Origin of the sequence: Streptomyces sp. NPDC047028, assembly GCF_040644095.1 — a bacterium.
Classification (GTDB): domain Bacteria; phylum Actinomycetota; class Actinomycetes; order Streptomycetales; family Streptomycetaceae; genus Streptomyces.
On the sequence record NZ_JBEYVS010000006.1, the window covers coordinates 114759 to 230101 of the forward strand.

The window sequence follows — 115343 nt, forward strand, 5'->3', positions numbered from 1 at the left end:
AGCCATCGGGCACAGCTTCACGCTCAACCCCGAGATCGGCGCGGCGACGGGCGTCCAGCGGCTCCCGGACGGGAAGTGGCTGGCCGCCGCGGAGCGGGTACGGCGCGGCGGCGGCTCGGCGATGGTGGTCCACCCGGCGCCGTAGGGCACGTCGGGCCGTCACAACTCCGGTTGTGGTGGCGGGTCCTCCTCCGTGCGGAACTCCAGCCGCCCGTCCGACGTGTCCACGGTGACCCGGCTGCCCTCGGTGATCGTGCCGTTCAGGAGCAGCCGGGACAGCTGGTTGTCCACCTCCCGCTGGATGGTGCGGCGCAGCGGGCGGGCGCCGTACTCCGGCTGGTAGCCGCGCTCGGCGAGCCAGTCGACGGCCGCACCGGTGAACCGCACCGTCGCCCCCTGCCCGTCCACGAGCCGGCGGGTGCGCTCCAGCAACAGGTCGGTGATCCGGCGGAGCTGCTCACTCGTCAGCTGCCGGAAGACGACGACCTCGTCGATGCGGTTGAGGAACTCCGGCCGGAAGTGCTCCCGCAGCGGCCGCAGGATCTGCTCGCGCCGCGCGTCCTCGTCCGCCTGGGCGCCGCCCGGTCCGAAGCCGATCCCGGCGCCCCGCCGGGTGATCGCCTCGGAGCCGAGGTTGCTGGTCATCACGATGACCGTGTTGGTGAAGTCGACCGTGCGGCCCTGCGAGTCGGTGAGGCGGCCGTCGTCCAGCACCTGGAGCAGGATGTTGAAGACGTCCGGGTGGGCCTTCTCCACCTCGTCGAGCAGCAGCAGCGAGTACGGGTGCCGGCGCACCACCTCGGTGAGCTGGCCGGCCTCCTCGTGGCCGACGTAGCCGGGCGGGGCGCCGACCAGCCGGGAGACGGTGTGCCGCTCCTGGTACTCGCTCATGTCGAGCCGGACCATCCGGTCCTCGCTGCCGAACAGCGCCTCGGCGAGCGCCCGCGCCAGCTCGGTCTTGCCGACGCCGGTCGGGCCGAGGAACAGGAAGCTGCCGATCGGCCGCTCCGGGCTGGCGAGCCCGGCGCGCGAGCGCAGCACCGCCTCGGAGACCACGGCGACCGCCTCCTCCTGGCCGACCACCCGCTGGTGCAGGTGCTCCTCCAGGCCGAGCAGGCGCTCCTTCTCCTCCTGGGTGAGGCGGCTGACCGGGATGCCGGTCCGCCGGGACACGACCTCGGCGACGGCCTCGGCCGTCACCTCCAGGTCCAGTCCCTCGTCGGCCTTGTCGCCGCCGCTCGCCTCGGCGATCCGCCGCTTCAGCTCGCCGATCCGGTCGCGCAGTTGCGTGGCCTGCTCGTAGCTCTCGTCGGCGACGGCCTGGTCCTTGTCCCGGACCAGCTGCTCGACCTCGCGCTCCATGGCGCGCACGTCGGTGCCCTTCGTCCGGGAACCCAGCCGGACCCGGGCGCCCGCCTGGTCGATCAGGTCGATCGCCTTGTCGGGCAGCCTGCGGTCGGTGAGGTAGCGGTCGGACAGCTCGACGGCGGCGAGGAGCGCCTCGTCGGTGTAGCGGACCTGGTGGTGGGCCTCGTAGCGGTCGCGCAGCCCGCGCAGGATCTCGACGGTGTCCGCGACGGTCGGCTCGGGCACCAGGATCGGCTGGAAGCGGCGGGCCAGCGCCGCGTCCTTCTCGATCCGGCGGAACTCCTCCAGCGTGGTCGCGCCGACGACGTGCAGCTCGCCCCGGGCCAACGCGGGCTTGAGGATGTTGCCGGCGTCCAGCGCGCCGCCCTCGCCGCCGGAACCGGCGCCCACGACCGTGTGCAGTTCGTCGATGAAGACGATCAGCCGGTCGGAGTTCGCGCGGATCTCCTCGACGATGTTGTTCATGCGTTCCTCGAAGTCGCCCCGGTACCGGGTGCCGGCAACGACCCCGGTGAGGTCCAGCGCGATCAGCCGGCGCCCGATGAGGACGTCCGGCACGTCGCCGTCGGTGATGCGCTGCGCGAGCCCCTCGACGACGGCCGTCTTGCCGACCCCGGCGTCGCCGATCAGCACGGGGTTGTTCTTCCCGCGCCGGGACAGCACCTCGATGGTCTGCTCGATCTCGTCGTCGCGGCCGATGACGGGGTCGATCCGGCCGTGCCGGGCCAGCTCGGTCAGATCGCGGCCGTACTTGTCCAGCGTCGGCGTCGACGAGGAGCGCTGCCGCTCGGGCCTCGGGGGCGCGCTTTCCTGGGTCTCCGGCGGCAGCCGGCCGGCCGAGAAGCGGGCCGCGTTCAGGATGTGCCCGGCCGCCGAGTCCGGGTTCGCGGCCAGCGCGCTGAGCACGTGCTCCGGGCCGATGTACCCGGCGCCGCTCGCCCGTGCCATGTCGTGCGCGTCGAGCAGGGCCCGCTTGACGGCGGGGGTGAGCGACAGGGAGGTCGGCGGCGGCGCCTCCTCCGGGGCGTGCTGCACCGGCCCGGACCGGTCGTCGATCTCCGTGGCCAGCGAGTCCGGGTCCGCGCCCGCCCGGGTCAGCAGACTCCGGGTGGGCTCGGCGGCCACGGCGGCGCGCAGCAGGTGCTGGGTGTCCAGGTCGCGGCTGCCGTGCTCGGCGGCGTACTGCGCGGCTCCTCTGACCAGCTCCCGGGCCGGCTGGCTGAGCAGCCGGCCGATGTCGATGTGCCGGGGTGCTCCGCCGGTCCTGCCGTAGGGTCCGCCGGTGTTCCCGGCGAAGAAGCGGGCCAGGAAATCACCGAAGGGGTCAGGAGGGTAGCCGTTGGTCATGGCGCGGGTTCCTTCGCTGACGACGTGCGGAGCGGACGGGTAACCCCGGTGGCGGTCGCTCATGCCACGATCCCACGCCCTTTTGCGAAGAGCACGTGCACAAGGCGAGGGAACGCCCCCCAAAGCAGCGCAAGGACCTGCGCGCCCAGCCTCCACGGACCCGCGCCCGCCGTACGACGGCACCCCCCGCCCGGGAGGGCGTGAGGGGCGCGGGGAACGGCGCGCCCAGCCCTCACGGACCCGCACCACTGCACGACGGCACCCCCCGCCCGGGAGGGCGTGAGGGGCGCGGGGAACGGCGCGCCCAGCCCTCACGGACCCGCACCACTGCACGACGGCACCCCCCGCCCGGGAGGGCGTGAGGGGCGCGGGGAACTGCGCGACCAGCCCCTACGGCCCCGCAGCCGCCGTACGACAGCACCCCCCGCCCGGGAGGGCGGCGCCACCGGCACGGGTCCCGACCCGCGCCACAGGCCCCTCTACCGCCCCGTCAGGACCCGCGGCCCCCGCTCCGTGATCGCCACCGTGTGCTCCGCGTGGGCCGCGCGGGAGCCGTCGGTGGTGCGCAGGGTCCAGCCGTCCGGCGCCGAGAAGTAGCCGTCCGTGCCGCCCGCGATCAGCATCGGCTCGATCGCCAGGACCATGCCGGGCCGCAGGGGCAGGCCACGTCCGGGCCGGCCCTCGTTGGGGACCTCGGGGTCCTCGTGCATGCGCCGGCCGACGCCGTGGCCGCCGAAGCCGGACATGATGCCGTACCCGGCGTCGCGGCAGACCCGCCCCACGGCGTGCGCGATGTCGCCGATCCGGTTGCCGACGACGGCCGCCCCGATGCCCGCCGCCAGCGCCCGCTCGGCGGTCTCGACCAGCAGCAGGTCCGCGGGGTCGGGCCGGCCCACCACGAAGCTGATCGCGGAGTCGCCGACCCAGCCGTCCAGCTCGGCGCCGCAGTCGACCGAGACCAGGTCCCCGTCCCGGAGGCGGTACGCGGTCGGGACGCCGTGCACGATCGCGTCGTTGACCGAGGTGCAGACGACGGCCGGGAAGGGAACCGGCGCGAAGGCGGGACGGTAGCCGAGGAAGGGCGAGGAGGCACCGGCCTCGCGCAGCACCTCCCGGGCCACCTCGTCCAGCTCCAGCAGGCTGACACCGACGTCCGCGGCCTGCCGTACGGCCGTGAGGGCTCGGCCGACGACCTGGCCCGCCGCGTACATCGCGTCGATCGACGCGTCCGTCTTCAGTTCCATCATGCCAATTACTATACCGGTATTTGAATTGGCGCCTTGGGGTGGGGTCCCCGCAAATCCAGCCAGCCTCGTCGAAGGCGGCCGGTATTAGAATGGGCGCATGGTGCGCACCCCCCTCACCCCCGAAGAGCGCGAACGCGGCGAACAGCTCGGCCGGCTGCTCCGCGAGGCGCGCGGTGCCCGGAGCATGGCCGAGGTCGCCGCCGAGGCGGGCGTCTCCGCCGAGACGCTGAGGAAGATCGAGACCGGCCGCGCGCCGACCCCCGCGTTCTTCACCGTCGCGGCCCTGGCCCGCGTGCTCGGCCTCTCCATGGACGACCTCACGGCCCGGTGCGCGCCGGTGGGCGCCTGACGGAACCGCCGCCCGGGCGGGGCGCCCGCTCACCCACAGGGGTGTCAATCGTGATCGACTCCGCGGGGTTGGCGACGATGGTCTTGGCAAGGCCGCCCGAGAGGCTTACGTTCGTCCCTCTACGGCCGTTTCTACGGGCGTAGAGGCTCGGACGTCGCGTCGAAGGAGCAGCTCATGGCCAACGTCGTACGTGCCGCCCTGGTCCAGGCGACCTGGACCGGCGACACCGGGTCCATGGTGGCGAAACACGAGGAGCACGCGCGCGAGGCGGCACGCCGGGGCGCGCAGGTCATCGGCTTCCAGGAAGTCTTCAACGCGCCGTACTTCTGCCAGGTCCAGGAGCCCGAGCACTACCGCTGGGCCGAGCCGGTGCCCGACGGGCCGACCGTGACCCGGATGCGGGAGCTGGCCCGCGAGACCGGCATGGTGATCGTCGTCCCCGTCTTCGAGGTCGAGCAGTCCGGGTTCTACTACAACACCGCCGCCGTCATCGACGCCGACGGCAGCTACCTCGGCAAGTACCGCAAGCACCACATTCCGCAGGTCAAGGGCTTCTGGGAGAAGTACTACTTCAAACCCGGAAACCTCGGCTGGCCCGTCTTCGACACCGCCGTCGGCAAGGTCGGCGTCTACATCTGCTACGACCGTCACTTCCCCGAGGGCTGGCGCCAACTCGGCCTCAACGGCGCCCAGCTGGTCTACAACCCCTCCGCCACCCACCGCGGCCTCTCCTCCTACCTGTGGCAGCTGGAGCAGCCCGCGGCGGCCGTGGCCAACGAGTACTTCGTCGCCGCCATCAACCGCGTCGGCCAGGAGGAGTACGGCGACAACGACTTCTACGGCACCAGCTACTTCGTCGACCCGCGCGGCCGGTTCGTCGGCGACCCGGCGAGTGACAAGACCGAGGAACTCGTCGTCCGCGACCTCGACTTCGACCTCATCGAGCAGGTCCGGCAGCAGTGGGCCTTCTACCGCGACCGCCGCCCCGACGCCTACGAAGGACTGGTGCAGCCGTGACCGACCTCTACGCCCGCCACCGCGCCGTCCTCCCGGACTGGCTCGCCCTCTACTACGACGAGCCGATGGAGATCACCCACGGCGAGGGCCGCCACGTCTGGGACGCCGAGGGCAACAAGTACCTGGACTTCTTCGGCGGCATCCTCACCACGATGACCGCGCACGCCCTGCCCGAGGTGACGAAGGCGGTCAGTGAGCAGGCCGGCCGGATCATCCACTCCTCGACCCTCTACCTCAACCGGCCGATGGTCGAACTCGCCGAACGCATCGCCCAGTTGAGCGGCATCCCGGACGCCCGCGTCTTCCTCACCACCTCCGGCACCGAGGCCAACGACACCGCCCTGCTGCTCGCCACGGCGTTCCGGCGCAGCAACACCGTGCTCGCCATGCGCAACAGCTACCACGGCCGCTCGTTCAGCACGGTCGGCATCACTGGCAACAACAGCTGGTCCCCGACCTCCCTTTCCCCGCTGCAGACCCTCTACGTCCACGGCGGCGTCCGCAGCCGCGGCCCGTTCGCGGAACTCGACGACCGTGCGTTCATCGACGCCTGCGTCGCGGACCTGAAGGACATCCTCGGCCACACCCGCCCGCCCGCCGCGCTGATCGCCGAACCCATCCAGGGCGTCGGCGGCTTCACCTCACCCCCCGACGGCCTCTACGCCGCCTTCCGCGAGGTGCTCCACGAGCACGGGATCCTGTGGATCGCCGACGAGGTGCAGACCGGCTGGGGCCGCACCGGCGAGCACTTCTGGGGCTGGCAGGCCCACGCCCGCAGCGGGCCGCCCGACATCGTCACCTTCGCCAAGGGCATCGGCAACGGCATGTCCGTCGGCGGCGTCGTCGCCCGCGCCGAGATCATGAACTGCCTGGACTCCAACAGCATCTCCACCTTCGGCGGCACCCAGGTCACCATGGCCGGCGCCCTCGCCAACCTCACCTACCTGCTCGAACACGACCTCCAGGGCAACGCCCGCCGGGTCGGTGGCCTGCTCATGGAACGGCTGCGGTCCGTCGGCGCCCAGCTGCCCGGCGTCCGCGAGGTGCGCGGGCGCGGCCTGATGATCGGCGTCGAACTCGTCAGACCGGGCACGGACGAGGCCGATCCGCGGGCGGCCGCCGCCGTCCTGGAGGCGGCCCGCGAGGGCGGGCTCCTCATCGGCAAGGGCGGCGGCCACAGCACCAGCGCCCTGCGCGTCGCCCCACCGCTGTCGCTGACCGTGTCGGAGGCCGAGGAGGGCGCGGCGATCCTCGAACGCGCCCTCAGGAGCACGTACTGAATCACCTGAAGGACAGCGCCATGGCCCTCACCGTCCCCGACCCGCGGCAGACCTTCGAACCCGCCCTCTCCGTCCGGCAGGTGCTCACCCTGGAACGGGTGCTCGCCGGGGAACCCGAGGTGGTGGCCGGGGCCGGGCAACTGGACCGGCCGGTGCGCTGGGTGCACGTCGCCGAGGCCGCCGACGTCGGCGTGATGCTCACCGGCGGCGAGATGGTCCTCACCACCGGCGTGCTCCTCGCCGGTGACGAGGCCAAGCAGGCCGAGTACATCCAGTCCCTGCACCGCGCGGAGGCCGCCGCCGTCGTGCTCGGCCTCGGGCGGGCGTTCCCGACGCCGCCCGAGGTGATGCGGCGCGCCGCCGAACGGTGCGGGCTGCCCCTGGTGGTCCTGCACCGGCCGTTCCCCTTCGCCGAACTGACGGAGGAGGTGCAGTGCCGGCTGGTCCGGCGCAAGTTCGCGGCCGTCAGCCTGTCGGAAACGGTACGCACCGCCCTCACCGGGCTGATCACCGCAGGCGCCCCGCTCGGCCGGCTGCTCGACGAGGTGGCCCAGCACGCCGCCTGCCCCGTCGTCGTCACCAACCTCGCCCACCGCGTCCTCGCCACGGCGGGGGAGCGGCCCGCGGTGGACGACGTGCTGCGCGACTGGGAACGCATCGCCCGGCAGGCATGGGGACACCACCCGGGCCGTTCGGGCACGGGGGGAGGCACCGACGGCGACGGCTGGATCCGCGCCGAACTCGACCTCGACGACTTCGAGCAGGCCGCCTCCGTGCACATCGCGCTCCTCGCGCACGATGCGCAGCAGCAGTGAGACCCGTGACGACCAAACCCGTGACGACCAGGGAAAACGGCGGTGAAACATGGTTCGGCGAACACGTGACACGGTGGCACGCCGCGCCCCCGCGGACGTGACACACTGCACCTCAATCCGGCCGGTACGGCTTCCTAGGCTCGCCCTACACCGAGCGACCGGAGGTCCCGATGAGCCGAGTGATCCGTGCCGCCCTCTTCCAGACCGCCTGGACCGGCGACAAGGAGTCCATGATCCAGGTGCACGAGCAGGCGGCCCGCGACGCCGCCGCACAGGGCGCCCAAGTCCTCTGCTTCCAGGAGCTGTTCTACGGGCCCTACTTCTGCCAGGTCCAGGACAAGGCCTTCTACGAGTACGCCGAGCGAGTCCCGGACGGCCCGACCGTCCGCCGCTTCCAGGCCCTCGCCCGCGAGCTGGGCATCGTCCTGATCCTGCCGATGTACGAGGAGGAGCAGCCGGGCGTCCTCTACAACACCGCCGCCGTGATCGACGCGGACGGCTCCTACCTCGGCAAGTACCGCAAGACCCACATTCCCCAAGTCCAGGGATTCTGGGAGAAGTTCTACTTCCGCCCCGGCAACGGCGGCTGGCCCGTCTTCGACACCGCCGTGGGCCGGATCGGCGTCTACATCTGCTACGACCGCCACTTCCCGGAGGGCTGGCGGGCGCTGGGCCTCGCCGGTGCCGAGATCGTCTTCAACCCCTCGGCGACCTCGCGCGGCCTCTCCCGCTATCTGTGGCAGCTGGAGCAGCCGGCGGCGGCCGTCGCCAACGAGTACTTCGTCGGCGCGATCAACCGGGTCGGCGTCGAGGACCTCGGCGACAACGACTTCTACGGCACGACCTACTTCGTGGACCCCGAGGCCCAGTTCGTCGGCGAGGTGGCGAGCGACAAGGAGACCGAACTCGTCGTCCGCGACCTCGACCTGGCCAAACTCCGCGAGGTACGGGACCGCTGGCAGTTCTACCGGGACCGCGCCCCGAGCGCGTACGGCCCGCTGACGGCGCCGTAAACGCGGGGCCCAGGGAGGCGCCCCGAAAGGGGCGCGGGACTGTATTCGATTTGCGGCTGCCGCTGCGTGGGCGCGACCAGCCACACACAACCCGCACATGCCCACAAGGGAGTCGGCCATGAGCACCCGCAACCGCACCCTCATCCGCAACGGCCTGGTCATCACCGCCGCAGACGAGATCCACGCCGACATCCTCATCGAAGACACCCGCATCGCCGCCATCGCGGCCACCGGCACCTCCGCCGCCGAAGCCCTGACGGCGGACAACCTCATCGACGCGACCGGAAAGTACGTCATCCCCGGCGGCGTGGACGGCCACACCCACATGGAGATGCCCTTCGGCGGCACCTACGCCTCCGACACCTTCGAGACCGGCACGAGGGCCGCCGCCTGGGGCGGCACGACCACCATCGTCGATTTCGCCATCCAGAGCGTCGGCGGCACCCTGCGCGACGGCCTGGACGCCTGGCACGCCAAGGCCGAGGGCAACTGCGCGATCGACTACGGCTTCCACATGATCGTCTCGGACGTGAACCCGAGGACGCTCAAGGAGATGGACCTCCTGGTCGAAGAGGGGGTCACGTCGTTCAAGCAGTTCATGGCGTACCCCGGTGTCTTCTACTCCGACGACGGCCAGATCCTGCGGGCCATGCAGCGAGCCGCCGGGAACGGCGGGCTGATCATGATGCACGCCGAGAACGGCATCGCCATCGACGTCCTGGTCGAGCAGGCCCTCGCCCGGGGCGAGACCGACCCGCGCTACCACGGCGAGGTCCGCAAGGCCCTGCTGGAGGCTGAGGCCACCCACCGCGCCATCCGCCTCGCCCAGGTCGCGGGCGCCCCCCTGTACGTCGTCCACGTCTCGGCGACCGAGGCCGTCGCCGAACTCGCCCGTGCCCGCGACCAGGGCCTGAACGTCTTCGGCGAGACCTGCCCGCAGTACCTGTTCCTGTCCACCGACAACCTCGCCGAGCCCGACTTCGAGGGCGCCAAGTACGTGTGCAGCACGCCGCTGCGGCCCAAGGAGCACCAGGCCGCACTGTGGCAGGGCCTCAGGACCAACGACCTCCAGGTGGTCTCCACCGACCACTGCCCGTTCTGCTTCGTGGGCCAGAAGGAACTGGGCCGCGGCGACTTCTCCAAGATCCCCAACGGGCTGCCGGGCGTCGAGAACCGCATGGACCTGCTCCACCAGGCCGTCGTCGACGGGCACATCTCCCGCCGCCGCTGGATCGAGATCGCCTGCGCCACCCCGGCCCGGATGTTCGGCCTCTATCCGAAGAAGGGCACCATCGCCCCGGGCGCCGACGCCGACGTCGTCATCTACGACCCGCACGCCGAGCAGGTGCTCTCCGCCGAGACCCACCACATGAACGTCGACTACTCGGCCTACGAGGGCCGGCGCATCACCGGCCGCGTCGAGACCGTGCTCTCCCGCGGCGAGATGGTCATCACCGAGCGGGAGTTCACCGGACGCGCCGGACACGGCGCGTTCACCCCGCGCTCCACCTGCCAGTACCTCAGCTAGGAGTGCCACCCATGGACTTCGGACTCGTCCTGCAGACCGACCCGCCGGCCTCCCGCGTCGTCAGCCTGATGCAGCGGGCCGAACACAACGGGTTCAGCCACGGCTGGACCTTCGACTCCGCCGTGCTGTGGCAGGAGCCGTTCGTCATCTACAGCCAGATCCTCGCGAACACCACGCGGCTCACCGTCGGCCCGATGGTCACCAACCCCGGCACCCGTACCTGGGAGGTGACCGCCTCCACCTTCGCCACCCTCAACGACATGTTCGGCAACCGCACCGTCTGCGGCATCGGACGCGGCGACTCCGCTATGCGCGTCGCCGGCCGCAAACCCAACACGCTGGTCCGGATCAGCGAGGCCATGAAGGTCATCCGAGCCCTCGGTCGGGGCGAGGAGGCCGACCTCGGCGGCACGGTGATCAAGTTCCCATGGGTCGGGGAGGGCGCCGAACTCCCCGTGTGGATGGCCGCGTACGGTCCGAAGGCGCTCAAGATGGCCGGCGAGGAGGCCGACGGCTTCATCCTCCAGCTGTCCGACCTCTATCTGACCGAGTACATGGTGAAGGCGGTCAAGGACGCCGCCGTCGCCGCCGGACGCGACCCCGCCTCCGTCACCATCTGTGTGGCCGCCCCCGCCTACGTCACCGAGAACGACTCGCCCGAGGCGCTCGCCCACGCCCGCGAACAGTGCCGCTGGTTCGGCGGCATGGTCGGCAACCACGTCGCCGACCTGGTCACCAGGTACGGCGAGCACTCCGCCCAGGTCCCCGACGAACTCACCGACTACATCAAGGCCCGCCAGGGCTACGACTACTCCCACCACGGGCGCAGCGGCAACCCGGACACCGCCTTCGTGCCCGACCAGATCGTCGACCGGTTCTGCGTGATCGGACCGGTCGAGAAGCACATCGAGAAGCTGAACGCGCTGCGCGAACTGGGCGTCGACCAGTTCGCCGTGTACGACATGCACGACGCGCGGGAAGCCGTGATCGACGCGTACGGGACCGAGGTCATCCCGGCCGTCAACTCCAGATAACCGGTCATCCTCCGATTGGGCTGCCCATGACCGACACCGCTCCCCCCGGCATACCGTCCTCCGCCCAGGTCACGCTCGCCGACGGGCGCGTGGAGATCGCCCCCGGCACTCCACCGCCCAGCGGCCCCTACGCCAACGCCGACCTGCTGCCCGTCCCGGTCGCCCGGCGCACCTGGACGACGTACAACTTCTCCGCGCTGTGGGTCGGCATGGCCCACAACACGGCGTCCTGGACGCTGGCCTCCGGTCTGATCGCCGTCGGCATGGACTGGAAACAGGCGGTGTTCACCATCGCCCTGGCCAACCTGATCGTGCTCGTCCCGATGCTGCTCACCGGGCACGCCGGACCCAAGTACGGCATCCCCTTCCCGGTGTTCGCCCGCGCCTCCTTCGGGGTGCGCGGCGCCAACCTGCCCGCCGTCGTACGGGCGTTGGTGGCGTGCGGCTGGTTCGGCATCCAGACCTGGATCGGCGGCGAGGCGATCTACTTCCTCGCCGGGAAGCTCATCGGCGACAGCTGGGCGAACGCGTCCCACATCGGCGGCTACGCCTGGACGATGTGGCTGTCGTTCGCGATCTTCTGGGTGCTCCAGGTCGCCATCATCCACCGCGGCATGGAGACCATCCGCCGCTTCGAGAACTGGGCCGCCCCCTTCGTGATCGTCGGCGCGCTCGTGATGCTGTGGTGGATGAGCAGCGAGGCCGGCGGCGTCGGCCCGCTGTTCGACCAGCCGTCGAAGCTGGGCTGGGGCGGCGACTTCTGGAAGCTGTTCTGGCCCTCCCTCATGGGCATGATCGGCTTCTGGTCCACGCTGTCCCTGAACATCCCGGACTTCACCCGCTACGGCAGGAGCCAGAAGGCGCAGACCCGCGGCCAGGCCCTCGGCCTGCCCACCACGATGACCTTCTTCGCCTTCCTGTCCGTGCTGGTGACCTCCGGTTCGCAGGCGGTGTACGGCAAGCCGGTCTGGGACCCGGTCCAGCTCGCCGCCAAGACCGACAACGTGGTCGGACTGCTCTACGCCCTGGTCACCGTGCTGGTCGCGACCCTGTCCGTGAACATCGCGGCCAACCTGGTCTCCCCGGCCTTCGACTTCTCCAACATCGCGCCCCGCCGGGTGAGTTTCCGCACCGGCGCGCTCATCACCGCCGTACTCGCCGTGGTCATCTGCCCCTGGAAGCTGTACTCCGACCCCCAGGGCTACATCTTCACCTGGCTCGGCCTGGTCGGCGGCCTGCTCGGCACCGTCGCCGGCATCCTCATCGCCGACTACTGGTTCCTGCGCCGCACCCGCCTGGACCTCACCGACCTGTACCGCCCGGACGGCCGCTACTGGTACACAGCCGGCTGGAACTGGCGCGCGGTCACCGCGTTCCTGGCCGGCGGCATCCTCGCGATCGGCGGCGCCGACTTCAACCCCCTCCTGGACGGCCGCCCCATCCCAGCCCTCTCCCCGCTGGCCGACTACGGCTGGGCAGTGGGCCTGGGCACGTCGCTGGTGGTGTATCTGACGCTGATGCTGACGAGCGCCCCAAAGGGGCGCGGGGAACTGCGCGACCAGCCCACACCGGCCCGCAGTTGAGGACGCGAGGCCGAGCGCAGCTCACCCCTTGGGCAGAACCCCCACCGCAGCCCGCGCAGCTCGAATCGCCCCCTTGTTGATCACGTCAGTGTCCGGCGCCTTCTTCGTCTCGAAGTCGCTCCCGTTGTACGTGACGATCACCAGCGCGTTGGAGACGCGCACCAGCACCACCCCCTCACGGGTCTGCTGCTTGTCCTCCGTGGTGAGGTTCACGACGGAGTAGGCGGAGTCGCCGAGCCCCGGCACGGCGCCTCCGCCGCTCTTCTCCTTGACGCGCTCCTCGTACTCCTTCTGCGCCGCCTGGTCCGACTCCGTGATCTCGAAGGAGACGTCGAGCCACCGGTAGTCGTAGCCCTCGAGGGCGTTCCAGGAGCAGGTGCGCCGCAGCTTGGTGTCGGTCGACGGGATCTCCTTGCCCGCCGTCTTCGCACCCGGAACCAGGGACTTCACGGTCGACGCGGGCACGGCGCCGCAGGGCGCGGGCGAGGTGGTGTACGACTTCGACACCGCCGTGGACGACGGCGCCGAGGAGGAGTGCGTGGGAGACGCCGGGCCGGGCTGGTGATCCGCGGCGGGCGGCGCGGCCGGACCCGACGTCAGCGCCCAGCCGGCGCAGGCGAGCACGGCGACCGGCGTCAGGCGCGCGGTGAGGGCGAGCGGCAGAGGCAGGGGCACGGCACACTTCTCGTGGGGGAGGGGGTACGGAAGGGTCCGCATGGTGGACGGGGACGACAGTCTCACACGACTACCTGTGCGGCGGAAGGGTCAACTCGCTGAGTGTCCGCCCGGTAACTCAGGCCATCCGATGCCGTGTTGTTTGTCCCTTTCTGTCCTTGCGGCAGTCCTGGGCGTCGGGCCTCGGCGTCATTCCCCGGCGAGGGTGATCGCGTAGACCTGCACCCGGGGATCGTCCGGCAGGCCGACGGAACGCACCGTCTTCGACGCGTCGAGATCCCCGGCGGAACCGAAGAGACGCACCGCCGGGCCGTCCACGCCCTGCCCGCTCCTGATCCGGTGCGGCATGTCCACGATGACGGTGCTGCCCTGCGGTGCCGCTCCCGCCCAGTCGCCCACGGTGACCGGCACGTCGGCGGTGGTGCCGTCGGTGTAGCGGACGGCGAGCGTGGTCGTCACCGGGCCGTGGTGGGACGCGGCGACCAGGTGCAGTGTTCCGTAGGACCCCGCCGGGAGCAGCAGGGCCTGACCGCGGGCCTCGACGAAGTTCGCGGCCGTACCGGACGGGTCGGGCGCGTCGTAGGTCACGCCGTCCCGGACGAACGGGCCCGCCGTGGGCAGCAGGTCACCGTCGTAGCTCCAGCCCGCTCCGTCGAAGTCGCCCTCGGTGGAAGCGGCGACGGTCGCGGTGCCGTCGTGGTTCAGCTCCCCGCCGAGGCCGACGGCGCACTGCCCTCCGGCGTCGGCCGCGCAGCGGCCCGCGGTGCGCACCTCGACGGTCGCGACCCGTACGACGTTCGCCACGCCCCTCGCGGCCGCGGTGATCCGCACGGGGTAGGAGCCGGGCGCGGTTCCGGCCGGCACGCTCACGTCCACCGTCGTGGTCCGCTGGACGGGCAGTCGGTGGGACCTGAGCGAGAAGGGCCCGGGGGTGTGCACGGTCCAGCCGCTGGGGGCCTGGCCGCCGACGTGCACGCGCAGTGTGCCGGGGGACTGGCCCAGCACGTCGAGCGTCAGGCGGACGTGCTGCGGGCTGTTCGCGGTCGGCACGACGTCGGAGCCGGTGCGGAGCGAGGCGGCGAGGTGCCTGCGGGAGTCGGCGGGCGCGTGGTTCACGGACGGCGGCTCGGCGTCCCGGCCGGTCCCCCACGCCGAGGGCGTGTCGGCCATCGTGAAGGCGAGGTCTCCGCCGTGGGCGACGGCGTCCCGGTCCAGCCAGGTGGCGCGCAGGTCCTTGCCGTCGAACTCCGCCCGCTTCACATAGCGCCGGGTGTCGCTCGTCCCGGGCGCGGTGATGGTGAGCGTGCCGCCCTGCTCCCCGCCGTCGGCGCCGAGGCGGATGACGGCCGAGGGGAACTGCGGGCTGGAGACGGCGAGGAAGCCGCCGCCGTTGGTCGTCGGGTACAGCCCCAGGGAGGAGAAGACGTACCAGGCGGACATGGTGCCCAGGTCGTCGTTGCCGGTCATGCCGTCCGGCCCGTCCGTGAAGAGGGTCAGCGCGGCGCGGACCACGGTGGCGGTCTTGGCGGGTGCTCCGGCCCACAGGTACATGTACGGGGCGTGCAGGTCGGGCTCGTTGTTCGGGTTGTAGGTCGGCTTGCCGTAGTAGTCGTACGGTGCCGATATCCAGTCCCCGCGAGCCGTTCCTGCGGGGTCCGTGAGGAGCTTGTCGTACGCGAAGAACGCGTCGAGCCGCTTCTCGGCCGCCCGCCTGCCGCCCATCAGGGAGACGAGCCCGGCCGGGTCCTGGGGGGCCAGCCACTGGTACTGGTAGGCGCCGCCCTCGTGGAACTGGTGGCCGGCCTCCACCGGGTCGTACGGCGTCAGCCAGGTGCCGTCGGTCGTGCGGGGCCGGAACTGCCCGGTGGAGGAGTCCCACAGGTTCCGGTACCACTGGCCGCGTGCCGCGAACATCCGGGCGTCGGCGGTGTGCCCCAGCCCCTTCGCCATCAGGGCCAGCGAGGCGTCCGCCGCCGCGTACTCCAGGGTCGCCGAGGCGGGGTGGCTGCAGTCGTTGTCGCCGCCCTTGTCGGGGCAGTCCTTGCCGAGGACCAGCCCGCTGGGTATGTATCCGCGCTCCTGGTAGGCGACCACTCCCGCACGGCCGTTGTAGGGGGAGTCGGCCGGCGGCGTGCTGAGGGCGTTCTTCCTCAGGAGCGCGTACGCCTCCTTCTCGTGACCCGCGAGGAGGCCCTTGGACCACGCCTCGACCAGGAACGGGGTCACCGGGTCGCCGGTCATGATGTTGGTCTCGCTGTTGGCGAGCGCCCAGCGCGGCAGCCAGCCGCCGTCCCGCCCGATCGCGACGACCGACAGCGCGACGTCACGGGCGACCCGCGGGCGGAGCATCTCCAGCAGCTGGTTCTGCGGCCGGTGCGTGTCCCACAGCGACAGGTTCTGGTACGGCGTGTACCCCGAGGCCGTGTGGGTCTTCCCGTCGAAGCCCGCGTACCGGCCGTCGACGTCGCCGGCGAGATTCGGGTGCAGCTGGGCGTGGTAGAGCGCGGTGTAGAAGGCGCGTCGGCGCTCGGCCGTCCCGCCGCCGACCCGGACCGAGGTGAGCTGCCGCTCCCAGGTCGCGCGCAGTGCCGCACGCGTGGCGTCGAAGTCGTAGGAGTCGCCCGTCTCCGCCCGGAGGTTCTCCCGGGCGCCCGCCGTGCCGGTGTAGGACAGCCCCACCTTGACGACGACGTCGTGGTCGGCGCTCGCGTCGAAGGTCACCCAGGCGCCGTTCCCGCCGGCGCCGGCCGCGTCCCGGCCGCCGGGTTCGGGGGTGCTGCCCCGCCAGGTTCCGTGGGCGACGAAGGGCCGGTCGAAGGTGGCGGTGAAGTAGACGGTGTGCCGATCCTTGCCGGCGCAGAAGTTGCCCGCCTCGACACGCCCCTCGACCGTCCGGTCGCCGACGACATGGACCTGAGAGTCGAACACGTTCTGGTTGGCCTTGCCGGTGTTGAACAGGACGTTGGCCCGGCCGGTGGAGGGGAACGTGTAGCGCTGCCAGCCGGTGCGGGGCGTGGCGGTCAGTTCGGCGTCGACGCCGTACTTCTTCAATCCGACGCGGTAGTAGCCGGGTTCGGCGTCCTCGTCGTCGTGTGTGTAGGCCGAGCGGTAGGCGCCCGGGTCGACGGTGGTGACCGCTCCGGTCGTCGGCATCAGGGGCAACTCGCCCATGACGGGGCAGCCGACGCCGGAGAGGTGGGTCTGGCTGAACCCGTAGATCGTGTCCTGCCGGTAGTCGTAGCCTCCCTGGCCGCCGGTGTCCGGGCTGACCTGGACCATGCCGAAGGGGGCGCTCGCGCCGGGGAACGTGTTGCCGGAGTTCTCGGTGCCGATGAACGGGTTGACCAGCCGGGTGAGTTCGGGACCGGAGTCGGTCGACCGGGCGGCGGCCGACGCCGTGCCCAGGGCGCCGGCGGTGACGAGCAGTGCGGCGAGGACGGTCGACGCCCGGTCGCATATGCGGCGGCGGAGCTGCCGGCGGGGTCTGGGCATGGAAGCGGTCTCCTGTTCCTCGCCTCTGCTGCGCTGCGTGACGGGAGAGGCGATCTCCATCTGGTGGACGGAAGGGGGCACACGCGGCTGTCAGCGGCCCCCGGCGGGACGGGAGTTGACTCGACCACGCTTCTGACATCGTTGTCAATACGTCCGGCCCGGCGGAGCGTCGGCAGGCAACCGACCCTGGGTAGAGAGGACATGGGGTTCACGGAGGCAGCGTGCCCCGCCCGCGCGGAGACCGAGGTGAGCGATACATGCGGTTCACGACCCGACCCACCCTGCACGGCACCTTCGGCATGGTGTCCTCCACCCACTGGCTGGCGTCCCAATCGGCGATGGCCGTCCTGGAGGGCGGCGGCAACGCCTTCGACGCGGCCGTCGCCGGCGCCTTCGTGCTGCACGTCGTGGAACCGCACCTCAACGGGCCCGCCGGTGAGGTGCCGATCCTGCTCGCCCCGGCCGGCGGCGCGGTGCGCGTGCTGTGCGGGCAGGGCGTGGCCCCGGCGGGCGCCGGCGTCGCCCACTACCGGGGGCTCGGCCTGGACCTCGTTCCCGGCACGGGCCCGCTCGCCGCGGCCGTGCCGGGCGCCTTCGACGCCTGGCTGCTGCTCCTGCGCGACCACGGCACCAGGTCCCTCGACGACGTCCTGTCCTACGCCATCGGCTACGCCGGGCACGGCCACCCGCCCGTGGAGAAGGTCGGCGAGACGGTCGAGAGCGTGCGGGAGCTGTTCGAGACCGAGTGGACCTCCTCGGCGGCCCTCTACCTGCCCGGCGGCCGCGCACCCCGGCCCGGCCGGCTCCTGCGCAACCCGGCGCTCGCCGCCACCTGGGAACGGCTGCTCGCCGAAACCGCCGGTGCCGGCGGCCGGGAGGCACGCATCGACGCCGCGCGCGAAATGTGGCGCTCCGGCTTCATCGCCGACGCCCTGCTACGGCAGTCCCGGCGGCCCACCCTGGACACCAGCGGAGCACGGCACACCGGCACGCTCACCGAGTCCGACCTCGCCGGCTGGTCGGCGACCTACGAGACGCCGGTGACCTACGACTGGAACGGCTGGACCGTGTGCAAGCCCGGCCCCTGGAGCCAGGGCCCCGCCTTCCTCCAGCAGCTCGCCCTGCTCCCGCCCGACCTGCCCGCCCACGGCAGCGCCGACTACGTCCACCTGCTGATCGAGGGCTGCAAACTCGCCATGGCCGACCGCGAGGCCTGGTACGGCGACGCCTCGGAGGTGCCCGTCGCCGAACTGCTGTCGGACGACTACAACGCCGCCCGGCGGTCCCTCGTCGGCGCCGAGGCGTCCTGGGAGCTGCGCCCCGGCAGTCCCGGCGGCCGCGTCCCGCGCATCCCGGCGCACGCGCGCGTGGACGCGGGGGAGCTGTCCGTGTTCAACCCGATGGGCACCGGGGAGCCGACCGTCGCGGACCTGACGGGGGAGGCCCAGGTCGCCGCCGACGGCACCACGCGCGGCGACACCTGCCACCTCGACGTCGTAGACCGCTGGGGCAACATGATCTCCGCCACCCCCAGTGGCGGCTGGCTCCAGTCCAACCCGGTCGTGCCCGAACTCGGCTTCCCGCTCGGCACCCGGCTGCAGATGACCTGGCTGGAGGAGGGCCTGCCGAACTCCCTGACCCCCGGCCGCCGCCCCCGCACCACGCTCAGCCCCTCCCTCGCCCTGCGCGGCGGCACCCCGGTGCTGGCGTTCGGCACACCCGGCGGCGACCAGCAGGACCAGTGGCAGCCGCACTTCCTCCTCGCCGCCGCCCTGCGCGAACCGGTCCGCGGCACCCTCGACCTGCAAGGCGCCGTCGACGCGCCCAACTGGCACAACGACAGCTTCCCCAGCTCCTTCTACCCGCGCGGCCGGCGCCCCGGCAGCGTGACCGTCGAGTCCCGCACCGACCCCCGGGTCGTGGCGGAGCTGCGGCGCCGCGGCCACGACGTCACCGTCGGGCCGGCCTGGTCCGAGGGCCGGCTGTGCGCGGTCGCCCGCGACCCGGAGACCGGCGTCCTGTCGGCCGCCGCCAACCCGCGAGGGATGCAGGGCTACGCCGTCGGGCGCTGAGCGGCGCACAGTGTTCGGCGCGAGTCCGCCCGCCGTTCACCCGGCCGGGGGGCGTTGTCAGTGGTGCGTGGTCTCATGGAGGCATGATCGACGAAACGGAAACCATCGACGAGTTTCTCGCCCGCCACTCGGCCGACGTGGAGCGGGCGGTCCGCGAGGCCGCCGCGGCCGAGATCCTGCCCCGCTTCCGCCGCCTCGCCGCGCACGAGATCGACCAGAAGAGCGGCCCGCACGATCTGGTGACGGACGCCGACCGCCTCGCCGAGCAGCGGCTCACCGAGGTCCTCGGCGCCCTGCTGCCCGGCTCCGTCGTGGTCGGCGAGGAGGCCGTCCACGCGGACCCCGCCGTCTACGAGGCGATCCAGGGCGACGCACCCGTCTGGATCATCGACCCGGTCGACGGCACCCGCCAGTTCGTCCAGGGCGACGACGGCTTCTGCAGCATGGTCGCGCTCGCTCTCCGGGGCGTCGTCCACGGCGCGTGGATCTACGCCCCCGCCCTGGAGCGGTTCGCCACGGCCGTCCGCGGGCAGGGCGCGTTCCTCGACGGCGAGCGCCTGTTCGCCGGCCCGCCAGCCCCCGGCCGGGACCTCGTCGTCGCCACCTCGCACCCCGACTACACCACGGACGCGCAGCGGCACGCCCTGCGCACCCTGTGGAGCGACGGCCTCGCCCCACGGCACTGCGGCTCCGCCGGCCTTGAGTATCTCGCCGTCGCCCGGGGCGAGTTGGATGCCACGGGTTTCTCCTGGGAGGCTGCCTGGGACCACGCGGCCGGCCTGCTGCTGGTGGAGGAGGCGGGCGGCGCCCACCTCACCCGCGACGGCGAACCGTTCCGGATCACCGGGGGCAACGCACTGCCGTTCACGGCGGCCCGCGACGCCGCGACCACCCGGCGGGTGGCGGAACTGCTGCGGACGGCGGCCTGACCCACCCGCGACGGGGCCGTGTCAGTCCCGCGGCATATCCTGATCCGATACAGGCCATCGGCTGACGAAGGGGTCCGAAGGTGCCGTCGATGCTCGATGCGTGCGTGGTGGGTGCGGGACCGAACGGACTGACCGCCGCCGTGGAGCTGGCCCGCCGCGGCTTCTCCGTGGCCGTGTTCGAGGCGCGGTCCGCGGTCGGCGGCGGGGCGAGCACCGAGGAGCTGACCCTCCCCGGCTTCCGGCACGACCCGTGCTCGGCCGCCCACCCCCTCGGCATCAACTCGCCCGCGTTCCGCGCCCTGCCGCTGGAGCGGTACGGCCTCGAATGGCTGCACGCCGACCTGCCCATGGCGCACCCGTTCCCCGACGGCAGCGCGGCCGTGCTGTCCCGGTCCGTCGCCGAGACCGCCGCCTCCTTCGGCCCGCGCGACGCGGGCGCCTACCGCAGGCTGGTCGAGCCGTTCCTGCCCCGCTGGGACACCCTGGCCCGGGACTTCATGTCCCTGCCGCTGACCGCGCTGCCCCGCGACCCGGTCACCCTCGCCCGGTTCGGCCTGACCGGGCTGCCGCCCTCCACCTGGCTGCTGAGCCGTTTCCGCGACGAACCCGTGAAGGCTCTGTTCGCCGGGCTGGTCGCGCACGTCATGGCCCCGCTGGGCGGCCTCGCCACCGGCGCCGTCGGCCTGGTCTTCGCGCTCGCCGCGCACGCCCGCGGCTGGCCCGTGGCCCGCGGCGGTTCCCAGTCGATCTCCGACGCCCTCGCCGCCTACCTGAAGGACCTCGGCGGGGCCGTCCACACCGACTACGAGGTCAAGCGCCTGGACGACCTGCCGCCGGCCCGCGCCTACGTCTTCGACACCTCACCGGCCGCCCTCGCCCGCATCGCCGGCTTCGGCTCCTACTACGACGGCTACCGCTACGGCCCCGGCATCTTCAAGATCGACTACGCGCTGGACGGGCCGGTGCCGTGGACCGCGCCCGAGGCCCGCGTCGCCGGCACCGTGCAGATCGGCGCCAGCAAGGACGAGATCGGCACCGCCCTGCGCGCCGCCTCCCGCGAGGGCCGCGCCCCCGAGCGCCCCTTCATGATCACCGTGCAGCCCAGCGTGGCCGACCCCACCCGAGCCCCCGAGGGCAAGCACGTCTTCTGGGCGTACGGCCATGTCCCAAGCGGCTGGGACGGCGACCTCACCGACGCCATGGAGCGCCAACTGGAGCGCTACGCCCCCGGGTTCCGCGACCGGGTCCTCGCCCGCGCCACCGCGGGCCCCGCCGAGATGGCCGCCCGCAACGCCAACTACGTGGGCGGCGACATCGCCTGCGGCGCCGCCTCCGGACTCCAGCTCCTGCTGCGGCCCAAACTCTCCCTGTTCCCGTACACCACCCCGCACCCGGCCGTGTTCATCTGCTCCTCCGCCACCCCGCCGGGCCCCGGGGTGCACGGCATGTCGGGGCACAACGCGGCCAAGGCCGTCTGGCGCAGACTGAGGCAGACATGACCACCATCACCCTGGTCCAGGGCGACATCACCCGGCAGAGCGCCGACGCGATCGTCAACGCCGCCAACTCCTCCCTGCTGGGAGGTGGCGGCGTTGACGGCGCGATCCACCGGCGCGGCGGTCCCGCGATCCTGGAGGACTGCCGCAAGCTGCGGGCGTCCCAGTACGGCAGGGGCCTGCCCACCGGCCGGGCGGTCGCCACCACGGCCGGCGAGCTGAACGCGCGCTGGGTGATCCACACGGTCGGCCCGGTCTGGTCGGACACCGAGGACCGGTCGGAGCTGCTCACCTCCTGCTACCGCGAGTCTCTGCTGACGGCCGACGAACTCGGCGCCCGCACGGTCGCGTTCCCCGCCATCTCCACCGGCGTCTACCGCTGGCCGATCGACGACGGTGCCCGCATCGCGGTCGAGACGATCCGCGCCGCGGACACCGCCGTCGAGGAGGTCACGTTCGTCCTGTTCGACCAGCAGGCGTACGAGGCGTTCGACCGGGCGCTGCGCTGAGCGCCGGGTGCGCCGGCGCCGCGGCCCGCCCGCGCGAGCGGTAGACGACGTACGGGCGTGCCGCGTAGCCGAGCGGCGCGGTGAACGCGTGCACCAGCCGGCCGAACGGCCACAGGGCGAACAGGGTGAGGGCCAGCAGGGCGTGCACCTGGTAGACGAGCGGGGCGTGCGCCATGGCGCCGACGTCCGGGTCGAGGGTGAACAGGCTGCGGAACCAGACGGCGACCCCGAGCCGGTAGTCGTAGGGGTTGGTCATCGAGGACACCGTGGCGGTCAGGCCGGCCAGCAGCACCAGGGCGAGGAGCGGCAGCGTCACCCGGTCGCTGCGGCTGGTCGCGCCGCGCACGGCCGGCACCCGTACCCTGCGGTACAGCAGCACGCCGAGGCCGACGACGGCCGCGACGCCCGCCGTGCCGCCCATGGTCAGGGCGACCGCGTGGTACTGCTCCTCGCTGATCCGCAGCCACCGGGTCAGCGACTCGGGCACCAGCAGCCCCATGACGTGGCCGCCGATCACGAGGAACAGGGCGTAGTGGAACAGCGGACCGCCGACGCGCAGCAGCCGGGACTCGTGCAGCTGGCTGGAGCGGGTGGTGAAGCCGAACCGGTCGTAGCGGTAGCGCCAGGCCGTGCCGGCCGCCAGGACGACGAGCGCGAGATAGGGCAGGACGCCCCACAGCGCGATGTGCAGATGCTTCATCAGCGGCGGACTCCTTCGTCGCCCGCGGCGTGCGGTACCGGGTACGGCACGGGGGCGGAACGGTCGTACAGGGCAAGGGGATCGGGCAGGTCCCGTGCGGCCGGGGGCGGGTCCGCGGCGGGCAGCGTGGCCCGGACGGCGCGGAGCACGTCCGCGTACGGGCTGCCGTGGGCGACGAGCCCGCGGGCCAGCAGCCCCAGGGCGGCGCGGTGTTCGTGCAGGATGGCCCGGCCCGGTTCGGGGTGGCGGGCGGCGAACTCCAGGACGGCGGGCAGGAAGTCGGGCAGCTCGCCCCCGGCCGGTACCCAGCCGTGCTGCCGGTAACGGGACTTGAGCGCCGCGAGGGAGGCGCCCCGGCGGCGGGTGTCGCCGTCGGTGTAGTGGGTCAGGTGGAGGGTGCGGCGGCGGGTGCGGTCGAAGGTGGTGACGTAGCGGGCCGCGAGATCGAGCGGGGCGACCGCCTCGGTGGCCCGGCAGAACGCCAGCAGGGGCCCCGTCTCCGGGCCCGGCAGCGTCCCGAGGGCCGCCGCCACCCGGTCGCGCCGCTCCGGCCAGCCCTCGCCGGGGTAGTCCAGGAGCAGGGAGGCGGCCTGGTGCACCGCCCGATGCCGGTGGTTCACCGTGCCTCGCCCGTCCCCTCCGGGAAGAGGCCGCTGGGGCGGCCGCGGCCGTTCCAGTTGAGCAGGTTGACCCGGCCGCGCAGCGACCGGCCGTCCGGTGCGGCCGCGGCGGCGGCAACGGGCGGGGCGTGGAAGCCCTCGAAGCCGTCCACACCGCCGGCGCCGTACATGCCCGGCCCGCCGTCGTGGTCCAGGCTGCAGCCCGAGCCGGTCCCCGCAGCCGTGCCCGCACCCGCGACGTACGTGGTCGGGACGACGTACCGCTCCTCGTACTTGGCGAGCGCCAGCAGCCGGTACATCGCCTCCAGGTCGCTCTCGTCCAGGCCGACACCCCGGGCGATCGCGGGGTCGCGTTCCTCACCGAGGTTGACGCGCCGCATGTGGGCGCGCATCGCGGCGAGGCGGCACAGGGCGGCCTCCACCGGGGCGGTGTCCCCGGCCGTGAACAGCCCCGCCAGGTACTCCAGCGGGATGCGCAGGGCGTCGATCGCGCCGAACAGCGGGGCGGGGTGCTCCCCGTCGTGACCGCTGCCGGTGAGCGCGTCGACGACCGGGGAGAGCGGCGGGACGTACCAGACCATGGGCATCGTCCGGTACTCCGGGTGCAGCGGCAGCGCGACCCGGTACCTCGTGATCAGGTCCCGTACGGGGGAGCGGCGGGCCGCCGTGATCCAGTCGTGCGGGATGCCCGACTCCTCGGCCGCCCGCACCACGTCCGGGTCGTGGGGATCGAGGAAGCACTCCAACTGCGCTTGATAGAGCCGCTGTTCGTCCGGCACGGAGGCGGCCTCGCCCACCCTGTCGGCGTCGTACAGCATCACCCCCAGGTAGCGCAGCCGACCCACGCAGGTCTCCGAGCACACGGTGGGCTCCCCCGCCTCGATGCGCGGGTAGCAGAAGGTGCACTTCTCGGCCTTGCCGGTGGCGTGGTTGAAGTACACCTTCTTGTAAGGGCAGCCGCTCACGCACATCCGCCAGCCCCGGCAGCGGTCCTGGTCGACCAGGACGATGCCGTCCTCGACGCGCTTGTAGAGGGCGCCGGAGGGGCACACCGCCACGCAGGACGGGTTGAGACAGTGCTCGCAGATCCGGGGCAGGTGGAACATGAACGCCTGCTCGTAGTCCAGTTGGACCCGTTCGCTCATCTTCTTCAGCACGGGGTCGGCGGAGAGGTGTTCGGGGCCGCCGCCGAGGTCGTCGTCCCAGTTGGGTCCCCAGGTGATGTCGGTGGGGCGGCCGTCGATGAGGGAACGGGGCCGGGCGGTGGGCAGGTCGTCGCCGAGCGGGGCGGAGATCAGGGTGTCGTAGTCGTACGTCCAGGGCTCGTAGTAGTCCGCCAGGGACGGCAGTTCGGGGTTGGCGAAGAGGCGGGCGAGGCGCCGGGCCCGGCCGCCCGAGCGCGGCACCAGGCCGCCCCGGCTGCCCAGGCGCCAGCCGCCCCGCCACTTCTCCTGGTCCTCGTGACCGCGCGGATAGCCCTGCCCGGGACGGGTCTCGACGTTGTTGAACCAGGCGTACTCGGTGCCCTTGCGGTTGGTCCAGGTCTGCTTGCAGGTGACCGAACAAGTGTGGCAGCCGATGCACTTGTCGAGGTTCATCACCATGGCGATCTGACTCATGACGCGCATCAGTACTGCACCTCCTGGGCGCGCCGGCGGATCACGGTGCGGGCGTCGCGCTGGTTGCCGGTGGGACCGTAGTAGTTGGGGGCGAACGACAACTGGCCGTAGCCGCCGATGAGATGGGTGGGCTTGATCAGGACGCGGGTGAGGGCGTTGTGCACGCCGCCGCGCCGGCCGGTGGCTTCGCTGCGCGGGACGTTCACCAGGCGTTCCTGCACGTGGTACATGAACACCGTGCCGGCCGGCATGCGGTGGGAGACGATCGCGCGGGCGACGACGACTCCGTTGGGGTTGACCGCCTCCACCCAGTCGTTGTCGGCGGCCCCGATGGCGGCCGCGTCGTCCACGCTCATCCAGATGACCGGGCCGCCGCGGGCCAGGGTCTGCATGAGCAGGTTCTCCTGGTACTCGGAGTGGATCGACCACTTCGAGTGCGGGGTGAGGTAGCGGACGCTCACCTCCCGCTCGCCCGCCACCGAGTCGGCGGCGAGGTCCAGCGGCGGCCGGTAGACGGGCAGTTGCTCGCCGGCCTCGGCCATCCAGTCGTGGTCCAGATAGAAGTGCTGACGGCCGGTCAGGGTATGCCACGGCTTGCGGTGTTCGGTGTTGACCGTGAACGGCGAGTAGCGCCGGTCGGGGGCCTCCTTCCCGGACCACTCGTAGCTGGTGCCGACCTGGACGGGCCGGTCCTGGGTGTCGGAGAAGACGATCCGCCGCTCGTGCACCGCCTCGGCGAGGGAGGCGAAGCCGCTGCCGGGACCGCAGCGGTCCGCGAGCTGTCCGAACCCCTCCGCCGCCAGGCGCCCGTTGGTCGTTCCGGACAAGGCGAGGATCGCCTCGCACAGCTTGACGTCGGTGTCCAGGAGCGGGCGGCCGTGCGCGGCGCCGGAGCGGGCGGTGCCGCACCGGGACGCGAGCCAGCGCGCCTCGGGCAGCGGACGTACGGTGACGCCCTTCACGGTCAGGCCCTGCTCCTCGCACAGCGGGCCGAAGGAGGCGAGCTTGTCGGCGACGGCCGTGTAGTCCCGTTCGACGAGGGTGAAGTGCGGCAGGTTGCGGCCGGGCCGGGGCGTCCAGCCGTCGCGCCAGTCCCGCACCCGGCCGCCGGGCTCCGCCGTCTCGCCGGGGGTGTCGTGCTGCTGGGGCGTGGCGACCAGGTCGTACGCCGTGTCCAGCCGTCCGGCGGCGAGTTCGCTGAACTTCGCGGCCAGGGCGTGGAAGATCTCGAAGTCGGTCCGGGTCTGCCAGGGCGGGCTGATCGCGGGGGAGAAGGCGTGCACGAAGGGGTGCATGTCGGTGCTGGACAGGTCGTGCTTCTCGTACCAGGTCGCGGCCGGCAGCACCAGGTCGGCCATCAGCGTGGTCGACGTCATCCTGAAGTCCAGGGCGAGCAGCAGGTCGAGCTTGCCGCGCGGCGCCTCCTCGTGCCAGGCCAGGTCGCGCGGCCGGGCGCCGGGCGGGGCCTCCTCGGCGTGCGCGTTGTCGCTCGCGCCGAGCAGATGGCGCAGGAAGAACTCGTTGCCCTTCGCGGAGGAGCCGATCAGGTTGGCCCGCCACACGGTGAGCACGCGCGGCCAGTTGGCGGGATCGTCCGGGTCCTCGCAGGCGAACGACAGTCGTCCGCCGTCGAGTTCGGAGGCGACCCACTCGTCCGGCTCGTGCCCGCTGCGGTGCACCTCCCCGCCCAGGTCGAGCGGGTTCGCGGAGAACGTGGGCGCGGACGGCATCCAGCCCAGCCGCATCGACTGGGCGACCAGGTCGGCGGTGTGCCGCCCCTCGAACAGGCCCTGCCCGGTGGGCGCGGCCAGCGCGTCGGCGCCGTGGGCGTCGTAGCGCCACTGGTCGGTGTGCAGGTACCAGTACGGAGTCCCGGCCATCTGCCGGGAGGGGCGCACCCAGTCCGCGGCCGACTGCAACTGCTGCCAGCCGGCGTAGGGGCGGACCTTCTCCTGGCCGACGTAATGCGCCCAGCCGCCGCCGTTGACGCCCTGGCAGCCGGTGAGCAGCAGCAGGGTGAGGAACGAGCGGTAGATGGTGTCGGAGTGGAACCAGTGGTTGGTGCCGGCCCCCATCACGATCATGCACCGGCCGCGGGTCTTCTCCGCCGTGTCCGCCAGCTCCCGCGCGAGCCGCACCACCGCGCCGGCCGGCACCGAGGTGATCGCCTCCTGCCAGGCGGGCGTGTTCGGCTGCGTGGCGTCGTCGTAGCCGGCGGCCCAGTCGCCGGGCAGCCCCTCCCGGCCGACGCCGTACTGCGCGAGTAGCAGGTCGAACACGGTGGTCACCCGGCGGCCGCCGACCTCGCGCACCGGCACCCCGCGCACGCTCGGCGGCTCGCCGTCGAAGCGCGGCAGCAGCACCCGTACGGCGTCCCCGCCGGGCCGGTGCAGCGTCAGCTCGGGCTCGATGTCGCCGAGGTCGAGGTTCCAGCGGCCTTCGCCGCCCTTGGACCAGCGGTCGCCGAGCGTGCCGTTCGGGACGACCGGCCGCCCGGACGCGGTGTCGAGGAGCACCGGCTTCCACGCGGCCGCCTCCTCGTCCTCCTCGGCGAGGCCGAGCGCGGCGGCGGTGACGAACTTGCCGGGCACGAACGCCCCGTCCCGCTCGTCGAGTTCGACCAGGAACGGCAGGTCGGTGAAGCGCCGGACGTAGTCGGTGAAGTAGGGCACCTTCCGCGTCACGAAGAACTCGGTGAGGATCACGTGCCCCATGGCCATCGCCAGGGCGCCGTCGGTCCCGGGGTGCGGGTGGAGCCACTCGTCGGCGAACTTCGTGGCGTCGGAGTAGTCGGGGGAGACCACGACGACCTTCTGGCCCCGGTAGCGGGCCTCGGTCATCCAGTGGGCGTCCGGGGTCCGGGTCACCGGCACGTTGGAGCCCCACAGCATCAGGTAGGCGGCGTCCCACCAGTCCCCGGACTCCGGTACGTCCGTCTGGTCGCCGAAGACCTGCGGGGAGGCGATCGGCAGGTCGGCGTACCAGTCGTAGAACGACACCATCGGCGCGCCGATCAGCGACATGAAGCGGGCGCCGACCGCGTGCGAGGCCATCGACATCGCCGGGATCGGCGAGAAGCCCGCCACCCGGTCCGGGCCGTGCTCCGCGATGGTGTGCACATGGGCGGCAGCCGCGATCTCCAGGGCCTCCTCCCAGCCGACCCGCACCAGGCCGCCCTTGCCCCGCGCCGACTGGTAGCGCCGCCGCTTGACCGGGTCGCCGGTGATCTCCGCCCAGGCCGCCACCGGATCGCCCAGCCGGGCGCGCGCCTGGCGGTACAACTCCAGCAGCACCCCCCGCACATGGGGGTGGCGGACCCGGGTCGGCGAGTACGTGTACCAGGAGAAGGACGCCCCGCGGGGGCAGCCGCGCGGCTCGTACTCGGGGCGGTCGGGGCCGGTCGACGGATAGTCCGTCTCCTGGGTCTCCCAGGTGATCAGGCCGTCCTTGACGTACACCTTCCACGAGCAGGAGCCGGTGCAGTTCACCCCGTGCGTGGAGCGCACCACCTTGTCGTGCGCCCAACGCTCCCGGTACGGCGCGTCGTTGACGGCCTGGTCGGTGCGGAAGACCGCTCTGAGATCGGGGGTCGTCTCGGTCCGCCGCAGTATGCTCCCGGCCCGCAGCAGCTGATCGGCGGCCAGTGCCGCCACTCGTTCCGCTTCCCGCCGGGCACCGCGCCGTCCCACCGTGTCACTTCCCTCCGCAGTCGGATGTTCGTCCCACCAGCTTGGCGGGTGACTGCGGAGAGGAGTCGCGTGACTACGCAATGTTGATGTTGCTTAGGGGAGACCTTTTATTGGCCTTTACAATAGTTGTGCACAGCACACAGTGTGTGGTGTGCACCGGGTCCGTCAGCCGCCGGCCGGTCCTCCCGCGACGACGACCGTGGCCGTGCGCTTCCGGCGCAGTGAGAGCACGCGCTCGGCGTGGTGCTCCTCGTGCACGTCGATGCGCCGGGCGGTCAGCAGGTGACGCAGGCTGATGATGCCCTCGACCCGCGGCTGCTCCTCGCGCGTGACGACGAGCAGCCGGGTCACCTCGTGCTCGGCCATGCGGTTGGCGAGCAGCCGCAGCGTCTCGTCGGGGTAGGCGGTGACCGCCGGTGTGGCCAGCTCGCCGAGCGGGGTGGTGTCCGCCGGGTCGCCGTGGACGAGCGTGCCGCGGGTGACCACGCCGACCAGGGAGCCGTCCGTGCCGAGCACCGGGTACAAACGCTGGGCGAGGAGTTCCTCGGGATCCCCGGCGTCGTGCGCGGCCCGCAGCAGCGCGGTGATCTCGCCGCCGGTGCGGTCGCTGCGGAAGGTGACGCCGGCCGGGGTCTCCAGCTGGCGCACGAGGTGCAGTTCGAGCGGGTCGACGGAGTACTCACGGGTCAGGTGCAGCCCGCGCCGGGCGATCTTCTCGGTGAGGACCGACCGCTTGAGCAGCACCACGGAGAGCAGGTACGCGGCCGACGCGGTGATCACCATCGGGATCAGCGCGTTCATCTCGTGGGTGAGTTCCAGGCAGAAGACGATGCCGGTCAGCGGGGAGCGCATCACACCGCCGAGCACGCCGGCCAGCGAGACCAGCGCCCAGAAACCGGGGCTGACGTGCGGGAACACCAGGGACTCGGCTGCACCGAGGGCGCCGCCGACCATGAACATCGGTGCCAGGACGCCGCCGGAGGTGCCCGAGCCCAGCGACAGGCCCCAGATGAGGGTCTTGACGACCAGGATGCCGACGATCAGGCCGACCGTGGCGTGCCCGGTCAGCAGCTGGTCGATGACGTCGTAGCCGACACCGAGCGCGCGCGGTTCGAACAGACCGCCGACGCCGATGATCAGGCCGCCGATCGCGGGCCACCACATCCAGTGGATCCGCAGCTTGGCGAACGTGTCCTCGGAGAAGTAGACGAGGGCGGTGGCGGCGAGCGCGAGCAGCCCGGCCGCGGCACCGGAGACCAGGCACAGGCCGTAGGCCGGGAGGTCGATGTGGGAGGGCACGTGGGCGCCGCCGAACAGCGGCTTGGTGCCCAGCAGCGGCCCGCGGACCAGGGTCGCGGTCACCGCGGCGACCGCGACCGGCAGGTACGAGCGGGGCCGCCACTCGAACAGCAGCAGCTCCACGGCGAGCAGGATGGAGGCCAGCGGCGCGTTGAACGTCGCCGCCATGCCGGCCGCGGAACCGGCCACCAGCAGGGCCTTGCGCTCGTCGGTGGTGACCCGCAGGAACTGCGCCAGCAGGGAGCCGATGGCCCCGCCCGTCATGATGATCGGGCCCTCGGCGCCGAACGGGCCGCCGGTGCCGATGGATATGGCGGCCGACGCCGGCTTGAGCGCGGCGACCCGCGGCTGCACCCGGCTGCCGCCCACGAGGATCGACTCGATCGCCTCGGGCATGCCGTGACCGCGGATCTTCTCCGAGCCGTACCGGGCCATGATGCCGATGATCAGACCACCCGCCACCGGCATGATCAGCAGCAGCCAGCGGTGCGTGGTGTCGGCCGGGGTGGCGGTGCCGAAGGCCAGGCGGCCCAGGAAGGAGAGGTTCGTGATCAGCGCGATCAGCTTCAGCAGACCCGCGGCCACGAGGGCTGCGATGGCGCCGATGGGTACGGCCAGCGCCGAGATCAGCAGGACGCGCGGCTGGACGTGGAAGTCGCCGAGATGCGGGATCTTCAGCTCGGACAGATGGGCGCCGGCCCGGCGGGCCGGAGCAACCGGTGCGGCTGGTGCGGGCGGTGTCTCCGGCTGGGACGGCGCGTCCGGCTGGGACGGCGGCGCGGCGGTGGACGAGGACATGAGGGCTCCGTCAGGGAAGATGGCGGCAGGAATCGGCACAGCCGTGTGCACTCCCGGCAGCGAGCGGTGCGGCCGGGCACGGCGGTGGTCACGGGCGGCGCTGCCCGTGGAGGAGGACTTCGGACGAGGATGACGCCGGGGCGCGGCGCCCCGGGGCATGGCTGACGGACGCGCTTCGTCGCGCGTCCGTCACAGGTGGGCGACGGCGCGAGCCGTCGTCCGACGCGGGTCGATGGTGACCGGAGCCGTCACCAGGGTGCGGGGCGGACGGAGTTGACCCGCCCCGGGCGCAGGATGCGGATCCTGCGCCCCTGGCACACCCGGCAGGTGTTGTCCGTCAACGGGGACGGCACTCTCAGGCCGTCCCGCGTGAAGTACTCGGCACGCAGACGCCCGTGGGCGTCCCGGATGTGCCGGATGTCATATGCCCCCTCCCACGCATGCCCGCAGCGCAGGCAGACGAAGGAATAGGCTTCTTGTATCGGCTCGGTTTTCATCGTCATCACCCTCGGTACCGGAGCCGTCGCGCCCGCACGGCCCGGTATGGAGAACAGCATATCATTGCAGACTGCAATGGTCACCTCGGGTGACAGACGGGTTCCAACTGGTAGACGGACAACGGCGGATCGAGGAGTTCATGGCCCAGCAGGACGGCCGCAGGCAGCACACCGAGACCCGGCCCGACGCCGCCGAGGCCGGGGCCGACGCCGCAGCCGGGGCCCATGCCGATACCGATACCGCAGCCCGGGCCGCTGCCGGGGCCGACGCCGACGAGATGCTGGACCGTGAGGCGGAGGAGGTCACCCTCGCGGTGATGGCCGCCTCCCGGCTGATCGTCGCGCTCTCCGCGCGGGCCCTCGGCTCCGTCGACGTCCCGCTGACCCTGCCCCAGCTGCGCTCCCTCGTGGCCCTGCGCACCTGCGGCCCGATCAAGCTGGCCGCCATGGCCGCCACGCTCGGCGTCAGCCCGTCCACCGCGCTGCGCATGGTCGAGCGCCTGGAGTCCTTCGGTCTGACCGACCGGCGGGTCAACCCGGACAACCGCCGTGAGGTCGTGCTCCGGCTGACCCCCGCGGGGGAGGACCTCGTCGACCGGGTCCTGCGCCACCGCCGCGCCGGCATCCGCACCCTGGTCACCCACCTGCCCGCCCGGGAACGCGCCGTCCTCGTCCCCGCCCTGAAGGCCCTCACCTCCGTCGCCGGCGTCCTCGACCCCCACCTGGCGCCGTCGGCCGACGTGGACCGCCTGGCCGGTGTCCTGGACGACCCGCTGAACCCGGCGCCGTAGGTTCCCCCCGGCCGCTCCCGGGGCGCAGGTAGATGTCGGATTCCCGCCAGCCTCCGGTGACCCCGGTGGCCGATCCTGGACGCATGCAGACAGGGATGCACCTCGACCGGGAACGCTGCGTGCGCGCCGTGCGCTCCAAGGACGCGCGGTTCGACGGCTGGTTCTTCACGGCCGTCCTCACCACCCGTATCTACTGCCGGCCCAGCTGCCCGGTCGTGCCGCCCAAGCCCGAGAACATGACCTTCCACCCGAGCGCCGCCGCCTGCCAGCAGGCCGGCTTCCGGGCCTGCAAGCGCTGCCGCCCCGACACCAGCCCCGGCTCCCCGGAGTGGAACCAGCGGGCCGACCTCGTCGCCCGCGCCATGCGGCTCGTCGCCGACGGCGTCGTCGACCGCGAGGGCGTCCCCGGCCTCGCCGCCCGCCTCGGCTACAGCACCCGGCAGATCGAACGGCAGCTCCTCGCCGAACTCGGCGCCGGCCCCCTCGCCCTCGCCCGTGCCCAGCGCGCCCAGACCGCGCGGCTGCTCATCGAGACGACCCCGCTGCCCATGGCGCAGATCGCCTTCGCGGCCGGCTTCTCCTCCATCCGCACCTTCAACGACACCGTCCGCGAGGTCTTCGCCCTCTCCCCGAGCGACCTGCGCGCCCGCCTGCCGAAGAACCGGGCGGCGGCCACGACCGGCACCCCGGGAACCCTCGCCCTGCGGCTGCCGTTCCGCGCGCCGCTCAATCCCGACAACCTCTTCGGCCACCTCGCCGCCACCGCCGTACCCGGCGTCGAGGAGTGGCGCGACGGTGCCTACCGGCGCACCCTGCGACTGCCCTACGGGCACGGGATCGCCGCGCTCAGCCCCCGCCCCGACCACATCGCCTGCCGCCTCACCCTCAGCGACCCGCGCGACCTGACCGTCGCCATCAGCCGCTGCCGGCGCCTGCTCGACCTGGACGCCGACCCGGTCGCCGTCGACGACCTGCTGCGCACCGATCCACTCCTCGCCCCGCTCGTCGACAAGGCCCCCGGCCGGCGGGTGCCGCGCACCGTGGACGAGGCCGAGTTCGCCGTCCGCGCCGTCCTCGGGCAGCAGGTCTCCACGGCCGCCGCCCGCACCCACGCGGCCCGCCTGGTCACCGCGTACGGCACACCGCTCGACGACCCCGAGGGCGACCTCACCCACCTCTTCCCGTCCCCCGGGCAACTGGCCGACGTGGACCCGGCGAGCCTCGCCATGCCCCGCACCCGGCGCACCACCTTCACCACCCTCGTGGGCCGACTCGCCGACGGCACCCTGCACCTGGGCGTCGAGTCCGACTGGGCCGAAGCCCGCGCCCGGCTGCTCGACCTGCCCGGGTTCGGGCCCTGGACCACCGACGTCATCGCCATGCGCGCCCTCGGCGACCCCGACGCCTTCCTCCCCACCGACCTCGGCATCCGCCGCGCGGCAGGCGAACTGGGCCTGCCCTCCACCCCGGCCGCGCTCACCGCCCGCGCGGAGAGCTGGCGCCCCTGGCGGGCGTACGCCGTCCAGTACCTGTGGGCGACCGACAGCCACCCGATCAACTTCCTCCCCGTATAAGGACTAAGGACGTTCCCGGCATGACAGCGAAACGCCACACCATGATCGACAGCCCCTACGGCCCGCTCACCCTCGTCGCCGACGACGAAGGCGCCCTGTGCGGCCTCTACATGGTCGAGCAACGCCACCGGCCCGACGAGGAGACCTTCGGCCGCCGCGACGACACCGTCCGCGCCTTCGCCGAGGCGGAGGAGCAACTCACCGCCTACTTCGCGGGCGAGATCAAGGAGTTCACCGTACGGCTCCGGCTGCACGGCACACCCTTCCAGCGCACCGTCTGGGAGCAGCTGACGAAGATCCCCTACGGTGAGACCCGCACCTACGGCGAACTCGCCGACGCCCTCGGCAACCCCAAGGCCTGCCGCGCCGTCGGCCTCGCCAACGGCCGCAACCCCGTAGGCATCATCGTCCCCTGCCACCGCGTGATCGGCGCCGACGGCAGCCTCACCGGCTACGGCGGCGGCCTGGACCGCAAGCAGCGCCTGCTGGCGTTCGAACGGGGTGCGGCCCTGTTCTGAACCCTCAGCCGCTGTGCTCCGCGGCCAGATCGCGCAGCAGCCGGGGCAGGGCGGTGCCGATGGGTTCCCGTACGACGTCCTGCGCGAGGTCGTCGTACGGGGTCGGCTCGGCGTTCACGACGACCAGCCGGGCGCCGTGGTCGGCGGCGACCTGGGCCAGCCCGGCCGCCGGCTGCACCTGGAGGCTGCTGCCGACGGCGAGGAACACCGTGCACGCCTTGCTGATCGCCACCGCCTCGCCGATGACCAGCGGATCCAGCCGCTCGCCGAACATCACGGTCGCCGACTTCAGGATCCCGCCGCACTCCAGGCACGGCGGATCGTCCTCACCGGCCTCGACCCGGGCGAGCGCGTCCGCCATCGGCCCGCGCGCATGACACGCGGTGCACACCACGCTCCGTACGCTGCCGTGCAGTTCCAGCACCTTGCGGGCGGGCATCCCGGCCAGCTGGTGCAGCCCGTCCACGTTCTGCGTGAGCACCCGCACGGGTACGCCGGACCGCTCCAGCTCGGCGACGGCGCGGTGGGCGGCGTTCGGCTCGGCCGTGAGGGCGCGGTTCTTCCGCCGCAGCTGCCAGGACCGCCGGCGGATCTCCGGATCGCCCATGTAGTACTCGTACGTCACGAGCTTCTCGGCCTCAGGATCGCGCCGCCACAGCCCGTTCGGCCCGCGGTAGTCGGGGATGCCGGAGTCGGTGGAGATACCCGCACCGCTGAGCAGCGCGACGAGAGGCTTGGCCATGCCCCGAGCGTAGGCCGGGCCGTCCGGGCGGGGCGAACGGATATCGGCGGGCGTGCGGGGCGGCCGGATGTGGAGACCCTGTGGCACCGGGTCCGGTCAGGCCACGCGGTGGCCGTTCTCCAGCTCCGCCGTGGCCGCCGCGCCGTCGGCCAGGACGTCCAGCGCGGCCAGGATCCGGCGGCCTAGCGCGTCCGGGCACAGGTCCCCGATCGCGGCGCGCGGGACGAGCCGCCAGGACAGCAGTTCCTCCTCCTGCAGCCGGATCGCCTTGAGGTCCGACTCGGCCAGCACCCCGCCGTCGTACAGGTACGCCACCAGCGGCGGCCGGTCCGCGCCGTGCACCCAGTCCACCGCCAGCAGCCGGCCCGGCTCCCGGTCCAGGCCCATCTCCTCCAGCGTCTCCCGGCGCGCCCCCGCGCGGGGCGTCTCGCCGTCGTCCGACTCGATCGTGCCGCCCGGCAGCGCCCATCCCTCGCGGTAGTTGGGCTCGACGAGCAGCACGTGCCCCTCGGCGTCCCGGAACAGCACGCCGGCGCCGGCCAGGACCCGGGGGAGGCTCGCGATGTACGTGGCGAAGTCGTTGGTGGTGGTCATGGGGGCAGCGTAACGAGGCGGGGCGGGGCTACGGGGCGGCCGTGGCCAGGCGCAGGGTGCGTTCGGCCAGCGCACTGATCCGTACGCCGTCGAAGCCGAACACCGCGCTCCGTACCGTGTCCCGCAGCGGCTCCGTCCACTGGGCCGGGATCCTCGCCGCGCCGGTGAACACGCCGGCCACCGAACCGGCCGTCGCCCCGTTGGAGTCCGTGTCCAGGCCGCCGCGTACCGTCAGGGCGAGCGTCCGGGTGAAGTCGCCGTCGCCGTACAGCAGCCCGGCGGTCAGGACGGCCGCGTTGGGCACCGTGTGGATCCAGCCCAGGCCGGCCGTCTCCGCCGACAGCGTCGCCAGGCACTCCTCCCAGGACAGCCCGGCCTCGTGCAGCGACACCACCCGGCGTACGGTCCGGGCGAGCCGGCTGCTCGCCGGGATCACCACAAGCGCCGTCTCCAGCGCGTCCCGCAGCGTCGGCGCGGTGAAGGCAGCCGCGATCAGCGCGGCCGCGAACATCGCGCCGTACACCCCGTTGCCCGTGTGGGACAGCACCGCGTCCCGGCGCGCCAGGGACGCGGCGCGGCGGGGTGCGCCCGGACTGGTCCAGCCGTGGACGTCGGCGCGGATCAGGGCGCCGATCCACTCCTGGTACGGGTTGTCGTACGTCGCCGTCAGCGGCGGTTTCAGCCCGTTCGCGAGGTTGCGGTACGCCGCCCGTTCCGCGGTGAACGTCTGCAGGTACGGCAGCCTCATGAGCCACAGGTCGCCGACCTGCTCGGTGCTGAAGCCGAAGCCGTGTGTCTCAAGCAGGTGCAGTCCGAGGACCGCGTAGTCGACGTCGTCGTCCCGGCAGCTGCCGTCGATCCGGCCGCGGACGCAGCTGCGCCACTCCGGGCGCAGCGAGGCGAGGTCGGCCGGGTCGGTGGGCTCGGGAAGGTAGTCGGTGAGGGGGAGCGCGCCGGCCCGCCGCAGATAGCGGTCGATGCGCTCACGGGTCCACACCTCGCCCTGCTCGACCGGCTTGCCGAGCATGTTCCCGGCGATCCGGCCGAGCCAGCCGCCCAGGATGCGGTCGGCGAGGCCGGGCCCGGTGGCCAGGGGCGGCGCGGTTGCCTGGGTCGTCATGGCAGGGGTGTACCCGTTTTGCCCCGGTGGCTCGCGTGCGGTGCCCAGGGATCGGGCGGGGCATGACGGCGGGGGTGTCCTCCGGTTATGGTCGCAGCGGCGCGACTGGCCCTGACGTGCGTCGGGGCCCGGAGAGCAAGGGGTAAGCAAGGTGGCGGACGCTGCAGTGAACGAGACCCGTCGGGTGCTCATCGCCGCGGACAAGTTCAAGGGCTCGCTGACGGCCGTGCAGGTCGCCGAGCGGGTGACGGCCGGGCTGCGCCGGGTCGTGCCCGGTCTCGACGTCGAGGCGCTGCCCGTGGCCGACGGCGGCGACGGCACCGTGGACGCGGCGGTCGCGGCCGGGTTCGAGCGCCGGGAGGTACGGGTCACCGGGCCCCTCGGCGACGAGGTGACGGCGGCGTTCGCGCTGCGCGGCGACACGGCGGTCGTGGAGATGGCCGAGGCGAGCGGGTTGCAGCGGCTGCCCGCCGGTGTCTTCGCGCCGCTGACCGCGTCGACGTACGGCTCGGGCGAGGTGCTGCGGGCCGCGCTGGACGCGGGCGCGCGGACCATCGTGTTCGGTGTCGGCGGCAGCGCGACGACCGACGGCGGTGCCGGGATGCTGTCCGCGCTGGGCGCGCGCTTCCTGGACGCCGACGGTGAGCCGGTGCCGCCGGGCGGCGGCGGTCTCGCGGCCCTGGCGCGCACCGACCTGTCCGGTCTGGACCCGCGGCTGTCGTCCGTGGAGCTGGTGCTCGCGAGCGACGTCGACAATCCGCTGACCGGGCCGAAGGGAGCGCCCGCGGTGTACGGCCCGCAGAAGGGGGCTTCGCTGGACGACGTGGACACGCTGGACGCGGCGCTGGCCCACTTCGCGACGGTCCTGGAGACCGAGGTGGGGCCGCGTGCCGCCGAATACGCGGCGGCGCCGGGTGCGGGTGCCGCGGGCGGCATCGGGTACGGGGCGCTGCTGCTGGGTGCGCGGTTCCGGGCCGGGATCGAGGTCATGCTGGACGTGCTGGGGTTCGCGCCGGCGCTGGCGCGGGCCTCGCTGGTGATCACCGGCGAGGGGTCGCTGGATGAGCAGACCCTGCACGGGAAGGCTCCCGCCGGGGTCGCCGCGGCGGCCCGCTCCGCGGGGAAGCCGGTGGTGGCGGTGTGCGGGCGGCTGGCGCTGGAGCCTGCGGCGCTGGAGCGGGCGGGGATCTCGCGGGCGTATCCGCTGACGTCGGTGGAGCCGGATGTCGCGCGGTGCATCGCGGAGGCCGGGCCGATCCTGGAGCGGGTTGCTGCGAGCATCGCCGAAACCCACCTGACCTGAGCCCGGGGCTCCGCCCTGCCCCGGTCCTCGCCCACCCCCCACCCGACTCCGTAGGTCGAACGGGCACCCCCTGGGGGCTCCGCCCCTGCCCCCCGGGGCCTCGCCCACCCACCGCCCGGCTCGGTGCGTCGAGTGGGCAGCCGCCCGGCTCGGTGGGTCGCGGGGCATCGCCTGGCTCGGTCGGTCGACGGGGGGGCTGGTCGGCTCGGTGGGGCTAGTAGGCGGCCGAGCCGGGTGGGTGTGTGGGCAAGTGGGGGGCCGGAGTCCCCGGGGGCACTGCGGCGAAGGGCCCTGGACCGGTTGGTCCAGGGCCCTTCGCTTCGTACTCGTACCGCTACGGCAGCTGGGCCGTTCGTGCCTCGCGGCGGTTGTCGCGGAAGTTGTTCACTCGACGTGCCGTCGCGAACAGCGGGATCACCGCGCCCATGACCAGTTGCAGCGCGCACCCCGTCTGGAGGAGCAGCTGCCCGCTCGGCGCGTCGAAGGCCCAGCCGGCCAGGAGGCCCATGGAGAGGACGATCCAGCCGAGCATCGCGCCCGCGAGGCGGCCACGGGGCTTCGGGTACTCCACCCGGCTCACCATCAGCCACGCCGTGCCCAGGATCGCCAGCAGCGTCGCCACGAACGGCAGCTCCAGCAGCACGATCGAGACGACCGTCAGCGCGCCGAACGGCGACGGCATGCCCTGGAACACCCCGTCCTTCATCGTCACGCAGCTGAAGCGCGCCAGCCGGAGGACGACGGCCAGGAGGACGACGATCGCTCCCAGCGCCGCGACCCGCTGGTGCGCGTCGTCGGCGACCATGCCGTAGACGAGGACGAAGTACGCGGGCGCCAGGCCGAAGCTGATCAGGTCGGACAGGTTGTCCAGCTCGGCCCCCATCGGCGAGCTGCGCAGCTTGCGGGCGACCAGCCCGTCGAACAGGTCGAAGACCGCCGCGCACAGCATCAGGATGACGGCCGTGGCCGCGCTGTGCCGGGCCATGCCCGACTCCTGGCTGCCGGTGAGGTGCGGGATCAGGATGCCGGTGGTGGTGAAGTACACCGCCATGAACCCGCAGGTCGCGTTGCCGAGGGTGAGGGTGTCCGCTATCGACAGGCGGAGCGAGAGCGGCATCTCCTCCCCGTCGTCCACCTCGTCTGCCTCGGGCACCCAGCCCGCCTGGGTCTCCGGATCAATCACGGTCAATGCGAGTCACCCCAGCCACGGTCTTCTGTCCGACCTCGACCGCGACCTCCACGCCCTCGGGCAGGTAGAGGTCGACACGCGAGCCGAAGCGGATCAGACCGATACGGTCGCCCTGCTCGACCTTCGTACCCTCGGGGAGGTAGGGCACGATGCGGCGGGCCACCGCGCCGGCGATCTGGATCATCTCGATGTCGCCGAGTTCGGTGTCGAAATGCCAGACTACGCGCTCGTTGTTCTCGCTCTCCTTGTTGAACGCGGGAACGAAGCCGCCGGGGATGTGCTCGACCGACGTCACCGTGCCCGCGAGGGGTGCGCGGTTGACGTGGACGTTGAGCGGGCTCATGAAGATCGCGACGCGGGTGCGGCCGTCCTTCCACGGCATGATGCTCTGCACCACTCCGTCGGCGGGCGAGATGACCCTGCCCCGGGCGATCTCGCGCTCGGGGTCGCGGAAGAACCACAGCATGCCCGCGGCGAGCGCGGTGGCGGGCACGGCGACGGCCTTGGCGACGCCCGAGCGGCGGGCGCGGGCCAGGCTGAGGGCTGCGGTGGCGACGGTCGGGAGAAGCCACGGCGATGCTCCGCGCGCGAGGCGTGCGCCTACCAGGCTGTCGCGGTGTGCAGAGGTTTGGCTGTGGGGCATGGATGACCTTCGTAGCGGATGATGCCGCACAATAACGGGGGACGGCGGCTTTCCGAGGGATCGTACCGGTCGCGGGCCACAACTGGGCAAGCCAGGAAGCGGAGTCGGCGGCCGAAGAGTGTCTACGGGGTGTGATCTTCTTCTCGAAGAAAACACCCCGCATCAGGACAATCAGCCCTGGAATCGATACTCTTCGAGCAACCTGCGCCCGATGATCATTTTCTGGATCTCGGCGGTACCTTCACCGATGAGCAGCATCGGGGCCTCGCGGTAGAGGCGCTCGATCTCGTACTCCTTGGAGAAGCCGTAGCCGCCGTGGATCCGGAAGGCGTCCTCCACGACCTCCTTGCAGTATTCGGAGGCGAGGTACTTCGCCATCCCTGCTTCGAGGTCGTTTCGTTCCCCTGAGTCCTTTTTGCGTGCAGCGTTCACCATCATCGCATGCGCGGCCTCCACCTTGGTGGCCATCTCGGCCAGCTTGAACTGGATGGCCTGGTGCTGGGCGATCGGCTTGCCGAAGGTGCTGCGCTGCTGGGCGTAGCCCACGCCCAGCTCGAAGGCGCGCTGGGCGACACCGCAGCCGCGCGCGGCCACGTTGACCCGGCCGACCTCGACTCCGTCCATCATTTGGTAAAAACCTCGGCCGGTGACGCCGCCGAGCACCCGATCGGCCGGTACCCGCAGCCCGTCCATGATCAGCTCGGTGGTGTCGACCCCCTTGTAGCCCATCTTCTCGATCTTGCCCGGGATCGTCAGACCGGGCCGGACCTCGCCGAAGCCGGGCTCCTTCTCCACCAGGAAGGTGGTCATGGACTTGTGCGGGGCCGTGCCCTCGGGGTGTCCTTCGTCACTGCGGACCAGAACGGCCACCAGCGAGGACGTGCCGCCGTTCGTCAGCCACATCTTCTGGCCGTTCAGGACGTACTCGTCGCCGTCCCTGACCGCCTTGGACGTGATCGCCGACACGTCGGACCCCAGCGCCGGCTCCGACATCGAGAACGCGCCCCGGATGTCGCCCGCCGCCATGCGCGGCAGGAAGTGGTCCCTCTGCTCCTGCGTGCCGTGCTGCTTGAGCATGTACGCGACGATGAAGTGCGTGTTGATGATGCCGGACACCGACATCCAGCCGCGGGCGATCTCCTCCACGCACAGCGCGTAGGTCAGGAGCGACTCGCCCAGACCCCCGTACTCCTCGGGGATCATCAGCCCGAAGACGCCGAGCTCCTTCAGGCCGTCCACGATCGCTTGCGGGTACTCGTCGCGGTGCTCCAGCTCGGTCGCGACCGGGATGATCTCCTTGTCCACGAAGTCGCGGACGGTGGAGAGGATCTCCTGCTGGACGTCGGTCAGACCGGCGGTCTGGGCGAGACGGGCCATGGCTTACTTCTCCGACTTCTTCTCCGCGGGCGCGGACAGCTCCGGGCGGCCGGGCTGCTCGCCGCCGCGCTCCTTGATGTACGTCTCGGTCGGCACCATGACCTTGCGGCGGAAGACGCACACCAGGGTGCCGTCCTGCTTGTAGCCCTTGGTCTCGACGTAGACGATCCCGCGGTCGTCCTTCGACTTGGACGGCCACTTGTCCAGCACCGTCGTCTGGCCGTAGATCGTGTCGCCGTGGAAGGTCGGCGCCACGTGCTTGAGCGACTCGATCTCCAGGTTGGCGATCGCCTTGCCGGAGATGTCCGGCACGCTCATGCCGAGCAGCAGGGAGTAGATGTAGTTCCCGACGACGACGTTCCTGCCGAAGTCCGTCGTCTTCTCCGCATAGTTGGTGTCCATGTGGAGCGGGTGGTGGTTCATGGTGAGGAGACAGAACAGGTGGTCGTCGTACTCGGTGACCGTCTTGCCCGGCCAGTGCTTGTACGTCGCCCCGACCTCGAACTCCTCGTAGGTGCGTCCGAACTGCATCGCGCTCAGCCTTCCGGGATCTCGAACTTGCTGGTGCGCCGCATGCCGGCCGCGCGCCCCTTGCCCGCGATGACCAGGGCCATCTTGCGGCTGGCCTCGTCGATCATCTCGTCGCCGAGCATCGCGGAGCCCTTCTTGCCGCCGGCCTCGGACGTGCAGTAGTCGTACGCGTCCAGGATCAGCTCGGCGTGGTCGTAGTCCTCCTGGGTGGGGGAGAAGACCTCGTTGGCGGCGTCGACCTGGCCGGGGTGCAGCACCCACTTGCCGTCGAAGCCCAGCGCGGCGGCGCGGCCGGCGACCTCGCGGAAGCCGTCCACGTTGCGGATCTGCAGGTAGGGGCCGTCGATCGCCTGGAGGTCGTTGGCGCGGGCGGCCATCAGGATCTTCATCAGGATGTAGTGGTAGGCGTCCGCCGGGTAGCCGGGCGGCTGCTCGCCCACGACGAGGGACTTCATGTTGATCGACGCCATGAAGTCGGCCGGGCCGAAGATGATCGTCTCGATGCGCTGCGAGGCCTGCGCGATCTCGTTGACGTTGTTCAGGCCCTGCGCGTTCTCGATCTGCGCCTCGATGCCGATCCGGCCGACCTCGAAGCCCATCGTCTTCTCGATCTGGGTCAGCAGCAGGTCGAGGGCGACGATCTGCTGGGCGTTCTGCACCTTCGGCAGCATGATGCAGTCGAGATTCGGGCCGGCACCCTCCACGACCGTCACGACGTCGCGGTACGTCCACTCGGTCGTCCAGTCGTTGACGCGCACGACACGGGTCTTGCCGGTCCAGTCGCCCTCGTTGAGGAACTTGACGATGGTGTGCCGCGCCTCGGGCTTGGCGAGCGGCGCGCACGCGTCCTCCAGGTCCAGGAAGACCTGGTCGGCGGGGAGGCCCTGCGCCTTCTCCAGGAACCGGGGGTTCGAGCCCGGCACCGCCAGGCAGGAGCGCCGGGGACGGAGACGGTTGACGGTCATGCGGGGACCTCCAGGGGGTCGAGCTTGTTCGCTTTCCGGATCTCGTCGGCTATGGCGCCGATGATCCCGGTGATGTCGAAGTCCTTCGGGGTGAAGACGGCGGCGACTCCGGCTTCCCTGAGCTGGTCGGCGTCACCATTCGGGATGATGCCACCGGCGATCACGGGGATGTCTGTGGCACCGGCCACACGCAGGCGCTCCAGCACGTCCGGCACCAGCTGCGCGTGCGAGCCGGACAGGATGGACAGGCCGACCGCGTGCACGTCCTCGGCGAGGGCCGCGTCCACGATCTGCTCCGGGGTGAGCCGGATGCCCTGGTAGACCACCTCGAACCCGGCGTCACGCGCGCGCACCGCGATCTGCTCGGCGCCGTTGGAGTGCCCGTCCAGGCCGGGCTTGCCGACCAGGAAGCGGAGCTTGCCCACCCCCAGCTCGCGGGCGGTCGCGTCCACCTTGGCGCGGACGTCGGCGAGCGCCGAGCCGGCCTCGGCGGTGACGGCCACCGGCGCGGAGGACACCCCGGTGGGCGCCCGGTACTCGCCGAACACCTCCCGCAGCGCGCCGGCCCACTCACCGGTCGTGACACCCGCGCGGGCGCACTCCAGGGTGGCCTCCATCAGGTTGCCCGTGCCCTTCGCGGCCTCCTTCAGCTTCTCCAGCGCCTTGCACGGACGCGGGTGGTTGAAGGGCGGCTGGTAGCGGGTGTCCCGCCAGCCCGTGAGCGCGTCGATGACACGGTTCTCGACCGCCGGGTCGACCGTCTGGATCGCCGTGTCCAGATCGGCGGTGAGCGGGTTCGGTTCGGTCGTCTCGAAGATGTTGACGCCGACGATCTTCTCCTGGCCCGACTCGATCCGGCCCCGCCGCTCGGCGTGCGAGGAGACCAGCTGCGCCTTGAGGTAGCCGGACTCGACGGCCGCCATGGCGCCGCCCATCTCCTGGATGCGGTCGATCTCCGCGAGGGAGTCCTCGACCAGCTGCGCCACCTTCGCCTCGATGACGTGCGAGCCCTCGAAGATGTCCTCGTACTCCAGCAGGTCGCTCTCGTGGGCGAGCACCTGCTGGATGCGCAGGCTCCACTGCTGGTCCCACGGCCGGGGCAGACCGAGGGCCTCGTTCCAGGCCGGCAGCTGCACGGCACGCGCACGCGCGTCCTTGGAGAGGGTCACCGCCAGCATCTCCAGCACGATCCGCTGGACGTTGTTCTCCGGCTGCGCCTCGGTCAGGCCGAGCGAGTTGACCTGGACGCCGTAGCGGAAGCGGCGCTGCTTGGGGTCCTGGATGCCGTACCGCTCCCGGGTGATCCTGTCCCAGATGCGGCCGAAGGCGCGCATCTTGCACATCTCCTCGACGAAGCGGACGCCCGCGTTGACGAAGAAGGAGATGCGGGCCACCACGTCGCCCATGCGCTCCTGGGGCACCTGCCCGGAGTCGCGCACGGCGTCGAGGACCGCGATCGCGGTGGACATCGCGTACGCGATCTCCTGCACCGGCGTGGCCCCGGCCTCCTGCAGGTGGTAGCTGCAGATGTTGATCGGGTTCCACTTCGGCATGTGGGAGACCGTGTACGCGATCATGTCCGTCGTCAGGCGGAGCGAGGGGCCCGGCGGGAAGACGTGCGTCCCCCGGGACAGGTACTCCTTGACGATGTCGTTCTGGGTCGTGCCCTGGAGCTTGGTGATGTCCGCGCCCTGCTCCTCGGCGACGACCTGGTAGAGCGCCAGCAGCCACATGGCGGTGGCGTTGATCGTCATCGAGGTGTTCATCTGCTCCAGGGGGATGTCCTGGAACAGCCGGCGCATGTCACCGAGGTGCGAGACGGGCACCCCGACCCGGCCGACCTCGCCGCGGGCGAGGATGTGGTCCGGGTCGTAGCCGGTCTGCGTCGGCAGGTCGAACGCCACCGACAGACCGGTCTGGCCCTTGGCGAGGTTGCGCCGGTACAGCTCGTTGGACGCCTCGGCGGTCGAGTGACCGGCATAGGTCCGCATGAGCCACGGCCGGTCCTTCTGCCGCCCGCCCGCAGTGGGCTGACGCTCTGTCATCGATGCCCCCCGTGTCTCAGATGTTGCGGAAGCGGTTGATGGCGTCGATGTGCTTGGCCCGCATCTCGGGGTCGCGCACGCCGAGGCCTTCCTCGGGGGCCATGCACAGCACGCCGACCTTGCCCTGGTGCAGGTTGCGGTGGACGTCGTACGCGGCCTGGCCGGTGTCCGCCAGGGAGTACACCTTCGACAGCGTGGGGTGGATCTTGCCCTTGGCGATGAGGCGGTTGGCCTCCCACGCCTCGCGGTAGTTGGCGAAGTGCGAGCCGATGATCCGCTTCAGCGACATCCACAGGTAGCGGTTGTCGTACTCGTGCATGTAGCCCGAGGTGGAGGCGCAGGTGGTGATGGTGCCGCCCTTGCGGGTGACGAACACCGAGGCGCCGAACGTCTCGCGGCCGGGGTGCTCGAAGACGATGTCGATGTCCTCGCCGCCGGTCAGCTCGCGGATGCGCTTGCCGAAGCGCTTCCACTCCTTCGGGTCCTGGGTCTGCTCGTCCTTCCAGAACCTGTAGCCCTCGGCGTTGCGGTCGATGATCGACTCGGCGCCCATCGCGCGACAGATCTCCGCCTTCTGCGGCGAGGAGACGACGCAGATCGGGTTGGCGCCGCCGGCCAGGGCGAACTGCGTGGCGTAGGAGCCGAGGCCGCCGCTCGCGCCCCAGATCAGGACGTTGTCGCCCTGCTTCATGCCGGCGCCGTTGCGGGAGACCAGCTGGCGGTAGGCGGTGGAGTTGACCAGGCCGGGGGCGGCGGCCTCCTCCCAGCTGAGGTGGTCCGGCTTCGGCATCAGCTGGTTGGACTTCACCAGCGCGACCTCGGCCAGGCCGCCGAAGTTGGTCTCGAAGCCCCAGATGCGCTGCTCGGGGTCGAGCATCGTGTCGTTGTGGCCGTCGGAGGACTCCAGTTCCACGGACAGGCAGTGGGCGACGACCTCGTCACCGGGCTTCCAGGCGTTGACGCCCGGGCCGGTGCGCAGGACCACGCCCGCGAGGTCGGAACCGATGATGTGGTACGGCAGGTCGTGCCGCTTGGTCAGCTCGCTGACCTTGCCGTAGCGCTCCAGGAACCCGAACGTCGAGAGCGGCTCGAAGATCGAGGTCCACACGGAGTTGTAGTTCACGGAGGAGGCCATCACGGCCACCAGCGCCTCGCCCGGACCCAGTTCGGGCAGCGGCACCTCGTCGAGGTGGATGGACTTGCGCGGGTCCTTGTCGCGGGTCTGCAGGCCCGCGAACATCTCCGTCTCGTCCTTGTGCACGGTGATCGCGCGGTAGGACTCGGGGAGCGGCATGGCGGCGAAGTCGGCGGACGTGGCGTCCTGCGACTGGATCGCGTCGAGGATGTCCTTCACGGTCACGGTGTTGCCTCCGGCGAAGAGCGCCCTGAGCAAGAGGGGCGCTGAGGGTTGCGTCGGTGCTGCTGCGAGAGCTGCTGAGGGTTTTGGTGAGGGTGCCGTCGGTTCGGCGGGGGTGGTGCTTCGGCAGCGCTTTGTGGCGCGGGAGGGTGCCTGTGACGCAGGCGTCCGGGCACGGAGGCGATTGGCCTGCGGGGACAGCCCGAACACCTTCAACGTATGACACCGCGTGTCACCCCGCAAGGCACTGAGTGCCAGAGATTGCTCTCAGGTGAAATCTTTACTTGACAGATGAGCGATGATCGATCGAACGGCCCCTCGGGGGCGGGTGAAAAGGGGCGCTGACATGCAAAAACGGCCACCCGTGGGGTGGCCGTCGTCACAGCGGGAAAAGCGCCTCGGTGCGGCTCAGCGCTCCTTGAGGGCCTGCTCGATGGTGCGCATGACCTCCTCCAGGGGCGCGTCGGTGCGGGCGACCGTCACCAGCACCTCGCCTTCCACGGAGGCCGTCGTGGCGGCGGGCCGCCCGGTCGTGTCGCGCCCGGCGCCGATGCCCGAGCCGAAGGTCTTGCGGACGATCGCGAAGGCGTGGTCGAGCTGGTTCTCCACGTCGCCCTGGCCGCCGGCCCGCAGCCAGCGCCGCAGCACGTGGTTGTGGGCGGTGACCACCGCCGAGGCGGCGACCTCGGCCAGCAGCGGGTCGTCGTTGGCGTCGTCGTCGTGCGCGTGCTCGTCGAAGTGGCCGAGCAGATAACGGGTGAACAGACGCTCGTAGCGGGCCACCGACGCGATCTCCGCCTCGCGCAGGGTGGGCACCTCGCGCGTCAGCTTGTAGCGGGCGACCGAGATCTCCGGCCGCGCCGCGTACATCCGCATGACCTCCTTGATGCCACGGCACACGGTGTCGAGCGGATGCTCGTGCGCCGGGGCGGCGTTGAGCACGGCCTCGGCACGGACCAGAGTGTCGTCGTGGTCCGGGAAGATCGCCTCTTCCTTGGAGCGGAAGTGCCGGAAGAAGGTGCGGCGCGCGACCCCGGCCGCGGCCGCGATCTCGTCGACGGTGGTCGCCTCGTACCCCTTGGTCGCGAACAGCTCCATCGCCGCGGCCGCCAGTTCCCGGCGCATTTTCAGCCGCTGGGCCGCGGCGCGACTGCCGGCGGCACTTTCCGGCGCGTCGGGCTTGGCAGGGGTACGTGAGGACTTGGCGGGCTGGGACATGACCCGAACGTACTGCATGTGCCCAGCTCGACGCACAGGTCCGGGGTTTCCCCCGCCCGCGGTGGGCGGGGGAGAACCGGCGGGATCGAGCAGCCCGCCCCAGTCCGGGTCCGGCCGGAACCAGTCGCCGACGCCCTCAGCGGCGGGCATACTCGCGGAAGCCGCGACCGGTCTTGCGGCCGAGGCAGCCCGCGGCGACCAGGTGCTCCAGCAGCGGCGCCGGGGCCAGCCCCGGGTCGCGGAACTCGCGGTGCAGCACCTTCTCGATGGCCAGCGAGACGTCGAGGCCGACCACGTCCAGCAGTTCGAACGGGCCCATCGGGTAGCCGCCGCCCAGCTTCATCGCCGCGTCGATGTCGTCGAGCGACGCGTAGTGCTCCTGCACCATCTTGATCGCGTTGTTCAGGTACGGGAACAGCAGGGCGTTGACGATGAAGCCGGCCCGGTCGCCGCAGTCCACCGCGTGCTTCCTGACCCTCCCGCAGACCTCGCGGACCGTCGCGTGGACGTCGTCCGCCGTCAGCACCGTCCGCACGACCTCGACCAGCTTCATCGCCGGGGCCGGGTTGAAGAAGTGCATGCCGATCACGTCCTGCGGGCGCGAGGTGGCGCGGGCGCAGGCGACGACGGGCAGCGAGGAGGTCGTGGTGGCCAGGATCGCGCCCGGCTTGCACACCTTGTCCAGCGTCCGGAACAGCTGCTGCTTGATCTCCAGGTCCTCGGCGACCGCCTCGACGGCCAGGTCGACGCCGGCGAAGGCCTCGTAGGAACCCGCAGGGGTGATCCGGTCCAGGGTCTGCGCGGCGGCCTCCGCGGTCAGCCGGCCCTTGTCGACGGAGCGCGAGAGCGACTTGCCGATACGGGCCCTCGCGGCCTGGGCCTTCTCGTCGCTGCGGGCGGCCAGAACGACGTCGTAGCCGGCCTTGGCGAAGACCTCGGCGATGCCGGACGCCATGGTGCCCGACCCCGCGACACCCACCGAGTGCACCGCGCGGCCCGGCGTGAGTGAGCCGCCCTCCAGCGGGGTCTGCGCGTCCCGCACGACCGTGGCGCTGCCCGGCGCGTCGTAGGTGTAGAAGCCGCGCCCGGACTTGCGGCCGGTAAGGCCCGCCTCGCTGAGCTGCTTCAGGATCGGCGCCGGGGCGTGCAGCCGGTCGTGCGACTCGGCGTACATGGCCTCCAGGACCGTACGGGCGGTGTCGACACCGATCAGGTCCAGCAGGGCGAGGGGGCCCATCGGCAGGCCGCAGCCGAGCCGCATCGCGGCGTCGATGTCCTCCCTGGAGGCGTACTTGGCCTCGTACATCGCGGCGGCCTGGTTGAGGTAGCCGAACAGCAGCCCGTCTGCGACGAACCCGGGGCGGTCGCCGACCGCGACCGGCTCCTTGCCCAGTTCGACCGCCAGGTCGGTGACCACGGCGACGGCCTGCGGCGCGGTCAGCACCGAGGAGACGACCTCGACGAGCTTCATCACCGGGGCCGGGTTGAAGAAGTGCAGGCCGAGCACCCGCTCCGGACGCGCCGAGTCGGCGGCGAGACGGGTCACGGACAGGGCGTTGGTGCCGGTCGCCAGGATCGTCTCCGGCCGGACGATCGCATCCAGCTCCCGGAAGACCTGGTGCTTGATCTCGTACGACTCCGGGACCACCTCGATGACGAGGTCGGCGTCGGCCACCGCGCCGAGGTCGGTGGAGGTGCGGACCCGGGCCAGGGCGTCGGCGCGCTCCTCGCCGGTCAGCCGGCCCCGCTCCACGGAGTGGGCGGTGGCGGCCTCCAGGGCGGCGACCGCGGCGGCCGTCCGGGCCTCGCTGAGGTCGACACCGATCACCTCGCGGCCGGCCGTCGCCAGCACCTCGGTGATGCCGGTGCCCATGGTGCCGAGGCCGACGACCGCGATCGTCTTCAAGGGGGACAGGGAAGGGTCGGACAGGGGAGTGGCCATCGCGGGACTCCAGGAATGAGGGGTGACGACTAGGAACGCGCCGGGTGCGCCGGAAGGCGCACGCCGGAGCGGAGAAGGAATGCGGGATGCGGGTGTTGCCGGGCCGCAGGTGCCCTCGGCAGGCGGAGTTCGCCCGCTGGGGGCACGGGCGCACACGCCCGGTGCCGTCCGTGCGGGGCGCGCACAACGCCCCGGAGCGGCTGACGTCCGACCGGCCCTGTCCCGGAGCCGGGTCGTACAGCGGTACCGAGGTACCGAACCGACCAGTGCCCGCGACGGCCGCGTCACCAGACCGCCGCAAGCGAAAGCGCGAGTGGGTAACTCGCTCGATTGAGCTTAACCGGCCGGTAACGAGCGCGCCAGCCCCCGGACTTTGTGATGTAGGTCCCCTCGGGGCCGTGGCCCGCCTACGCTGGGGGTCGTGGACGAAGAGTTGCGATCGCTCACGGAGCGTTTACGGCAGGAGTCGCAGGGGGCCGTGGCGTACGACCGGCTGCTGGAGACCGGGGACGCGGAGGTGCTGGCGGACGTGCTCACCGCGCCCGGGCAGCCGCTGTGGGCCCGGGAGCTGGCCGCGTTCCGGCTCGGCCGCGCCGGTGACCGGCGTGCCTTCGAGTCCCTGGTGCTGTTCCTCAACCACCGCGACCCCCCGCGCTGTGCCGCCGCCGCCCACGCCCTCGCCCGGCTCCGCGACCCCCGCACGGCCCGCGCGGCGGCCGCCCTCGCCACCAACGAACTCCGTGTCGCCTACGCCCTGCACCCGGTACGGCTGCTGGCCGAACTGGACGGCCCCGAGTCCGTGCCCGCCCTGATCACCACCCTGGAGCGGCGGCTCCGTCCGCACGACCCCTACCACCGGGTGGCCCTCGCCTGCGTGGAGGGCCTGGGCGCGCTCGGCGACCCCAGGGCCCGGCGCGTGCTGAACGAGGCGCTGGCCCACCCGGCCCTCGCCGAGGCGGCGGTCCACGCGCTGGCCCGGATCCCGCAGCCGCGGTGACCCGGGCCGGGCGCTCCCGCGGACACGGCCGCCGGGGCCCGCGTGTGGCGGACCCCGGCGACTGTGCGTGCGACGGTGCGCGGGCTCAGCGGCGGTACCCCAGCAGGGCGTGCAGGGTCGAACCGCGCGACGACGTCGCGGCCGCCTTCGCCTCCAGCGGCTCCGGGTCCGGGGACTTCTGGCAGACGGCGTCCGCCTCCCCGGTCCCGTGCGGCACCGTGCCGTCGGTCAGATAGGCCGCCAGGTACCGGTCGAGGCAGGCGTTGTCGCTCAAGGTGATGCCGTGGTTGCCGCCGCCCTCCTCGACGACCAGGCCGGAGCGGGCCAGCAGGTGATGCGTCGTCACGCCGCCCTCGTACGGGGTGGCCGCGTCGTCGGTGGCCTGGAACAGCAGCGCCGGGGGCAGCTTCGTGTTGGTGACGTCCACCGGCTGCCGCGACTTCGTCGGCCAGAACGCGCACGGCGCGTTGTACCAGGCGTTGTTCCAGGCCATCAGCGGAGCCTTCTCGTACACCTCCCAGGTGTCCGTCCGCCACCGCTCCCACGACCGTGGCCAGGACGCGTCCCGGCACTGCACCGCCGTGTAGACGCTGTAGCCGTTGTCACCGGCGGCGTCCACCGCGCCGAAGTTCTCGTACGCCTCCTCCAGCGGCCCGGCGTCCCCGTGGTGGACGTAGGCAGCGAACGCCTCGGCGAGGTAGGGCCAGTAGCCGTTGTAGTAGCCGCCCGGGATGAAGGTGTCCTCCAGCTCGGAGGCGCCGACCTTGCCGCCCGCCGGCTTCTTCGCCAGGGCCGCCCGCATCGCGTACCACTCGGACTCGACCTTCTCGGGGTCCTTGCCCAGCCGGTACGTCGAGTCGTACTTGGCGATCCAGGCCATCAGCGACCGGTGCCGGTCGTTGAACGCGTAGTCCTGGCCCAGGTTGTCCTGGTACCAGACGCCCCTCGGGTCCACGATCGAGTCCAGCACGAGCCGGCGCACCCGGTCCGGGTACAGCTTCGCGTAGACCGCGCCGAGGTAGGTGCCGTAGGAATAGCCGAAGTAGTTCACCTTGCGCGCGCCGAGGGCCTGCCGGACGGTGTCCAGGTCCCGGGCCGCGCTGACCGTGTCCATGTACGGCAGCAGGTCCGCGTACTTGCGGCCGCAGGCGGCGGCGAACGACCGCACGCGCGCGAGGGCCGCCTTCTCCAGCTCGGGCGTGGCCGGCACCGAGTCCGGCCGCACCGGGTTCGCGTACCCGGGCGAGCAGTCGAGGGCGGGCCTGCTCCGGCCCACTCCGCGTGGGTCGAAGCCGATGATGTCGTACTGGGACGCCACCGACCTGGGCAGGGCGGAGGCGACGAAACCGGCGAGGGTGAGCCCGCTGCCGCCGGGGCCGCCGGGGTTGACCAGCAGCGGCCCCTGGAAGGTCCGGGCGGTGTGCGGGACACGGGACAGGGCGAGGGTGATCTTCCGGCCGGACGGGTCGGCGTGGTTCAACGGCACCTTCACCGACGCGCACTGGAGTGCCGGGTAGTCGTCGGTGCCGCACTTCTTCCAGGCGAGCTTGGCCGCGGGGGCGGTCGTGTCGGCCCGCGCGGGCAGGGCCGTGACCGAGCCGGCCAGCATCGCGGCGGCGGCGCACAGCAGGGCTGCGCGAGTTCTCATGGGTCCTCCCGGGACGGAGGGTGGGGTGAACCGCGAGGTTCACGGTCCTCGCCGCATCGTCCCGGCGTCGGGGCCCCGAAGAACGTGATCTGTCCATACTTGACCCAATTGGGTCGAGGGATGCCCTCGAACGCGCTCAGATCAGAGTGAGTTGGGTCGGTTCCGTACCGGTCGATGCGGCACCGGACGGTTCCGTACCGCCGGCGGGCGCGGCCGGTTCCGTCGCCTGTGCGGCCCGGGTCCGGCGGGCCGCGCCCGCGCGCGTGGGCCCGATGCCGTACTCCTCGGCCAGCTCGTGCACCTGACGGGTGATCCGGCGCTGGTACCACTTCGGCGCGTAGGCGCCCTCCGCGTACAGCCGCTCGTAGCGGCGCACCAGGTGCGGGTGGTGTGCGCCGAGCCAGGCCATGAACCACTCCCGCGCGCCGGGCCGCAGGTGCAGCACCAGGGGCGTGACGGAGGTGGCCCCGGCCGCCGCGATCGCGCGCACCGTGGCCCGCAACTGGGCCGGACGGTCGCCGAGGAACGGGATCACCGGTGCCATCAGCACCCCGCAGCCGATGCCGTGCTCGCCGAGGGTGCGGACGACGTCGAGCCGGCGCTCGGGCGCCGGGGTGCCCGGCTCCACCGTGCGCCACAGCTCGGAGTCGGTGAAGCCCACCGAGACGGATATGCCCACGTCCGTCACCCGGGCCGCCCGGGCGAGCAGGTCCAGGTCGCGCAGGATCAGTGTGCCCTTGGTGAGGATCGAGAACGGGTTCGCGTGGTCGGTGAGGGCGGAGATGATGCCCGGCATCAGGCGGTAGCGGCCCTCGGCGCGCTGGTAGCAGTCGACGTTCGTGCCCATCGCCACGTGGTCGCCCTGCCAGCGCCGGGACGCCAGCTGGCGGCGCAGCAGCTCGGGCGCGTTCACCTTGACGACGATCTGGGTGTCGAAGCCGAGGCCCGTGTCGAGGTCCAGATAGCTGTGCGTCTTGCGCGCGAAGCAGTAGACGCACGCGTGCGTGCAGCCCCTGTACGGGTTGACGGTCCACTCGAACGGCATGCGGGACGCGCCCGGCACCCGGTTGAGGATCGAGCGGGCCCGGACCTCGTGGAAGGTGATGCCGGCGAACTCCGGCGTGTCGAACGTACGCGTCCTGACGGCGTCCGCGCCGAACAGCGCGGCGTCGGCCCGGCCGTGTTCGGGCTCGTCTGTGAGGTTCTCCCAGCGCATGAGGCCTCCTCGGTAGCACTGGGACACAGAATAGAACATCTGTTCCCATGATCGTGCGACCCCCGATTTGGGCGGCCGGGCGCCGGGGTGGTTGGCTTGCCCGCACCGGAGCAATGCCGAGCAGCAAGGTCCCTGGAGGAACGCAATGGCGCAGGTCGAGGCCACTACCGAGCGGGTCGTCGCGGCGGACGCGGAGAAGGTGTTCGACGCCCTCGCCGACTACCGCGGCACCCGGCAGCAGTTGCTGCCGGAGCACTTCAGCGAGTACGAGGTGCGTGAGGGGGGCGACGGCGAGGGCACCCTCGTCCACTGGAAGCTCCAGGCGACCAGCAAGCGCGTGCGCGACTGCCTGCTGGAGGTCACCGAGCCCACCGACGGCGAACTGGTCGAGAAGGACCGCAACTCCTCCATGGTCACCACCTGGCGCGTCACCCCGGCCGGCGAGAGCTCCTCCCGGGTCGTCGCCACCACCACCTGGAACGGCGCCGGCGGTATCGGCGGCTTCTTCGAGAAGACCTTCGCCCCCAAGGGCCTCGGCCGGATCTACGACGCGATCCTCGCCAACCTCGCCGCGCACGTCGAGAAGTAACCGGCCCCCGCCGGCTCCTCGTCGAACGGTGAAGGGGCGTCACCCCCTTCACCGTTTCGGGTGGTTCCCGCTTCGGATCGGGTTCGTCCCGTAACCAGCCGTACTTGCCCGCAGTTGCCGCCTTGCGCGGGACACGTGGTGCTGGTGCGGCGAGGGGAGCGGGACGTGGGCGGGACGACTCTGGTGCGGGACGAACCCGCCACCGCACCCCACGGCGAACCCGAGGCCCCCGGGCCGGCCGAGACCGCCGGACTCGGCCCGCGCCGGATCCGGCTGGTGTTCACCGGACTGATGCTGGCCCTGCTCCTGGCCGCGCTCGACCAGATGATCGTCGCCACCGCGCTGCCGAAGATCGTCGGCGAGCTGCACGGCCTGGACAAGATGTCCTGGGCGATCACCGCCTACCTGCTCACCGCCACCGTCGGCCTCCCCCTGTACGGCAAGCTCGGCGACCTCTTCGGTCGCAAGGGCGTCTTCCAGTTCGCGATCCTGGCCTTCGTCGTCGGCTCGGCACTCGCCGGCCGTGCCCAGACCATGGACCAGCTCATCGCCTTCCGCGCGGTCCAGGGCGTCGGCGCGGGCGGCCTCATGATCGGCGTGCAGGCGATCATCGCCGACGTCGTGCCGCCCCGGCAGCGCGGCCGCTACATGGGCCTGATCGGTGCCGCCTTCGGACTCGCCTCCGTCGCCGGCCCCCTCCTCGGCGGCTACTTCACCGACCATCTCTCCTGGCGCTGGTGCTTCTACGTCAACGTGCCCTTCGGCCTGATCACCCTGGCCGTCGTCACCGTCGTACTGAAACTGCCCAAACCGGCCGCGCGGGGCCGCCTCGACGTGCCCGGCGCGCTGCTGCTGGCCGCAGCCTCCACCTGCCTCGTGCTGCTCACCAGCTGGGGCGGCACCGAGTACGCGTGGGGCTCCCGGACCATCCTCGGCCTCGGCGCGGGCGCCCTCGCAGCCGTCCTCCTCTTCGTCCTCGCCGAGGCCCGCGCCGCCGAACCCCTCATCCCGCTCAGGCTGTTCCGCGACCCCGTGTTCACCGTCACCGGACTGGTCGGCCTCGTCATCGGCGTCGCCCTGTTCGGCGCGGCCAGCTATCTGCCGACCTTCCTGCAGATGGTCGACGGCGCCAGCGCCACCGAGTCCGGGCTGCTGATGCTGCCCATGATGGCCGGGATCGTCGGCGCCTCGATCGTCTCCGGGCAGCTCATCAGCCACACCGGCCGCTACAAGATCTTCCCGCTGGCCGGCGGCGCCCTGTCCGCCGTCGGGATGTGGCTGCTGTCCCGGCTGGACACCGACACCCCCCGGCTGCACTACAGCGTCTGGATGGCCGTCCTCGGCGCCGGCATCGGCCTGGTCATGCCCGTCCTCGTCCTCGCCGTGCAGAACTCCGTCCGCCCCGCCGACCTCGGCACCGCCACCAGCGCCAACAACTACTTCCGGCAGATCGGCGGCAGCGTCGGCGCCGCCGTCTTCGGCACCCTCTTCGCGGGCCGGCTCACCGACGCCTTGCACCGGGAGCTGCCCGCCCACGCGGGTGCCCGGCTGCCCGACGCCGAGTCCCTCACCCCGCAGCTCGTCCACACGCTGCCCCCGGCGCTGCGCGACGCCTACATCCGCGCCTACGCCGACGCGATGCCCCGGATCTTCCTCTACCTCGTCCCGGTGCTCGTCCTCGGCCTGCTCATCGCCTTCTTCCTCAAGGAGAAACCGCTGGTGTCCCACAACGCCCCCGCCACCGATCCGGAGACCGGCCGGGCCAAGGCGGCCGTCCCGCAGGCCCGGCCCCGGCCCACCGCCGAGGGAACCACGGTGTCCCGTTCGCCCCACCCCGCCGGAGTCCCCGTCTGCGGCGCCGTGCGGCACGCCGACGGCACCGTCGTGCCCCGCGCCGCCCTCACCCTGATCGACGTCGCCGGAGCGCAGATCGGGCGGGGCGCCAGCGGCGACGACGGGCGCTACGCGCTCGCCACCCCCGGCTCCGGGTCGTACGTCCTCATCGCCGCAGCCGGCGGCCACCAGCCGCAGGCGGTCTCCGTGACCGTCGGCGAGCGGCCCGTCGAACTCGACGTCGTCCTCGGCGGCGCCGGACGCCTCGCCGGCAGCGTGCTCACCGCCGACGGCACCCCCGTCCGGGACGCCACCGTCACCCTCACCAACGTGCACGGCGAGGTCGTCGCCAGTACCCGCAGCGGCCGCGAGGGCGGATACCTCATCACCGAACTGGTCGCCGGCGAGTACACCCTGGCCGCCAGCGCGCCCGCCTACCGGCCCGCCGCCCTCCCCGTCAGCGTGCAGGCCTCCCGGGAGACCCGCCAGGACGTCGAACTCGCGGGCGGCGCCGTGCTGAAGGGCACCGTCCGGGCCGGCGGCGGGCGGCCCGTGGAGGACGCGCGCGTGACCCTCCTGGACGCCGCCGGGAACGTCGTCGACACCCTCACCACGTCCGCCGACGGAACGTTCCGGTTCGTCGACCTCTCCTCCGGCGAGTACACCGTCATCGCCGCAGGTTACCCGCCGGTCGCCACGGTCCTGCAGGTCGCGGGCGGCGGCCGCACCGAACGGGACCTGCTGCTCGGTCACGAGGACTAGACCGGGCGCGAGGGAACACGCCCGAGTGATTCCGGGGCGCCAATTCCCGGATTGCCGCACATGACGACCGGCGCTCGCCGTACCGTAGTGGCGGGCGGCACAGATCGTTTACTGAACAGCCGTGGGGAGAGAGGGCCTGGGCCATGGACCGTGGCAGCGAGCGGGACGCACCCCCCAGCCGCGGTGCTGGGGACGGCGCGCCGGACCCGGCGGCGGCCGGCCGGATTCCGCTGGCCGTGGTGGTCGTCGACCGCGACGGCCTGGTGTCCCACTGGAGCACCGGAGCGCGACGCCTGTTCGGCATGAGCAGGGACGAGACCGTGGGCCGGCCCGCCGTCGACCTGCTGCCGGTCTCCGGTGCGTTCGCCGACGACCAGCGCGGCGACCCCATGCCCGACGACTGCTTCGAGGCGTACGACGGCCTCGGCCCCGACCTGGAGGCATCCCTCGGCGGACGCACCGACTACCCCACGGCCGGCCGGGCCCGGGTCGCCGCTCCCAAGGACGAGCGGTCCTCCGCCGGCTCCACCGGCGAGGGCCGCCTCGACGTGCTCTGGTGGGCCTACCCCCTGGTCGGCCCCGGACCGGCCCGGCTGCTGGTCCTCGCCGCCGACGCCACCCGGCTCCAGCAGGAACGCGGCTTCGACGACGAGAGCGCCGAACGCATCTCGCCCGGGTTCGCCCGCCACACCGAACTGCCCGCCCCCGAGGACCTGGAGCGGCGGCTGCCCGAGATCCTGCCCAACATGGGCCCCGGACTCAGCAGCCGCATCGTCTCCCAGGTCCTCGAACTCGGCTACCCCGTCCTGGAGTTCAGCCAGTTCGAGCGGGTGCCCGTCACCCCGTACTGGGGCGTCCCCCGGCGCGCCGGACACCTCCGCCCGGAACCGGTCCTGCCGCAGCAGCGCACCGGGCCCGTGATCCCGACCGGCGCCGAACGCGACCTGGAGTACCTCGCGGTGCGCGAGCGGCTGGAGTTCCTCAACGAGGTCAGCTCCGCCATCGGCACCTCCCTCGACCTCGGCGAGACCATCCGGGAGGTCACCAGCGCCGCCGTCCCGCGCTTCGCCGACTTCGCCGGCACCCACCTGCGCGCCGCCGTCCTGGCCGGCGAGGGCTTCCCGGACGGACCGCCGGACGCCAGCACCGTGATGCACCGCGTCTGGGTCGAGCACAACGACGAACCCGGCCGCTGGGACGACACCGTGCCCGTCGGCGAGGCCTTCGCCTTCCCCGAGCACACCCCGTTCTTCCAGTGCATGGTCACCGGTGAACCCGTCGTCATCCCGCAGATCAGCGAGGAGATGGGTAACCGCATCGCGGGCGAGTTCGAGAAACGCGACCTCAGGCCCCTCATCACCGGCCGCTCCCTGCTGATCGTGCCGCTCAAGGCACGCAACGTCGTCCTCGGCTTCATGGTGCTGATGCGGCGCCCCGGCCGCGCCCAGTTCGACGACATGGACCACACCACCGGCGCCGAACTCGCCGCCCGCGCGGGCCTCGTGCTCGACAACGCGCGCATGTACACCTACCAGGAGAACGTCGCCGACACCCTCCAGGACAGCATGCTGCCGCAGGTCGCGCCGCGCATGGCCGGCTGCGACGTGGCGACCCGCTACCTGCCCGGCACCCGGCTCGGCCGGATCGGCGGCGACTGGTTCGACACCATCAAGCTCGGCGGCTCCCGCACCGCCCTCGTCGTCGGCGACGTCATGGGCCACGGCCTCAACTCGGCCGCGATGATGGGCCAGTTGCGCACGGCCGTACAGACGATGGCGGCCATGGGCACCCCGCCCGCCCAACTGCTGCGCAACCTCGACGACCTGGCCCGCCGCCTCGGCGAGAACTACCTCGCCACCTGCCTTTACGCGGTCTACGACCCCATCCGCGGCGAACTGCACATGGCCAACGCCGGGCACATCCCGCCCGTTCTGGTGCGCGCCGAGGACGGGCGCAGCGAACTGCTCGACCTGCCGACCGGCGCCCCCATAGGAGTCGGTGGCGTCCCCTTCGAGGCGAAGGTGGTCCGGGTCGCGCCCGGCGACCGGCTCGTGCTGTGCACCGACGGCCTGGTGGAGGTGCGCGGCTCCGACATCGGCGAGGGCCTCGCCGCGCTCTGCGAGTCCGCCGCGCACCCCGCCGCCTCCATGGACGACGCCTGCGACACCATCATCCGCGCCCTCAACACCCGCGGCGGCCGCAAGGACGACGTCGCCCTGCTGATGGCCCGGCTCAACGGCATCCCCGACGACCACGTCGCCGAGTGGCAGTTCGACGCCGACCCGCGCGAGGTCGCCCGCGCCCGCCGCGTGGTCCGCGAGCGGCTGCTGCGGTGGGCGCTGCCGCAGCCCGTGGACACCGCGGAACTCCTGGTCAGCGAGGTCGTCACCAACGCCGTACGGCACGGTGGGAGCGGCCGGATCGGGCTACGGCTGGTCCGCACCGACGCCCTGCTGTTCGAGGTCATCGACGACGAGCCGGCCCTGCCCGCCATGCTCAACGCCCGCCCCTACGACGAGTTCGGCCGCGGCCTGCGCGTGGTCAGCCGGCTGGCCCGCGAATGGGGCGCCAGCGCCAGCGGCCACCGCAAGACCGTCTGGTTCGAACAGGCCATCAACCGGACGCCGTAGAGCACCCGATCAGGGGGTGCGCGCCTGCACCGCGCGCCCCCCCGGCAGGTGTCCGGAGCCAGCACATCCGGTGAAGGTGGGCCCCCACCCCTTGCCGAAAACACACCCGTCGCGATATCCCGATCACGGAACCGACCCGTGGGGAGATCGAATGAACGTCTCGGAGAACTACCGCAACGCGTGGGAGAGTTACTGGAGCGAGACCTCCGACGCGCCCGGTGAGGCGATCTGGGACGCCGATCCCTCCCTCACCTCCCAGCCGCACAGCGAACTGTTCCTGCCGTATGCCGACACCAGCCGCACCATCGTCGACCTCGGCTGCGGCAACGGCACCCAGACCCGCTACCTCGCGACCCGGTTCGCCAAGGCCGTCGGCGTGGACCTCACCCACGCGGCCGTCGAGCACGCCCGCCGCGCCGCGAACGGCACCGGAGTGGAGTTCCAGCAGCTGGACCTCACCGACATCGACGCCGTACGGGCCCTGCACACCCGGCTCGGCGACAGCCACGTGTACATGCGGGCCGTCATCCACCAGAGCGAACCCGGGGCCCGCTCCCGGGTCGCCGCCGCCGTCGCCGAGATCGTCGGCACCGAGGGCCGGGCCTTCGTCGTCGAGCTGACCTCGGGCTCCCGGGAGGTGCTGCAGCGGGCCGCGGCCGACCCCGGCGGTCCCGGACCCAAGCTGCGCCGGGTCTTCCACCACGGACTGAAGCCCGCGGACGCCTCCGACGACGAGATCCCCGCCCTGCTGGGCGAGGCCGGGCTCACGGTCCTCGCCAGCGGCGACACGGCCCTCGCGCAGACCGAGAACCTGGCGGACGGCACCCGCATCGACCTGCCGGCCCGCTGGTTCGTGCTCGCCGGAAAGTGAGGCGGGCCCGGACAGGCGCCGGGCTCCGCGCCGCTGAGCGCTTCCGCGCCGCCGGGGTCGTAGCCGCCGACCCAGGCAGCGCGTAACGTGACACGGCATGAAGATCCTCATCAGTGCGGACATGGAGGGGGCCACGGGCGTCACCTGGCCGGCCGACGTGCTGCCGGGGACGCCGCAGTGGGAGCGGTGCCGGTCGATGTTCACCTCGGACGTCGACGCCGCCGTCCAGGGCTTCTACGACGGGGGCGCCGACCAGGTGCTCGTCAACGAGGCCCACTGGTCGATGCGCAACCTGCTGCTGGAGCGGCTCGACGAGCGGGTCGAGATGCTCACCGGCCGGCACAAGTCCCTGTCCATGGTGGAGGGCGTCCAGCACGGGGACGTGGACGGCATCGCCTTCGTCGGCTACCACGCGGGCGCAGGCATGGAGGGCGTCCTCGCCCACACCTATCTGGCCAACCAGATCACCGGCGTGTGGATCAACGACGTCCGCGCCAGCGAGGGCCTGCTGAACGCGCACGTGGTCGCCGAGTACGGCGTCCCCGTCGTCCTCGTCACCGGCGACGACGTGGCCTGTGAGGACGCCCTCGGATACGCCCCCGAGGCGCTGAAGGTCGCCGTCAAGGACCATGTGTCGCGGTACGCGGCGGTGTGCCGGACCCCGGCCCGCACCGCCGCCGACATCCGCGCCGCCGCCAAGGAGGCCACGCACCTGGCGGTCCGTCACACTCCGGTGGCGGCGGGCCCGTTCACGGTCGGCGTGGAGTTCGACGCCGAGCACCTGGCGATGGCCGCCACCGTCGTGCCCGGCGTCGCCCGGACCGGGGAGCGGAAGGTCGCCTACACCAGCGACACCATGTACGAGGGCATCCGGACCTTCAAGGCGGTCACGACGATCGCCTCGGCCGCCGTGGAGGAGCAGTATGGCTGACGGGCAGGCACTGGACGAGGTCGTCGAGTTCACCTCCGGCCTGATCCGGATCGACACCACCAACCGCGGCGGCGGCGACTGCCGGGAGCGGCCCGCCGCCGAGTACGCGGCCGAGCGGCTGGCCGGCGCGGGCCTCGAACCGGTGCTGCTGGAACGCACCCCGGGCCGCACCAACGTCGTCGCCCGGATCCCCGGCACCGACCCGGCCGCCGCCGCGCTGCTCGTCCACGGCCACCTCGACGTGGTGCCGGCCGAGGCCGCCGACTGGAGCGTCCACCCGTTCTCCGGGGAGGTCCGCGACGGCGTCGTGTGGGGGAGGGGCGCCGTCGACATGAAGAACATGGACGCGATGATCCTCGCCGTCGTCCGCTCCTGGGCCCGCCAGGGAGTACGGCCCCGCCGGGACCTCGTCATCGCGTTCACCGCCGACGAGGAGGCCAGCGCCGAGGACGGCTCCGGCTTCCTCGCCGACGAACACCCCGAACTGTTCGAGGGCTGCACCGAGGGCGTCAGCGAGTCCGGAGCGTTCACCTTCCACGACGGCTCCGGCCGGCAGCTCTACCCGATCGCGGCGGGGGAGCGCGGCACCGGCTGGCTGAGGCTCACCGCGCGCGGCCGGGCCGGACACGGCTCCAAGGTCAACCGCGACAACGCGGTGACCCGGCTCGCGGCCGCCGTCACCCGCATCGGCGAGCACGAGTGGCCGCTCCGGCTCACCCCCACCGTGCGGGCCGCCCTCGCCGAACTCGCCGCCCTGTACGGCGTCGACGCCGACTTCCGCGACGTCGACCGGCTGCTGGAGAAGCTGGGCCCCGCCGCGAAACTCGTCGAGTCGACCGTCCGCAACAGCGCCAACCCGACCATGCTGGACGCCGGTTACAAGGTGAACGTCATTCCCGGCGAGGCGGTCGCCTATGTCGACGGACGCTATCTGGCGGGTGACGAGGAGGAGTTCCGCGCCACCCTGGACCGGCTCACCGGACCGGACGTCGACTGGGAGTACCACCACCGCGAGGTCGCCCTCCAGGCCCCCGTGGACTCGCCGACCTTCGCCCGGATGCGGGCCGCCGTCGAGGAGTTCGCGCCCGAGGGACACGTCGTGCCCTACTGCATGTCCGGCGGCACCGACGCCAAGCAGTTCTCCCGGCTCGGCATCACCGGCTACGGCTTCACCCCGCTGAGGCTCCCCGAGGGCTACGACTACCAGGCGCTGTTCCACGGCGTCGACGAGCGCGTCCCCGTCGACGCCCTGCACTTCGGCGTCCGCGTCCTCGACCGCTTCCTGCGGACGGCCTAGGGGATGGGGGACGCGGTGCTGACATCGGCCTACGGTTCCTGGCCCTCACCGGTCGACGCGGCCCTGGCCGCCGCGCACGACGGACAGCCCGAATGGGTGGGCTTCGTCGGCGAGGAGGCCTGGTGGACAGAGCCCCGGCCCACCGAGGGCGGCCGCCGCGCCCTCGTGCGGCGCACGGCCGACGGCCGCGAGGAGTCCGTGCTGCCCGCGCCGTGGAACGTGCGCAGCAGGGTCATCGAGTACGGCGGCCGGCCCTGGGACGGTGTCCTCGACGGCGATGCGCCCCTCGTCGTCTTCACCCACTTCGCCGACCAGCGCCTGTACCGGTACGAGCCCGGCGGCGAGCCCCGTCCGCTGACCCCGGCGCCGGCGCCCGGCCGGGAGCTGCGCTGGGCGGAACCGCGCGTGGACCTCGGCCGCGGCGAGGTCTGGTGCGTGCTGGAGGAGTACACCGGCGACGGGCCCGACGACGTGCGGCGCGTACCCGCCGCCGTACCGCTGGACGGCTCGGCCGCCGCCGACCGGACCGCCGTCCGCGAACTCGGCGAGGACCGGCACCGGTTCGTCACCGGGGTCCGGCTCTCGCCCGACGGCCGCCGGGCCGCCTGGCTGGCCTGGGACCACCCGCGGATGCCCTGGGACGGCACGGAGCTGCTCGTCGGGGAGGTCGGCGCCGACGGCACGCTGCGGGACGTGCGTACAGTCGCCGGTGGACCGGACGAGGCCATCGCCCAGGTCGAGTGGTCGACGGACGGCCGTCTTCTGTATACGAGTGACCGCAGCGGCTGGTGGAACCTCTACCGGGACGAGGTGCCCCTGTGCCCGCGCGAGGAGGAGTTCGGCGGGCCGCTGTGGAAGCTGGGCCTCCGCTGGTTCGCGCCGCTGGACGACGGGCGCATCGCGGTCATCCACGGTCGCGGGTCGACCGTCCTCGGCGTACTGGATACAGAATCCGGTGAGCTGGTCGACGCCGCCGGACCGTGGACCGAATTCGCCCCCACGCTCGCCGCCTCCGGCGACCGCGTCCTCGCCGTCGGCGCCAGCCCGCGCACCGCCCACGAGGTCGTCGAACTCGACACCCGCGGCGGACACACCCGGGTCACCGGAGCCCGCCACCGGGACCCCGTCGACCCCGCCTACTACCCCGAGCCGCAGATCCGCACCTTCACCGGCCCCGACGGCCGGGAGGTGCACGCCCGCGTCTACCCGCCGCACCACCCCGCCCGCACCGCCCCCGACGGCGAACTGCCCCCCTACGTCATCTGGGCGCACGGAGGACCGACCAGCCGCGCACCGCTCGTGCTGGACCTCTCCATCGCCTGCTTCACCTCCCGCGGCATCGGCGTCGCCGAGGTCGACTACGGCGGGTCCACCGGATACGGCCGCGCCTACCGGGAGCGGCTGCGCGAACAGTGGGGCGTCGTCGACGTCGAGGACTGCGCGGCCGTCGCCCTCGCCCTCGCCGAGGAGGGCACGGCCGACCGCGCCCGGCTCGCGATCCGGGGCGGCAGCGCGGGCGGCTGGACCACCGCGGCCTCCCTGACCACCACCGACGTCTACGCCTGCGGCACCATCAGCTACCCCATCCTCGACCTCACCACCTGGGGCCCGGGCGACACCCACGACTTCGAGTCCCGTTACCTGGAGTCGCTGATCGGCCCGGCGAGCGAGGTGCCCGCCCGCTACACCGAACGCTCGCCCCTCACCCACGCCGACCGGCTGACCGTGCCGTTCCTGCTGCTCCAGGGGCTGGACGACGTGATCTGCCCGCCCGCCCAGTGCGAGGGCTTCCTGGCCCGCGTCCAGGGCCGGGGCGTGCCCCACGCCTACCTCACCTTCGAGGGGGAGGGCCACGGCTTCCGCCGGGCCGGCACCATGGTGACTGCCCTGCAGGCCGAACTGTCCCTGTGCGCCCAGGTGTTCGGGCTGGACATGCCCGGCGTTCCCGAACTGGGGCTGCTGACGTGAGGCAACTGGTACGGCCCGCCCGGCTGGCCCCCGGCGCACGCGTGGCCGTCGTCGCCACCAGCGGGCCGGTGCCCGAGGAACGGCTCCAGGCCGGCCTCGACGTGCTGCGCGGCTGGGACCTCGACCCGGTGGCCGCCCCGCACGCCCTGGACCGGCACCCCGGGTCCGGCTACCTCGCCGGCACCGACGCCGACCGGGCGGCCGACCTGCAGAACGCCTGGTGCGACCCGGCGGTGGACGCCGTCCTCTGCGCGCGCGGCGGATACGGCGCACAGCGCCTGATCGACCTGCTCGACTGGGAGGCGATGCGGGCCGCCGGACCGAAGGTGTTCGTCGGGTTCAGCGACCTCACCGTCCTGCACGAGGCCTTCGCCACCCGCCTGGGCCTGGCCACCCTGCACGGCCCGATGGCCGCCGGCCTCGACCTCATCAAGAACGAGCAGGCCCAGGAACACCTGCGCGCCACCCTGTTCGCCCCCGAGACGGTCCGCACCGTCATCTCCACCGGCGGCGGCGCCCTCGTGCCCGGCCGCGCCCGGGGCGTCACCCTCGGCGGCTGGCTGACTCAGCTCGCCTCCGAACTCGGCCTCCCGCACGCCCGCCGCTCCGCGCGCGGTGGACTGCTCTGCCTGGAGGACGTCGGGCAGGAGACGCCCCACCTGGACCGCTGCCTCACCCAACTCCTGCGCGCCGGCTGGCTCGACGGCGTGCGCGGCGTGCTGCTCGGCTCCTGGCAGGACTGTGCCGGGTACGCCGAGGAGATCCGCCCCCTGCTCGCCGACCGCCTCGGCACCCTCGGCGTGCCCGTCGCCGAGAACGTCGGATTCGGCCACTGCGCCGGGGCGCTGACGATCCCCTTCGGCGCCGCCGCCGAACTCGACGCCGACGCGGGCACGTTGACCCTGGACGAACCGGCGCTGCGCTGAGCGGGGCGGACGGGAGCGGTCGGATGCCGGGTGTGGGTGCCCTGTGGCTGTCGCGCCCACGCGGCGGAGCCGCACCTCGATCCCGCCCCGCGCCCCTTGGGGAGCCGCGGCCAGCGTGCCTCTGAAAGCCGGCGGCACTGCCACCCCCCAGGGGCGCGGGGAACTGCGCGATCGGCCACAACGCACCCGCACCCGGCACCAGAACCGCCCACCACCCCAGGGCGCTCACCGCCCGACCCGCCGACGGAACGTCGTACGCTGGGCCGATGCCGCACACCGCACCCCGCTATCTGGCCGAAGGCCCCCATGTGGGCATCCGGCACTTCACCCTCGACGACGGGCCCGAGTTCACCGCCCGGGTCAGACAGAGCAAGGACCTGCACAGCCCCTGGCTGTTCCCGCCCGACACCGACGAGGCGTACGCCGCCTACGCCGGACCACTCATCGACGACCCGGCCAAGGCCGGCTTCCTCGTCTGTGAGAAGGCCGACGGGGCCGTCGCCGGCTTCATCAACATCAACAACATCGTCCGGGGCGGCTTCCAGTCCGGCGCCCTCGGCTACGGCGCCTTCGCCCACGCGGCCGGCCGCGGACTGATGCGCGAAGGACTGGAACTCGTCATCGGCTACGCGTTCGGCCCGATGCGGCTGCACCGCCTGGAGATCAACGCCCAGCCCGGCAACACCGCCTCCCTCGCGCTGGCCCGCGGCGCCGGCTTCCGCCACGAGGGCTTCTCCCCGGCCATGCTCTACGTCGACGGCGGCTGGCGGGACCACGAACGCTGGGCCCTCACCACCGAGATGCGCGACCTGCCCTGAACCCCCGCCGGGATTTCGGCCTTTGCGCAATCCTGACCGGCACCTCCCCTGGCCGACCGGCCGCACGCCGGGTTCCATGGTCATCGTGACGCAGATCCGACGTGAGGTACTGACGCTGCCCGCCGCGCCGCTGGGGCCGGACAACCCCCTGCCCCCGCTGCGCCCTCTGGACGAGGTCCACCGCATCGACGACCGCGAACGCGACGAGATGCCCCGCGACATGGCCCGCCAGCTCGGCTACGAACCGCTGCGCAGCCTGCTCCCGGCACGCGTGCGGGACGGCTACGGCCGCGACCGCGCACCCCGTCCCGTCGACGCCCTGGTGATCGAGAACGACCGGCTGCGCGCCACCGTCCTGCCGGGACTCGGCGGCCGCGTCGCCTCCCTGCTCCACCTGCCCACCGGCCGCGAACTCCTCTACCGCAACCCCGTCCTGCAACCCGCCGACTTCGCCCTCAACGGCGCCTGGTACTCCGGCGGCATCGAATGGAACATCGGCGCCACCGGCCACACCACACTCTCCTGCGCCCCCCTGCACGCCGCCCGCGTCCCCGCCCCCGACGGCGGGCCGATGCTGCGCCTGTGGGAGTGGGAACGCCTGCGCGACCTGCCCTTCCAGGTCGACCTGTGGCTGCCCGACGGCTCCGACTTCCTCTACGTCGGCGTCCGCGTCCGCAACCCGCACGAGCACCCCGTACCCACGTACTGGTGGTCCAACATGGCCGTCCCCGAGGACCGCCGCGTCCTGGCCCCCGCCGAAGAGGCCTGGCTCCCCCACTGCCTTGAGGGGGGAGGTACCCCCATCGGCTACGAACGCAGGCTCCGCCGCGTCCCCGTCCCGTCGTACGACGGGACCGACCGCACCTACCCCCTCAACAGCCGCTACGCCGCGGACTACTTCTACGAGGTCCCCGACGGCCGGCGCCGCTGGATCGCCGCCCTCGACAGCGACGGGCACGGGCTCGTCCAGACCTCCACGGACGTGCTGCGCGGCCGCAAGCTGTTCGTCTGGGGCAGCGGCCCCGGCGGCCGGCGCTGGCAGGAGTGGCTCACCGAGCCCGGCACCCCCGGCTACTGCGAGATCCAGGCCGGACTCGCCCGCACCCAGCTCGAACACGTCCGCCTGGAACCCGAGAGCGAGGTGTCCTGGCTGGAGGCGTACGGCCCGCTCGACACACCCGCCGACGGGGAGTGGACGGCCGCCGTCCAGCAGGCGGAACGGCGGCTCGCGGCCGTCCTGCCGCCCGCCCGCGTCGAGGAGGCGTACGAGACCTGGCGGCCGCACGCCGACACCGAACCCGGCGAGATCCTCAGCCCCGGCTCCGGCTGGGGCGCCCTCGAAGTGCTGCGCGCCGACTGGAAACTGCCCGGCACCCCCTTCCCCGAGTCCACCCTCGGACCGGCCCAGGAACCCTGGCGGGAACTGCTGCGCACCGGCTCCCTCCCGGAACCCCGCCGGGTACGGCCGCCCGGCGAGACCCTCGTCGCCCCGCACTGGCGGGACATGCTGGAGACCGCGCCCGCCGGCCCGCACACCGAGTACCACCTCGGGATCGCCCAGTGGCACGCCGGTGACCGGGCCCAGGCCGTCCGCAGCTGGGAACGGGCCCTCCCGCTCGCCCCCTCCCTCTGGCCCCTGCTGCGCTGCCTCGCCGTCGCCGACCAGGAGTCCGGCCACCACGAGCGGGCCGCCGACCGGTACGCCGACGCCTTCGACGACCTGTGCCGGGAGTGCCGCGACGACGGCGAGACCTGGACCGCCGCGCTCGGCCGCGAGACCCTGGAGGCGCTGCTCCGGGCCCGCCGGACGGCGGACGCGCGCGCCGTCTGGGAACGACTCCGGCCCGCCGTCCGCCGGCGCGGCCGGTTCCGGCTCCTCCACGCGGAGCTGCTGCTCGCGGAGGGGCGGGCCGCCGAGGCCCGCGCCGTCTTCGACGAGGGCTTCGAGGTCGCGGACCTCCGCGAGGGCGAGGACACGATCAGCCGCCTCTGGAGCCGCCTCACGGAAGAGCCGCTACCCTCGCGGTACGACTTCCGTATGCGCCCCGACCTGCCGTAAGGGGGTGCGAGCGCGTCGTCGGGTGCGGGCGCGATGTGGCTTGTCGCGCAGTTCCCCGCGCCCCTGGGCGGGTCGGGGTGCCGCCAACTCCCAAGGGGCGCTGGGAGCGCGGGGAACTGCGCGAGCAACCACGACGCACCCGACAACGCACCGGCACCCACCCCGGCCCTCAACCACCCAGCTGCGGCAGCACCTTCGTGCGGTAGAAGTCGAAGAACCCCCGCTGATCCTCGCCGATCTGATTCACGTACACCCGGTCGAACCCGGCATCCGCGAACTCCCGCAGCGCGGCCACGTGCTCGTCGACGTCGTCCCCGCACACCGAGTTCTCCCGCACCATGTCCTCGGTCACCAGCTCGGACAGCTGCTCGAAGTGGCTCGGCGTCGGCAGTACCTGCCCCATCTCGCCGGGCAGCAGCTCGTTGTACCAGAGCTGGTGCACCTTGCGGACGCACGCCTCGCGGTCGTGGCCGTAGCAGACCTTCGTGCCGCCGCTGACCAGCCTGGACCCGCCGCCGCCCTTGCGGTACTGGGTGACCATCTCCTCGTCGGGCATCATCGTGATGTAGCCGTCGCCCACGCGCGCGGCCAGCGACGTCGCCTTCGGGCCGAAGCCGGAGATGTCGATCGGCACGGGCTCGTCCGGCACGGTGTAGAGGCGGGCGTTCTCCACGGTGTAGTGGGCTCCGTGGTGGGTGACCTCCTCGCCGGTGAACAGCCGGCGCATCACCTGGATCGACTCCTCCAGCATCTCCAGCCGGACGTTCAGCGGCGGCCACCGGTCGCCCAGGATGTGCTCGTTCAGCGCCTCGCCGGTGCCGACGCCCAGCCGGAAGCGGCCCTCGGTCATCACCGCGCTGGTCGCCGCCGCCTGCGCCACCACCGCCGGATGCATGCGCACGGTCGGGCAGGTCACCGCCGTCTCGACAGACAGCGACACCGCCTCCGAGAGCGCGCCGATCACCGACCACACGAACGCGCTCTCCCCCTGCGCGTCGTTCCACGGGTGGTAGTGGTCGGAGATCCACAGCGCCTGGAAGCCGGCCTGTTCGGCCATGCGGGCCTGCTCGACGAGTTCGGCGGGGCCGAATTGCTCGCACGACAGGAAGTAGCCGTACTCGGGCATGGGTGTAACCTCCGCGGCGGCGAAGCTTCAGTGGTGCCGGACCCGGGCCGGGTAACCCCGCTCCGATCGGGTGAAACGCCCGAGCGCCGGGCGTCCGGGTGAGCGGGGCGGCGTTCGGGTGGCCGGCTCCGGCGTTTGGGTGTCCCGGCCTCGGTTACGCGGAAGGCCTCGGACCAGCCACACCGCCGGAGGCGCACCGTGAGCCGACCCAGCATCGTGATCGTCGGCGCCGGGTTCGCCGGGTACCGGGCGGCCCGTACCCTGGCCCGCCTGACCCGGAACCGGGCCGACATCACCCTGCTCAACCCGACCGACTACTTCCTGTACCTGCCGCTTCTGCCGCAGGTGTCCGCCGGGATCCTGGACGCCCGCCGGGTCACCGTCTCGCTGCCCGGCACCCTGCGCGGGGTGCGGCTCGCGCTCGGCGAGGCGGACCACGTCGACCTCGACGAGCGCACCGTCCACTACGCGGACCCCGAGGGCGGTGTGCGCACGCTGTCCTACGACCGGCTCGTGCTGGCCGTCGGCAGCGTCAACAAGCTGCTGCCGATCCCGGGCGTGGCCGAGCACGCGCACGGCTTCCGCGGGCTGCCCGAAGCGCTGTACCTGCGCGACCACGTGACCCGGCAGGTGGAGCTGGCCGCCACGGGCGACGACCCGGAGACCCGCGCCGCCCGCTGTACCTTCGTCGTGGTCGGCGCCGGCTACACGGGCACCGAGGTGGCCGCGCACATGAAGATGCTCACCGATCGCCTCGCGCGCCGGCACGGGCTGCGGGTCCGGCCGCGCTGGATCCTGCTGGACGTGGCGCCGCGAGTGCTGCCGGAGCTGGACGAGCGGCTGTCCCGCACTGCCGACCGGGTGCTGCGCACCCGGAGAGTCGACGTGCGCATGGAGACCTCCGTGAAGGAGGCCACCCACGACGGGGTGCTGCTCACGGACGGTGAGTTCGTCGAGTCCCGGACCCTGGTGTGGTGCGTGGGCGTGCGGCCGGATCCGCTGGTGGAGGCCGTCGGGCAGCCGCTGGAGCGGGGCCGGCTGATCGTCGACCCGCATCTGCAGGTGCCGGGCCGGACCGAGGTGTTCGCCTGCGGGGACGCGGCCGCCGTGCCCGACCTGGAGCGTCCCGGCGGGTTCACGCCGATGACCGCCCAGCACGCCTGGCGGCAGGGCCGGGTGGCCGGCGAGAACGTGGCCGCCTCGCTCGGACTCGGCCGGCGCCGCCGCCCCTACCGCCACCGCGACCTGGGCTTCGTCGTCGACCTCGGCGGGGTCCGAGCCGCCGCCAACCCGCTCGGCATCCCCCTCGCCGGACCACCGGCCGGTGCGGTCACCCGCGGCTACCACCTGGCCGCGATGCCCGGCAACCGCGTACGCGTCGCCGCCGACTGGCTGCTCGACGCCGTGCTCCCGCGCCAGGGCGTCCAGCTGGGCCTCGTACGGTCCTGGGCCGTGCCCCTGGACACGGCCTCCCCGGAACTGCCCCGGGTCCCGTCCGGCGCGACGACGGGCGGGCCGGGGGACGAGCCCCCCAGGAACCAGCCGGGCGGTGAGCCCCCCAGGAACCAGCCGGGCGGTGAGCCCCCCAGGAACCAGCCGGGCGGTGAGCCCGCCAGGAACCAGCCGGGCGGGGAGCCGGCGAAGAACCAGCCCGCCCGCGAACCCGCCAGGAACCAGCCCGCCGATCACGCCGAATCCGATCACCCAGCCCCCGACCACCCCGCTCCCGGGCCCGTCAAGCGTGACGACCTGCCGGGGCGGGCCGCCGAAGGAGACTCATGAACACTGCCGAACTCGCCGAACTCGGGCAGCAGTTGCGCGTGGACAGCGTGCGGGCCGCCGCCGCGGCGGGGTCCGGGCACCCGACGTCCTCGATGTCCGCCGCCGACCTGGTGGCGGTCCTCTTCGCCCACCATCTGCGCTACGACTTCGAGCGCCCCGAACACCCCGCCAACGACCGCTTCGTCCTCTCCAAGGGCCACGCCTCGCCCCTGCTGTACGCCCTCTACAAGGCGGCCGGCGCCATCGAGGACGGCGAGCTGGTCACCTTCCGCAAGCTGGGCAGTCGCCTCGAAGGACACCCCACGCCCCGTCGGCTGCCCTGGGTGGAGACGGCCACCGGCTCGCTCGGCCAGGGCCTGCCCGTCGGCGTCGGCATCGCCCTGTCCGGGAAGCGGCTGGAGCGCACCGGCTACCGCGTCTGGGTGCTGTGCGGCGACAGCGAGCTGGCCGAGGGCTCGATCTGGGAGGCCGCCGAGCACGCGTCGTACGAGCATCTCGACAACCTCACCGCGATCGTGGACGTCAACCGGCTCGGCCAGCGCGGCCCCACCCGGCACGGACACGACCTGGACGCCTACGCCCGCCGCTTCCAGGCGTTCGGCTGGCACGCGATCGAGATCGACGGCCACGATGTGGACGCCGTCGACCGTGCCTACGGCGAAGCGCTGTCGACCACCGGGCAGCCCACCGTGATCCTGGCCCGCACCCTCAAGGGCAAGGGCGTCGCCGCCGTGGAGGACCGCGAGGGACTGCACGGCAAGCCGCTGCCCGAGGCCGAGGAGGCCATCGCCGAGCTGGGCGGGCAGCGCGACCTGCACGTCCGCGTGGGAGAGCCGCAGGCCGCCGCCGCGGTCCGCTCGGTCACCACCGAGCCGCTGCGGCTGCCCGGCTACGACACCGGCGACGAGGTCGCCACCCGGGACGCCTTCGGCGCGGCCCTCGCCGCACTCGGCAGCGCCCGCGGAGACGTCGTCGCCCTGGACGGCGAGGTCGGCGACTCCACCCGCACCGAGGAGTTCGGCAAGGAGCACCCCGACCGGTTCTTCGAGTGCTACATCGCCGAACAGCAGCTCGTCGCCGCGGCTGTCGGCATGGCGGCCCGCGGCTGGGTGCCGTACGCCTCCACGTTCGCCGCCTTCCTCACCCGCGCCCACGATTTCGTGCGGATGGCCTCCGTCAGCGGCTCCGGGATCAACCTGGTCGGCTCGCACGCGGGCTGCGCCATCGGCCAGGACGGGCCCTCGCAGATGGGCCTGGAGGACCTGGCGATGTTCCGGTCCGTCTACGGCTCGACGGTGCTCTACCCGTGCGACGCCAACCAGACCGCCCGCCTGGTCACGGCGATGGCCGGGCTGGAGGGCGTCCGCTACCTGCGCACCTCGCGCGGCAAGACCCCGGTGATCTACGGCCCCAACGAGGAGTTCGAGGTCGGCGGCAGCAAGGTGCTCCGCTCCGGCGAGCAGGACCGGCTGACGGTCGTCGCGGCCGGGATCACCGTGCCCGAGGCGCTGGCCGCCGCCGACCGGCTCGCCGAGGAGGGCATCCAGGTCCGGGTCGTCGACCTGTACTCGGTCAAGCCCGTCGACGTCGCCACGCTGCGCCGGGCCGCCGAGGAGACCGGCTGCCTGCTGACCGTCGAGGACCACCACGAGGAGGGCGGCCTGGGCGACGCCGTACTGGAGGCGTTCACCGACGGCCGGCCCGTGCCCCGTCTGGTGCGGCTCGCCGTGCGGACCATGCCGGGCTCGGCCGCGCCCGACGAGCAGCTGCACGCGGCCGGCATCGACTCCATCGCCGTCGCGGCGGCGGCCCGGCTGCTGGTGGAGGAGGCGGTCGTGCGGTGAGCGCGGGCCCGGAGGACGAGGCGCGGACCATACGGGCCGGCCGCCGCACCGTTCGCGTGCGGCGGCCGGGCAAGGTGCTCTTCCCGGGCGCCGGCGAGGGTGAGGGCGACGGCGGCGCGAAGGAGTACACCAAGGGCGACCTGGCCGACTACTACCGGAGCATCGCGCCCTACCTGCTGCCCCACGTACGGGGCCGCCCGCTGATGCTGGAGCGCTGCCCGGACGGCGTCGGCGGGCCCCGCTTCATGCAGAAGAACACCCCCGAGCACTATCCCGACTGGATCACCCGGGCCGAGCTCGCCAAGGAGGGCGGCACGGTCACGCACCTTGTCTGCGACGACACCGCCACCCTGGTGTACCTCGCCGACCAGGCCTGCGTCACGCTGCACCGCTGGCTCTCGCGCACCGACCGGGGCGCCGGCCCCGATCACCCCGACCGGCTGGTCTTCGACCTCGATCCGGAAGGCGACGACTTCGCCGCCGTCCGGTCGGCCGCCGCCCGGATGCGTGAACTGCTCGACGACCTCGGACTGCCCTCGGCGCCCATGACCACCGGCTCGCGGGGACTCCATCTCGTGGTGCCCCTCGACGGCCGCGCGGACTACGACGAGGTACGGCGATTCGCCCGCGAGACCGCCGAGCTGGCGGCCGAGCGGCACCCCCGGGACCTCACCACCGCCGCCCGCAAGGACGCGCGCGGCGGCCGGCTCTACCTCGACGTGCAGCGCAACGCCTACGCGCAGACCGCCGTCGCCCCCTACTCCGTCCGGGCCCGCCCCGGCGCCCCGGTCGCCGTCCCGCTGGCCTGGGACCAGCTCGACGAGCCCGGCCTCGACGCCCGCCACTGGAGCATCGCCGATGCCCTCGATCAGGCCCGCACCGAGCCGTGGGCCGCGCTGCCCGGCCGGGGCCGCGCCCTCGAACCCGCCCTGCGCCGACTCGCCGGGCTGCACGGCTGACCTGCTGTTTCCGTCCCGCCCGGACCGTTCGCCGGTCGGGATCGGGCAGTCACGTGCTCGCGAAGGTTTGGCCAACGGAGGAGCGGCCACCCGAGGGGAGAGGTGGCCATGTCGAACACAAGAAGCACTTCCCAGTCACAGGGTTCACAGAAACCACAGAAGACTCAGGGTTCTCGTGATGCACACGAGAGCCAGAACTCCCAACAAAACAAGACCAGTTCAGACCGTTCAGACAGTGCAGAGCGGGAAACGGACGAACAGGAGCCGGCGCCGATCGACATCCTGCGCCAGGCGCGCGCCCAGCTCGCCGAACTCACCGGGCTCGTCCCCGAGTCCGTGACCGCGTTCGAGCGCACCGAGGACGGCTGGTCGCTGGAGGTCGAGGTCCTCGAACTGGCCCGAGTGCCGGACACGATGAGCCTCATGGCGAGCTACCAGCTCGACCTCGACACCCGCGGCCGGCTCACCGGCTACCGGCGCGTCCGCCGTTACGAACGCGCTCGGGCCGACGCGCGCAGGCCCGGCGGCCGCTAGGCCGCCCGACCGCGTCCCGCGGCCACGCGCACCGCGTGGCACCGACCACTCACGAGGAGGCACGGCCGGCATGACTGTAGTACCGGCACAGCAGACCGGCGGCGGAGGCGGCAGCAGCGGCCTCTACGACGTCCTGGAACTGGTACTGGACAGGGGGCTCGTGATCGACGCGTTCGTGCGGGTGTCCCTGGTCGGTATCGAGATCCTGAAGATCGACGTCCGGGTCGTCGTGGCCAGCGTCGACACCTATCTGCGCTTCGCCGAGGCGTGCAACCGCCTCGACCTGGAGTCCGGCCCGAACAAGAGCCCCGGCCTGCCCGAGATCGTCGGCGAGGTCACGGAGTCCGGCGCCCGCGGCAAGTCCAAGGGCGCGCTGTCCGGAGCCGCGGAGACCGTGTCCGACGCCTTCAAGCAGGCCCGTGGCGAGCGCGAGACCGAGTCCCGGCCGCGCGCCCGCAAGTCCACGGCCCGCCGGAAGGAGGAGCAGGAGTGAGCACGTACGTCTACGGGATCACCGCCCGGTCGCACCCGGCGCTTCCCGAGGGCATGACCGGTGTCGGGGAGCCGCCCCGCCCGGTGCGGGTCCTCACGGCCGGTGAGCTGGCCGCCGTGGTCAGCGACGCCCCCGAGGGGCTGCGGCCCAAGCGCAGGGACCTGCTCGCCCACCAGAACGTGCTCGCCGAGGCGGGTGTGGCCGGCTGCGTGCTGCCCATGCGGTTCGGCAGCGTCGCCCCCAGCGACGACGCGGTCACCGGGGTCCTCGACGAGCGCGCCGAGCACTACCGGGAGCGGCTCGGCCAGCTCGACGGCAAGGTCGAATACAACATCAAGGCCGCCCACGTCGAGGACGCGGTGCTGCACATCGTCATGGCCCAGAACCCCGAGCTGCGCTCCCTCGCCGAGACCAACCGGCTCGCGGGCGGCGGCAGCTACGAGGACAAGATCAGGCTCGGCGAGATGGTCGCGGCCGCCGTCCAGGCCAAGGAGGCCGAGGACGCCGCCGAGGTCCACCGCCGGCTGGCCCCGGCCGCGGCGGCCGTGAGCGTGGGCCCCGAGTCCACCGGGTGGCTGCTCAACGTGTCCTTCCTGGTCCCCCGGGAGACCGCCGAGCAGTTCGTGGCCGCCGTCCAGCAGGTGCGCGAGAGCCATGCCCACCTGGACGTGCGCGTCAACGGACCGCTGCCGCCGTACAGCTTCGTCGAGCCCGGCCCCGCCGAGTCGGCGGGCACCACGATCGGAGCGGACACCGGCGCCCCCTGACCGGGCGGGCGCGACCACGCGACGGGCGCGAACGGAAGGAGTCGGCCGTGGGACTGATCGGTGAGGTGCTGCTGCTGCCGTTCGCACCGGTGCGCGGCAGCGCCTGGGCGATCCGCCAGGTGCTGCGTGAAGCGGAACGGATCTATTACGACCCCGCCACCGTGCGGGCCGAACTCGCACGCCTCGAAGAGCAGCTGGAGGCAGGCGAGATCACCGAGGAGGAGTTCGACCGGAGAGAGGACGAACTGCTCGACCGGCTGGAGACCGCCCTGCGCTCCGGCGACACCACAGGCAACGGGACGGCACGATGAATCGAGTGGGACTCGGCCTCGCCATAGGGGCCGGATACGTCCTCGGACGTACGAAGAAGGCGAAACTGGCGCTGGCCGTCGGCTCGCTGGTGGCCGGCAAGAAGCTGAACCTGAGCCCGCGGGCGGTCGCGGAGCTGGCGGGCCGCCAGCTGCGGGAGAACCCGCAGTTCAAGGAGATCGGCGACCAGCTGCGCGAGGACCTCAGGGGCGTGGGCAAGGCGGCCTCCGGGGCCATGGTCGAGCGCCAGATGAGCGCGCTCGCCGACCGGCTGCACGGCAGGACCGGCGAGGTCCGCGAACAGCTCACCGGGGCCCTGTCCGGCTCCGGCTCCGATGAGGAGGAGGACGAGGGCAGGGACGACGAGGTCCGGGACGAGGACGATCGGGACGAGGACGACCGGGACGACCAGGACCGGGACGACGACCGTGAGGCCCGGGGCCGCTCGTCCCGCGGGAAGTCCGGCGCCGGCGAGAAGAGGCCCGCGAAGAAGGCGCCGGCGAAGAAGGCACCCGCCGCCGAGAAGGGCGGGGCACGGAAGCCCGCCGCAAAGAAGGCCCCGGCCAAGAAGACGGCGGCCAAGAAGACCGGCACGGCCCGCAGGACGGCCGGCAAGAAGACGGCCGCGGCCGGCAGCGCCTCCCGGGGCGCCCGTAACCGGCTGCCGAAGGGTGGCGACGACCGATGACCGACACTCTCGGATCCGCGGCCGGCCGGGCCTCCGGCGCCGCGCAGGAGAACCCGCTGACGTCACTCGCCCACAGCGAGGCCGCCGACCGCCTGAAGCAGGAGGCCCAGGACTACCTGACCGCCCAGGCCGAGCGGCTGCTGACCGGCGTCGGCCGCAAACTCGGCGAGACCACGGTCAAACTCAACGACATCGCCGAGGGGAACAGCCCCGGCTTCGGCAAGCTGGCCCTGGACGGTGGCCGCAAGCTCGCCGAGGGCAAGGGACCGCTGCGCTCCGCACTGGAGCTGGGTGCCTCACGGGTCAAGGACAACGTCATGGGTGCGGTGAAGAACCTCGGCGGCGGCAGCGGCAAGCGCAAGGGGGGCGGGGGCAACAAGCCCACCGTCATCATGGAGTCCGTGGACGTCGGGGTGCCGCTGCGCACCGCCTACGACCAGTGGACCCAGTACCAGGACTTCAGCACCTTCGCCAAGGGCGTCAAGAGCGCGAACCGCGCCGACGACACCCACTCCGACTGGCAGGCGAAGGTCCTGTGGTCCAGCCGCAGCTGGAAGGCGCAGACCACCGAGCAGATACCCGACCAGCGCATCCAGTGGACGTCCGAGGGTGCGAAGGGCAGCACCAAGGGCGTGGTGACCTTCCACGCCCTGGGCGACGACCTCACCAGGGTCCTGCTGGTCATGGAGTACTACCCGAGCGGATTCTTCGAGAAGACCGGCAACCTGTGGCGCGCCCAGGGCCGAAGGGCCAGGCTGGATCTGAAGCACTACGCCCGCTTCATCACCCTGAAGGGCGAGGCGGACGACGGCTGGCGCGGCGAGATCCGCGACGGCGAGGTGGTCCGCAGCCACGAGGACGCGGTCGAGGAGGAGAACGCCGAGAGCGAGGACAACGGCGAGCCGGAGGAGAACGGCGAGCCCGAGGAGCCCGAGGCGTCCGACGAGCCTTCGGACGAGGACGAGGACCAGGAAGAGGACGAAGAGGGTTACGACGACGAGGACGAGGAAGCCGAGGAGGACGAGGAGGAGCCCGAGGACGAGGAGGAGTACGAGGACGCGGACCAGGAGTACGAGGACGACGAAGAGCCCGAGTACACCGAGGGCGGGAGCCGTCGATGACGATGCCCAGCCGGTTTCCCGAGCCGTACGGACAGGGCGGCGGGGCCAACCTCGCCGACATCCTGGAGCGCGTGCTCGACAAGGGTGTCGTGATCGCCGGCGACATCCGGATCAACCTGCTCGACATCGAACTTCTCACCGTCAAGCTCCGGCTGGTCATCGCGTCGGTCGACAAGGCCAAGGAGATGGGCATCGACTGGTGGGAGACCGACCCGGCCCTCTCCTCCCGGGCCCGCCAGAACGAGCTGGCCCGGGAGAACGCCGAGTTGCGCGAGCGACTGGCGCGCCTGGAGGAACTCGAACCGGGCGGCACCGCCCGTGAACCCCGCCGTACGTCGCGTGAACCCCGCCGCGCGCCCGAGGAGGCACCATGACCGGACTGCGGTACGTCTACGCCGTCTGCCACCCCTTCGGCGCCCCCCTGCAGTCCCAGCTGACGGGCATCGGGGGCGCCCCGCCGGCCCTGCTGAACCACCACGGCCTGGTCGCGGTCGTGAGCACGGTCCCGCACGGCGACTTCTCCGAGGAGGCCCTGCGGGAGCGGCTGGAGGACCTGGACTGGCTGGCCGCGACCGCCCGATCCCACCAGGGCGTGATCGCCGCGCTCACCACCGTGACCACTCCGCTGCCGCTCCGGCTCGCCACCGTCTTCCGAGACGACAGCGGCGTACGCACGATGATCGAGGCCCGCGAGGACGACTTCCGGCGCGCCCTGGACCGGCTGACCGGCCGTGTCGAGTGGGGCGTGAAGGTGTACGTCGAGCCCGAGCCCGCCGAGGCCGTCACCCCCGCCGCGGCACAGCCCGCGAGCGGGCGGGACTATCTGCGCCGGCGGCGGCAGAGCAGCCACTCGCACGAGGAGACGTGGCGGCGGGCCGGGACGTTCGCGGAGGCCCTCCACGCCCGGCTCTCCGCGCACACCGAGGATTCCCGGCTGCACCCCCCGCAGAATTCCGCGCTGTCCGGAGCGACCGGCCAGAACGTGCTCAACGCCGCCTATCTCGTGTCCCGCGCGAATTCCGAGGAGTTCGTGGAACTGGTGGACCGTACGAAGGACGAGACCCCCGGAATGCGGGTGGAACTCACCGGACCCTGGGCGGCCTACTCGTTCACGGGGGAGGAGCCGTGACCGTCGTCGAACGCCGCGAGATCGCCCTCGTCGACCTGCTCGACCGGCTGCTGGCCGGCGGGGTCGTCATCACCGGCGACATCACCCTGCGGATCGCGGACGTCGACCTCGTCCGGATCGACCTCAACGCGCTGATCAGCTCGGTGAACGAGCAGGTGCCCTCCCCCTTCGAGCTGCCCGCGCCGGCCCGTCCCCCCGCCGAGGAGTCCGCATGAGCGCCCGCAAACGGCTCGACCTGGAACCCGACACCGTCGAGCGGGACCTGGTGAAACTCGTCCTCACCGTGGTGGAACTGCTGCGCCAGCTCATGGAACGGCAGGCGGTGCGCCGCTTCGACACGGGGGAGCTGACCGAGGAGCAGGAGGAACGGATCGGGCTCACCCTGATGCTGCTGGAGGAGCGGATGGCCGAGCTGCGCGACCGTTACGGCCTGCGGCCCGAGGACCTGAACCTGGACCTCGGGCCGCTCGGACCCCTGCTGCCCCGCGCCTGACCCCGAGTCCGGCCCCGCGCGTGACCCCGGCTCACCACCGGTACCAGCGGCTCCGGCCGCGGCCGGCAGCACTGTCGGATTCCCGGTCCTCGTTTCCGGTTCTCATTTCCGGCACAGGATCTCTCCGTGCAGGACCGCGAACCAGCCGTCCTCCCGCCGCCCCCACTCCCGCCAGGCGGCCGAGATCTCCCGCAGCTGCCCGTCCGTCGCGTGGCCGCCCTCCGTGGCCCGCTCGGCGTAGGCCGAGGCGAGGGTGCGGTCCGCCCACAGCCCGCTCCACCACGCGCGCTCCTCGGCCGTGGCGAACGTCCAGGTGCCGGAGGTGGCCGTGACGTCCGTGAACCCGGCGGCCAGGGCCCAGGACCGGAGCCGGCGCCCGGCGTCCGGCTCGCCCCCGTTGGCCCGGGCGACCCGCAGATACAGGTCCAGCCAGTCGTCAAGGCCGGCCACCGCCGGGTACCAGGTCATCGCGGGGTAGTCCGCGTCACGCACGGCGACGAACCCGCCGGGTTTCGTCACCCGGCGCATCTCGCGCAGCGCCCGCACCGGGTCGCCCACGTGCTGGAGCACCTGGTGGGCGTGGACCACGCAGAACGTGTCGTCGGGGTAGTCCAGGGCGTGTACGTCGCCGGCCGTGAAGTCGACGTTGGTCAGGCCCCGCTCCTCGGCGGTGGCCCGGGCCTGCTCCAGGATGGCCGGCGCGTGGTCGAGGCCGGTGACGTGGCCGTCCGGGACCAGTTCCGCCAGGTCGGCGGTGATGGTGCCGGGGCCGCAGCCGATGTCCAGGATCCGCATGTGGGGCTTGACCGAACCGAGCAGGTACGCCGCGGAGTTGGCGGCGGTGCGCCAGGTGTGCGACCGCAGGACCGACTCGTGGTGCCCGTGCGTGTAGACGGCGGTCTCCCGCGCTTCCGGCATGGCTGTGCCCCCTTCTCGTAGGACCGGCCACCGGGCCTTCCGGCCCGGCTCCCGATGCTCCGAACGGTACGCGCGCCGACCGCATGATGAGAACCGCGTTTTGAAATATGGACTGACGGCCAGTCACGTCTGGTGTCGCCCCGGCCTCGACTGCCGTCAGCGCAATGGGCGGTAGACCGTCAGCGCCTCCGGCAGCTTCTCCACCGTCACCTCGCCCGACACCGGCTCCACCTCGCCGTCGTACGCCAGCGGGGTGCCCGGCTCGACGCCGGTCAGCCTGAGCCGGGTCACCTGGACGGCCGCGTGGGCGGGGGAGCGGGTGAGCGGGCCGGCCGCCGCGGCGGCGAGCAGCCGCAGCGCCGGGCGGCGGCTGCCGTGCACCACCCGAACGTCCAGCAGGCCGTCGGCAAGATCCGTACGACGGCCAGGGGTGAGACCCATCCGGTGGTAGACGCCGTTGCCGACGAACAGCAGCCACAGCGGCCGCTGTTCACCGCCGGCCTCCACGCGCATCGGATGCCGGTCCGCGCGCAGCACCCGGAACGCGCCGAGCAGCCCGGCCGGCCAGCCGCCGATCCGGCCCGACCAGCGCTCCCGCTCGCGCACCAGCTCCGGGTAGACGCCCAGGCTCAGCGTGTTCAGGAACACGCCCTGCGTGTCGCCGGCGGTGAAGCGGCCGACGTCCACCCGCACCGCCTCGCCGTGCCGGAGGGCCCACGCGAAGTCCCGCTCGTCCTCCACACCGAGGTCGTAGGCGAAGTGGTTGAGGGTGCCGCCCGGCAGCACCGCGAGCGGCAGGTCGTGGCGCAGGGCGAGCGCCGCCGCCGCGTTCACCGTGCCGTCGCCGCCGCACACCCCGAGCACCCGGGCCCGGGCCGCCGCCTTCCGCAGCTCCTCCCCGATGTCGTCCGGCGCGCACTCGACGATCTCGGCGGCGGGCAGCGCCGCGCGCAGCGCCCGCACCCGCTCCGCCGTGCCCGACGCCTGGTTCGCCACCACTATGAGACCCTCGCCGTCCCGCAGCGCCGGGGCGTGGGCGCGCGGCCGGGCGGCCGGCCGGGCACCGGCACGAGTCGGCACCAGACGCCGTACCGCGAACGCGGCGCCCGCGCCCAGGGCCGCACCCGCCAGCACGTCGCTCGGGAAGTGCACGCCCGTGTACACCCGGGAGGCCGCCACCGACAGCGCCAGCGGCGCCACGGCCGCGCCCCACGCCGGGGACTCCAGGGCCACGCCGGTCGCGAACGCGGCGGCGGAGGCGGCGTGACCGGACGGGAACGACGTGGTGATCGGCTGCCGCTTCAGCTGCCGCACCAGCGGCACCGCGTCCAGCGCCGGACGCGCCCGGCGCACCGAGCGCTTGCCGAGGGTGTTGATGGTGAGCGAGGCCAGGGTCAGCGAGGCCACGCCCCGGACGGCCGCCCGGCGGGCGCGCGGCGTACGGGTCGCGGCCAGCGCGGCCGCCGTCGCGAACCAGAGCACTCCGTGGTTCGCACCGCGGCTCAACCGGGGCAGCACCCGCTCGGCGGCCGGCCAGTGCCGGCGCGCGGCCACCTCGAACACCCGGGAGTCCAGGGCGAGCAGCCGCTCGCGCAGGGCGTGCCGGCCGGTCGCCGGGACGGTCAGGTCGACGTCTGGGTTCATGGGGTGCGGTTACCCTGAAGCGGCCGTTTGTTGTGCTCTTCGTACGCCGAAGGTGTGGGCCCCGCGCGCAACGACGCCGGGCCGCGCGCCCGCCGGCGAGGGAGGAACCCCGGATGCGCCTGCTCCTCGTCCGCCACGGCCAGACCCCGTCCAACGTGGAGTTCCTGCTGGACACGGCCGTACCGGGGCCCGGCCTCACCACGCTGGGCACACGGCAGGCCGCCGCGCTGCCCGCCGTCCTCGCCGGCGAGGACGTCGACGCCGTCTACGCCTCCACGCTGACCCGCACCCGGTTGACGGCCGCCCCGCTGGCCCATACGCGCGGCCTGGAGGTCCTGGTCCGCGACGGCCTCCGCGAGCTGTCGGCCGGCGACCTGGAGATGGCGCCCGGCCGCTCCGCGCAGGGTGAGCTGTACATGCGCACCGTGTTCGCGTGGGCGGCCGGGGACACCGCGCTGCGCATGCCCGGCGGGGAGAGCGGCGAGGAGGCGCTGGCCCGCTTCGACCAGGTCGTCGCCGAGGCGGCCGGCAGCGGCGCGGGCACGGTGGTCATGGTCAGCCACGGTGCCGCGATCCGCATGTGGACCGCCGCCCGCGCCGCCAACGTCGACGTCCCCTACGCCGCCGCCCGCCCGCTGGAGAACACCGGAGTCGTCGTCCTCGACGGCACCCCGGCTGACGGCTTCAAGGCCCTGACCTGGGCGGGAGCCACCGTACTGCCGTCCGGGGAGGGCGGCCCGACAGGAGAGCCCGTAAACCCGCCGAATTGACCACTCCTGCCCAGCCGTACGTAGCTGCGGGCATGCGTGCCTCCCCCAGGCCCTTAAGGCACTGGGGGGCGGTGAGGGAGGCACCCGGCAAGCGCCGGTGAGCGAAACTCGCCCCGGCCCCGGGAGATCGGGGCTGCGTGGTGCGCCGGCCGCGTGCCCGGGCCCCGCCGCCGGCGCACGACAGCGACCCCGCCGGTGGCGGCCTGCGGATATCAGTTTGCCCCGCGCTCCGCGCGCCCCGCACAATCGCTCCTCATGGGACACCTCGAAGCCGCGCACCTGGAGTACTACCTCCCCGACGGGAGGGCCCTCCTGGGCGATGTGTCCTTCCGGGTCGGTGAAGGTGCCGTCGTCGCCCTCGTCGGCCCCAACGGCGCCGGCAAGACCACCCTGCTCCGGCTGATCTCCGGCGAGCTGAAACCGCACGGCGGCACGGTCACGGTCAGCGGCGGCCTCGGCGTGATGCGCCAGTTCGTGGGCTCCGTACGCGACGAGACGACGGTGCGCGACCTCCTCGTGTCGGTCGCCCAGCCCCGCATCCGGCAGGCGGCCGAGGCCGTCGACGCCGCCGAGCACGCCGTCATGACCGTCGACGACGAAGCCGCCCAGATGCGCTACGCGCAAGCCCTCGCCGACTGGGCGGAGGCGCGGGGCTACGAGGCCGAGACCCTGTGGGACATGTGCACCACCGCCGCGCTCGGCATGCCCTACGAGCGGGCCCAGTGGCGGCAGGTCAGCACCCTCTCCGGCGGCGAGCAGAAACGCCTCGTCCTGGAGGCCCTGCTGCGCGGCACCGACGAGGTGCTGCTGCTCGACGAGCCGGACAACTACCTCGACGTGCCCGGCAAGCGATGGCTGGAGGAGCAGCTCAAGGAGACCCGAAAGACCGTCCTGTTCGTCTCCCACGACCGCGAACTCCTCGCCCGCGCCGCCGAGAAGATCGTCTCCGTCGAGCCCTCGCCCACCGGCGCCGACGCCTGGGTGCACGGCGGCGGCTTCGCCACGTATCACGAGGCCCGCCGCGAACGCTTCGCCCGCTTCGAGGAGTTGCGCCGCCGCTGGGACGAGAAACACGCCCAGCTGAAGAAGCTCGTCCTGACTTTGCGTCAGGCGGCGGCCGTCAGCCACGACATGGCCTCCCGCTACCAGGCCGCGCAGACCCGCCTGCGCAAGTTCGAGGAGGCCGGGCCGCCGCCGGAGCCGCCCCGCGAGCAGGACATCACCATGCGCCTCAAGGGCGGCCGGACCGGCGTCCGGGCCGTCACCTGCGAGCGGCTGGAACTCACCGGCCTGATGAACCCCTTCGACCTGGAGGTGTTCTACGGCGAACGGGTCGCCGTCCTCGGCTCCAACGGCTCCGGCAAGTCGCACTTCCTGCGCCTCCTCGCCGGCGAGGACGTCGCGCACGGCGGGCAGTGGAAACTCGGGGCGCGCGTCGTACCCGGACACTTCGCGCAGACCCACGCCCACCCCGAACTCACCGGCCGCACCCTCCTCGACATCCTGTGGAAGGAACACGCCCAGGACCGGGGCGCCGCCATGTCCCGGCTGCGCCGCTACGAGCTGACCCAGCAGGCCGAGCAGAGCTTCGACCGGCTCTCCGGCGGCCAGCAGGCCCGCTTCCAGATCCTGCTGCTGGAACTCCAGGGCGTCACCGCGCTCCTCCTCGACGAGCCCACCGACAACCTCGACCTGGAGTCCGCCGAGGCCCTCCAGGAGGGGCTGGAGGCCTTCGAGGGCACGGTCCTCGCCGTCACCCACGACCGCTGGTTCGCCCGTTCCTTCGACCGCTACCTGGTCTTCGGCAGCGACGGCCGCGTCCGCGAGACCCCCGAGCCCGTCTGGGACGAGCGCAGGGTCGAGCGGGCCCGGTGATCCGGGGCACCGGCCGGGTCCACTCAGGTGCCGGCGCATGCGGAGGCCCGCGCGCCCGGTTGTTCGTACAGTGGATTCAGGAACGCGAGCTCCACGACCACGACGAGCGGGGCACCACCATGACCGGAGTCGACCCCAGCAGGCTGGACGACCAGCAGCTCATGAAAGAGCTGGAGACGATCCACCGCACGCGCCACGACACCCTCCTGTACGGCTCCAACGACGCGCTGCGGGCCCACAACGAGCGCATGGCGCAGCTGGAGGGCGAGTACCTGCGCCGCAACCCGCGCCGCCTGGTCAGCGCGGGCCGCACCCGCGAGGGCGCCCGCGAGCGCCGCTGCGGCGAGGCGGCGGCTCCGGGTACCTGAGCGACCGCTTCGTGCGCCGCACGGCGTCGGGGTCGGCCCGCACGATGCGGGCCGACCCCGAAGAGGGACTCGGCTCCGTCAGCCCGGCTCCCCGGCGAACACGTGCAGGAACGCGTCGCAGAACGCCTTGAGGTCGTCCGGCTTGCGGCTCGTGATCAGCAGATTGGGTCCGTGGTCGCAGATCTTCACCTGCTCGTCCACCCACGTCCCGCCCGCGTTGCGGATGTCCGTCCGCAGGCTGGGCCACGAGGTCAGCTCCCGGCCGCGTACGACGTCCGCCTCCACCAGCGTCCACGGCGCGTGGCAGATCGCGGCGACGGGACGGCCCCGCTCGAAGAAGCCCTTCACGAACGCGACGGCCTTGTCGTCCATCCGCAGGAAGTCGGGGTTGGCCACCCCGCCCGGCAGCACCAGTGCCCCGAACGAGTCGGCGGACGTGTCGCCCACCACCTCGTCCACGGGGAACGTGTCCGCCTTGTCCAGGTGGTCGAAGGCCTGCACCTCACCGGAGTCCGTCGACACCAGCACCGTCTCGTGCCCGGCGTCCGACGCCGCCTTCCACGGCTCGGTCAGCTCGACCTGCTCGACGCCCTCGGGCGCCACCAGAAACGCGATCCGCATGCTCATTCCCCTTTCCCGCCGGCTTCCGCGCCGGTCGTGCCGCCGGCCACCAGCGCCTCGGCCAGCTCGTGGACGGTGCCGTAGTGCTGCCCGCGGGGCAGGGCGGCGACCGCGTCGATCAGCCCGCCGGGCGCGTTGCCCCGGCGCAGCGCCCGGGCCAGCTCGCCCGCCTTGGCCGGGAAGGCGTGCCGGCCCAGGCACCGGGCCAGGGCCAGCCGTACCCGCTCCAGCGACGCCGGGGAGCCCAGACCGCCCACCGGCCCGCTCCACACCTCCGGGTCGTCGTCGGCGGCGGGCTCGGGGTCGTGCCACTCCTCGGCGCGGGTCGGATGGCCGGACCGGAGCAGGCCCTGCAGCTCGTGCTTCATCTCGTCGTCCCGGTGGACGTTCAGCCGGTCACTGCCTCGCTGCATGTCATGCCTCCAGAGGGTCGAAGGTCGGGGGTCGGGGGTCGGGGGTCGGAGTCGCGGTCCGCCCCGCGTACCCGGCGGCCTGCCGGCCGACACCGGATACGACGTCCCGGATACGGCGACCCGATCCGCGACCGGAAACCGGCCGTGTCACTCCTCCTTGTCCCGGCCCGGCAGGAACTCCTGCACCTTGGCCTTCAGCCCCTGCCTGATCATGGATCCGCGGTCGCTGTCGCCCTTGAGGATGGACGCGGCCGTCGCCTCCATCTGCTCCCAGGAGGCGTGCGGCGGGATCGGCGGCACCGCGGGGTCGGTGAGGAACTCGACCAGCGCGGGCCCGTCCGCGTCCAGCGCCGCCCGCCAGGCCGACTCGACGTCCTCCTGCTTCTCCACCCGGATCCCGGTCAGCCCCAGCGACCGGGCGAACGCCGCGTACTGCACGTCCGGGATCGACTGCGACGGAAGGAACTGCGGGGCGCCCTCCATGGCGCGCATCTCCCACGTCACCTGGTTCAGGTCCTGGTTGTTCCACACGCCCACCACCAGCCGCGGATCCGACCAGCGGTCCCGGTACTTCGCCGCCGTGATCATCTCCGCCAGCCCGTTCATCTGCATCGCGCCGTCGCCGACCAGTGCGATCACCGGCCGGTCCGGGTGCGCGAACTTCGCACCGATGGCGTACGGCACCCCGGGGCCCATCGTCGCCAGCGTGCCGGACAGCGAACCGAGCATGCCCGGCCGCATCGTGATGTGCCGCGCATACCAGTTGGCGACCGACCCCGAGTCCGAGGTGAGGATCGCGTTGTCCGGCAGCAGCGGGTCCAGGGCCCGGGCCACGTACTCCGGGTTGACCGGATCGGCCGCGAGACCGGCCCGCCGGTCCATCGTCTGGTGCCAGCGCTCGACGTTCGCGCACACCGTGTCGCGCCACTCGCGTCCGCCGCGGTCCCGTTCCAGCAGCGGGATCAGCCGGCGCAGCGTCGCCTTCGCGTCGCCGACCAGGTTCACCTCGTACGGGTACCGCATGCCGACCATGTGCGGGTCGATGTCGATCTGCACCCCGCGCGCCTTGCCGAACTCCGGCATGAACTGCGTGTACGGGAACGACGAACCGATGGTCAGCAGCGTGTCGCAGTCCCGCATCATCTCGTACGACGGCCGGCTGCCCAGCAGCCCGATCGGCCCGGTGACGTACGGCAGTTCGTCGCTCAGCACGTCCTTGCCGAGCAGCGCCTTGGCGACGCCCGCGCCCAGCATCTCGGCGATCTCCTGGACCTCGGCCACGGCCCCGGCCGCGCCCTGCCCGATCAGGATCGCCGGCTTGTCACCGGCGTTCAGCACCTCGGCGGCCCGCTGCAACGCCTCGTCCGTCGGGGTCGCCGTGTAGTCGGACATGCCGAGGCTGGACGGCACCATCTTGAAGTCGTGCGTCGGGGGCGAGTAGTCCAGCTGCTGCACGTCCGCCGGCACGATGATCGCGGTGGGGGCACGGCGGGCGTACGCGGTGCGGATCGCCCGGTCGATGACGTTCGGCAGCTGCTCCGGCACGGTCACCGTCTCCAGGAAGTCGGAGGCGACGTCCTTGAACAGCGTGTGCAGGTCGATCTCCTGCTGGTAGGAGCCGCCCATCGCGGTCCGGTTCGTCTGGCCGACGATGGCCAGCACCGGAACGTGGTCCAGCTTCGCGTCGTACAGACCGTTGAGCAGGTGGACGGCGCCGGGCCCCGAGGTCGCCACGCACACGCCCAGCCGCCCGCTGAACTTGGCGTAGCCGACCGCCTCGAACGCGGCCATCTCCTCGTGCCGGGCCTGGATGAAACGCGGCTGGTCCTCGGCCCGGCCCCAGGCGGCGAGCAGCCCGTTGATGCCGTCGCCGGGGTAGCTGAAGACCTGCTCCACACCCCAGTCGCGCAGCCGCTCGAGAATGTGGTCGGACACCTTGGTGCTCATGTAGGGACCTCCCGGTCCAGTACGGGGAACGACGATCCGGTCAGCAGTTACCGAGTCACCGGTGGGGGAGAGGGAAAACCTGACCCGCCCCCGCCGGTCGCTCCGCGCGTGCTGGCGGCCGGTGTCACCCGCTCGGCCGTTCGTGTCCCGCGAATGGGGTCCGGCCGCGCGCGGCGCGCCGCGCGGCGGGCTGTGATGGCAGCGAGGGCACACCCCCGTGCCCCACGGCAGCCGTATGGCCGTACCGGCACCCGGCAGCCACCCACCTTCGGCCCGCCGTAACCGCCGTCGCCGTCCCGCCGTCCGAGGAGCCCGCCCCATGCGCCGCACCTTCCGAGCCCTGTCCGTCGCCGCCCTGGCCGGCGCCGCGCTCGCCATGGCCGGGCCCGCCGCGACCGCGGACCCCGCCGCCGAGACCAGCCCGGACACCGTCCGGCCCGGCGGCACCGTCACCGTGTCCGTGACCTGCGACAAGGTCGGCGGCACCGTACCCGACACCCTCGACGCCACCTCCCGGGCCTTCGAGGACGGCACCGTTCGGCTCCAGCGGGTCACCGGCGAGGACGGCGGCCCCGCCTACCGGGGCACCGCCCGGATCACCGCCGGTGAGCAGGCCGAGGGGGACCCGGCGGGCACCGGCCCGGACGCGGCCTGGACCGTCGACGGAGCCTGCCCGGGGGCCTCGGGCGGCAAGGGCAGCCCCTGGAGCGCGAGCTACTCCGTCACCCGTCCCGACGGCCCGGACGACGCCCCGGACGACGTCCAGGGGACCGGCCCCTGCACCGCCGGACGGGACTGCGGCCAGACGAGCCAGGACACACCCTGCCGGCCGGGCCAGCCGTGCGAGGAGCCCGGTCAGTGCCCGGGACCGGCGGCGGACACCGGGCCGGCCGCGGACACAGGGCCGGCCTGTGACGGAGGCGGCCGGGACTGTGGACAGGCTCACGGCCCGTCGCTCTGCACCGGCGGCCGTACCTGCCCCGGCTCCCACGAGGGCGACGACGGCGCCGCCGGGTGCCCGCCGCCCACCGTGCAGCACGGCGTCGCGGCCGGGCAGGGCGGCACCTTCGACGACTCGGTGCCGGCGCTGGCCGCCGGAGCGGCCCTGATCGCCGCCGCCTGCGGGGCCGCCGCCCACCGGCTGCACCGGCCCCGGCGCCGGGAGGACGCCTGAGCCGGGCCCGGTGCACGGCCCGATCGGCGTCCCCGGCCATGGACCGCCGCCGGGCGGGTACACACAAGCCCAGGACGGCGACAGCGGCCACGCGCGCACCAGCCGCACGGTTGGACACCACGACCGCACCCGCCCGCCGGGCCCCGCCACGGCAGTCGGGCGGGGGAGCGGCGCCGGCGGCAGGACGGAGCGACGGGCGGCCAGGACGGGGGCGACGGTGACGGTGACCGGGGCGCGGGCAGCAGGCCAGCCGACGGCACGGGGCCGACGGTGACCAGGACGGGGCCGACGGCCGGCCCGGCGAACGGAGCCGGGCGGCACGGCCCACGCGGGCGGCGGCCGCACCCCGGCAGGACGGCGCCGGCGCACGGGCGCCGGAAACAGGGCGCGACAGGACAGCACGCGAGAGGCCGGGCGCAGCACGACAGGGCGCGACACGACAGCGCGCGACAGGACAGCGGACGGCGGGCACGGACCGGGCGGAGGCGGACATGCGGCGGACGGATCCCGTAGGCCACGGCCCCGTCCGCTTCGGGCCTCCCCTCCCCGACGACGGCCTGCCGGTCCTCCCCGAACTCGCCGCCGTCCTCGCCGCCACGGCGGGCCGCGCCGACGCCCAGCCGGTCGGTGGCGCCCCCGCCCTCCTCGAAGCGGCCTGCGGCTACTGGACCCGCCGCGGCCTGCCCTGCGTCCCCGACCGGGTGACCGCCGGCCCCGGTGCCCCCGCCCTGCTGCTCGCGCTCACCGCCGCACTCGGCGGCGACCGGGGAGAGAACGGCCAGGGCGGCGACGTCCTGGTGCCCCGCCCGTGCGCCGCATGGTGGGCGCCGTACGCCCGCCTCCTCGGCAGACCCGTGTTCCACGTGCCGACGCCCGCCGAGAGCGGCGGCGTCCCCGACCCCTACGCCCTCCTGGAGACCGTCCGCCGCGTCCGCGCCGAGGGCGGCGACCCGCGCCTGCTGGTGCTGTCCGTCGCCGACGACCCCACCGCCACCGTCGCCCCGCCCGAACTCCTCCACGAGACCGTCGAGGCGGCCGCTGCCGAGGGACTGCACCTGGTCAGCGACGAGACCTGGCGCGACACCGTCCACGCCCCCCACGAGACGGTGCTGCTCAGCCCCGCCGAGATGCTCCCCGACCGGGTCACCGTCGTCACCGACCTGGCCGGCTCGCTGCTCCCCGCCGGCTGGCCCGCCGCCGTCGCCCGCTTCCCCGACGGAGCCGCGGGCGCCGCGCTCCACGCGCGCGTGCTCGACGTGCTCACCGCGCTCGGCGCACGTGTGGCCGGCCCCGTCGCCACCGCCGCCGGGTACGCCCTCGACGAACCGGAACCCGTCACCGAGCGCCGCGCCGCCGCCGTACGCCTGCACGCGCGCGTGGCCGCCGCCGCACACGAGGCGGTCGTCGCCGGCGGCGCCCTCGCCCGGCCCCCGCAGGCCGGCCGCCACCTGTACGCCGACCTCGACCCGCTGCGCGAACCACTCGCCGCACAGGGCGTCGGCGACGCACAGGAACTGGAGGACCTGCTCGCCGTCCGGCTCGGCCGGCCCATACCCGGCGGCCACCGCTTCGGCGACGACCTCGGCGCCCTGCGCGTCCGGCTCGGCACCGCCGGGCTGCTGGGCGGCACGGACGAGGAACGCGCCGCAAGCCTCACGTCACCCTCACCGCGGGAACTGCCACACGTGCAACGCGCGTTGATCTCCTTGAGGTCCGTGTTCGAAGACCTCCGCGACGACGCTCAGCGATGGGAGCCTCCTCGATGACGCAGCAGACCCGACCGCCGCGCCCGACCCGACCGCCCGGCCCGTCCACGCCATCCGCCGCGCCGTCCGCCACACCGGCCACCTCCACGGAGCCCCGCACGGCCGGGGCGGCGAGACCGGCCGCCGGCCCGTCCGCGCCCGCACCCCTCGCCCCGGCACCCTCCGCTCCGGCGCCCCCCGCCCCCGTCGCCCCGCCCCTGGCCGAACCCCGCCCGCCGGGTGAACACCGCGTGTGGCCGCGCACGTTCCACGACCGGCTCACCGCACCCCTGCCCGGACTGAAGGCCCTCGCCCGCTTCGCCCGCGAAGGCGCTGTACGGCCCCGCGCCGACGGCCTCGCCGACATCCCGCGACTGCCGTACGAACCCGCCCCGCTGCCCCGCTCCGGCGCCCGCACCCTCGCCGTCACCTGGGCCGGGCACGCCAGTTGGATCATCCGGATCGGGGGGCTCACCGTCCTCACCGACCCCGTATGGTCCCGCCGTATCCTCGGCACCCCCGCCCGCATCACCCCCGTCGGCGTCGCCTGGCACGACCTGCCGCCCGTCGACGCCGTCGTCATCAGCCACAACCACTACGACCACCTCGACGCCCCCACCCTGCGCCGACTGCCCCGCGACACCCCGGTGTTCGTGCCGGCCGGCCTCGGCCGCTGGTTCCGGCGCCGGAAGTTCACCCGGATCACCGAGCTGGACTGGTGGGAGGCGTCCGAACTCTCCGGTACCCGCTTCGACTTCGTGCCGGCGCACCACTGGTCCAAGCGCACCCTCACCGACACCTGCCACAGCCTGTGGGGCGGCTGGATCCTGACCGCCCCAGACGGCCGCCGCGTGCACTTCGCCGGCGACACCGGCTACGGCCACTGGTTCGCCCGCATCGGCCGCCGCTACCCCGGCATCGACCTCACCCTCATGCCCATCGGCGCCTACGACCCCCGCTGGTGGCTGAGGGACGTCCACTGCGACCCGGAGGAAGCAGTCCGGGCCACCCTCGACCTCGGCGCCCGCGCCATGGCCCCCATGCACTGGGGCACCTTCGTGCTCTCGGCCGAGCCCGTCCTCGAACCGCTCACCCGGGTGCGGGCCGCCTGGGAGCGGGCGGGACTGGACCGGGACGACCTGTGGGACCTGCCGGTCGGCGCGTCACGCGTCCTGGCCGGGACGCCGTAGCCCGCCGGTGAGCCCCCGCAGCCGCCGCCACACACCGGGGGCCACACTCACCACGACGGTGAGGGCGACCGCCACGACCACCCCTTCCCAGGGCTCCTCGAACAACGACCCGCCCAGTATCCCGATCACCTGATACGTGACCGCCCACGCCACACACGCGAGCACGTTGCCCCGGCTGAACCTCCGCAGCGGCCACTCCGCCAGCAGACACGCCAGCATCACCGGCAGCCGGCCCGCGGGGACCAGCCGGGACAGCACCAGCACGGCCACCCCGTGCTCGCCCAGCTTCTCCCGCGCCTGCGCCAGCCGCTCCTCCGGCGCCCGCGACCGGATCGCCTCCAGCCAGCGCGAACCGTTCTTCGACCGCAGCCCGCGCCGGCCCAGCCAGTACAGCGCCGCGTCCCCCAGGAACGCCCCGAGCGCCGCCGTCACGAGCACCAGCGCCAGCGAGTACGGCAGCGTCGCCGTCCGGTGGAACGCCACCACCGCCGCCGAACTCACCAGTGCCCCCGTCGGCACCACCGGCACCAGCGCACCGGCCAGCACCAGCAGGAAAAGCGTCGGATAGCCGATCGCCGGCTGCGCGTACTCCGGCCGCAGTGTCGACGTCGTCGCCGCGGCGAACGCCGTCGCGGACGACAGCCACGTCACCGCGCGACCTCCAGCCGCACGCCCTCGCCGTGCCCCAGCTTGTGCACGTCCACCCCAGGCGCGGCCGCCGCCGCCAGGCGCACGAACTCGTCGCCCGGCGCGTGGAACTCGTGCGGGCGCACCCCGTCCATGCCGATCGGCCAGTACGTGCCGTAGTGCACCGGCACCGCGGCGCGCGGCGCCAGCCGGGCCAGCGCCTGCGCCGCCCGCCCCGCGTCCAGATGCCCCTCCCCGAGGTGCGGGCCCCAGCCGCCCACCGGCAGCAGTGCCACCTCCACCGGCCCGACCTCCTCCGCCATCGACGCGAACAGGCCCGTGTCCCCGGCGAAATAGGTCCGCGCCTCGCCCTCCACGACGTACCCCAGCGCGGGGCAGCGATGCGGGCCCACCGGCAGCCGCCGCCCGTCGTGCCGGGCCGGCACCACCCGCGCCCGCAGATCACCGGCCCGCACCGCGTCCCCCGGAGCGACCTCGGTGACCCGCAGGTGCCGGAGCCGGCGCAGCCCGGGCACCGCCCGTCGTGCGCCCCGGGGCACGAGCAGGAGCGTGCCCGGGGCCAGAGAGGCCAGCGACGGCACATGCAGATGATCGGCGTGCAGGTGGGAGACCAGCACCAGATCCGCGCGGCGGGCCTCCGCCGGCGGCGGCGCACCCCGGCGCCGGCGCAGATGCGCCAGCCGGCGCGCGAACAACGGGTCGGTGAGCACCCGTGTGTTCGAATCCTCCACCGTGCACGTGGCGTGACCCCACCAGGTGATCTCCACCGACACCCTCTCCGCCCCCTTCGCGCGACTCCCCGAAGCCTACGGGCAGGAGTAGGGTCGGCGGCGAAACCCGGAGGTGAGGGGGACGCCATGGGACAGCTGCGGGGTGCCTCCGGCGGGCGCGCGCCGGTGCGGGTGACCGCCATCGCGAGCCTGACACCACTGGAGGAACTGGAGGCCGACCCCTTCCTGGTGGACTCCCGCAGCCAGCACGCGATGTGCGCCCGCTGGGCCGCCGAACGCGGATACGTGGTCGCCCGGGAACTCCTCGTCGGTGGACTGCGCTACGACCACTGCGCCCTGTGGGACGGCGTCCGGCCCGGCGTCGACGTGTTCGTGGCCCCCAGCCTGCGAGTACTGGAGCGCGCGCTGTCCTCGGTGGAGGAGTTCACCGCCGAGTGCGCGCGGCGCGGCGTGCGGGTCGAGACGGTCGGCCGGGCCGAACCCTCCTACGACGCCCAGATGAAGGCTCGCGTGCACCGCAGACTCTCGATGCCGACGGCCGGATACGACGGCCGGTAGCCGGTAGCCGGTAGCCGGTAGCCGGTAGCCGGTAGCCGGTAGCCGGTAGCCGGTAGCCGGTAGCCGGTAGCCGGCGGCCCCCGGCCCGTATCGCACCTGTACCGGGCCGCGCCGGGGCGTGTGGCAGGGTGGGGAGCGGGACCAGGTGGCCGGGGAGGACGTGAGACAGGGCGTGTGGGGTGTGCGGTGGCGGTGGGTCGCCGGCCGGATCGGGCGGAGCGCCGTCGTGTGGGCGGTCTCCACCGTCACCATGCTGGCGCTCGCCGGACTCCTGCCGGACTTCCGGCTCCAGTCCGCCGACGGCGACAGCGCCACCCGTATCGCCGTCACCGCGGCCTGCGGCGCCGGCGCCTTCGGCGTGCTGTCCGCCGTCGTCTGGCCGCTGCTGGTACGGCTGCTGCTGCTCGTCCCCGCCCTCGTCATCGGCCTGCTGGTCTTCTTCCTCAACGGCTCCCTGCTGCTGCTCGCCCTGCGCCTCAACCCCTCCGGGCAGAGCGAGGCCGCCCCGGAGACCGCCGTCATCGTGGCCGCCGTGATGTCCGCGGTCGCCTCGGCCACCGGCGGCGCCCTCGCCGTACGCGACGACGACGCCTACCGCAGCCGGCTGTCCCGGCTCGCCGACCGGCGCCGCAGATCCCGGCCGCCGTGCCCGGACGCCCCCGGCCTGGTGTGCGTCCAGCTGGACGGGGTGGGCCACGACGTCCTCGTGGACGCCGTCGCCAAGGGCCTGATGCCGACCGTCGCCCGCTGGCTGTCGACCGGCGACGGTATGCGATCCGCGGATGATCGTATGCAGTCCACCGGCCCCACCCCAACCCCGCGCTCCACCCACCGCCTCACCCCCTGGCGCACCGACTGGTCCAGCCAGACGGGCGCCAGCCAGCTCGGCATCCTGCACGGCAGCACCTTCGACGTGCCCGCATTCCGGTGGTACGAGAAGGACCGCGGCGAGGTGATGGTCTGCAACCGGCCCACCAGCGCCGCCGAACTCCAGCGCCGCGCCGTCCGGTACACGGGCGACGGCGGACTGCTCACCGTCGACGGCGCCAGCCGCGGCAACCTGTTCAGCGGCGGCGCCGGGGAACAGGCCCTCGTCCTGTCCATCGCCACCCGCCGCCGCGGCCGCGGGAACCGCAGCCGGGCCGGATACTTCGCCTACTTCTCCGACCCCGCCAACGCCGTGCGCACCGCCCTGTCCTTCGTCGCCGAGGTCCTCCGCGAGACCGGCCAGGCCACCCGCGCCCGCCTGCGCGGACAGCGGCCCCGCGTGAGCCGCGGCGGCCTCTACCCGCTCGTCCGCGCCTTCGCCACCGTCGTCGAACGTGACGTCGTGGTCGCCGCCGTCATGGGCGACCTGCTCGCCGGCCGCACCGCCGTCTACGCCGACCTCGTCGCCTACGACGAAGTAGCCCACCACTCCGGGCCGCGCAGCCGCGACGCCGAACAGGTGCTGCGCCGCCTCGACCGCTGTCTCGCCCTCATCGAGAAGGTCGCCGACCACGCCCCGCGCCCGTACCGGATCGTCGTGCTCTCCGACCACGGCCAGAGCCCCGGCGAGACCTTCCACGCCCGCTACGGCCTCACCCTCGACGACCTCGTCCGCGCCGGCTGCGGGCTGCCCGTCCCGCGCAAGGCCGAACACACCCGCAGCGGCGCCGAGGCCCGCGCGGCCGTCCGGGCGGCCCTGCGCCGGCCCGAGCAGCAGGACGCGGCCCGCCACCGCACCGCCCACCGGCCGGAGCCGCTCGTCCTCGCCTCCGGCAACCTCGGCCTGGTCTCCTTCCCGGACGTCGGCCACCGCATGACCAAGGAGGAGATCGACGCCCGCCACCCCGCCCTGCTCACCACCCTCGCAAACCATCCCGGCGTCGGCTTCCTGCTGGTGCGCAGCGAGGAGCACGACGGCGTCGTCCTCGGCCCCTTCGGCGCCGAGATCCCGCTGGCCCGGCTCGACGAGGAGCCCGGACCGCTGGCCGGGTTCGGGCCCGGCGCCGCCGACGCCGTGCGCCGCACCCACTCCTTCCCGCACACCGCCGACATCATGGTCAACTCCTTCCACGACCCCGCCGACGGCGAAGTCCTCGCCTTCGAGGAGCAGATCGGCTCCCACGGTGGCCTCGGCGGCCCCCAGTCCCGCCCCTTCCTGCTCTCCCCGCTCACCCTGTCCGCGCCCGCCGCCGACGGCCGGGAACCGGCCGGCGCCGAACAGGTGCACCACGTACTGCGCCGCTGGCTCGGCGAGTTGAACGGACCGCAGGTCCCGCTGGAGCCGGCGGACGCCGAGGCGGAACCGGACCGCGCCGCGTGACCAACCGCGCGCCGGTGTTCCCGGTGCGGCGCCGCCGGATGTGATCGGATGGGGGGTACGGCACTCACCCCGCGCCCTGTGCAGGGCCGCGGGCACGCCGTCCACGCGACCGCACGCGAAAGGAACCACCGTGGCCACCACGCGCACCGCACACACCGTCTGGGAGGGCGACCTGCTCAAGGGCAGCGGCGTCGTCACCTTCGACTCCTCCGGCATCGGCCAGCAGCCCGTGTCGTGGCCGTCGCGCGCCGAGCAGGCGAACGGCAGGACCAGCCCCGAGGAGCTCATCGCCGCCGCCCACTCCAGCTGCTTCTCCATGGCCCTCTCGCACGCCCTGGCCGGCGCCGGCACCCCGCCCACCAGCCTGGAGACCAAGGCCGACGTGACCTTCCAGCCGGGCGAGGGCATCACCGGCATCCACCTCAGCGTCCGCGGCACCGTGCCCGGGGTCGATGAGCAGGGCTTCCAGGCCGCCGCCGAGGACGCCAAGAAGAACTGCCCGGTCAGCCAGGCCCTGACCGGCACCACCATCACGCTGACGGCCGAGCTGGCCTGACCGTCTTAGGCCCTGCGGTGCCGCGTTCCCGCGAGCGGAGCGCGGCACCGCTGCTACAGGCGCTCGCGGAACTCCCGCAGCAGCTTCTTGGTGCGCTGCGCCGACGCGGCCCGCGCCGTCATGTGGTCCAGCACCTCCAGGTGCGCCGCGACCTCCCGGCGGGAGTCCAGGTACAGGGCGCCGGTCAGGTACTCGGTGAACACCATGTCCGGCAACTCCGCCTCGGCGAACCGGAACAGCGTGAAGGGGGCGTACGTCCCCGGGTGCGGGCCGGCCGCGAACTCGGCGATCTGCAGGGTGACCCGGTCCCGCTCGGCGTACTCCAGCAGCCGGTCCAGCTGGTCCCGCAGCACCTCGGGGCGCTCGCTCACCGGCCGCAGCAGCACGGTCTCGTCCATGATCACCCACAGGCGGGGCGGATCGTCGCCGTCCAGCAGCCGCTGCCGTTCCATGCGCAGCGACACGTGCCGCTCGATCGTCTCCGGACCGGTCTGCCCGATCGTGCCCGCCGTCATCACGGCCCGCGCGTACGCCTCGGTCTGCAGCAGGCCGGGGACGAAGTGCGGCTCGTAGGAGCGGATGATGCGGGCGGCGCCCTCCAGGCTGACGTACAGGCTGAACCAGTCCGGCAGCACGTCGTGGAACCGCTGCCACCAGCCCGGCAGGTTGGCGTCCTCGGCGAGCCGCACGAACGCGTCCGCCTCCTCGCCCGGCACCCCGTACGTGGTCAACAGCACCTGTACGTACGGGATCTTCAGCGCGACCTCGGCCGTCTCCATCCGCCGTACGGTCGCCGCCGCCACCCGCAGGACCCCCGCCGCCTCCTCGCGGGTCAGCCCCGCGGCCTCGCGCAGTTCCTGCAGTCTCCTGCCGAGCACCACCTGGCCCACGGTGGGCGCGGGCCGCCGCTCACTCACGCCACGCCCTCCCTCCGACGCCTGCGGGCAGTCTGTCACGCGCCGCCCGTTTGCACACGGGCGGCGGCCGGCCGGTGCGCGGGGCTCATCCGGCCAGGGTGTGCAGGTACTTGGCGGTGGCCGGGTCCGCGGGCAGGAACGTCTCGATGGCGATCTCGGCGACCGTGACGTCCATGGGGGTGTTGAACGTGGAGATGGAGGAGACGAACGACAGGATCCGGCCGTCGTGCTCGATCCGCAGCGGCAGCGCGAAGTACGGCACCGGCTCGTCCGGTTCGGCGCCGGGCGCGTCCGCGGGCACCGGATAGCCGGCCACCTCCTCGTACAACTCCCGCAGCGGGCCGGAGCGGTGCAGGGCGATCTGGCGTTCCATCTGCGCCAGCAGATGCCCGCGCCACTCCCGCAGGTTGTGGATGCGAGGCGCCAGCCCCTCGGGGTGCAGCGTCAGCCGCATCGCGTTCGGTGCCGGTGTCATCAGCTCCTGCGGCACGCCCTCCAGCAGCATCGCGATGCCCCGGTTCGCGGCCAGCACCGTGTAGGTGGCGTCGACCACCAGCGCCGGATACGGCTCGTAGCCCTGGATCAGCCGTTCCATGCCGTCGCGCAGCGCGTCCAGCGCCGGGTCGTCCAGCGGGGTCTCCGGGTAGTGCGGGGCGTAACCGGCCGCCAGCATCAGGGCGTTGCGCTCCCGTACCGGTACGTCGAGGTGCTCGGCCAGCCGCAGCACCATCTCCTCGCTCGGCCGCGACCGGCCCGTCTCGATGAAGCTGATGTGCCGGGCCGAGGAGTCGGCCCGCAGCGCCAGCTCCAGCTGGGAGATCCGCCGCCGCTCCCGCCAGGCCCGCAGCAGCGGACCGACACCCGTGTCGGCGGGCGGGACGGCGGGGGCGGTTGCGGGCGCGGCAAGGGTCATACGGTCGACCGTAGTCGACGCCCCCGGCCCGCGCCGGGCGGCGGACCGGGGGACGGGGTCCCTCCGGCGGCCGCGCGGACGGCCCGGTGGTGGAGTGAGCGGGGCCCGGGCGTGGCAGGCTGAACGAGAAGCCGACCTCCACGAAGGGACCAGGACATGGCTGTCGAACCGCTGTCGCAGAAGGAGATCGAGGACCGGCTCGCCGAACTGCCCGGCTGGTCGGTGGACGGGGACCGCCTCACCCGTTCCTACCGGCTCGGCTCGCACTTCGCGGCGGCGGCCCTGGTCATGCACATCGCCGGCCTCCAGGACGAGCTGGACCACCACTCCGACCTGACCCTCGGTTACAACACCGTCTCCCTCAGCGTGAACACGCACAGCGCGGGCGACGTCGTCACCGAGAAGGACTTCTCCCTCGCCCGCAGGGTGGAGGACGTGGCCCCGGGCCACGGGGCACACTGACCCATGTGCTGGACTACGACAAGGAAGCCGACGCCTACGACGCCTCCCGCGGCGGCGAACCACGCGCCCGGGTGGCCGCCGAGGCCGTCCTCGGCCTGATACCCGACCGGCCGGGCCGGCTCCTCGACGTGGCCTGCGGCACCGGCATCGTCACCCGCCGCCTGGCGGCCGCCCGGCGCGGGCTGCGGGTGACCGGCTCCGACCTCGCCCCCGGCATGGCACGCCGGTCCGCCGCCCGCCTGCCCGGCGCGGTCCTGCTGGCCGACAGCCGCCGCCTGCCCTTCGCCGGCGCCGCCTTCGACGCCGTCACCAGCATCTGGCTGCTGCACCTGCTCGGCGACGCCGCCGCAGTCGGAGCCGTCGTCGCCGAGTGCGCCCGCGTGCTGCGGCCCGGCGGTGTGTACGTCACCACCGTCGACAAGGCCGCCGCGCACGACGTGGGCAGCGACATCGACGAGGTCCTCGCCCCGCGCCCGCGCCGCGCCGCCCGGGACGCCGCCGCGAGCGTCACCGCGCACGCCGCCGGGTGCGGTCTGATCCCGTGCGGGCAGGCCTCCTTCCCGGGCGTCGGACAGGGCCGCTCGCCCCGCGAGACCATCGCCGACCTGCGGCGCGGCTGGTTCACCGTGCTGCCGCCCGGCGACCCGCGCACCGAGGAGTTCGCCGTACGGCTGTCCCGGCTGCCGGACCAGGACCGCCCCCGGCCCGACCCGGTGTTCACGGTCCGCGCCTACCGCAAGGCGGAGGCCGCCGGCGCGTGAGCGGCGGGCTCTCTCTTTTGCCGTACCGGCAAGGTGACTGGCCCGGCCGGGTCGCGCTGTCGCACGCTGGCGGCACCCGGAAGAGAGGCTGACCCGATGGCGCACGAGCACGACCACCGCAAGCACTCCCACCAGCAGGGACACGGGCACGGACAGGGACACGGGCACGGGCACGGCGGTGGCGACACCGACATCGACTGGAACGAGATGGGTCCGCTGCTGGAGACGCAGGCGGAGCTGTTCGCCCCCGTGTACGAGCGGGCCATGGCCTGGCTCGCGCAGGAGGTCACCGAGCCCGGGCTGATCGTGGACGCGGGCAGCGGGCCCGGTGTCGTCTCCTGCCTGTTCGCCGACGCCTTCCCCGGCGCCCGGGTCGTGGCCGTCGACGGCACGGAGCCGCTGCTGGACCGCGCCCGAGCCCGTGCCGCCCGGCAGGGCGTGGCCGACCGCTTCGAGACCCTCGCCGGTGAACTGCCGGACGTGCTCGGTGAACTGGACTACCCGGCCGACCTGTTGTGGGCCAGCCGCAGCCTGCACCACCTCGGCGACCAGCGGGCCGGGCTCGCCGCCTTCGCCGACCGTCTGGCCCCCGGCGGCACCCTGGCCCTCCTGGAGGGCGGACTGCCGACCCGCTTCCTGCCCCGTGACATCGGCATCGGCCGGCCCGGGCTCCAGGCCCGCGTGGACGCGCTGGAGGAGGAGTGGTTCGCCCGGATGCGCGCGGACCTGCCCGGCTCGGTCGCGGTGACCGAGGACTGGCCGGCCCTGCTCGCCTCCGCCGGGCTGAAGCACACCCGGACCCGCACGTTCCTGCTCGACCTCCCGGCACCGGCGACCGACCGCGCCCGCGCCTACGTCGCCGCGTCCCTGGCCCGCGTCCGCGACGGCCTCGCGGGCGACCTGGACGCACAGGACCGCGCCACCCTGGACCGGCTGCTGGATCCCGCCGACCCGGCGAGTGTCCACCGTCGACCGGACGTCTTCGTGCTCGGCGCGTACACGGTCCACACGGCGGTACGGCCGGTGTGACCACCCGCCCCGGCAGCCCGCCGGGGCCGGCGGCGGCGTCTGGTCGTACGCCCCCTGGGCCGGCCCCGCGGACGTACGCCGGTGCTCAGTTGTCCTGGAGGAACTTCCGGGCCAGCCGGTCGCCGAGGGACGCGGCCGCGCTGTGGCTCTCGATGGGGGAGACCCGGGAGTTCTTGAACAGGATGTACGTCACGCCGGAGTCGGCGCCGCCGGTGGCCGGGTCGGGGTCGATGCCGAGGGCCCGGGCGGTGGCGTACGAGGCCTCGCCGATGATCTTCTCGGGCCCGGTGTCGCCGACGACGGCGTACTCGACCCTGCCCTGGTAGATCACCGCGACGACACCGCCGCCCTGGATGCCGGAGCCGGCGTAGTCCCAGATGCCGCTGGAGCTGGGCACCACCACGTACGGCAGCGCCTCCGCCGACAGGGGCCGGCCGTCGGACTGGTGGAAGCGGGTGTCGTCCTGGTACCAGGGGTCGCGGTCCTCGTTGCAGTTGGTGGTGCGGCGGCCGTCGCAGTCGATGTCCATGTCGGCCTTCCAGAAGACCGCGCCGTTCTTGCCGCACACGGCGACCGTGGCCGACGTCTCCTCGTCGGTCCGGTACTTGCCGTGCGATATCTGCGAGCAGGACCGCACCTTGGCGAGCAGGTCGGAGGCGCTGACGGAGCCCTCCTTCGCGGAGGCGGGCGCGGCGCCGGAGGAGGCGTTCGCCGGGAGCACCCCGGCGGCGAGCAGCGCGGCACCGGAGGCCGCGGCGAGGGTCAGTGTTCGAAGGCGCACTGTGGGGGAGCCCTTCTATTAGGAAACTTTCCTTACCAGGTGCCGTACAAGGTGGCCCTATCTGCATGTCCCCGTCAACCCTAGGGTTGCGAACTCCCGGAAATCCGTGCGCATTGCGCGCTTTTGCCCCCGGCGGAACACTGGCATCAGCGGGCATCTCCGGCATGTCCGGCACCGCCGACGGTCACAGCCCCGGGAGGCGAGGCGTCATGTTCGTACGCACGGTGTACGCGACCGGCGATCCGGCGAAGCTCGACACCGCCGTCCGGGCCCTGAACAGCGAGGGACACGACCTGCTCGAAGAACGTCCGGGGTACCGCGGCGCGGGCGTCTTCGCCGACCGGGAGCTCGGCAAACTCCTCACGGTCAGCTGGTCGACCTCCGAGGCGGACCGGCGCAACAGCGACGACGTGATGCGCGTACGGCGGCCCGCGCTGCTGGAGCCCTTCGCGGGCACCCTCGCGGTGGAGAACTACGAGGTCGCCGTCTTCCACGCCGTACGGCGGCCCACCCTGGGCGGCGGACTGCGCCTCACCCGCGTCGAGTTCGACCCGGCGGACGCCGACCTGTTCGCCGACACCTTCCGCGGCACCGTCGCGCCCCGGCTGGAAGCGCTGCCCGGTCTCGCCCGGGCCGCCCTGTTCCTGGACCGGGAGCGCGGACGCGGCATGGTCGGCACGCTGTTCGCCGACGCGCACTCCCTGGCCGCGTCCCGCGCCGGACAGGCGTCCGCCCGGCACGAGGGCACGGCCAAGGCGCACGTGAGCGTGACGAGCCTGGAGGAGTTCGAGGTCCTGCACGCCGACGTGCGGCGCGGCTGAACCGCACCGGCACGGGCCGGACCGGCTTGGACCTGTCCGGCGGATCTTCGTGGGCCCGCGACGCCTGGCACGCCCTCTCGCCGCACGCCCGAATCATCCAAGTACGTCCAGTACGAGGGCGATCCGGGCGCACGCCGACAGCACGCACCAGACGCCGCGGGCTGCTCCACGAAGATCCGCCGGACAGGCCCTAGTTCGCCCCGAACGCGGCCGGGTCCGGGCCCAGGCGCCGGGCCTCGTCGAGCGCGCCGATCGCCGCGAGATCCTCGTCGTCCAGCCGGAAGTCGAAGACGTCGATGTTCTCCCGGATCCGGGACGGCGTCACGGACTTGGGGATCACCACGTTGCCGAGCTGCAGGTGCCAGCGCAGCACGACCTGCGCCGGGGTGCGCTCGTGCTTGCGGGCGACGGCCACCACCGCCGGCACCTCCAGCAGGCCCTTGCCCTGGCCGAGCGGGGACCAGGCCTCGGTGGCGATGCCGTGCTCCGCGTGGAACGCGCGCGACTCCTGCTGCTGCAGGTGCGGGTGCAGCTCGATCTGGTTGACCGCCGGGACGACGGAGGTCTCGTCGAGCAGCCGGCGCAGATGCGGGGTGAGGAAGTTGGACACGCCGATCGCCCGGGCCCGGCCGTCGGCGTGCAGCTTCTCCAGCGCCCGGTAGGTGTCGACGTACGTGTCCTGGGCCGGCACCGGCCAGTGGATCAGGTACAGGTCGACGTAGTCCAGGCGCAGCTTCTTCAGCGACGCGTCGAAGGCGCGCAGCGTGGCGTCGTAGCCCTGCTCGTTGTTCCAGACCTTCGTGGTGACGAAGACGTCCTCACGGCGCAGGCCCGACGAGGCGACGGCCTTGCCGGTGCCCTTCTCGTTGCGGTAGATCGCCGCGGTGTCGATGCTGCGGTACCCGGCCTCGAGCGCCGTGGCGACGGCCCGCTCGGCCTCCTTGTCCGGCACCTGCCACACGCCGAAGCCCAGCTGGGGCATCTCGACGCCGTTGTTGAGGATGATCGGGGGGACCTTGCTGCTCACGAGCTCGTTGATCCTTCGGTTGTCGACATTGGGTGCTGCCATCGTCAACGACCGGCTGCCGGAATGCATTCCGTTCCGGCCACTGACGCAGCGTCAGCCCAAGGATGTCAGGCGCGGTACAGCGCCTCCACCTCGCCCTCGTACGCCTTCTCGATCGCCTTGCGCTTCAGCTTCAGCGACGGCGTGAGCAGACCGTGCTCCTCGGTGAACGGCTGGGCCAGGATGCGGAAGGTGCGGATCGACTCGGCCTGGGAGACGAGCGTGTTCGCGGCGACGACCGCGCGCCGCACCTCCGTCTCCAGATCGGCGTCCCTGACCAGCTGCGCCGGGGTCATCCGCGGCTTGCCACGCATCTGCAGCCAGTGCTCCACGGCCTCCTGGTCCAGGGTGACCAGGGCGGCGATGTACGGGCGGTCGTTGCCGACCACGATGCACTGGTTGACCAGCGGATGGTCGCGGACCCGCTCCTCCAGGACGCCCGGGGAGACGCTCTTGCCGCCCGATGTGACCAGGATCTCCTTCTTGCGGCCGGTGATCGTGAGATAGCCGTCCTCGTCGAGGGAGCCCAGGTCGCCGGTGGCGAGCCAGCCGTCGTGCAGGGTCGCGTCGGTGGCCTTCTGGTTGTTCAGGTAGCCCTGGAAGACGTTGTCGCCGTGCAGCCAGATCTCCCCGTCGTCCGCGATGTGGACCGTGACGCCGGGAATGGCCTGGCCGACCGTGCCGTACCGGGTGCGCTCGGGCGGGTTCGCGGTGGCCGCCGCCGTCGACTCGGTCAGTCCGTAGCCCTCGTAGATCTGCACGCCCGCGCCCGCGAAGAACAGTCCCAGCCGGCGGTCCATGGCCGAGCCCCCGGACATCGCGTTGCGGATCAGTCCGCCCATCGCCGAGCGGACCTTGGTGTACACCAGCTTGTCGAACAGCTGGTGCTGCATGCGCAGCGCCGCCGACGGGCCCGGCCCGGTGCCCCAGGCCTTGGCCTCCACGGCGTCCGCGTACTTCACCGCGACCTCGACCGCCTTCTCGAACGGCCCCGCCTTCCCCTCCTTCTCCGCCTTCCGCCGGGCCGCGTTGAACACCTTCTCGAAGATGTACGGCACCGCCAGGATGAACGTCGGCCGGAACGCGGCCAGGTCCGGCAGCAGCGCCGCCGCGTGCAGCTGCGGCTGGTGCCCGAAACGGACCCCGCCGCGGATCGCCGCGACCTCGACCATCCGCCCGAAGACGTGGGCCAGGGGCAGGAACAGCAGGGTGGAGGCCGCGGCGTCGCGCTTGGAGTGGAACACCGGCTCCCAGCGCCGGACCATCGTGTCCGCCTCGTACATGAAATTGCCGTGGGAGAGGACGCAGCCCTTGGGGCGGCCGGTCGTGCCCGAGGTGTAGATGATCGTGGCCGTCGAGTCCGGGGTGACCGCCTGCCGGTGTCGGTGCACCACCTCGTCGTCCACGTGCGCGCCGGCGTCGTACAGCTCCTGCACGCAGCCCGAGTCCAGCTGCCACAGCTGGCGCAGCTGCGGCAGCCGGCCGATGACGGTGGCGATGGTCATCGCGTGGTCCTCGTGCTCCACGACCGCCGCCGACACCTCGGCGTCGTACAGCATCCAGAAGCACTGCTCGGCCGAGGAGGTCGGGTAGATCGGTACCACCTGGGCGCCGATCGTCCACAGCGCGTAGTCGAACAGGGTCCACTCGTAGCGGGTGCGGGACATGATCGCGACCCGGTCGCCGAAGCGGACACCGCGCGCGAGGAGCCCCTTGGCGAGCGCGAGGACCTCGTCGCGGAACTCCGCGGCGGTCACGTCACGCCACTGTCCGGCCTCCTTGCGGCCCAGGGCGATGTGCAGCGGGTCGTTCTGGGCGCGCTCGAAGACGGTGTCGGCCAGACCGCCCACGGGCGGCGCAGACGCCGACGGAGGGTTGGTGAACTCGCGCAAACCCCGCTCCCGGTCCTCGCTCCTAGGTCATCCCCGTGATGCTCCGCACAGCGCCGTGAAAGCTACCCCACCCGCCCGCCGGACGGGAGGGGTAAGGAAGCCGGGCAAACCGTGCGTTCCGCCCCGGTGGTGGCCGGAAAATGCCCGCACATGGGGAAGGGACGGACACAATACTGACGGGTCAGTAAGTTTCGGGAGCGTAATCTCCACCGAATCTGTACGCGCCGATTACGGCCGACGGGGCCGCCGATTCACGACGGGGGAAGGCGGGCGGGGCGGGGCCGGCGGGGACCGGGCTCGCGCCGGGACGGCGTGCGGGCGGGGGCGGCGCAGGCCGGCTCCGGGCCGGGAGCGCGTGTGGCAGGGGCGGCAGGGGCCGCCGGTTTCACGCCGGGGACGCGGGTGGGGCGGGATCGGCGGGGGCCGGTTTCGCGCCGGGAGCGCGACCGGGGTGCCCTCAGCGCGGGCCGGTTCCGTCCCGGTGCAGTCGGTCGCCGCCCGCCAGGATCGCCGCGGCCAGGGCGTTCGCCGCCTCCTGGGCGGTGCCCCGCCGCGGGCCGTGGACGAGGACGAAGTCGACCTTGCCCAGCTCCGGCAGCCCCGCCCGCTCAGGCAGCCGGACCAGACCCGGCGGGATCAGTCGCCGGGAGTGGGCCATCACGCCGAGGCCCGCGCGGGCGGCGGCGACGAGGCCGTTGAGGCTGCCGCTGGTGCAGGCGATCCGCCAGGCCCGACCCTGCCCGTCCAGGGTCTCCAGGGCGCGGGCACGGGTGATCCCCGGCGGCGGATACACGATCAGCGGGACCGGGCGGTCGGGGTCCAGGCGCAGGCGCTGCGCGCCGATCCACACCAGGTCGTCCCGCCAGACCAGCTCGCCGCGCGGGTCCTGCGGGCGCCGCTTGGCCAGCACCAGGTCGAGCTTCCCGCCGGCCAGCTGCTCGTGCAGGGTGCCGGACAGCTCCACGGTCAGCTCCAGGTCGACCTCGGGATGGTCGTGCCGGAAGCCCTCCAGGATCTCCGGCAGCCGGGTGAGGACGAAGTCCTCGGAGGCACCGAACCGCAGCCGGCCCCGCACCCGGGTGCCGGTGAAGAACGCCGTCGCCTGCTCGTGCACCTCCAGGATGCGGCGGGCGAAGCCCAGCATGGCCTCGCCGTCGTCGGTCAGCTCCACGGAGTGCGTGTCCCGGGTGAACAGCGGACGGCCGGCTGCGTCCTCCAGTCGGCGCACGTGCTGACTGACCGTGGACTGGCGCAGCCCCAGCCGCTGGGCGGCCTGCGTGAAGCTGAGGGTCTGGGCCACGGCGAGGAACGTGCGCAGGTGCGAGGGGTCGTACACCCCCCAAGCCTATGTCCGGTCATCACGGTATGCGATGACAGTCAGAGCGGTATACCGGATTCCCGATCGGCTCGCCGGAGAGGACGATGGAGGGGGGCCTTCCGGGCCCGTGAGACCAGACCCATCGGAGCACCGTGAGAAGCCTGCGCCTGCCGAGCTGGATCCCGATCGACCCGTACATCCTGCTGCTGCTCGGGACGGTGGGTCTCGCCGCGCTGTTCCCCGCCGAGGGGACCGGCGCCGACGTGGCCTCGGGGGCGTCCACCGCCGCCATCGCGCTGCTCTTCTTCCTCTACGGCGTACGGCTCTCCACCCGCGAGGCGCTGGACGGCCTGCGGCACTGGCGGCTCCACATCACCGTCCTGGCCTGCACCTTCGTGCTCTTCCCGGTGCTGGGGCTGGCCGCCCGCGGACTGGTGCCGGTGCTGCTGACCCAGCCGCTGTACCAGGGACTGCTGTTCCTGACCCTGGTGCCCTCGACGATTCAGTCCTCGATCGCGTTCACCTCCATCGCGCGCGGCAACGTGCCCGCCGCGATCTGCGCCGGTTCCTTCTCCTCCCTCGCCGGCATCGTGCTCACCCCGCTCCTGGCGGCCGGCCTGATCGGCGGCGGCGCCGGCGGGTTCTCCGCCGACTCGCTGGTGAAGATCGTGCTCCAACTGCTGGTTCCGTTCGTGGCCGGCCAGCTGCTGCGCCACTGGCTCGGGGACTTCGTCGCCCGGCACAAGAAGGTCCTCGGGCTGGTCGACCGCGGCTCGATCCTGCTGGTCGTGTACACCGCGTTCAGCGAGGGCATGGCCCAGGGCATCTGGCACCAGGTCAGCGCGGTCCGGCTCGGCGCGCTGCTCGCCGTCGAGGCGGTCCTGCTCGCCGTGATGCTCTCCCTGACCTGGTACGGCGCCAGGGCGCTCGGCTTCGGCCGCGAGGACCGCATCGCCATCCAGTTCGCCGGGTCGAAGAAGTCCCTCGCCTCCGGGCTGCCCATGGCGAGCGTCCTGTTCAGCGCCCACGCCTCCCTGGCGGTGCTGCCGCTGATGCTGTTCCACCAGATGCAGCTGATGGTGTGCGCGGTCATCGCCAAGCGCCGGGCCCGCGACCCGGAGGAGCCCGCACGGGAGCCGGCCGGTGCGGTGGGCGGAGGGCGGTCGCGGCAGCGGGTCCTGCGCTGAGCCCGGGTTGCGGCTCGTCCGTCAGGGGCGCAGGACGACCTTGCCCAGGTTGGCCCGCGACTCGATCACCTCGTGCGCCTTCGCCGCCTCCTCCAGCGGGAACTCGGCGTGCACGGCGGGCTTCAGGGCGCCCTCGGCGAACAGCCGCCACAGCTCCTGGCGCCACTCCTCGTAGGTGCCCGGGCGGCCGCGGGCGATGAGCGCCATCTGGAAGCCGATCACCGACTTGGCACCCACCAGCAGGTCGTACGCCCGGATGGTGCCGCCGCCCGAGCTGTAGGCGACGAGGCGGCCGTGCGGGGCGAGGGCGGCGACGGCCGGAGCGAGCAGGTCGCCGCCGACCGCGTCCAGTACACAGTCGACAGGCTCCCCCCAACTGTCGTCCCCATACTGAATACAGTCGTCCGCGCCCAGAGAGCGGACAAAACCGGCCTTCGACCGGTCCGACACCGCCCCCACCACCCGGCCCGCGCCCCCGATCCGCGCGAGCTGCACCGCCAGATACCCGACACCGCTCGCCGCGGCCGTCACGAGCACCGACTCGCCGGGCGCCGGCCGTGCCGCCCGCAGCGCCCCGAGCGCGACCAGACCGCTGCGGACCAGCGCGACCGCGTCGACGCACCCGGCGCCCCGGGGAATCGGGGAGGCCATGCACTCGTGGAGCACGGCCAGGTCGGCGTACCCGTGCCCGAAGCACAGGCCGGTCACCCGGTCACCGGCCCGGAAACGGGTGGCACCCGCACCGACGGCCACCACCTCGCCGGCGATCTCCCCGCCCAGCGCGATCGGCTCGGCGGCCTCCGTCACCTTGCGGACCACGGGCAGGGTCACGCCGACCGCCTCGCAGCGGACCAGCAGCTCGCCGGGGCCGGGCCGGGGAGCGGGAACCTCCTCCAGGAGCAGGGGGCCACCGGGGGAGTCGTACCGCACGCGACGCATCGCCCACCTCCCAAAGTCGTTGGGAGTCCCAACGGTACAAGGTATTCGTGGGGAAGTCCAACGATTCCGGGTAGGCTGCTCCCATGGCCGAAGCCCCCCTCCCCGCGATCCGCGCCCTGCCCAGCTGGCTCCTCGGCCGGGCCGCCGCCCGCGGCCGCGCCCTGGTCGCCGAGGCCCTCGCCGCCGAGGGCATGAAGATGTGGCACCACGTGGTGCTCTCCGCCGTCCGTGACCTCGCGCCCGTCGCCCAGGCCGACCTCGGCCGCGGTGTTGGCCTGGACCCCAAGGACCTGGTCGGCGTCCTGAACGACCTGCAGTCCGCGGGCCTCGTCGTCCGCGAGCCCGACCCCCGGGACCGCCGCAAGAACGCCGTCTCCCTCACCGGCGACGGCACCCGCCTCCTCGTCCGCTGCGAACGGGCCGCCCGCGAGGCCAACGACGAACTGCTCGCCCCGCTGTCCCCGGGCGAACGGCAGCACTTCACGGATCTGCTGACCCGGATCTCCGGTACGGACGGCTGACGCTCTGCCATGACCGCAGCTCCCACCGGCTGACCCGTCCCGGAGGCGCACGGGCCCGCACGATGAACGGCGGGGCCCCGGCGGCGCAGGGGGCGCTCCCCGCCGGCCGGGGACCCGCCGCCGTGCCGCGGGGACCCGCCTCAGCCCTGCCCGGCCGCGGCCGTCAGGGCGACGCGGTCCTCGCCCGCGTACACGTTCATGGAGCTGCCCCGCAGGAAGCCCACCAGGGTCAGCCCGGTCTCGGCGGCCAGGTCCACCGCCAGCGACGAGGGCGCCGACACCGCCGCCAGCACCGGGATCCCCGCCATCACGGCCTTCTGCGCCAGCTCGAACGAGGCCCGGCCCGACACCAGCAGGATCGCCCGCGACAGGGGCAGGTCGTCGTTCTGCAGGGCCCGGCCCACCAGCTTGTCGACCGCGTTGTGCCGGCCCACGTCCTCCCGTATGTCCAGCAGCTCGCCGTCCTCCGTGAACAGCGCCGCCGCGTGCAGACCGCCGGTCCGGTCGAACACCCGCTGCGCCGCGCGCAGCCGGTCCGGGAGGCTCGACAGCAGTTCCGGGGTGACCCGCAGCGGGGGAGTGTCCGCGATCGGCCAGCGCGCGGTCGTCCGTACGGCGTCCAGGCTGGCCTTGCCGCACAGCCCGCACGACGAGGACGTGTACACGTTCCGCTCCAGCGTGAAATCGGGCAGCGCGACGCCCGGCGCGGTCCGCACGTCCACCACGTTGTAGGTGTTGGCGCCGTCCGCGGTCGCCCCCGCGCAGTAGACGATGTTCTGCAGATCGGATGCCGAGGCCAGCACACCCTCGCTCACCAGGAAGCCCGCGGCCAGCGCGAAGTCGTCGCCCGGCGTCCGCATGGTGATCGCCAGCGGCCGGCCGCCGAGCCGGATCTCCAGCGGCTCCTCGGCGACGAGCGTGTCCGGCCGGGTGGAGACCGCCCCGTCCCGGACCCGCAGGACCTTGCGCCGCTCCGTGACTCGTCCCATGTCCTGATCAGCCCCGGTTCTGTACGTGCTGGTAGCCGAAACGGCCCTTGATGCAGAGATTGCCGTGGGTCACCGGGCTGTCGTGCGGCGAGGTGACCTTCACGATCTCATTGTCCTGCACGTGCAGCGTGAGGTTGCAGCCCACTCCGCAGTACGCGCACACCGTCGTCGTCTCCGTCTGCTTCGACTCGTCCCACGTACCCGCCGCCCGCATGTCGAACTCCGACTTGAACGACAGCGCCCCCGTCGGGCACACCTCCACACAGTTCCCGCAGTACACACAGGCCGAGTCGGTCAGCGGCGCGTCGTGCTCCACCGCGATCCGGGCGTCGAAACCGCGCCCGGCGACCGCGATCGCGAACGTGTTCTGCCACTGGTCGCCGCAGGCGTCGACGCACTTGTAGCACAGGATGCACTTGCCGTAGTCGCGCACGTACAGCTCGTTGTCGACCTTCGGCTCCTCGTTCAGCCGGGCCGCGTCCGGGCCGAAACGGTCCGGCTTCGCCTCGTACTCCTTGATCCAGCCGGCCACCCGCGGCGTCGTCGACAGATCGACCGAGGAGGCGAGCAGCTCCAGGACCACCTTGCGGCTGTGCCGGGTGCGCTCGGTGTCCGTACGCACCACCATGCCGGGCTCGGCCCGGCGCGAGCAGGCCGGTTGCAGCGTGCGGGACCCCTCCACCTCCACCACGCACACCCGGCAGGCGTTCTTCGGCCGCAGCGTGTCGCCCTCGCACAGCGTGGGCACGTCCGTCCCGGCGGCCCGGCAGGCGTCCAGCACGGTCGAGCCCTCCGGAACCCTCGTCTCCCGCCCGTCGAGCGTGAACTCGACCAGCCGGCGCGGCACTCCGAGCGGTATCGCGGTCATTCGTACGCCCCCAGACGGTCGATGGCGGATTCCACGGCGTTCCACGCGGTCTGCCCCAGACCGCAGATCGAGGCGTCCCGCATCGCCCGCCCCACCTCACGGAGCAACGCGATGTCGTCGGCGGCCCCCGCGCCCGTGCGGTCGGCGATCCGGCGCAGCGCCTCCTCCTGCCGGACCGTCCCCACCCGGCAGGGCACGCACTGTCCGCAGGACTCGTCCCGGAAGAACTCGGCGATGCGCAGCAGCAGCCGGGGCAGCGGCACGGTGTCGTCGAAGGCCAGCACGACACCGGAGCCGAGCGTCGTGCCCGCCTCCCGGGTGCCCTCGAAGGTCAGCGGGAGATCCAGCTCGTCCGGTCGGACGAAACCGCCCGCCGCGCCGCCGAGCAGCACCGCCCGGAGCCGGTCCCGCACCCCGGCCAGCTCCAGCAGCTCGCCGAGCGTCGCCCCGAACGGCACCTCGTACACGCCGGGCCGCGCCACGCTGCCCGACACGCAGAACAGTTTCGGGCCGGTGGACCCGGCGGTGCCGGTCGCCGCATAGGCCGGCGCGCCCAGGGTGAGCACCGGCAGCACGTTGACCAGCGTCTCCACGTTGTTCTCGACCGTCGGCCGGCCGAACAGGCCCTGGTCCACCGGGAACGGCGGCTTGGAGCGCGGCTCACCCCGGTAGCCCTCGATCGAGTTGAACAGGGCGGTCTCCTCGCCGCAGATGTACGCCCCGGCGCCGCGGCGGATCTCGATGTCCAGGCCGTAGCCCTGGCCGAGGATGTCGTCGCCGAGCAGACCGCGGGCCCGGGCCTGGTCGACGGCATGCCGCATACGGTCGACCGCGCGCGGATATTCACCGCGGATGTATACGAAAGCCCGCTGCGCCGAGATCGCATACGACGCGATCGTGATCGCCTCCACGAGCGCGAACGGGTCACCCTCCATCAGCACCCGGTCCTTGAACGTGCCCGGCTCCGATTCGTCGGCGTTGCACACCAGATAGTGCGGACGGGCGGGATGCGATGCCGTCGCCTGCCACTTGCGGCCGGTCGGGAACGCGGCCCCGCCCCGCCCGACCAGCCCCGAGTCGGTCACCTCCCGGATCACCCCGGCCGGCCCCAGCTCGAAGGCCCGGCGCAGCGCCGTGTAGCCGCCGTGCGCCCGGTAGTCGTCCAGCGAGGCCGGGTCGACGACGCCCACGCGCCGCAGCAGGACGAGTCCCTCCTGCCCGGCCTGCGGCACAGCCGCAGCGGCCGCCGGCTCTCCGGGCGCCGCGTCCGGCACGGTCGCCGCCGCCACGGCCGCCTTTACCGTCGCCGGCGCCGACACCGCCGTACGGACCGGATCACCCGCCCGGATCGCCAGCGCGGCCGGGGCGCGTTCGCACAGGCCCAGGCAGGGGCTGCGCTCGACGCTCACCCCGCTGCCAGGGCCGAGCCGTGCCTCGACCCCGGCGCACAGTTCACCGGCGCCGGCGGCCGTGCACGCCAGGTCCGTGCAGACGTGCAGGACGGTCGCCGGACGCGGCCGCACGGAGAACATGGCGTAGAAGGTCGCCACCCCGTAGGCCTCCGCGGGCGGGACGGTCAGCCGTCGGCACAAGTAGTCCAGGGCGCCCTCGCTGATCCAGCCGACGCGGTCGTTGAGCGCGTGCAGCCCCGGCAGCAGCAGGTCGCGGCGGTCACGGGCCGCACGGCCGCCCCGCGCCCACCTCAGGTCCGCGTCCGACCGGTCGGCGCCCTCCCAGGAGGACTCCGCCGGCCCCAACAGGGCGTCGACGGCGGCCCGTTCCTCATCCGTCGGCTTGCCGTCGCCGAAGTGCAGGTCCACGTCGGATCACCTCACGTACGTCGTGGCCGGGAGCTTCTCGATCCGGATCGCCGACGCCTTGAACTCCGCCGTCCCCGCGATCGGGCACGTCGCCTCGATCGTCAGCGCGTTGGTGTCCACCTCGTCGGGGAAGTGCATGGTCATGAAGGCCAGTCCGGGCCGCAGCCCCGTGTCGATCCACACCGGCGCCACCACCGAGCCGCGCCGCGAGGACACCCGGACCTCCTCACCGACGACCACCCCGTACCGCTCGGCGTCCTCCGGGCACAGCTCCACGTACTCGCCGCGCCTGAGCGGCGAGGCGAAACCACCGCTCTGCACCCCGGTGTTGTACGAGTCCAGCCGCCGCCCGGTGGTCAGCCGGATGGGGTACTCCTCGTCGGTGAGGTCCACCGGCGGGTCGTGCCGCACCAGCCCGAAGGGCGCCGCCCGGCCCCGCCGGCCGGGATCCGTCTCCCACAACCGGCCGTGCAGATACGGCGGTTCGAGCGACTCGGTGCTCGGGCAGGGCCACTGGATGCCCTGGTGCTCCACCAGCCGCTCGTACGTCATCCCGTAGTGGTCCGGCGACACCGACCGCAGCTCGTTCCAGACGGCCTCCGGGTCCGCGTACTTCCAGTCGTGGCCGAGCCGGGCCGCCAGGTCGCAGATGATGTCGATGTCCTCGCGGGCCTCGCCGGGCGGGGTGACGGCCCGGCGCACCCGCTGCACCCGCCGCTCGCTGTTGGTGGTGGTGCCCTCCGTCTCCGCCCAGCCGGCGGTCGCCGGCAGCACCACGTCGGCCAGTTCGGCGGTCTTCGTGAGGAAGATGTCCTGCACGACGAGGAAGTCCAGCGCCCCCAGCCGCCGTATCGCCTGTTCGGTGTCGGCCTCCGACTGCGCCGGGTTCTCCCCGACGCAGTACACGGCCCGCAGCGAGCCGTCCTCCATGGCCTTGAACATGTCCGTCAGGTCCAGCCCGTAGTGCGGCTCGATCACCGTGTCCCAGGCCGACTCGAACCGCAGCCGCACCTCGGGGTCGAGGATGTCCTGGAAGCCGGGCAGCCGGTTGGGGATCGCGCCCATGTCGCCGCCGCCCTGCACGTTGTTCTGCCCGCGCAGCGGCTGCAGACCGGAGCCGTAGCGGCCGACGTGACCGGTGAGCAGGGAGAGGTTGATCAGGGCGCGGACGTTGTCGGTGCCGTTGTGGTGCTCGGTGATGCCCAGCGTCCAGCACAACTGAGCGCGCTCGGCCCGCGCGTAGGCGTGCGCCAGCTCACGGATCGCGCGGGCCGGCACGCCCGTCACCTTCTCGGCGAGCGACAGCGTCCACGGCTCGACCAGCTTCCGGTACTCCTCGAAACCGGTCGTCGCCCGCCCGACGAACGCCTCGTTGACCAGGCCCGCGTGGATGATCTCGCGCCCGACCGCGTGCGCCAGCGGGATGTCCGTGCCCACGTTCAGCCCGAGCCAGCTCTCCGCCCACTCGGCGGTGGAGGTGCGGCGCGGGTCGACCGCATACATCCGGGCACCGTTGTGTATGCCCTTGAGCACGTGCTGGAAGAAGATCGGGTGCGCGAAGCGGGCGTTGGAGCCCCACATCACGATGACGTCGGTGTGCTCGATCTCCTCGTACGACGACGTGCCCCCGCCGGAGCCGAACGCCGCCGCCAGCCCGGCCACGCTGGGCGCGTGACAGGTCCGGTTGCACGAGTCGACGTTGTGGGTGCCCATCACGACCCGGGCGAACTTCTGCGCCACGTAGTTCATCTCGTTGGTCGCGCGGGAGCAGGAGAACATGCCGAACGCGCCCCGGTTGCGCGTCAGGCCCCGCGCCGTCCGGTCCAGCGCCTCCTCCCAGCTCGCCCGCCGGAACGGTTCGTCGCGCGCGTCGCGCACCAGGGGGTGGGTGAGCCGGGTGTAGGTCTTCGATGGCCGCTTCCTCATACGACGCTCCTCATGCGGCGCTCGTCAGCGCGAGCAGGTCCGAGATGGCGTGCACGGTGCGCAGGGTGGGCACCTCGACGCCGGTGACGTCCGCGAGTTCGACGACGGCCGCGAGCAGCACGTCGAGCTCCAGCGGCTTGCCGCGCTCCAGGTCCTGGAGCGTGGAGGTGCGGTGGTCGCCGACGCGTTCCGCGCCCGCGAGCCGCCGTTCGACGGAGACGCCGACCTCGCAGCCGAGGGCCTCGGCGACCGCGAGGGTCTCGCGCATCATCGTCTCGACGACCCGGCGGGTGCCGCCGTGCAGGCACATCTGCCGCATGGTGGCCCGGGTGAGGGCGCTGATCGGGTTGAAGGAGATGTTGCCGAGCAGCTTCAGCCAGATGTCGTTGCGCACGTCGGGTTCGACGGGGCACTTCAGGCCGCCGGCGCGCATCGCCTCACTGAAGTCCAGGCAGCGCGCCGAGATCTCGCGGCCGGGCTCGCCGACGGAGAACCGCGTGCCCTCCAGGTGCCGGACGACGCCGGGTGCCGCCAGTTCGGTCGCCGCGTAGACGACGCAGCCGACGGCCCGTTCGGGGGCGAGGACGGTGCTGACGGCGCCGCCGGGGTCGACGCTCTCCACGCGGTGGCCGTCGTAGGGGCCGCCGTGCCGGTGGAAGTACCACCAGGGGATGCCGTTCTGCGCCGCCACCACCGCCGTGCGCTCGTGCAGCAACGGCTGGATCAGCGGCCCGCACGCCGCGTAGGAGTTGGCCTTCAGGCCCAGGAAGACGTAGTCGGCCGGACCGATCTCGGCCGGGTCGTCGGTGGCGTTCGGGTGCGCGGTGTGGTCGCCGCGGGGGCTGAGCACGCGCACTCCGTGCTGCCTCATGGCCGCCAGATGCGGTCCACGGGCGACGAGATGCACATCGGCGCCGGCGCGGTGGAGCGCGGCACCGACGTAGGCGCCGATCGCACCGGCGCCGAGGACTGCGACTTTCACGGAACACTCC

At 72.9% G+C, this 115343-nt stretch carries 98 protein-coding genes and 1 pseudogene (1 of these 99 only partly in view); 56 read left to right on the forward strand and 43 right to left on the reverse strand.

Annotated elements, in window-relative coordinates; genetic code table 11:
• Positions 1-145 carry the final stretch of a gamma-glutamyltransferase gene (ggt, locus tag ABZ854_RS08005; protein WP_361206016.1) on the forward strand. The gene continues 1655 nt to the left of window position 1, outside the view, so only the last 145 of its 1800 coding nucleotides appear in the window; its start codon lies off the left edge, out of view; it ends in the stop codon at positions 143-145.
• Positions 146-159: 14 nt separating this feature from the next.
• On the opposite strand, the gene ABZ854_RS08010 is transcribed toward ggt, so the two are convergent.
• Complete coding sequence (locus ABZ854_RS08010) at positions 160-2715, reverse strand: ATP-dependent Clp protease ATP-binding subunit (RefSeq protein WP_361206305.1); 2556 nt, start codon at positions 2713-2715, stop codon at positions 160-162.
• 479 nt (positions 2716-3194) lie between these two features.
• On the reverse strand, positions 3195-3962 hold the full coding sequence (map, locus tag ABZ854_RS08015; protein ID WP_361206018.1) for a type I methionyl aminopeptidase: 768 nt from the start codon (positions 3960-3962) through the stop codon (positions 3195-3197).
• 97 nt (positions 3963-4059) lie between these two features.
• Between map and ABZ854_RS08020 the strand changes: the two genes are divergently transcribed.
• The 8 genes and pseudogenes from ABZ854_RS08020 (at position 4060) to ABZ854_RS08055 (ending at position 12581) form a co-directional block, all read left to right on the forward strand.
• On the forward strand, positions 4060-4311 hold the full coding sequence (locus ABZ854_RS08020) for a helix-turn-helix transcriptional regulator (RefSeq protein ID WP_361206021.1): 252 nt from the start codon (positions 4060-4062) through the stop codon (positions 4309-4311).
• A 174-nt stretch (positions 4312-4485) separates the two neighbouring features.
• Positions 4486-5328 carry a nitrilase-related carbon-nitrogen hydrolase gene (locus ABZ854_RS08025; RefSeq protein WP_361206023.1) on the forward strand — a complete coding sequence of 281 codons (843 nt, stop codon included), beginning with the start codon at positions 4486-4488 and terminating at the stop codon, positions 5326-5328.
• Positions 5325-6608, forward strand: coding sequence for an aspartate aminotransferase family protein (locus ABZ854_RS08030; RefSeq protein ID WP_361206026.1), 1284 nt, complete (start codon positions 5325-5327; stop codon positions 6606-6608). Before ABZ854_RS08025 ends, ABZ854_RS08030 begins: the two co-directional genes overlap by 4 nt.
• Before the next feature lie 20 nt (positions 6609-6628).
• Positions 6629-7351, forward strand: a pseudogene (locus tag ABZ854_RS08035) (PucR family transcriptional regulator ligand-binding domain-containing protein); the annotation flags it as partial.
• Positions 7352-7593: 242 nt separating this feature from the next.
• On the forward strand, positions 7594-8436 hold the full coding sequence (locus ABZ854_RS08040) for a nitrilase-related carbon-nitrogen hydrolase (RefSeq protein WP_361206029.1): 843 nt from the start codon (positions 7594-7596) through the stop codon (positions 8434-8436).
• Positions 8437-8554: 118 nt separating this feature from the next.
• Positions 8555-9964, forward strand: a complete 1410-nt coding sequence (hydA, locus tag ABZ854_RS08045; RefSeq protein ID WP_361206032.1) for a dihydropyrimidinase — start codon at positions 8555-8557, stop codon at positions 9962-9964.
• A gap of 11 nt (positions 9965-9975) precedes the next feature.
• Positions 9976-10998: a TIGR03842 family LLM class F420-dependent oxidoreductase gene (locus ABZ854_RS08050; RefSeq protein ID WP_361206035.1), complete on the forward strand. Its 1023-nt coding sequence runs from the start codon at positions 9976-9978 to the stop codon at positions 10996-10998.
• Between the two features lie 26 nt (positions 10999-11024).
• On the forward strand, positions 11025-12581 hold the full coding sequence (locus ABZ854_RS08055) for an NCS1 family nucleobase:cation symporter-1 (RefSeq protein ID WP_361206038.1): 1557 nt from the start codon (positions 11025-11027) through the stop codon (positions 12579-12581).
• 21 nt (positions 12582-12602) lie between these two features.
• Here ABZ854_RS08055 and ABZ854_RS08060 read toward each other — a convergent pair whose 3' ends face one another.
• Both ABZ854_RS08060 and ABZ854_RS08065 read right to left on the reverse strand, forming a co-directional pair.
• A complete protein-coding gene (locus tag ABZ854_RS08060) occupies positions 12603-13298 on the reverse strand; it encodes a hypothetical protein (protein ID WP_361206041.1) in 696 nt (231 codons plus the stop codon).
• Positions 13299-13445: 147 nt separating this feature from the next.
• Positions 13446-16748: a GH92 family glycosyl hydrolase gene (locus tag ABZ854_RS08065; RefSeq protein WP_361206044.1), complete on the reverse strand. Its 3303-nt coding sequence runs from the start codon at positions 16746-16748 to the stop codon at positions 13446-13448.
• Positions 16749-17005: 257 nt separating this feature from the next.
• On the opposite strand from ABZ854_RS08065, the gene ABZ854_RS08070 reads away from it, so the two are divergent.
• The 4 genes from ABZ854_RS08070 (at position 17006) to ABZ854_RS08085 (ending at position 21754) form a co-directional block, all read left to right on the forward strand.
• A complete protein-coding gene (locus ABZ854_RS08070; protein WP_361206047.1) occupies positions 17006-18820 on the forward strand; it encodes a gamma-glutamyltransferase in 1815 nt (604 codons plus the stop codon).
• Positions 18821-18903: 83 nt separating this feature from the next.
• Positions 18904-19749 (forward strand): inositol monophosphatase family protein, encoded by an 846-nt coding sequence (locus ABZ854_RS08075; RefSeq protein ID WP_361206050.1) that lies wholly within the window; start codon positions 18904-18906, stop codon positions 19747-19749.
• Positions 19750-19838: 89 nt separating this feature from the next.
• Positions 19839-21248, forward strand: coding sequence for an NAD(P)/FAD-dependent oxidoreductase (locus ABZ854_RS08080; RefSeq protein WP_361206053.1), 1410 nt, complete (start codon positions 19839-19841; stop codon positions 21246-21248).
• Positions 21245-21754, forward strand: a complete 510-nt coding sequence (locus ABZ854_RS08085) for an O-acetyl-ADP-ribose deacetylase (RefSeq protein WP_361206056.1) — start codon at positions 21245-21247, stop codon at positions 21752-21754. Before ABZ854_RS08080 ends, ABZ854_RS08085 begins: the two co-directional genes overlap by 4 nt.
• On the opposite strand, the gene narI is transcribed toward ABZ854_RS08085, so the two are convergent.
• From narI to ABZ854_RS08110, 5 genes are all read right to left on the reverse strand, one after another.
• Positions 21696-22454: a respiratory nitrate reductase subunit gamma gene (gene narI, locus ABZ854_RS08090; protein WP_361206059.1), complete on the reverse strand. Its 759-nt coding sequence runs from the start codon at positions 22452-22454 to the stop codon at positions 21696-21698. The genes ABZ854_RS08085 and narI overlap by 59 nt on opposite strands.
• Entirely contained in the window at positions 22454-23074 is a 621-nt protein-coding gene (gene narJ / locus ABZ854_RS08095) for a nitrate reductase molybdenum cofactor assembly chaperone (RefSeq protein ID WP_361206062.1), read from the reverse strand. The genes narI and narJ overlap by 1 nt, the downstream gene beginning before the upstream one ends.
• Positions 23071-24702, reverse strand: coding sequence for a nitrate reductase subunit beta (narH, locus tag ABZ854_RS08100; RefSeq protein WP_361206065.1), 1632 nt, complete (start codon positions 24700-24702; stop codon positions 23071-23073). The genes narJ and narH overlap by 4 nt, the downstream gene beginning before the upstream one ends.
• Positions 24702-28346: a nitrate reductase subunit alpha gene (locus ABZ854_RS08105; RefSeq protein WP_361206067.1), complete on the reverse strand. Its 3645-nt coding sequence runs from the start codon at positions 28344-28346 to the stop codon at positions 24702-24704. Before ABZ854_RS08105 ends, narH begins: the two co-directional genes overlap by 1 nt.
• A gap of 201 nt (positions 28347-28547) precedes the next feature.
• Positions 28548-30479: a chloride channel protein gene (locus ABZ854_RS08110; RefSeq protein ID WP_361206070.1), complete on the reverse strand. Its 1932-nt coding sequence runs from the start codon at positions 30477-30479 to the stop codon at positions 28548-28550.
• A 586-nt stretch (positions 30480-31065) separates the two neighbouring features.
• Here ABZ854_RS08110 and ABZ854_RS08115 point away from each other — a divergent pair.
• The 3 genes from ABZ854_RS08115 to ABZ854_RS08125 all read left to right on the forward strand — a co-directional run bounded on the left by ABZ854_RS08115 (position 31066) and on the right by ABZ854_RS08125 (position 33859).
• On the forward strand, positions 31066-31767 hold the full coding sequence (locus tag ABZ854_RS08115) for a MarR family transcriptional regulator (protein WP_361206073.1): 702 nt from the start codon (positions 31066-31068) through the stop codon (positions 31765-31767).
• An 83-nt stretch (positions 31768-31850) separates the two neighbouring features.
• On the forward strand, positions 31851-33341 hold the full coding sequence (locus tag ABZ854_RS08120; RefSeq protein WP_361206076.1) for an AlkA N-terminal domain-containing protein: 1491 nt from the start codon (positions 31851-31853) through the stop codon (positions 33339-33341).
• A gap of 20 nt (positions 33342-33361) precedes the next feature.
• On the forward strand, positions 33362-33859 hold the full coding sequence (locus tag ABZ854_RS08125) for a methylated-DNA--[protein]-cysteine S-methyltransferase (RefSeq protein WP_361206079.1): 498 nt from the start codon (positions 33362-33364) through the stop codon (positions 33857-33859).
• Positions 33860-33863: 4 nt separating this feature from the next.
• Here ABZ854_RS08125 and ABZ854_RS08130 read toward each other — a convergent pair whose 3' ends face one another.
• The 3 genes from ABZ854_RS08130 to ABZ854_RS08140 all read right to left on the reverse strand — a co-directional run bounded on the left by ABZ854_RS08130 (position 33864) and on the right by ABZ854_RS08140 (position 36315).
• Positions 33864-34601 carry a Sir2 family NAD-dependent protein deacetylase gene (locus tag ABZ854_RS08130; protein WP_361206082.1) on the reverse strand — a complete coding sequence of 246 codons (738 nt, stop codon included), beginning with the start codon at positions 34599-34601 and terminating at the stop codon, positions 33864-33866.
• Positions 34602-34697: 96 nt separating this feature from the next.
• Positions 34698-35195: an NUDIX hydrolase gene (locus ABZ854_RS08135; RefSeq protein ID WP_361206084.1), complete on the reverse strand. Its 498-nt coding sequence runs from the start codon at positions 35193-35195 to the stop codon at positions 34698-34700.
• 28 nt (positions 35196-35223) lie between these two features.
• The gene (locus ABZ854_RS08140; RefSeq protein ID WP_361206087.1) at positions 35224-36315 is read right to left on the reverse strand and encodes an ADP-ribosylglycohydrolase family protein; all 1092 of its coding nucleotides are present in this window, start codon (positions 36313-36315) and stop codon (positions 35224-35226) included.
• 166 nt (positions 36316-36481) lie between these two features.
• Here ABZ854_RS08140 and ABZ854_RS08145 point away from each other — a divergent pair, with 166 nt between their 5' ends.
• Complete coding sequence (locus ABZ854_RS08145) at positions 36482-37618, forward strand: glycerate kinase (RefSeq protein WP_361206090.1); 1137 nt, start codon at positions 36482-36484, stop codon at positions 37616-37618.
• A gap of 334 nt (positions 37619-37952) precedes the next feature.
• Here the strand turns inward: ABZ854_RS08145 and pssA are convergent, their stop codons facing one another.
• The 9 genes from pssA to ABZ854_RS08190 all read right to left on the reverse strand — a co-directional run bounded on the left by pssA (position 37953) and on the right by ABZ854_RS08190 (position 48885).
• Complete coding sequence (gene pssA, locus ABZ854_RS08150) at positions 37953-38771, reverse strand: CDP-diacylglycerol--serine O-phosphatidyltransferase (RefSeq protein ID WP_129311670.1); 819 nt, start codon at positions 38769-38771, stop codon at positions 37953-37955.
• 22 nt (positions 38772-38793) lie between these two features.
• The gene (locus ABZ854_RS08155) at positions 38794-39450 is read right to left on the reverse strand and encodes a phosphatidylserine decarboxylase (protein ID WP_361206093.1); all 657 of its coding nucleotides are present in this window, start codon (positions 39448-39450) and stop codon (positions 38794-38796) included.
• A gap of 171 nt (positions 39451-39621) precedes the next feature.
• Positions 39622-40827 carry an acyl-CoA dehydrogenase family protein gene (locus ABZ854_RS08160; RefSeq protein ID WP_361206096.1) on the reverse strand — a complete coding sequence of 402 codons (1206 nt, stop codon included), beginning with the start codon at positions 40825-40827 and terminating at the stop codon, positions 39622-39624.
• Between the two features lie 3 nt (positions 40828-40830).
• Positions 40831-41358 (reverse strand): MaoC family dehydratase, encoded by a 528-nt coding sequence (locus ABZ854_RS08165; protein ID WP_129305746.1) that lies wholly within the window; start codon positions 41356-41358, stop codon positions 40831-40833.
• Between the two features lie 5 nt (positions 41359-41363).
• Entirely contained in the window at positions 41364-42323 is a 960-nt protein-coding gene (locus ABZ854_RS08170) for a CoA ester lyase (protein ID WP_129305745.1), read from the reverse strand.
• A complete protein-coding gene (locus tag ABZ854_RS08175) occupies positions 42320-44368 on the reverse strand; it encodes a protein meaA (RefSeq protein WP_361206101.1) in 2049 nt (682 codons plus the stop codon). The genes ABZ854_RS08170 and ABZ854_RS08175 overlap by 4 nt, the downstream gene beginning before the upstream one ends.
• Positions 44369-44384: 16 nt before the next feature.
• Complete coding sequence (gene ccrA, locus ABZ854_RS08180) at positions 44385-45722, reverse strand: crotonyl-CoA carboxylase/reductase (protein ID WP_361206309.1); 1338 nt, start codon at positions 45720-45722, stop codon at positions 44385-44387.
• 411 nt (positions 45723-46133) lie between these two features.
• Positions 46134-46943: a TetR family transcriptional regulator gene (locus tag ABZ854_RS08185; RefSeq protein ID WP_361206104.1), complete on the reverse strand. Its 810-nt coding sequence runs from the start codon at positions 46941-46943 to the stop codon at positions 46134-46136.
• Positions 46944-47079: 136 nt separating this feature from the next.
• Positions 47080-48885 (reverse strand): 3-hydroxyacyl-CoA dehydrogenase family protein, encoded by a 1806-nt coding sequence (locus tag ABZ854_RS08190; RefSeq protein ID WP_361206106.1) that lies wholly within the window; start codon positions 48883-48885, stop codon positions 47080-47082.
• Between the two features lie 421 nt (positions 48886-49306).
• Here ABZ854_RS08190 and ABZ854_RS08195 point away from each other — a divergent pair, with 421 nt between their 5' ends.
• The gene (locus ABZ854_RS08195) at positions 49307-49882 is read left to right on the forward strand and encodes an adenylosuccinate lyase (RefSeq protein WP_361206108.1); all 576 of its coding nucleotides are present in this window, start codon (positions 49307-49309) and stop codon (positions 49880-49882) included.
• A gap of 85 nt (positions 49883-49967) precedes the next feature.
• Here ABZ854_RS08195 and ABZ854_RS08200 read toward each other — a convergent pair whose 3' ends face one another.
• Together ABZ854_RS08200 and ABZ854_RS08205 are read right to left on the reverse strand one after the other, a co-directional pair.
• Positions 49968-51530: an alpha/beta hydrolase gene (locus ABZ854_RS08200; RefSeq protein ID WP_361206111.1), complete on the reverse strand. Its 1563-nt coding sequence runs from the start codon at positions 51528-51530 to the stop codon at positions 49968-49970.
• 136 nt (positions 51531-51666) lie between these two features.
• Positions 51667-52746 (reverse strand): Rv2578c family radical SAM protein, encoded by a 1080-nt coding sequence (locus ABZ854_RS08205; RefSeq protein ID WP_361206114.1) that lies wholly within the window; start codon positions 52744-52746, stop codon positions 51667-51669.
• Positions 52747-52891: 145 nt separating this feature from the next.
• Here ABZ854_RS08205 and ABZ854_RS08210 point away from each other — a divergent pair, with 145 nt between their 5' ends.
• From ABZ854_RS08210 to ABZ854_RS08255, 10 genes are all read left to right on the forward strand, one after another.
• Positions 52892-53335, forward strand: a complete 444-nt coding sequence (locus ABZ854_RS08210) for an SRPBCC family protein (protein WP_361206117.1) — start codon at positions 52892-52894, stop codon at positions 53333-53335.
• Between the two features lie 165 nt (positions 53336-53500).
• Positions 53501-55930: a DHA2 family efflux MFS transporter permease subunit gene (locus ABZ854_RS08215; RefSeq protein ID WP_361206120.1), complete on the forward strand. Its 2430-nt coding sequence runs from the start codon at positions 53501-53503 to the stop codon at positions 55928-55930.
• 143 nt (positions 55931-56073) lie between these two features.
• Entirely contained in the window at positions 56074-58560 is a 2487-nt protein-coding gene (locus ABZ854_RS08220; protein WP_361206123.1) for a SpoIIE family protein phosphatase, read from the forward strand.
• Positions 58561-58711: 151 nt separating this feature from the next.
• Positions 58712-59431, forward strand: coding sequence for a class I SAM-dependent methyltransferase (locus ABZ854_RS08225; RefSeq protein ID WP_361206126.1), 720 nt, complete (start codon positions 58712-58714; stop codon positions 59429-59431).
• 97 nt (positions 59432-59528) lie between these two features.
• On the forward strand, positions 59529-60362 hold the full coding sequence (locus ABZ854_RS08230) for a M55 family metallopeptidase (RefSeq protein WP_361206129.1): 834 nt from the start codon (positions 59529-59531) through the stop codon (positions 60360-60362).
• On the forward strand, positions 60355-61659 hold the full coding sequence (locus ABZ854_RS08235; protein WP_361206132.1) for a M20/M25/M40 family metallo-hydrolase: 1305 nt from the start codon (positions 60355-60357) through the stop codon (positions 61657-61659). The genes ABZ854_RS08230 and ABZ854_RS08235 overlap by 8 nt, the downstream gene beginning before the upstream one ends.
• Positions 61660-61662: 3 nt before the next feature.
• Complete coding sequence (locus tag ABZ854_RS08240) at positions 61663-63627, forward strand: LpqB family beta-propeller domain-containing protein (protein ID WP_361206135.1); 1965 nt, start codon at positions 61663-61665, stop codon at positions 63625-63627.
• Positions 63624-64553, forward strand: a complete 930-nt coding sequence (locus ABZ854_RS08245; RefSeq protein WP_361206138.1) for an LD-carboxypeptidase — start codon at positions 63624-63626, stop codon at positions 64551-64553. The genes ABZ854_RS08240 and ABZ854_RS08245 overlap by 4 nt, the downstream gene beginning before the upstream one ends.
• A gap of 266 nt (positions 64554-64819) precedes the next feature.
• Positions 64820-65371 (forward strand): GNAT family N-acetyltransferase, encoded by a 552-nt coding sequence (locus ABZ854_RS08250; RefSeq protein WP_361206141.1) that lies wholly within the window; start codon positions 64820-64822, stop codon positions 65369-65371.
• Between the two features lie 76 nt (positions 65372-65447).
• Complete coding sequence (locus tag ABZ854_RS08255) at positions 65448-67430, forward strand: DUF5107 domain-containing protein (protein ID WP_361206144.1); 1983 nt, start codon at positions 65448-65450, stop codon at positions 67428-67430.
• 169 nt (positions 67431-67599) lie between these two features.
• Here the strand turns inward: ABZ854_RS08255 and ABZ854_RS08260 are convergent, their stop codons facing one another.
• The gene (locus ABZ854_RS08260) at positions 67600-68556 is read right to left on the reverse strand and encodes an LLM class F420-dependent oxidoreductase (protein WP_361206147.1); all 957 of its coding nucleotides are present in this window, start codon (positions 68554-68556) and stop codon (positions 67600-67602) included.
• A gap of 198 nt (positions 68557-68754) precedes the next feature.
• On the opposite strand from ABZ854_RS08260, the gene ABZ854_RS08265 reads away from it, so the two are divergent.
• The 13 genes from ABZ854_RS08265 to ABZ854_RS08325 all read left to right on the forward strand — a co-directional run bounded on the left by ABZ854_RS08265 (position 68755) and on the right by ABZ854_RS08325 (position 78675).
• The gene (locus ABZ854_RS08265; RefSeq protein ID WP_361206150.1) at positions 68755-70338 is read left to right on the forward strand and encodes an FAD-dependent oxidoreductase; all 1584 of its coding nucleotides are present in this window, start codon (positions 68755-68757) and stop codon (positions 70336-70338) included.
• Positions 70335-72182 (forward strand): transketolase, encoded by a 1848-nt coding sequence (locus tag ABZ854_RS08270; RefSeq protein ID WP_361206153.1) that lies wholly within the window; start codon positions 70335-70337, stop codon positions 72180-72182. Before ABZ854_RS08265 ends, ABZ854_RS08270 begins: the two co-directional genes overlap by 4 nt.
• A complete protein-coding gene (gene ligD / locus ABZ854_RS08275) occupies positions 72179-73141 on the forward strand; it encodes a non-homologous end-joining DNA ligase (protein WP_361206156.1) in 963 nt (320 codons plus the stop codon). Before ABZ854_RS08270 ends, ligD begins: the two co-directional genes overlap by 4 nt.
• Positions 73142-73249: 108 nt before the next feature.
• Positions 73250-73675 carry a gas vesicle protein gene (locus tag ABZ854_RS08280; RefSeq protein WP_361206312.1) on the forward strand — a complete coding sequence of 142 codons (426 nt, stop codon included), beginning with the start codon at positions 73250-73252 and terminating at the stop codon, positions 73673-73675.
• A gap of 70 nt (positions 73676-73745) precedes the next feature.
• On the forward strand, positions 73746-74168 hold the full coding sequence (locus ABZ854_RS08285; protein ID WP_129305725.1) for a gas vesicle structural protein GvpA: 423 nt from the start codon (positions 73746-73748) through the stop codon (positions 74166-74168).
• The gene (locus tag ABZ854_RS08290; RefSeq protein WP_361206160.1) at positions 74165-74935 is read left to right on the forward strand and encodes a GvpL/GvpF family gas vesicle protein; all 771 of its coding nucleotides are present in this window, start codon (positions 74165-74167) and stop codon (positions 74933-74935) included. The genes ABZ854_RS08285 and ABZ854_RS08290 overlap by 4 nt, the downstream gene beginning before the upstream one ends.
• Positions 74936-74982: 47 nt before the next feature.
• Complete coding sequence (locus tag ABZ854_RS08295; RefSeq protein WP_129305723.1) at positions 74983-75246, forward strand: gas vesicle protein GvpG; 264 nt, start codon at positions 74983-74985, stop codon at positions 75244-75246.
• Positions 75243-75932, forward strand: coding sequence for a DNA primase (locus ABZ854_RS08300; protein WP_361206163.1), 690 nt, complete (start codon positions 75243-75245; stop codon positions 75930-75932). Before ABZ854_RS08295 ends, ABZ854_RS08300 begins: the two co-directional genes overlap by 4 nt.
• Positions 75929-77053, forward strand: a complete 1125-nt coding sequence (locus ABZ854_RS08305; protein WP_361206166.1) for an SRPBCC family protein — start codon at positions 75929-75931, stop codon at positions 77051-77053. The genes ABZ854_RS08300 and ABZ854_RS08305 overlap by 4 nt, the downstream gene beginning before the upstream one ends.
• Positions 77050-77427 carry a gas vesicle protein GvpJ gene (gene gvpJ, locus ABZ854_RS08310; RefSeq protein ID WP_361206169.1) on the forward strand — a complete coding sequence of 126 codons (378 nt, stop codon included), beginning with the start codon at positions 77050-77052 and terminating at the stop codon, positions 77425-77427. Before ABZ854_RS08305 ends, gvpJ begins: the two co-directional genes overlap by 4 nt.
• Positions 77424-78182 carry a GvpL/GvpF family gas vesicle protein gene (locus tag ABZ854_RS08315; protein WP_361206172.1) on the forward strand — a complete coding sequence of 253 codons (759 nt, stop codon included), beginning with the start codon at positions 77424-77426 and terminating at the stop codon, positions 78180-78182. Before gvpJ ends, ABZ854_RS08315 begins: the two co-directional genes overlap by 4 nt.
• Positions 78179-78397: a gas vesicle protein gene (locus ABZ854_RS08320; protein ID WP_129305719.1), complete on the forward strand. Its 219-nt coding sequence runs from the start codon at positions 78179-78181 to the stop codon at positions 78395-78397. The genes ABZ854_RS08315 and ABZ854_RS08320 overlap by 4 nt, the downstream gene beginning before the upstream one ends.
• Positions 78394-78675: a gas vesicle protein K gene (locus ABZ854_RS08325; RefSeq protein WP_361206175.1), complete on the forward strand. Its 282-nt coding sequence runs from the start codon at positions 78394-78396 to the stop codon at positions 78673-78675. The genes ABZ854_RS08320 and ABZ854_RS08325 overlap by 4 nt, the downstream gene beginning before the upstream one ends.
• Before the next feature lie 102 nt (positions 78676-78777).
• Here the strand turns inward: ABZ854_RS08325 and ABZ854_RS08330 are convergent, their stop codons facing one another.
• Positions 78778-79593, reverse strand: coding sequence for a class I SAM-dependent methyltransferase (locus ABZ854_RS08330; protein WP_361206177.1), 816 nt, complete (start codon positions 79591-79593; stop codon positions 78778-78780).
• A gap of 156 nt (positions 79594-79749) precedes the next feature.
• Entirely contained in the window at positions 79750-81237 is a 1488-nt protein-coding gene (locus ABZ854_RS08335) for a phosphatase PAP2 family protein (protein WP_361206180.1), read from the reverse strand.
• A gap of 113 nt (positions 81238-81350) precedes the next feature.
• On the opposite strand from ABZ854_RS08335, the gene ABZ854_RS08340 reads away from it, so the two are divergent.
• The 3 genes from ABZ854_RS08340 to ABZ854_RS08350 all read left to right on the forward strand — a co-directional run bounded on the left by ABZ854_RS08340 (position 81351) and on the right by ABZ854_RS08350 (position 84250).
• Entirely contained in the window at positions 81351-82007 is a 657-nt protein-coding gene (locus tag ABZ854_RS08340; RefSeq protein ID WP_361206183.1) for a histidine phosphatase family protein, read from the forward strand.
• Positions 82008-82262: 255 nt separating this feature from the next.
• Entirely contained in the window at positions 82263-83882 is a 1620-nt protein-coding gene (locus tag ABZ854_RS08345) for an ATP-binding cassette domain-containing protein (protein WP_361206186.1), read from the forward strand.
• Between the two features lie 119 nt (positions 83883-84001).
• Positions 84002-84250 (forward strand): DUF6158 family protein, encoded by a 249-nt coding sequence (locus ABZ854_RS08350; RefSeq protein ID WP_129305712.1) that lies wholly within the window; start codon positions 84002-84004, stop codon positions 84248-84250.
• Positions 84251-84328: 78 nt separating this feature from the next.
• On the opposite strand, the gene ABZ854_RS08355 is transcribed toward ABZ854_RS08350, so the two are convergent.
• From ABZ854_RS08355 to ABZ854_RS08365, 3 genes are all read right to left on the reverse strand, one after another.
• A complete protein-coding gene (locus ABZ854_RS08355; RefSeq protein WP_361206190.1) occupies positions 84329-84871 on the reverse strand; it encodes a type 1 glutamine amidotransferase domain-containing protein in 543 nt (180 codons plus the stop codon).
• A gap of 2 nt (positions 84872-84873) precedes the next feature.
• Positions 84874-85284, reverse strand: coding sequence for a DUF2795 domain-containing protein (locus tag ABZ854_RS08360; protein ID WP_361206193.1), 411 nt, complete (start codon positions 85282-85284; stop codon positions 84874-84876).
• 147 nt (positions 85285-85431) lie between these two features.
• Positions 85432-87231 (reverse strand): thiamine pyrophosphate-requiring protein, encoded by a 1800-nt coding sequence (locus tag ABZ854_RS08365; protein ID WP_361206196.1) that lies wholly within the window; start codon positions 87229-87231, stop codon positions 85432-85434.
• Between the two features lie 319 nt (positions 87232-87550).
• Here ABZ854_RS08365 and ABZ854_RS08370 point away from each other — a divergent pair, with 319 nt between their 5' ends.
• The 3 genes from ABZ854_RS08370 (at position 87551) to ABZ854_RS08380 (ending at position 91340) form a co-directional block, all read left to right on the forward strand.
• Positions 87551-88405, forward strand: a complete 855-nt coding sequence (locus ABZ854_RS08370; protein ID WP_361206198.1) for a hypothetical protein — start codon at positions 87551-87553, stop codon at positions 88403-88405.
• A gap of 491 nt (positions 88406-88896) precedes the next feature.
• Positions 88897-90171 carry an aminotransferase class I/II-fold pyridoxal phosphate-dependent enzyme gene (locus ABZ854_RS08375; protein ID WP_361206201.1) on the forward strand — a complete coding sequence of 425 codons (1275 nt, stop codon included), beginning with the start codon at positions 88897-88899 and terminating at the stop codon, positions 90169-90171.
• A complete protein-coding gene (locus tag ABZ854_RS08380) occupies positions 90168-91340 on the forward strand; it encodes an MBL fold metallo-hydrolase (protein ID WP_361206204.1) in 1173 nt (390 codons plus the stop codon). The genes ABZ854_RS08375 and ABZ854_RS08380 overlap by 4 nt, the downstream gene beginning before the upstream one ends.
• On the opposite strand, the gene ABZ854_RS08385 is transcribed toward ABZ854_RS08380, so the two are convergent.
• Positions 91314-91991 (reverse strand): VTT domain-containing protein, encoded by a 678-nt coding sequence (locus tag ABZ854_RS08385; protein WP_361206207.1) that lies wholly within the window; start codon positions 91989-91991, stop codon positions 91314-91316. The two genes, ABZ854_RS08380 and ABZ854_RS08385, sit on opposite strands and share 27 nt — an antisense overlap.
• Positions 91988-92761 (reverse strand): MBL fold metallo-hydrolase, encoded by a 774-nt coding sequence (locus tag ABZ854_RS08390; protein ID WP_361206210.1) that lies wholly within the window; start codon positions 92759-92761, stop codon positions 91988-91990. The genes ABZ854_RS08385 and ABZ854_RS08390 overlap by 4 nt, the downstream gene beginning before the upstream one ends.
• Positions 92762-92845: 84 nt before the next feature.
• Between ABZ854_RS08390 and ABZ854_RS08395 the strand changes: the two genes are divergently transcribed.
• From ABZ854_RS08395 to ABZ854_RS08405, 3 genes are all read left to right on the forward strand, one after another.
• Positions 92846-93277, forward strand: a complete 432-nt coding sequence (locus tag ABZ854_RS08395) for a hypothetical protein (protein ID WP_361206213.1) — start codon at positions 92846-92848, stop codon at positions 93275-93277.
• Between the two features lie 172 nt (positions 93278-93449).
• Positions 93450-95585, forward strand: a complete 2136-nt coding sequence (locus ABZ854_RS08400) for a phage holin family protein (RefSeq protein ID WP_361206315.1) — start codon at positions 93450-93452, stop codon at positions 95583-95585.
• A 130-nt stretch (positions 95586-95715) separates the two neighbouring features.
• Entirely contained in the window at positions 95716-96141 is a 426-nt protein-coding gene (locus tag ABZ854_RS08405) for an OsmC family protein (RefSeq protein WP_129305704.1), read from the forward strand.
• A 53-nt stretch (positions 96142-96194) separates the two neighbouring features.
• Here the strand turns inward: ABZ854_RS08405 and ABZ854_RS08410 are convergent, their stop codons facing one another.
• Together ABZ854_RS08410 and ABZ854_RS08415 are read right to left on the reverse strand one after the other, a co-directional pair.
• Positions 96195-97058 (reverse strand): helix-turn-helix transcriptional regulator, encoded by an 864-nt coding sequence (locus tag ABZ854_RS08410; RefSeq protein ID WP_361206217.1) that lies wholly within the window; start codon positions 97056-97058, stop codon positions 96195-96197.
• An 85-nt stretch (positions 97059-97143) separates the two neighbouring features.
• Positions 97144-97971, reverse strand: a complete 828-nt coding sequence (locus ABZ854_RS08415) for a helix-turn-helix transcriptional regulator (protein WP_361206220.1) — start codon at positions 97969-97971, stop codon at positions 97144-97146.
• A 156-nt stretch (positions 97972-98127) separates the two neighbouring features.
• On the opposite strand from ABZ854_RS08415, the gene ABZ854_RS08420 reads away from it, so the two are divergent.
• From ABZ854_RS08420 to ABZ854_RS08430, 3 genes are all read left to right on the forward strand, one after another.
• Positions 98128-98433: a 4a-hydroxytetrahydrobiopterin dehydratase gene (locus ABZ854_RS08420; RefSeq protein ID WP_129305701.1), complete on the forward strand. Its 306-nt coding sequence runs from the start codon at positions 98128-98130 to the stop codon at positions 98431-98433.
• Positions 98434-98438: 5 nt separating this feature from the next.
• Positions 98439-99194, forward strand: coding sequence for a class I SAM-dependent methyltransferase (locus ABZ854_RS08425; protein ID WP_361206223.1), 756 nt, complete (start codon positions 98439-98441; stop codon positions 99192-99194).
• Between the two features lie 96 nt (positions 99195-99290).
• Complete coding sequence (locus ABZ854_RS08430) at positions 99291-100223, forward strand: class I SAM-dependent methyltransferase (RefSeq protein ID WP_361206226.1); 933 nt, start codon at positions 99291-99293, stop codon at positions 100221-100223.
• A gap of 85 nt (positions 100224-100308) precedes the next feature.
• Here the strand turns inward: ABZ854_RS08430 and ABZ854_RS08435 are convergent, their stop codons facing one another.
• On the reverse strand, positions 100309-101004 hold the full coding sequence (locus ABZ854_RS08435; protein WP_361206229.1) for a glycoside hydrolase family 75 protein: 696 nt from the start codon (positions 101002-101004) through the stop codon (positions 100309-100311).
• A gap of 209 nt (positions 101005-101213) precedes the next feature.
• On the opposite strand from ABZ854_RS08435, the gene ABZ854_RS08440 reads away from it, so the two are divergent.
• Positions 101214-101825 carry a hypothetical protein gene (locus ABZ854_RS08440; RefSeq protein ID WP_361206232.1) on the forward strand — a complete coding sequence of 204 codons (612 nt, stop codon included), beginning with the start codon at positions 101214-101216 and terminating at the stop codon, positions 101823-101825.
• Between the two features lie 190 nt (positions 101826-102015).
• On the opposite strand, the gene ABZ854_RS08445 is transcribed toward ABZ854_RS08440, so the two are convergent.
• The 3 genes from ABZ854_RS08445 to ABZ854_RS08455 form a co-directional block, all read right to left on the reverse strand.
• On the reverse strand, positions 102016-102852 hold the full coding sequence (locus tag ABZ854_RS08445; protein WP_361206235.1) for an aldo/keto reductase: 837 nt from the start codon (positions 102850-102852) through the stop codon (positions 102016-102018).
• A 107-nt stretch (positions 102853-102959) separates the two neighbouring features.
• Positions 102960-104783 (reverse strand): AMP-dependent synthetase/ligase, encoded by a 1824-nt coding sequence (locus ABZ854_RS08450; RefSeq protein WP_361206237.1) that lies wholly within the window; start codon positions 104781-104783, stop codon positions 102960-102962.
• A gap of 457 nt (positions 104784-105240) precedes the next feature.
• The gene (locus ABZ854_RS08455; RefSeq protein WP_361206239.1) at positions 105241-106119 is read right to left on the reverse strand and encodes a LysR substrate-binding domain-containing protein; all 879 of its coding nucleotides are present in this window, start codon (positions 106117-106119) and stop codon (positions 105241-105243) included.
• A 134-nt stretch (positions 106120-106253) separates the two neighbouring features.
• Between ABZ854_RS08455 and ABZ854_RS08460 the strand changes: the two genes are divergently transcribed.
• On the forward strand, positions 106254-107288 hold the full coding sequence (locus tag ABZ854_RS08460) for a bile acid:sodium symporter family protein (protein ID WP_361206242.1): 1035 nt from the start codon (positions 106254-106256) through the stop codon (positions 107286-107288).
• 21 nt (positions 107289-107309) lie between these two features.
• Here ABZ854_RS08460 and ABZ854_RS08465 read toward each other — a convergent pair whose 3' ends face one another.
• On the reverse strand, positions 107310-108227 hold the full coding sequence (locus ABZ854_RS08465) for a zinc-binding dehydrogenase (RefSeq protein ID WP_361206245.1): 918 nt from the start codon (positions 108225-108227) through the stop codon (positions 107310-107312).
• 83 nt (positions 108228-108310) lie between these two features.
• Here ABZ854_RS08465 and ABZ854_RS08470 point away from each other — a divergent pair, with 83 nt between their 5' ends.
• Positions 108311-108748: a MarR family winged helix-turn-helix transcriptional regulator gene (locus tag ABZ854_RS08470; RefSeq protein ID WP_361206248.1), complete on the forward strand. Its 438-nt coding sequence runs from the start codon at positions 108311-108313 to the stop codon at positions 108746-108748.
• 140 nt (positions 108749-108888) lie between these two features.
• Here ABZ854_RS08470 and fdhD read toward each other — a convergent pair whose 3' ends face one another.
• Genes fdhD through ABZ854_RS08495 form a run of 5 tightly spaced genes read right to left on the reverse strand, consistent with a single transcriptional unit; the run spans position 108889 to position 115333 of the window.
• Complete coding sequence (gene fdhD / locus ABZ854_RS08475) at positions 108889-109737, reverse strand: formate dehydrogenase accessory sulfurtransferase FdhD (RefSeq protein ID WP_361206251.1); 849 nt, start codon at positions 109735-109737, stop codon at positions 108889-108891.
• 7 nt (positions 109738-109744) lie between these two features.
• Complete coding sequence (locus ABZ854_RS08480) at positions 109745-110605, reverse strand: 2Fe-2S iron-sulfur cluster-binding protein (RefSeq protein ID WP_361206254.1); 861 nt, start codon at positions 110603-110605, stop codon at positions 109745-109747.
• Entirely contained in the window at positions 110602-112425 is a 1824-nt protein-coding gene (locus tag ABZ854_RS08485; protein ID WP_361206257.1) for an NADH-ubiquinone oxidoreductase-F iron-sulfur binding region domain-containing protein, read from the reverse strand. The genes ABZ854_RS08480 and ABZ854_RS08485 overlap by 4 nt, the downstream gene beginning before the upstream one ends.
• A gap of 6 nt (positions 112426-112431) precedes the next feature.
• Positions 112432-114351, reverse strand: a complete 1920-nt coding sequence (locus ABZ854_RS08490) for a molybdopterin-dependent oxidoreductase (protein ID WP_361206260.1) — start codon at positions 114349-114351, stop codon at positions 112432-112434.
• Positions 114352-114361: 10 nt separating this feature from the next.
• Positions 114362-115333, reverse strand: a complete 972-nt coding sequence (locus ABZ854_RS08495) for a 2-dehydropantoate 2-reductase (RefSeq protein WP_361206263.1) — start codon at positions 115331-115333, stop codon at positions 114362-114364.
• Positions 115334-115343 lie beyond the last annotated feature (10 nt).

Excerpts from the sequence above, each read along its gene's own strand:
- ABZ854_RS08010 (WP_361206305.1), bottom strand. The coding sequence starts at position 2,715 with ATGACCAACGGCTACCCTCCTGACCCCTTCGGTGATTTCCTGGCCCGC.
- map (WP_361206018.1), bottom strand. The coding sequence starts at position 3,962 with ATGATGGAACTGAAGACGGACGCGTCGATCGACGCGATGTACGCGGCG.
- ABZ854_RS08020 (WP_361206021.1), top strand. The coding sequence starts at position 4,060 with ATGGTGCGCACCCCCCTCACCCCCGAAGAGCGCGAACGCGGCGAACAG.
- ABZ854_RS08025 (WP_361206023.1), top strand. The coding sequence starts at position 4,486 with ATGGCCAACGTCGTACGTGCCGCCCTGGTCCAGGCGACCTGGACCGGC.
- ABZ854_RS08040 (WP_361206029.1), top strand. The coding sequence starts at position 7,594 with ATGAGCCGAGTGATCCGTGCCGCCCTCTTCCAGACCGCCTGGACCGGC.
- hydA (WP_361206032.1), top strand. The coding sequence starts at position 8,555 with ATGAGCACCCGCAACCGCACCCTCATCCGCAACGGCCTGGTCATCACC.
- ABZ854_RS08050 (WP_361206035.1), top strand. The coding sequence starts at position 9,976 with ATGGACTTCGGACTCGTCCTGCAGACCGACCCGCCGGCCTCCCGCGTC.
- ABZ854_RS08055 (WP_361206038.1), top strand. The coding sequence starts at position 11,025 with ATGACCGACACCGCTCCCCCCGGCATACCGTCCTCCGCCCAGGTCACG.
- ABZ854_RS08060 (WP_361206041.1), bottom strand. The coding sequence starts at position 13,298 with ATGCGGACCCTTCCGTACCCCCTCCCCCACGAGAAGTGTGCCGTGCCC.
- ABZ854_RS08065 (WP_361206044.1), bottom strand. The coding sequence starts at position 16,748 with ATGCCCAGACCCCGCCGGCAGCTCCGCCGCCGCATATGCGACCGGGCG.
- ABZ854_RS08070 (WP_361206047.1), top strand. The coding sequence starts at position 17,006 with ATGCGGTTCACGACCCGACCCACCCTGCACGGCACCTTCGGCATGGTG.
- ABZ854_RS08075 (WP_361206050.1), top strand. The coding sequence starts at position 18,904 with ATGATCGACGAAACGGAAACCATCGACGAGTTTCTCGCCCGCCACTCG.
- ABZ854_RS08080 (WP_361206053.1), top strand. The coding sequence starts at position 19,839 with ATGCTCGATGCGTGCGTGGTGGGTGCGGGACCGAACGGACTGACCGCC.
- ABZ854_RS08085 (WP_361206056.1), top strand. The coding sequence starts at position 21,245 with ATGACCACCATCACCCTGGTCCAGGGCGACATCACCCGGCAGAGCGCC.
- narI (WP_361206059.1), bottom strand. The coding sequence starts at position 22,454 with ATGAAGCATCTGCACATCGCGCTGTGGGGCGTCCTGCCCTATCTCGCG.
- narH (WP_361206065.1), bottom strand. The coding sequence starts at position 24,702 with ATGCGCGTCATGAGTCAGATCGCCATGGTGATGAACCTCGACAAGTGC.
- ABZ854_RS08110 (WP_361206070.1), bottom strand. The coding sequence starts at position 30,479 with ATGTCCTCGTCCACCGCCGCGCCGCCGTCCCAGCCGGACGCGCCGTCC.
- ABZ854_RS08120 (WP_361206076.1), top strand. The coding sequence starts at position 31,851 with ATGCAGACAGGGATGCACCTCGACCGGGAACGCTGCGTGCGCGCCGTG.
- ABZ854_RS08125 (WP_361206079.1), top strand. The coding sequence starts at position 33,362 with ATGACAGCGAAACGCCACACCATGATCGACAGCCCCTACGGCCCGCTC.
- ABZ854_RS08130 (WP_361206082.1), bottom strand. The coding sequence starts at position 34,601 with ATGGCCAAGCCTCTCGTCGCGCTGCTCAGCGGTGCGGGTATCTCCACC.
- ABZ854_RS08135 (WP_361206084.1), bottom strand. The coding sequence starts at position 35,195 with ATGACCACCACCAACGACTTCGCCACGTACATCGCGAGCCTCCCCCGG.
- ABZ854_RS08140 (WP_361206087.1), bottom strand. The coding sequence starts at position 36,315 with ATGACGACCCAGGCAACCGCGCCGCCCCTGGCCACCGGGCCCGGCCTC.
- ABZ854_RS08155 (WP_361206093.1), bottom strand. The coding sequence starts at position 39,450 with ATGCCCCACAGCCAAACCTCTGCACACCGCGACAGCCTGGTAGGCGCA.
- ABZ854_RS08160 (WP_361206096.1), bottom strand. The coding sequence starts at position 40,827 with ATGGCCCGTCTCGCCCAGACCGCCGGTCTGACCGACGTCCAGCAGGAG.
- ABZ854_RS08165 (WP_129305746.1), bottom strand. The coding sequence starts at position 41,358 with ATGCAGTTCGGACGCACCTACGAGGAGTTCGAGGTCGGGGCGACGTAC.
- ABZ854_RS08170 (WP_129305745.1), bottom strand. The coding sequence starts at position 42,323 with ATGACCGTCAACCGTCTCCGTCCCCGGCGCTCCTGCCTGGCGGTGCCG.
- ABZ854_RS08175 (WP_361206101.1), bottom strand. The coding sequence starts at position 44,368 with ATGACAGAGCGTCAGCCCACTGCGGGCGGGCGGCAGAAGGACCGGCCG.
- ABZ854_RS08185 (WP_361206104.1), bottom strand. The coding sequence starts at position 46,943 with ATGTCCCAGCCCGCCAAGTCCTCACGTACCCCTGCCAAGCCCGACGCG.
- ABZ854_RS08190 (WP_361206106.1), bottom strand. The coding sequence starts at position 48,885 with ATGGCCACTCCCCTGTCCGACCCTTCCCTGTCCCCCTTGAAGACGATC.
- ABZ854_RS08200 (WP_361206111.1), bottom strand. The coding sequence starts at position 51,530 with ATGAGAACTCGCGCAGCCCTGCTGTGCGCCGCCGCCGCGATGCTGGCC.
- ABZ854_RS08205 (WP_361206114.1), bottom strand. The coding sequence starts at position 52,746 with ATGCGCTGGGAGAACCTCACAGACGAGCCCGAACACGGCCGGGCCGAC.
- ABZ854_RS08210 (WP_361206117.1), top strand. The coding sequence starts at position 52,892 with ATGGCGCAGGTCGAGGCCACTACCGAGCGGGTCGTCGCGGCGGACGCG.
- ABZ854_RS08220 (WP_361206123.1), top strand. The coding sequence starts at position 56,074 with ATGGACCGTGGCAGCGAGCGGGACGCACCCCCCAGCCGCGGTGCTGGG.
- ABZ854_RS08225 (WP_361206126.1), top strand. The coding sequence starts at position 58,712 with ATGAACGTCTCGGAGAACTACCGCAACGCGTGGGAGAGTTACTGGAGC.
- ABZ854_RS08230 (WP_361206129.1), top strand. The coding sequence starts at position 59,529 with ATGAAGATCCTCATCAGTGCGGACATGGAGGGGGCCACGGGCGTCACC.
- ABZ854_RS08235 (WP_361206132.1), top strand. The coding sequence starts at position 60,355 with ATGGCTGACGGGCAGGCACTGGACGAGGTCGTCGAGTTCACCTCCGGC.
- ABZ854_RS08240 (WP_361206135.1), top strand. The coding sequence starts at position 61,663 with ATGGGGGACGCGGTGCTGACATCGGCCTACGGTTCCTGGCCCTCACCG.
- ABZ854_RS08250 (WP_361206141.1), top strand. The coding sequence starts at position 64,820 with ATGCCGCACACCGCACCCCGCTATCTGGCCGAAGGCCCCCATGTGGGC.
- ABZ854_RS08255 (WP_361206144.1), top strand. The coding sequence starts at position 65,448 with ATGGTCATCGTGACGCAGATCCGACGTGAGGTACTGACGCTGCCCGCC.
- ABZ854_RS08260 (WP_361206147.1), bottom strand. The coding sequence starts at position 68,556 with ATGCCCGAGTACGGCTACTTCCTGTCGTGCGAGCAATTCGGCCCCGCC.
- ABZ854_RS08270 (WP_361206153.1), top strand. The coding sequence starts at position 70,335 with ATGAACACTGCCGAACTCGCCGAACTCGGGCAGCAGTTGCGCGTGGAC.
- ABZ854_RS08280 (WP_361206312.1), top strand. The coding sequence starts at position 73,250 with ATGTCGAACACAAGAAGCACTTCCCAGTCACAGGGTTCACAGAAACCA.
- ABZ854_RS08285 (WP_129305725.1), top strand. The coding sequence starts at position 73,746 with ATGACTGTAGTACCGGCACAGCAGACCGGCGGCGGAGGCGGCAGCAGC.
- ABZ854_RS08300 (WP_361206163.1), top strand. The coding sequence starts at position 75,243 with ATGAATCGAGTGGGACTCGGCCTCGCCATAGGGGCCGGATACGTCCTC.
- ABZ854_RS08305 (WP_361206166.1), top strand. The coding sequence starts at position 75,929 with ATGACCGACACTCTCGGATCCGCGGCCGGCCGGGCCTCCGGCGCCGCG.
- gvpJ (WP_361206169.1), top strand. The coding sequence starts at position 77,050 with ATGACGATGCCCAGCCGGTTTCCCGAGCCGTACGGACAGGGCGGCGGG.
- ABZ854_RS08315 (WP_361206172.1), top strand. The coding sequence starts at position 77,424 with ATGACCGGACTGCGGTACGTCTACGCCGTCTGCCACCCCTTCGGCGCC.
- ABZ854_RS08325 (WP_361206175.1), top strand. The coding sequence starts at position 78,394 with ATGAGCGCCCGCAAACGGCTCGACCTGGAACCCGACACCGTCGAGCGG.
- ABZ854_RS08330 (WP_361206177.1), bottom strand. The coding sequence starts at position 79,593 with ATGCCGGAAGCGCGGGAGACCGCCGTCTACACGCACGGGCACCACGAG.
- ABZ854_RS08335 (WP_361206180.1), bottom strand. The coding sequence starts at position 81,237 with ATGAACCCAGACGTCGACCTGACCGTCCCGGCGACCGGCCGGCACGCC.
- ABZ854_RS08340 (WP_361206183.1), top strand. The coding sequence starts at position 81,351 with ATGCGCCTGCTCCTCGTCCGCCACGGCCAGACCCCGTCCAACGTGGAG.
- ABZ854_RS08345 (WP_361206186.1), top strand. The coding sequence starts at position 82,263 with ATGGGACACCTCGAAGCCGCGCACCTGGAGTACTACCTCCCCGACGGG.
- ABZ854_RS08350 (WP_129305712.1), top strand. The coding sequence starts at position 84,002 with ATGACCGGAGTCGACCCCAGCAGGCTGGACGACCAGCAGCTCATGAAA.
- ABZ854_RS08355 (WP_361206190.1), bottom strand. The coding sequence starts at position 84,871 with ATGCGGATCGCGTTTCTGGTGGCGCCCGAGGGCGTCGAGCAGGTCGAG.
- ABZ854_RS08360 (WP_361206193.1), bottom strand. The coding sequence starts at position 85,284 with ATGCAGCGAGGCAGTGACCGGCTGAACGTCCACCGGGACGACGAGATG.
- ABZ854_RS08365 (WP_361206196.1), bottom strand. The coding sequence starts at position 87,231 with ATGAGCACCAAGGTGTCCGACCACATTCTCGAGCGGCTGCGCGACTGG.
- ABZ854_RS08370 (WP_361206198.1), top strand. The coding sequence starts at position 87,551 with ATGCGCCGCACCTTCCGAGCCCTGTCCGTCGCCGCCCTGGCCGGCGCC.
- ABZ854_RS08375 (WP_361206201.1), top strand. The coding sequence starts at position 88,897 with ATGCGGCGGACGGATCCCGTAGGCCACGGCCCCGTCCGCTTCGGGCCT.
- ABZ854_RS08380 (WP_361206204.1), top strand. The coding sequence starts at position 90,168 with ATGACGCAGCAGACCCGACCGCCGCGCCCGACCCGACCGCCCGGCCCG.
- ABZ854_RS08395 (WP_361206213.1), top strand. The coding sequence starts at position 92,846 with ATGGGACAGCTGCGGGGTGCCTCCGGCGGGCGCGCGCCGGTGCGGGTG.
- ABZ854_RS08415 (WP_361206220.1), bottom strand. The coding sequence starts at position 97,971 with ATGACCCTTGCCGCGCCCGCAACCGCCCCCGCCGTCCCGCCCGCCGAC.
- ABZ854_RS08420 (WP_129305701.1), top strand. The coding sequence starts at position 98,128 with ATGGCTGTCGAACCGCTGTCGCAGAAGGAGATCGAGGACCGGCTCGCC.
- ABZ854_RS08430 (WP_361206226.1), top strand. The coding sequence starts at position 99,291 with ATGGCGCACGAGCACGACCACCGCAAGCACTCCCACCAGCAGGGACAC.
- ABZ854_RS08440 (WP_361206232.1), top strand. The coding sequence starts at position 101,214 with ATGTTCGTACGCACGGTGTACGCGACCGGCGATCCGGCGAAGCTCGAC.
- ABZ854_RS08465 (WP_361206245.1), bottom strand. The coding sequence starts at position 108,227 with ATGCGTCGCGTGCGGTACGACTCCCCCGGTGGCCCCCTGCTCCTGGAG.
- ABZ854_RS08470 (WP_361206248.1), top strand. The coding sequence starts at position 108,311 with ATGGCCGAAGCCCCCCTCCCCGCGATCCGCGCCCTGCCCAGCTGGCTC.
- fdhD (WP_361206251.1), bottom strand. The coding sequence starts at position 109,737 with ATGGGACGAGTCACGGAGCGGCGCAAGGTCCTGCGGGTCCGGGACGGG.
- ABZ854_RS08480 (WP_361206254.1), bottom strand. The coding sequence starts at position 110,605 with ATGACCGCGATACCGCTCGGAGTGCCGCGCCGGCTGGTCGAGTTCACG.
- ABZ854_RS08490 (WP_361206260.1), bottom strand. The coding sequence starts at position 114,351 with ATGAGGAAGCGGCCATCGAAGACCTACACCCGGCTCACCCACCCCCTG.